112 protein-coding genes, 2 tRNA genes and 1 pseudogene (1 of these 115 cut by a window edge) are annotated in these 111,452 nt (G+C 68.9%); 59 read left to right on the forward strand and 56 right to left on the reverse strand.

Going from position 1 to position 111,452, the window contains the following annotated elements; all coding sequences use genetic code 11:
• A protein-coding gene (locus ABGB12_RS22140) for a MerR family transcriptional regulator (RefSeq protein WP_347680877.1) crosses the window boundary here: on the forward strand, positions 1–276 show its 3' portion. 108 nt of this gene lie to the left of the window's left edge; only the last 276 of its 384 coding nucleotides appear in the window; its start codon lies off the left edge, out of view; its stop codon occupies positions 274–276.
• Positions 277–386: 110 nt separating this feature from the next.
• The gene (locus ABGB12_RS22145; RefSeq protein ID WP_347680879.1) at positions 387–1,214 is read left to right on the forward strand and encodes an SDR family oxidoreductase; all 828 of its coding nucleotides are present in this window, start codon (positions 387–389) and stop codon (positions 1,212–1,214) included.
• A gap of 27 nt (positions 1,215–1,241) precedes the next feature.
• Here ABGB12_RS22145 and ABGB12_RS22150 read toward each other — a convergent pair whose 3' ends face one another.
• A complete protein-coding gene (locus tag ABGB12_RS22150; RefSeq protein WP_347680881.1) occupies positions 1,242–2,585 on the reverse strand; it encodes a lipase family protein in 1,344 nt (447 codons plus the stop codon).
• 379 nt (positions 2,586–2,964) lie between these two features.
• On the opposite strand from ABGB12_RS22150, the gene ABGB12_RS22155 reads away from it, so the two are divergent.
• Positions 2,965–3,417, forward strand: a complete 453-nt coding sequence (locus ABGB12_RS22155; RefSeq protein ID WP_347680883.1) for a nitroreductase family deazaflavin-dependent oxidoreductase — start codon at positions 2,965–2,967, stop codon at positions 3,415–3,417.
• Between the two features lie 946 nt (positions 3,418–4,363).
• Here the strand turns inward: ABGB12_RS22155 and ABGB12_RS22160 are convergent.
• Positions 4,364–5,260 carry a zinc-binding dehydrogenase gene (locus ABGB12_RS22160; protein WP_347680885.1) on the reverse strand — a complete coding sequence of 299 codons (897 nt, stop codon included), beginning with the start codon at positions 5,258–5,260 and terminating at the stop codon, positions 4,364–4,366.
• A gap of 82 nt (positions 5,261–5,342) precedes the next feature.
• Here ABGB12_RS22160 and ABGB12_RS22165 point away from each other — a divergent pair, with 82 nt between their 5' ends.
• Positions 5,343–6,227 (forward strand): AraC family transcriptional regulator, encoded by an 885-nt coding sequence (locus tag ABGB12_RS22165; RefSeq protein ID WP_347680887.1) that lies wholly within the window; start codon positions 5,343–5,345, stop codon positions 6,225–6,227.
• A gap of 13 nt (positions 6,228–6,240) precedes the next feature.
• Here ABGB12_RS22165 and ABGB12_RS22170 read toward each other — a convergent pair whose 3' ends face one another.
• The 4 genes from ABGB12_RS22170 to ABGB12_RS22185 all read right to left on the reverse strand — a co-directional run bounded on the left by ABGB12_RS22170 (position 6,241) and on the right by ABGB12_RS22185 (position 10,159).
• Complete coding sequence (locus ABGB12_RS22170) at positions 6,241–6,717, reverse strand: hypothetical protein (RefSeq protein WP_347680889.1); 477 nt, start codon at positions 6,715–6,717, stop codon at positions 6,241–6,243.
• A 9-nt stretch (positions 6,718–6,726) separates the two neighbouring features.
• The gene (locus tag ABGB12_RS22175; protein ID WP_347680891.1) at positions 6,727–7,854 is read right to left on the reverse strand and encodes a DUF6745 domain-containing protein; all 1,128 of its coding nucleotides are present in this window, start codon (positions 7,852–7,854) and stop codon (positions 6,727–6,729) included.
• A gap of 136 nt (positions 7,855–7,990) precedes the next feature.
• Positions 7,991–8,908 carry a hypothetical protein gene (locus tag ABGB12_RS22180; RefSeq protein ID WP_347680893.1) on the reverse strand — a complete coding sequence of 306 codons (918 nt, stop codon included), beginning with the start codon at positions 8,906–8,908 and terminating at the stop codon, positions 7,991–7,993.
• A 369-nt stretch (positions 8,909–9,277) separates the two neighbouring features.
• The gene (locus ABGB12_RS22185) at positions 9,278–10,159 is read right to left on the reverse strand and encodes a hypothetical protein (RefSeq protein ID WP_347680895.1); all 882 of its coding nucleotides are present in this window, start codon (positions 10,157–10,159) and stop codon (positions 9,278–9,280) included.
• Between the two features lie 19 nt (positions 10,160–10,178).
• On the opposite strand from ABGB12_RS22185, the gene ABGB12_RS22190 reads away from it, so the two are divergent.
• The gene (locus ABGB12_RS22190; RefSeq protein ID WP_347680897.1) at positions 10,179–10,814 is read left to right on the forward strand and encodes a hypothetical protein; all 636 of its coding nucleotides are present in this window, start codon (positions 10,179–10,181) and stop codon (positions 10,812–10,814) included.
• 251 nt (positions 10,815–11,065) lie between these two features.
• On the opposite strand, the gene ABGB12_RS22195 is transcribed toward ABGB12_RS22190, so the two are convergent.
• Positions 11,066–11,209: a hypothetical protein gene (locus ABGB12_RS22195; protein ID WP_347680899.1), complete on the reverse strand. Its 144-nt coding sequence runs from the start codon at positions 11,207–11,209 to the stop codon at positions 11,066–11,068.
• Between the two features lie 775 nt (positions 11,210–11,984).
• Positions 11,985–12,833 carry a helix-turn-helix domain-containing protein gene (locus tag ABGB12_RS22200; RefSeq protein ID WP_347680901.1) on the reverse strand — a complete coding sequence of 283 codons (849 nt, stop codon included), beginning with the start codon at positions 12,831–12,833 and terminating at the stop codon, positions 11,985–11,987.
• 101 nt (positions 12,834–12,934) lie between these two features.
• On the opposite strand from ABGB12_RS22200, the gene ABGB12_RS22205 reads away from it, so the two are divergent.
• Entirely contained in the window at positions 12,935–13,696 is a 762-nt protein-coding gene (locus ABGB12_RS22205) for an SDR family oxidoreductase (protein ID WP_347680903.1), read from the forward strand.
• A 397-nt stretch (positions 13,697–14,093) separates the two neighbouring features.
• Here ABGB12_RS22205 and ABGB12_RS22210 read toward each other — a convergent pair whose 3' ends face one another.
• Complete coding sequence (locus ABGB12_RS22210; RefSeq protein WP_347680905.1) at positions 14,094–14,489, reverse strand: RidA family protein; 396 nt, start codon at positions 14,487–14,489, stop codon at positions 14,094–14,096.
• Between the two features lie 137 nt (positions 14,490–14,626).
• On the opposite strand from ABGB12_RS22210, the gene ABGB12_RS22215 reads away from it, so the two are divergent.
• From ABGB12_RS22215 to ABGB12_RS22225, 3 genes are all read left to right on the forward strand, one after another.
• Entirely contained in the window at positions 14,627–15,592 is a 966-nt protein-coding gene (locus tag ABGB12_RS22215) for a WYL domain-containing protein (RefSeq protein ID WP_347680908.1), read from the forward strand.
• Positions 15,593–16,025: 433 nt separating this feature from the next.
• Positions 16,026–16,994: a hypothetical protein gene (locus ABGB12_RS22220; protein ID WP_347680910.1), complete on the forward strand. Its 969-nt coding sequence runs from the start codon at positions 16,026–16,028 to the stop codon at positions 16,992–16,994.
• A gap of 499 nt (positions 16,995–17,493) precedes the next feature.
• A complete protein-coding gene (locus ABGB12_RS22225; RefSeq protein WP_347680912.1) occupies positions 17,494–18,282 on the forward strand; it encodes a hypothetical protein in 789 nt (262 codons plus the stop codon).
• A 331-nt stretch (positions 18,283–18,613) separates the two neighbouring features.
• Here ABGB12_RS22225 and ABGB12_RS22230 read toward each other — a convergent pair whose 3' ends face one another.
• Positions 18,614–21,283, reverse strand: coding sequence for a discoidin domain-containing protein (locus ABGB12_RS22230; RefSeq protein ID WP_347680914.1), 2,670 nt, complete (start codon positions 21,281–21,283; stop codon positions 18,614–18,616).
• Between the two features lie 1,013 nt (positions 21,284–22,296).
• On the opposite strand from ABGB12_RS22230, the gene ABGB12_RS22235 reads away from it, so the two are divergent.
• From ABGB12_RS22235 to ABGB12_RS22255, 5 genes are all read left to right on the forward strand, one after another.
• Positions 22,297–23,445 (forward strand): hypothetical protein, encoded by a 1,149-nt coding sequence (locus ABGB12_RS22235; protein WP_347680916.1) that lies wholly within the window; start codon positions 22,297–22,299, stop codon positions 23,443–23,445.
• Positions 23,446–23,768: 323 nt separating this feature from the next.
• Complete coding sequence (locus tag ABGB12_RS22240) at positions 23,769–24,077, forward strand: hypothetical protein (RefSeq protein ID WP_347680917.1); 309 nt, start codon at positions 23,769–23,771, stop codon at positions 24,075–24,077.
• Positions 24,061–24,720: a nucleotidyl transferase AbiEii/AbiGii toxin family protein gene (locus ABGB12_RS22245; RefSeq protein ID WP_347680919.1), complete on the forward strand. Its 660-nt coding sequence runs from the start codon at positions 24,061–24,063 to the stop codon at positions 24,718–24,720. The genes ABGB12_RS22240 and ABGB12_RS22245 overlap by 17 nt, the downstream gene beginning before the upstream one ends.
• Before the next feature lie 362 nt (positions 24,721–25,082).
• The gene (locus ABGB12_RS22250; protein WP_347680921.1) at positions 25,083–25,463 is read left to right on the forward strand and encodes a type II toxin-antitoxin system RelE/ParE family toxin; all 381 of its coding nucleotides are present in this window, start codon (positions 25,083–25,085) and stop codon (positions 25,461–25,463) included.
• Complete coding sequence (locus tag ABGB12_RS22255) at positions 25,460–25,792, forward strand: helix-turn-helix transcriptional regulator (protein WP_347680923.1); 333 nt, start codon at positions 25,460–25,462, stop codon at positions 25,790–25,792. Before ABGB12_RS22250 ends, ABGB12_RS22255 begins: the two co-directional genes overlap by 4 nt.
• Before the next feature lie 632 nt (positions 25,793–26,424).
• Here the strand turns inward: ABGB12_RS22255 and ABGB12_RS22260 are convergent.
• Complete coding sequence (locus ABGB12_RS22260; protein WP_347680925.1) at positions 26,425–27,051, reverse strand: TetR/AcrR family transcriptional regulator; 627 nt, start codon at positions 27,049–27,051, stop codon at positions 26,425–26,427.
• 72 nt (positions 27,052–27,123) lie between these two features.
• Here ABGB12_RS22260 and ABGB12_RS22265 point away from each other — a divergent pair, with 72 nt between their 5' ends.
• Positions 27,124–27,504: a nuclear transport factor 2 family protein gene (locus tag ABGB12_RS22265; protein ID WP_347680927.1), complete on the forward strand. Its 381-nt coding sequence runs from the start codon at positions 27,124–27,126 to the stop codon at positions 27,502–27,504.
• Positions 27,505–27,652: 148 nt separating this feature from the next.
• Here the strand turns inward: ABGB12_RS22265 and ABGB12_RS22270 are convergent.
• The 4 genes from ABGB12_RS22270 to thyA form a co-directional block, all read right to left on the reverse strand.
• Positions 27,653–27,726, reverse strand: a tRNA-Gly gene (locus ABGB12_RS22270).
• Positions 27,727–27,783: 57 nt separating this feature from the next.
• Entirely contained in the window at positions 27,784–28,218 is a 435-nt protein-coding gene (locus tag ABGB12_RS22275; RefSeq protein WP_347680929.1) for an HIT domain-containing protein, read from the reverse strand.
• The gene (locus tag ABGB12_RS22280; protein WP_347680931.1) at positions 28,215–28,703 is read right to left on the reverse strand and encodes a dihydrofolate reductase; all 489 of its coding nucleotides are present in this window, start codon (positions 28,701–28,703) and stop codon (positions 28,215–28,217) included. Before ABGB12_RS22280 ends, ABGB12_RS22275 begins: the two co-directional genes overlap by 4 nt.
• On the reverse strand, positions 28,700–29,602 hold the full coding sequence (gene thyA, locus ABGB12_RS22285) for a thymidylate synthase (protein WP_347680933.1): 903 nt from the start codon (positions 29,600–29,602) through the stop codon (positions 28,700–28,702). Before thyA ends, ABGB12_RS22280 begins: the two co-directional genes overlap by 4 nt.
• A gap of 237 nt (positions 29,603–29,839) precedes the next feature.
• Between thyA and ABGB12_RS22290 the strand changes: the two genes are divergently transcribed.
• The 3 genes from ABGB12_RS22290 to ABGB12_RS22300 all read left to right on the forward strand — a co-directional run bounded on the left by ABGB12_RS22290 (position 29,840) and on the right by ABGB12_RS22300 (position 31,956).
• Positions 29,840–30,421: an adenylyltransferase/cytidyltransferase family protein gene (locus ABGB12_RS22290; RefSeq protein WP_347680935.1), complete on the forward strand. Its 582-nt coding sequence runs from the start codon at positions 29,840–29,842 to the stop codon at positions 30,419–30,421.
• Complete coding sequence (locus ABGB12_RS22295) at positions 30,418–31,254, forward strand: deaminase (RefSeq protein ID WP_347680937.1); 837 nt, start codon at positions 30,418–30,420, stop codon at positions 31,252–31,254. The genes ABGB12_RS22290 and ABGB12_RS22295 overlap by 4 nt, the downstream gene beginning before the upstream one ends.
• Positions 31,255–31,374: 120 nt before the next feature.
• The gene (locus ABGB12_RS22300) at positions 31,375–31,956 is read left to right on the forward strand and encodes a hypothetical protein (protein ID WP_347680939.1); all 582 of its coding nucleotides are present in this window, start codon (positions 31,375–31,377) and stop codon (positions 31,954–31,956) included.
• Positions 31,957–31,967: 11 nt separating this feature from the next.
• On the opposite strand, the gene ABGB12_RS22305 is transcribed toward ABGB12_RS22300, so the two are convergent.
• A complete protein-coding gene (locus ABGB12_RS22305; protein ID WP_347680941.1) occupies positions 31,968–34,100 on the reverse strand; it encodes a (Fe-S)-binding protein in 2,133 nt (710 codons plus the stop codon).
• A gap of 271 nt (positions 34,101–34,371) precedes the next feature.
• On the opposite strand from ABGB12_RS22305, the gene ABGB12_RS22310 reads away from it, so the two are divergent.
• The 3 genes from ABGB12_RS22310 to ABGB12_RS22320 all read left to right on the forward strand — a co-directional run bounded on the left by ABGB12_RS22310 (position 34,372) and on the right by ABGB12_RS22320 (position 36,605).
• A complete protein-coding gene (locus tag ABGB12_RS22310) occupies positions 34,372–35,061 on the forward strand; it encodes a hypothetical protein (RefSeq protein ID WP_347680943.1) in 690 nt (229 codons plus the stop codon).
• Between the two features lie 12 nt (positions 35,062–35,073).
• Complete coding sequence (locus tag ABGB12_RS22315; protein WP_347680945.1) at positions 35,074–35,793, forward strand: hypothetical protein; 720 nt, start codon at positions 35,074–35,076, stop codon at positions 35,791–35,793.
• Positions 35,794–35,879: 86 nt separating this feature from the next.
• Positions 35,880–36,605: a hypothetical protein gene (locus tag ABGB12_RS22320; protein ID WP_347680947.1), complete on the forward strand. Its 726-nt coding sequence runs from the start codon at positions 35,880–35,882 to the stop codon at positions 36,603–36,605.
• A gap of 75 nt (positions 36,606–36,680) precedes the next feature.
• Here ABGB12_RS22320 and ABGB12_RS22325 read toward each other — a convergent pair whose 3' ends face one another.
• From ABGB12_RS22325 to mltG, 3 genes are all read right to left on the reverse strand, one after another.
• Complete coding sequence (locus ABGB12_RS22325; protein WP_347681482.1) at positions 36,681–37,817, reverse strand: CU044_5270 family protein; 1,137 nt, start codon at positions 37,815–37,817, stop codon at positions 36,681–36,683.
• A gap of 5 nt (positions 37,818–37,822) precedes the next feature.
• Positions 37,823–38,347 carry an RNA polymerase sigma factor gene (locus ABGB12_RS22330; protein WP_347680949.1) on the reverse strand — a complete coding sequence of 175 codons (525 nt, stop codon included), beginning with the start codon at positions 38,345–38,347 and terminating at the stop codon, positions 37,823–37,825.
• Between the two features lie 145 nt (positions 38,348–38,492).
• Positions 38,493–39,656 (reverse strand): endolytic transglycosylase MltG, encoded by a 1,164-nt coding sequence (mltG, locus tag ABGB12_RS22335; RefSeq protein ID WP_347680951.1) that lies wholly within the window; start codon positions 39,654–39,656, stop codon positions 38,493–38,495.
• Between the two features lie 399 nt (positions 39,657–40,055).
• Here mltG and dnaK point away from each other — a divergent pair, with 399 nt between their 5' ends.
• The 7 genes from dnaK to sigJ all read left to right on the forward strand — a co-directional run bounded on the left by dnaK (position 40,056) and on the right by sigJ (position 48,825).
• Entirely contained in the window at positions 40,056–41,891 is a 1,836-nt protein-coding gene (gene dnaK / locus ABGB12_RS22340) for a molecular chaperone DnaK (RefSeq protein ID WP_347680953.1), read from the forward strand.
• A complete protein-coding gene (gene grpE, locus ABGB12_RS22345) occupies positions 41,888–42,469 on the forward strand; it encodes a nucleotide exchange factor GrpE (RefSeq protein ID WP_347680955.1) in 582 nt (193 codons plus the stop codon). Before dnaK ends, grpE begins: the two co-directional genes overlap by 4 nt.
• 76 nt (positions 42,470–42,545) lie before the next feature.
• Positions 42,546–43,706, forward strand: a complete 1,161-nt coding sequence (gene dnaJ / locus ABGB12_RS22350; protein WP_347680957.1) for a molecular chaperone DnaJ — start codon at positions 42,546–42,548, stop codon at positions 43,704–43,706.
• Positions 43,707–44,138, forward strand: a complete 432-nt coding sequence (locus tag ABGB12_RS22355; protein WP_347680959.1) for a helix-turn-helix transcriptional regulator — start codon at positions 43,707–43,709, stop codon at positions 44,136–44,138.
• Between the two features lie 7 nt (positions 44,139–44,145).
• Positions 44,146–46,740, forward strand: a complete 2,595-nt coding sequence (clpB, locus tag ABGB12_RS22360) for an ATP-dependent chaperone ClpB (RefSeq protein ID WP_347680961.1) — start codon at positions 44,146–44,148, stop codon at positions 46,738–46,740.
• A 286-nt stretch (positions 46,741–47,026) separates the two neighbouring features.
• Positions 47,027–47,971, forward strand: a complete 945-nt coding sequence (locus ABGB12_RS22365) for an NAD(P)-dependent oxidoreductase (RefSeq protein ID WP_347680963.1) — start codon at positions 47,027–47,029, stop codon at positions 47,969–47,971.
• The gene (gene sigJ / locus ABGB12_RS22370) at positions 47,968–48,825 is read left to right on the forward strand and encodes an RNA polymerase sigma factor SigJ (RefSeq protein ID WP_347680965.1); all 858 of its coding nucleotides are present in this window, start codon (positions 47,968–47,970) and stop codon (positions 48,823–48,825) included. Before ABGB12_RS22365 ends, sigJ begins: the two co-directional genes overlap by 4 nt.
• Positions 48,826–48,874: 49 nt before the next feature.
• Here the strand turns inward: sigJ and ABGB12_RS22375 are convergent, their stop codons facing one another.
• The gene (locus ABGB12_RS22375) at positions 48,875–49,636 is read right to left on the reverse strand and encodes a glucose 1-dehydrogenase (RefSeq protein WP_347680967.1); all 762 of its coding nucleotides are present in this window, start codon (positions 49,634–49,636) and stop codon (positions 48,875–48,877) included.
• Positions 49,637–49,790: 154 nt separating this feature from the next.
• On the opposite strand from ABGB12_RS22375, the gene ABGB12_RS22380 reads away from it, so the two are divergent.
• The gene (locus tag ABGB12_RS22380; protein WP_347680969.1) at positions 49,791–50,366 is read left to right on the forward strand and encodes a hypothetical protein; all 576 of its coding nucleotides are present in this window, start codon (positions 49,791–49,793) and stop codon (positions 50,364–50,366) included.
• Between the two features lie 9 nt (positions 50,367–50,375).
• Here ABGB12_RS22380 and ABGB12_RS22385 read toward each other — a convergent pair whose 3' ends face one another.
• Both ABGB12_RS22385 and ABGB12_RS22390 read right to left on the reverse strand, forming a co-directional pair.
• Entirely contained in the window at positions 50,376–51,560 is a 1,185-nt protein-coding gene (locus ABGB12_RS22385; protein WP_347680971.1) for a lipase, read from the reverse strand.
• 67 nt (positions 51,561–51,627) lie between these two features.
• Complete coding sequence (locus ABGB12_RS22390) at positions 51,628–52,026, reverse strand: hypothetical protein (protein WP_347680973.1); 399 nt, start codon at positions 52,024–52,026, stop codon at positions 51,628–51,630.
• A gap of 315 nt (positions 52,027–52,341) precedes the next feature.
• Here ABGB12_RS22390 and ABGB12_RS22395 point away from each other — a divergent pair, with 315 nt between their 5' ends.
• Complete coding sequence (locus ABGB12_RS22395; protein WP_347680975.1) at positions 52,342–52,566, forward strand: hypothetical protein; 225 nt, start codon at positions 52,342–52,344, stop codon at positions 52,564–52,566.
• Positions 52,567–52,619: 53 nt separating this feature from the next.
• On the opposite strand, the gene ABGB12_RS22400 is transcribed toward ABGB12_RS22395, so the two are convergent.
• From ABGB12_RS22400 to ABGB12_RS22410, 3 genes are read right to left on the reverse strand one after another with little or no spacing between them, the layout of a single operon-like run.
• Complete coding sequence (locus ABGB12_RS22400) at positions 52,620–53,606, reverse strand: ABC transporter permease (RefSeq protein ID WP_347680977.1); 987 nt, start codon at positions 53,604–53,606, stop codon at positions 52,620–52,622.
• A complete protein-coding gene (locus ABGB12_RS22405; RefSeq protein ID WP_347680979.1) occupies positions 53,603–54,493 on the reverse strand; it encodes an ABC transporter ATP-binding protein in 891 nt (296 codons plus the stop codon). Before ABGB12_RS22405 ends, ABGB12_RS22400 begins: the two co-directional genes overlap by 4 nt.
• A 1-nt stretch (position 54,494) precedes the next feature.
• Positions 54,495–54,923: a GntR family transcriptional regulator gene (locus ABGB12_RS22410; protein WP_347680981.1), complete on the reverse strand. Its 429-nt coding sequence runs from the start codon at positions 54,921–54,923 to the stop codon at positions 54,495–54,497.
• Between the two features lie 136 nt (positions 54,924–55,059).
• Between ABGB12_RS22410 and ABGB12_RS22415 the strand changes: the two genes are divergently transcribed.
• The 3 genes from ABGB12_RS22415 (at position 55,060) to ABGB12_RS22425 (ending at position 57,618) form a co-directional block, all read left to right on the forward strand.
• Positions 55,060–55,683 (forward strand): TetR family transcriptional regulator, encoded by a 624-nt coding sequence (locus ABGB12_RS22415; protein ID WP_347680983.1) that lies wholly within the window; start codon positions 55,060–55,062, stop codon positions 55,681–55,683.
• Positions 55,680–55,955: a hypothetical protein gene (locus ABGB12_RS22420; protein ID WP_347680985.1), complete on the forward strand. Its 276-nt coding sequence runs from the start codon at positions 55,680–55,682 to the stop codon at positions 55,953–55,955. The genes ABGB12_RS22415 and ABGB12_RS22420 overlap by 4 nt, the downstream gene beginning before the upstream one ends.
• A gap of 115 nt (positions 55,956–56,070) precedes the next feature.
• The gene (locus tag ABGB12_RS22425; protein WP_347680987.1) at positions 56,071–57,618 is read left to right on the forward strand and encodes an alkaline phosphatase D family protein; all 1,548 of its coding nucleotides are present in this window, start codon (positions 56,071–56,073) and stop codon (positions 57,616–57,618) included.
• Here the strand turns inward: ABGB12_RS22425 and ABGB12_RS22430 are convergent.
• The 4 genes from ABGB12_RS22430 to ABGB12_RS22445 all read right to left on the reverse strand — a co-directional run bounded on the left by ABGB12_RS22430 (position 57,615) and on the right by ABGB12_RS22445 (position 62,923).
• A complete protein-coding gene (locus ABGB12_RS22430; protein WP_347680990.1) occupies positions 57,615–58,175 on the reverse strand; it encodes a tetratricopeptide repeat protein in 561 nt (186 codons plus the stop codon). The genes ABGB12_RS22425 and ABGB12_RS22430 overlap by 4 nt on opposite strands.
• A gap of 187 nt (positions 58,176–58,362) precedes the next feature.
• Complete coding sequence (locus ABGB12_RS22435; protein WP_347680992.1) at positions 58,363–59,820, reverse strand: NYN domain-containing protein; 1,458 nt, start codon at positions 59,818–59,820, stop codon at positions 58,363–58,365.
• A 223-nt stretch (positions 59,821–60,043) separates the two neighbouring features.
• Positions 60,044–62,386, reverse strand: coding sequence for a zf-HC2 domain-containing protein (locus ABGB12_RS22440; RefSeq protein ID WP_347680994.1), 2,343 nt, complete (start codon positions 62,384–62,386; stop codon positions 60,044–60,046).
• 93 nt (positions 62,387–62,479) lie between these two features.
• On the reverse strand, positions 62,480–62,923 hold the full coding sequence (locus tag ABGB12_RS22445; RefSeq protein ID WP_347680996.1) for a hypothetical protein: 444 nt from the start codon (positions 62,921–62,923) through the stop codon (positions 62,480–62,482).
• A 66-nt stretch (positions 62,924–62,989) separates the two neighbouring features.
• Here ABGB12_RS22445 and pyrE point away from each other — a divergent pair, with 66 nt between their 5' ends.
• Positions 62,990–63,523 (forward strand): orotate phosphoribosyltransferase, encoded by a 534-nt coding sequence (gene pyrE / locus ABGB12_RS22450; RefSeq protein WP_347680998.1) that lies wholly within the window; start codon positions 62,990–62,992, stop codon positions 63,521–63,523.
• A gap of 102 nt (positions 63,524–63,625) precedes the next feature.
• Here pyrE and ABGB12_RS22455 read toward each other — a convergent pair whose 3' ends face one another.
• Both ABGB12_RS22455 and ABGB12_RS22460 read right to left on the reverse strand, forming a co-directional pair.
• Positions 63,626–64,036 carry a hypothetical protein gene (locus ABGB12_RS22455; RefSeq protein ID WP_347681000.1) on the reverse strand — a complete coding sequence of 137 codons (411 nt, stop codon included), beginning with the start codon at positions 64,034–64,036 and terminating at the stop codon, positions 63,626–63,628.
• A 118-nt stretch (positions 64,037–64,154) separates the two neighbouring features.
• A complete protein-coding gene (locus ABGB12_RS22460; RefSeq protein WP_347681002.1) occupies positions 64,155–64,817 on the reverse strand; it encodes a DedA family protein in 663 nt (220 codons plus the stop codon).
• Positions 64,818–65,095: 278 nt separating this feature from the next.
• Here ABGB12_RS22460 and fbaA point away from each other — a divergent pair, with 278 nt between their 5' ends.
• From fbaA to ABGB12_RS22475, 3 genes are all read left to right on the forward strand, one after another.
• Entirely contained in the window at positions 65,096–66,115 is a 1,020-nt protein-coding gene (fbaA, locus tag ABGB12_RS22465) for a class II fructose-bisphosphate aldolase (protein ID WP_347681003.1), read from the forward strand.
• A gap of 44 nt (positions 66,116–66,159) precedes the next feature.
• A complete protein-coding gene (locus tag ABGB12_RS22470; protein ID WP_347681005.1) occupies positions 66,160–66,567 on the forward strand; it encodes a DUF3151 domain-containing protein in 408 nt (135 codons plus the stop codon).
• A gap of 183 nt (positions 66,568–66,750) precedes the next feature.
• Positions 66,751–68,034 (forward strand): adenylosuccinate synthase, encoded by a 1,284-nt coding sequence (locus ABGB12_RS22475; protein ID WP_347681007.1) that lies wholly within the window; start codon positions 66,751–66,753, stop codon positions 68,032–68,034.
• A 68-nt stretch (positions 68,035–68,102) separates the two neighbouring features.
• On the opposite strand, the gene ABGB12_RS22480 is transcribed toward ABGB12_RS22475, so the two are convergent.
• Positions 68,103–68,276: a DUF397 domain-containing protein gene (locus tag ABGB12_RS22480; protein WP_347681484.1), complete on the reverse strand. Its 174-nt coding sequence runs from the start codon at positions 68,274–68,276 to the stop codon at positions 68,103–68,105.
• Between the two features lie 203 nt (positions 68,277–68,479).
• Complete coding sequence (locus ABGB12_RS22485) at positions 68,480–69,364, reverse strand: helix-turn-helix transcriptional regulator (protein WP_347681009.1); 885 nt, start codon at positions 69,362–69,364, stop codon at positions 68,480–68,482.
• 394 nt (positions 69,365–69,758) lie between these two features.
• Here ABGB12_RS22485 and ABGB12_RS22490 point away from each other — a divergent pair, with 394 nt between their 5' ends.
• Positions 69,759–70,376 (forward strand): hypothetical protein, encoded by a 618-nt coding sequence (locus ABGB12_RS22490; protein ID WP_347681011.1) that lies wholly within the window; start codon positions 69,759–69,761, stop codon positions 70,374–70,376.
• Between the two features lie 126 nt (positions 70,377–70,502).
• Positions 70,503–70,703 carry a DUF397 domain-containing protein gene (locus ABGB12_RS22495; RefSeq protein ID WP_347681013.1) on the forward strand — a complete coding sequence of 67 codons (201 nt, stop codon included), beginning with the start codon at positions 70,503–70,505 and terminating at the stop codon, positions 70,701–70,703.
• A gap of 205 nt (positions 70,704–70,908) precedes the next feature.
• On the opposite strand, the gene ABGB12_RS22500 is transcribed toward ABGB12_RS22495, so the two are convergent.
• Together ABGB12_RS22500 and ABGB12_RS22505 are read right to left on the reverse strand one after the other, a co-directional pair.
• Positions 70,909–71,424, reverse strand: coding sequence for a DedA family protein (locus ABGB12_RS22500; protein ID WP_347681015.1), 516 nt, complete (start codon positions 71,422–71,424; stop codon positions 70,909–70,911).
• A 148-nt stretch (positions 71,425–71,572) separates the two neighbouring features.
• Positions 71,573–72,007: a hypothetical protein gene (locus ABGB12_RS22505; protein ID WP_347681017.1), complete on the reverse strand. Its 435-nt coding sequence runs from the start codon at positions 72,005–72,007 to the stop codon at positions 71,573–71,575.
• A gap of 557 nt (positions 72,008–72,564) precedes the next feature.
• Between ABGB12_RS22505 and ABGB12_RS22510 the strand changes: the two genes are divergently transcribed.
• Positions 72,565–74,118 (forward strand): IS200/IS605 family accessory protein TnpB-related protein, encoded by a 1,554-nt coding sequence (locus ABGB12_RS22510; RefSeq protein WP_347681019.1) that lies wholly within the window; start codon positions 72,565–72,567, stop codon positions 74,116–74,118.
• A gap of 46 nt (positions 74,119–74,164) precedes the next feature.
• Here ABGB12_RS22510 and ABGB12_RS22515 read toward each other — a convergent pair whose 3' ends face one another.
• Positions 74,165–75,076: an NAD(P)-binding domain-containing protein gene (locus ABGB12_RS22515; RefSeq protein ID WP_347681021.1), complete on the reverse strand. Its 912-nt coding sequence runs from the start codon at positions 75,074–75,076 to the stop codon at positions 74,165–74,167.
• A 46-nt stretch (positions 75,077–75,122) separates the two neighbouring features.
• Between ABGB12_RS22515 and ABGB12_RS22520 the strand changes: the two genes are divergently transcribed.
• Positions 75,123–75,473, forward strand: coding sequence for a helix-turn-helix domain-containing protein (locus tag ABGB12_RS22520; protein ID WP_347681023.1), 351 nt, complete (start codon positions 75,123–75,125; stop codon positions 75,471–75,473).
• A 156-nt stretch (positions 75,474–75,629) separates the two neighbouring features.
• Here ABGB12_RS22520 and ABGB12_RS22525 read toward each other — a convergent pair whose 3' ends face one another.
• Together ABGB12_RS22525 and ABGB12_RS22530 are read right to left on the reverse strand one after the other, a co-directional pair.
• On the reverse strand, positions 75,630–76,307 hold the full coding sequence (locus ABGB12_RS22525; RefSeq protein WP_347681025.1) for a maleylpyruvate isomerase N-terminal domain-containing protein: 678 nt from the start codon (positions 76,305–76,307) through the stop codon (positions 75,630–75,632).
• Between the two features lie 115 nt (positions 76,308–76,422).
• On the reverse strand, positions 76,423–76,680 hold the full coding sequence (locus tag ABGB12_RS22530) for a hypothetical protein (protein ID WP_347681027.1): 258 nt from the start codon (positions 76,678–76,680) through the stop codon (positions 76,423–76,425).
• 127 nt (positions 76,681–76,807) lie between these two features.
• Here ABGB12_RS22530 and ABGB12_RS22535 point away from each other — a divergent pair, with 127 nt between their 5' ends.
• From ABGB12_RS22535 to ABGB12_RS22545, 3 genes are read left to right on the forward strand one after another with little or no spacing between them, the layout of a single operon-like run.
• Positions 76,808–77,623, forward strand: coding sequence for a helix-turn-helix transcriptional regulator (locus ABGB12_RS22535; RefSeq protein WP_347681029.1), 816 nt, complete (start codon positions 76,808–76,810; stop codon positions 77,621–77,623).
• Complete coding sequence (locus ABGB12_RS22540) at positions 77,620–77,817, forward strand: DUF397 domain-containing protein (protein ID WP_347681031.1); 198 nt, start codon at positions 77,620–77,622, stop codon at positions 77,815–77,817. The genes ABGB12_RS22535 and ABGB12_RS22540 overlap by 4 nt, the downstream gene beginning before the upstream one ends.
• A 13-nt stretch (positions 77,818–77,830) precedes the next feature.
• Positions 77,831–78,016 (forward strand): DUF397 domain-containing protein, encoded by a 186-nt coding sequence (locus tag ABGB12_RS22545; protein WP_347681034.1) that lies wholly within the window; start codon positions 77,831–77,833, stop codon positions 78,014–78,016.
• Here ABGB12_RS22545 and ABGB12_RS22550 read toward each other — a convergent pair.
• Entirely contained in the window at positions 77,992–78,591 is a 600-nt protein-coding gene (locus ABGB12_RS22550) for a hypothetical protein (RefSeq protein WP_347681036.1), read from the reverse strand. The genes ABGB12_RS22545 and ABGB12_RS22550 overlap by 25 nt on opposite strands.
• A gap of 368 nt (positions 78,592–78,959) precedes the next feature.
• Here ABGB12_RS22550 and ABGB12_RS22555 point away from each other — a divergent pair, with 368 nt between their 5' ends.
• A complete protein-coding gene (locus ABGB12_RS22555) occupies positions 78,960–79,235 on the forward strand; it encodes a hypothetical protein (RefSeq protein ID WP_347681038.1) in 276 nt (91 codons plus the stop codon).
• A gap of 277 nt (positions 79,236–79,512) precedes the next feature.
• On the opposite strand, the gene ABGB12_RS22560 is transcribed toward ABGB12_RS22555, so the two are convergent.
• Positions 79,513–79,857, reverse strand: coding sequence for a hypothetical protein (locus ABGB12_RS22560; protein WP_347681040.1), 345 nt, complete (start codon positions 79,855–79,857; stop codon positions 79,513–79,515).
• Positions 79,858–80,437: 580 nt separating this feature from the next.
• Between ABGB12_RS22560 and ABGB12_RS22565 the strand changes: the two genes are divergently transcribed.
• The gene (locus ABGB12_RS22565) at positions 80,438–81,331 is read left to right on the forward strand and encodes a glycerophosphodiester phosphodiesterase family protein (RefSeq protein WP_347681486.1); all 894 of its coding nucleotides are present in this window, start codon (positions 80,438–80,440) and stop codon (positions 81,329–81,331) included.
• Between the two features lie 61 nt (positions 81,332–81,392).
• Here the strand turns inward: ABGB12_RS22565 and purD are convergent, their stop codons facing one another.
• Complete coding sequence (gene purD, locus ABGB12_RS22570; RefSeq protein ID WP_347681042.1) at positions 81,393–82,646, reverse strand: phosphoribosylamine--glycine ligase; 1,254 nt, start codon at positions 82,644–82,646, stop codon at positions 81,393–81,395.
• Between the two features lie 316 nt (positions 82,647–82,962).
• Here purD and ABGB12_RS22575 point away from each other — a divergent pair, with 316 nt between their 5' ends.
• The 5 genes from ABGB12_RS22575 to hisC all read left to right on the forward strand — a co-directional run bounded on the left by ABGB12_RS22575 (position 82,963) and on the right by hisC (position 87,643).
• Positions 82,963–84,048 carry a magnesium and cobalt transport protein CorA gene (locus ABGB12_RS22575; RefSeq protein ID WP_347681044.1) on the forward strand — a complete coding sequence of 362 codons (1,086 nt, stop codon included), beginning with the start codon at positions 82,963–82,965 and terminating at the stop codon, positions 84,046–84,048.
• 97 nt (positions 84,049–84,145) lie between these two features.
• Positions 84,146–84,925, forward strand: a complete 780-nt coding sequence (locus ABGB12_RS22580; RefSeq protein ID WP_347681046.1) for an MOSC N-terminal beta barrel domain-containing protein — start codon at positions 84,146–84,148, stop codon at positions 84,923–84,925.
• On the forward strand, positions 84,922–85,776 hold the full coding sequence (locus ABGB12_RS22585; RefSeq protein ID WP_347681048.1) for a phosphoribosylaminoimidazolesuccinocarboxamide synthase: 855 nt from the start codon (positions 84,922–84,924) through the stop codon (positions 85,774–85,776). The genes ABGB12_RS22580 and ABGB12_RS22585 overlap by 4 nt, the downstream gene beginning before the upstream one ends.
• Positions 85,777–85,835: 59 nt before the next feature.
• Positions 85,836–86,510 (forward strand): NUDIX domain-containing protein, encoded by a 675-nt coding sequence (locus tag ABGB12_RS22590; RefSeq protein ID WP_347681050.1) that lies wholly within the window; start codon positions 85,836–85,838, stop codon positions 86,508–86,510.
• 53 nt (positions 86,511–86,563) lie between these two features.
• Positions 86,564–87,643 (forward strand): histidinol-phosphate transaminase, encoded by a 1,080-nt coding sequence (hisC, locus tag ABGB12_RS22595; protein WP_347681052.1) that lies wholly within the window; start codon positions 86,564–86,566, stop codon positions 87,641–87,643.
• Here the strand turns inward: hisC and ABGB12_RS22600 are convergent.
• The 6 genes from ABGB12_RS22600 to ABGB12_RS22625 form a co-directional block, all read right to left on the reverse strand.
• Complete coding sequence (locus tag ABGB12_RS22600) at positions 87,614–88,243, reverse strand: hypothetical protein (RefSeq protein ID WP_347681054.1); 630 nt, start codon at positions 88,241–88,243, stop codon at positions 87,614–87,616. The two genes, hisC and ABGB12_RS22600, sit on opposite strands and share 30 nt — an antisense overlap.
• On the reverse strand, positions 88,240–89,718 hold the full coding sequence (locus ABGB12_RS22605; RefSeq protein ID WP_347681056.1) for a protein kinase: 1,479 nt from the start codon (positions 89,716–89,718) through the stop codon (positions 88,240–88,242). The genes ABGB12_RS22600 and ABGB12_RS22605 overlap by 4 nt, the downstream gene beginning before the upstream one ends.
• A gap of 94 nt (positions 89,719–89,812) precedes the next feature.
• Positions 89,813–91,132, reverse strand: coding sequence for a transcriptional regulator (locus ABGB12_RS22610; RefSeq protein ID WP_347681488.1), 1,320 nt, complete (start codon positions 91,130–91,132; stop codon positions 89,813–89,815).
• A 334-nt stretch (positions 91,133–91,466) separates the two neighbouring features.
• Positions 91,467–92,753 carry a UDP-N-acetylglucosamine 1-carboxyvinyltransferase gene (gene murA / locus ABGB12_RS22615; RefSeq protein ID WP_347681058.1) on the reverse strand — a complete coding sequence of 429 codons (1,287 nt, stop codon included), beginning with the start codon at positions 92,751–92,753 and terminating at the stop codon, positions 91,467–91,469.
• A gap of 137 nt (positions 92,754–92,890) precedes the next feature.
• Positions 92,891–93,607 carry a hypothetical protein gene (locus tag ABGB12_RS22620; protein ID WP_347681060.1) on the reverse strand — a complete coding sequence of 239 codons (717 nt, stop codon included), beginning with the start codon at positions 93,605–93,607 and terminating at the stop codon, positions 92,891–92,893.
• Between the two features lie 37 nt (positions 93,608–93,644).
• Entirely contained in the window at positions 93,645–94,265 is a 621-nt protein-coding gene (locus ABGB12_RS22625; protein WP_347681062.1) for a lysophospholipid acyltransferase family protein, read from the reverse strand.
• Between the two features lie 303 nt (positions 94,266–94,568).
• Between ABGB12_RS22625 and ABGB12_RS22630 the strand changes: the two genes are divergently transcribed.
• Entirely contained in the window at positions 94,569–96,236 is a 1,668-nt protein-coding gene (locus ABGB12_RS22630) for a CocE/NonD family hydrolase (RefSeq protein ID WP_347681064.1), read from the forward strand.
• Between the two features lie 55 nt (positions 96,237–96,291).
• Positions 96,292–96,663: a phage holin family protein gene (locus ABGB12_RS22635; RefSeq protein ID WP_347681066.1), complete on the forward strand. Its 372-nt coding sequence runs from the start codon at positions 96,292–96,294 to the stop codon at positions 96,661–96,663.
• 22 nt (positions 96,664–96,685) lie between these two features.
• Here the strand turns inward: ABGB12_RS22635 and ABGB12_RS22640 are convergent, their stop codons facing one another.
• Both ABGB12_RS22640 and ABGB12_RS22645 read right to left on the reverse strand, forming a co-directional pair.
• The gene (locus ABGB12_RS22640) at positions 96,686–97,651 is read right to left on the reverse strand and encodes a peptidoglycan recognition family protein (RefSeq protein WP_347681068.1); all 966 of its coding nucleotides are present in this window, start codon (positions 97,649–97,651) and stop codon (positions 96,686–96,688) included.
• Between the two features lie 65 nt (positions 97,652–97,716).
• Positions 97,717–98,487 (reverse strand): MerR family transcriptional regulator, encoded by a 771-nt coding sequence (locus ABGB12_RS22645; protein ID WP_347681070.1) that lies wholly within the window; start codon positions 98,485–98,487, stop codon positions 97,717–97,719.
• Positions 98,488–98,583: 96 nt separating this feature from the next.
• Between ABGB12_RS22645 and ABGB12_RS22650 the strand changes: the two genes are divergently transcribed.
• On the forward strand, positions 98,584–99,567 hold the full coding sequence (locus ABGB12_RS22650) for an adenylate/guanylate cyclase domain-containing protein (protein ID WP_347681072.1): 984 nt from the start codon (positions 98,584–98,586) through the stop codon (positions 99,565–99,567).
• A 16-nt stretch (positions 99,568–99,583) separates the two neighbouring features.
• Here ABGB12_RS22650 and ABGB12_RS22655 read toward each other — a convergent pair whose 3' ends face one another.
• Complete coding sequence (locus ABGB12_RS22655; protein WP_347681074.1) at positions 99,584–101,110, reverse strand: sigma factor; 1,527 nt, start codon at positions 101,108–101,110, stop codon at positions 99,584–99,586.
• 184 nt (positions 101,111–101,294) lie between these two features.
• Between ABGB12_RS22655 and ABGB12_RS22660 the strand changes: the two genes are divergently transcribed.
• Positions 101,295–101,367, forward strand: a tRNA-Arg gene (locus tag ABGB12_RS22660).
• A gap of 347 nt (positions 101,368–101,714) precedes the next feature.
• On the opposite strand, the gene ABGB12_RS22665 is transcribed toward ABGB12_RS22660, so the two are convergent.
• A complete protein-coding gene (locus ABGB12_RS22665) occupies positions 101,715–102,323 on the reverse strand; it encodes a TetR/AcrR family transcriptional regulator (RefSeq protein ID WP_347681076.1) in 609 nt (202 codons plus the stop codon).
• Positions 102,324–102,415: 92 nt separating this feature from the next.
• On the opposite strand from ABGB12_RS22665, the gene ABGB12_RS22670 reads away from it, so the two are divergent.
• On the forward strand, positions 102,416–103,828 hold the full coding sequence (locus tag ABGB12_RS22670; RefSeq protein WP_347681078.1) for a carotenoid oxygenase family protein: 1,413 nt from the start codon (positions 102,416–102,418) through the stop codon (positions 103,826–103,828).
• Entirely contained in the window at positions 103,825–104,673 is an 849-nt protein-coding gene (locus tag ABGB12_RS22675; protein WP_347681080.1) for an alpha/beta fold hydrolase, read from the forward strand. The genes ABGB12_RS22670 and ABGB12_RS22675 overlap by 4 nt, the downstream gene beginning before the upstream one ends.
• 458 nt (positions 104,674–105,131) lie before the next feature.
• Here ABGB12_RS22675 and ABGB12_RS22680 read toward each other — a convergent pair whose 3' ends face one another.
• Complete coding sequence (locus tag ABGB12_RS22680; protein ID WP_347681082.1) at positions 105,132–107,399, reverse strand: hypothetical protein; 2,268 nt, start codon at positions 107,397–107,399, stop codon at positions 105,132–105,134.
• Between the two features lie 277 nt (positions 107,400–107,676).
• On the opposite strand from ABGB12_RS22680, the gene ABGB12_RS22685 reads away from it, so the two are divergent.
• Together ABGB12_RS22685 and ABGB12_RS22690 are read left to right on the forward strand one after the other, a co-directional pair.
• Positions 107,677–108,390: a hypothetical protein gene (locus ABGB12_RS22685; RefSeq protein ID WP_347681084.1), complete on the forward strand. Its 714-nt coding sequence runs from the start codon at positions 107,677–107,679 to the stop codon at positions 108,388–108,390.
• 398 nt (positions 108,391–108,788) lie between these two features.
• Positions 108,789–108,959, forward strand: a pseudogene (locus ABGB12_RS22690) (IS701 family transposase); the annotation flags it as partial.
• 342 nt (positions 108,960–109,301) lie between these two features.
• Here ABGB12_RS22690 and ABGB12_RS22695 read toward each other — a convergent pair.
• From ABGB12_RS22695 to ABGB12_RS22710, 4 genes are all read right to left on the reverse strand, one after another.
• Positions 109,302–109,835: a nucleotidyl transferase AbiEii/AbiGii toxin family protein gene (locus ABGB12_RS22695; protein WP_347681490.1), complete on the reverse strand. Its 534-nt coding sequence runs from the start codon at positions 109,833–109,835 to the stop codon at positions 109,302–109,304.
• Positions 109,836–109,932: 97 nt separating this feature from the next.
• Positions 109,933–110,262: a hypothetical protein gene (locus ABGB12_RS22700; protein WP_347681086.1), complete on the reverse strand. Its 330-nt coding sequence runs from the start codon at positions 110,260–110,262 to the stop codon at positions 109,933–109,935.
• A 298-nt stretch (positions 110,263–110,560) separates the two neighbouring features.
• Positions 110,561–111,124 carry an ATP-binding protein gene (locus tag ABGB12_RS22705; protein ID WP_347681088.1) on the reverse strand — a complete coding sequence of 188 codons (564 nt, stop codon included), beginning with the start codon at positions 111,122–111,124 and terminating at the stop codon, positions 110,561–110,563.
• Positions 111,124–111,276, reverse strand: a complete 153-nt coding sequence (locus tag ABGB12_RS22710; RefSeq protein ID WP_347681090.1) for a hypothetical protein — start codon at positions 111,274–111,276, stop codon at positions 111,124–111,126. Before ABGB12_RS22710 ends, ABGB12_RS22705 begins: the two co-directional genes overlap by 1 nt.
• Between the last annotated feature and the right edge of the window lie 176 nt (positions 111,277–111,452).

The following is a 111,452-nucleotide window of genomic DNA, read 5'->3' on the forward strand; positions in this document are numbered from 1 at the left end:
GAGTACCACGACCAGGACGTCGCCGTCGTCCGCCGCATCCGCGGCCTGCTCGCCGCCGGCCTGTCCACCGCGACGATCGCGAGCATCCTCCCCTGCCTGCGCGATGACGGCTCCCGCCTCGTCCCCACCTGCCCGGACCTGCTCGCCGAACTGCACCGGGAGCGCGATCGCATGACCGAGGCGATCGAAGCCCTCCGCGCCTCCCGCGCCGTCCTCGACACCGTCATAGCCGCCGCCCCCTCGAGCCTCGGCGAGCCCGCCCCCGCCCGTCGGTGACCGCTTCCTCAGACGTCTCCTCGATCCGTGAGCATCTGATTCTTGATGGACAATAACAGCATTCTCATATAGACAATCCGGATCGTCTCAAAATCAATGGGGAGTCGCAGATGGACAAGGACGTCGTGGTCGTCATCGGTGTGGGCGGCATGGGACAGGCGATCGCCCGCCGGGTGGGCAGCGGCCGCAAGGTGCTGCTGGCCGACTTCAACGAGAACACGTTGACCGCCGCCGCCGATCTGCTGCGCGGTGAGGGCCACGACGTCGTCACGCGGCAGGTGGACGTCGGCGACCACGGTTCCGTGACGGCCCTCGCGGACGCCGCCGCCTCGCTGGGGCGCGTCACCCACGTCGCGCACACAGCGGGACTGTCCCCGGTGCAGGCGACGACGGAGGCGATCCTGCGGGTGGACCTGCTCGGCGTGGCGCTCGTGCTCGAGCAGTTCGCACGCGTCGTCGCCCCCGGTGGCGCGGGCGTGGTCATCGCCAGCATGGCCGGTCACCTGTCGGCGGGCCTGTCCGCCGAACAGGAGAAGGCGCTCACCACCACCCCGGCGCAGGAACTGCTCGCCCTGCCGTTCCTGGCACCCGAGGCGGCCGGTGTGCCCGGACTGGCCTACGGCCTGGCCAAGCGGGCCAACGTCCTGCAGGTCCAGGCGGCCGCCGCGGCCTGGGGACAGCGCGGAGCCCGGATCAACTCGATCAGCCCCGGCGTCATCTCCACACCCATGGGGCAGCAGGAACTGACCGGAGAGAACGGCGAGCAGATGCGGGCGATGATCGGCATGTCCGCCACCAAGCGGGTGGGCACCCCCGACGACATCGCCGCGGCCGCGGCGTTCCTGCTGGACGCGCAGGCCGGCTTCATCACCGGCACCGACCTGCTCGTCGACGGGGGCGCCGTCGCCGCCGTGCGCCCGTTCCTGACGGCCGGCTGACGCCGCCCGTCGGAAGAGGCCTCTGCGTCAAGGCTGGAAGGGCATCGTCCAGCAGTTGGAGGTGGTCCTCTCGCCCGCGAGGCGGTCGGCCAGCCAGGACACCGCGTCGCCCTGGTCGGTGAGGAGAGGGGTGAGGTGGTTCAGGAGGGTCTTGTCTCCGAGGTTGGACAGGTTGACGGGCACGTAGCTGACGTCGGCGCCCTTGCGGCACCAGTCCACGGCCAGCCGGCGCGCCTGCGTGTGGGGAACGATGTCGTCCTGGACGCCGGTCGCCACCCGCACCGGCCCCACGGGCTTGAGCTTCCCGATGCGCTGCTTGTCCAGAACGGCCTGCGCCTGCGGCTCGGCCGCGATCACCTCGGCGATGGACTTTCCGCTGACGGTCCACTTCTTGCTCGACGTGAAGGCGTAGCCGAGGATCGCATCGCCCACGCACATGGTGGACAGGTCCTGGAGCGCGGCCCGGCCGGCGGCGTTGACGGTGTTCTCGACGATGTCGCCCAGGGAGGGTTCGGCCTGGATGAAACCATTGATCGACCAGCCCAGCGCGCCGACCAGGGCGCTGCCGTCGATGCCCTTCATGACCGAGGTCAGGTCGGCGGGCGGCGCGCCGGCGTAGGTGCCGACCAGCTTGACGTCGGGCGCGTAGGAGGACTGGAGCTCGGCGGCCGAGGCGCTGGCGCCGCCGCCCTCGCTGTAGCCGTACAGGCCGACGCGGGAGTCCGTGGTGATCGACGACCCCGGCACGGCGTGCGCCGCGCGGGCCGCGTCCAGCAGGGCGCGTCCCCCGTCGAGGCGGTTGACGTAGGTGTGGAGCCGGTCGGTCGAGCCGAGGCCGACGTAGTCGGTGACGACCACCGCCGCTCCGGTGGACAGCAGGCGGTAGATCGCCAGGTTCTCGTAGCCGACCGACAAGGTGTCGCCGGTCAGGGTCGCCGGGTGCTGCAGGGCGAACGAGGGCGCGCACTGGTCGCCCTGGCCCATGGTGCCCGAGGCCAACGCCACCAGCGGACGGGGTCCGTTGTGCTTCCAGGCCGCCGACGGCTCGATGTAGGAGCCGGTCACCGCCACGGGCCGCCCGTTGGAGTCGGTGGACTTGTACATCAGCCGCGTCGCCGTACCGGGCAGCGCGCGTCCGTCCAGGCCCGGCAGGCTGAGGCCGAGAGGCAGTGGCTCGGTGCGGATCAGCGCGCCGTTGGCGGAGGGCAGCGCGGTCGGCGGGCTGTAGAAGGCGGGGATGGTGACTCCCCGGGACACCACGGGCTCCGATTCCAGGGTGGCCGCGCGGGCCGTCCCGGCGAGGGAGGTCGATGCCAGGGCGGCCAGCGATACGGCCAGCGCCGACCGCATGAGGGGTCCAGCGGTTCTCACACTCGCTCCAGGGGGGTGGGGGGCAGCATTGCTCACACTGCCCGCCGCCACCCGGCGGATCTATGCCGATGAGAAACGTCTTTCGACCCCGAACACCCTCTTTGTGATAACCAAGCCCTTACTAAACAAATAACGACCACTCTGCGCGAAATACGCGCTCCATACCGAAGTCACCGAGTCCGTGGACGGCATGGCGTCGACGTCCGAGATGCAGGCTTCGACAGAAAGACAATCACGTCTTCTTGACAGCCCGCCGACGTCCCCTGAGTATCGGGTGAGCGAGAAGGCCGGCCCGAACCTCCGGCGCGCCCACACCACGTCCGCCAGGCGAGGTCGCAACCTGGTGAGGTCACATCCGCGAACGATGGAGGCTGTACGAGTGCTGAAGAGATTCGCCATCGCGGTCGCCGCGGTGGCGGTGCGGATGGCGTCGTTCCTGGGCCCGGGCGCGATGCGTGCCGTCGCGCGGTTCAACAAACGTGTCACCAATCCGATTCAGCGCCTCTGGGCCCCTCACCTGCCCTACTACGCGGTCATCGAGCACGTCGGCCGCAAGTCGGGCAAGAGCTACCGGACCCCCGTCATGGCCTTCGTCGAGGACGGAAAGCTCGCGGTGATGCTGAACTACGGCACGGAGTCGGATTGGGTCCGCAACATACAGGCCGCCGGTTCGGGGGCGGTCGTACACCAAAGCAAGCGGTACCGGCTGACCGATCCTCGCGTCATCCCCGCTGATTCCCCGGATCTGCCGGCGTCCGTGCGCACCGTCGGCGCGCAGGCGCGCAGCGCCCTCTACGGCACCCTGGTCCCGGCCGCACACGCGGAGAGCTGAGATCCTCCCCGAAGCTCCCCTTCCCTCGGGAGGACACCGGGTTCCGGAGCATGGCATGATCGGCCGGCGATCTTCGCTCCCCGGAAGGCTGGCCGCCTACGGCGGCGCCATCGAGGTCACCGCTCACTGGGAGGACGAACTCGACGGGAGCGACGGTATCTACGGCCGGCACGTCTGTGAGCGCCGAGAAACCGAAGCCGTGAGCCGCCCGCCGGAAAGTCGGCAGATGACCGCGGGCATGCCGTCCACGTCGGACGAGGCTCACCAGCCATCCGAACACCTGGAGATCGGGCACAGAGTGCCCCGAGTCGCCGCTTGTCAGGTGTTCAAGGATCTCGACGGTCTTCTGCGGGTCGCGGACGCTGAGGATCAGAACGCGGTATCGACCACCGTGATCGCCGACGCCGGCCCGGACGCTGTGCGTGATCAGCTCATCGGAGTCGCCGGACTTCTTCTTGCCGCCGGAGCCCGCCGACCAGAACGCCCAAGACCCGTTCCAGCCCGTCCGGTCCGGCCGGGGCAGTACGTAGCCCGAACGCATGACCAGCCGGACCAGCGACCAGTGCGGCTCGATGAACGGGCTGAGCACTCCGGCTTCACCGTTGATTCCGGAGTTCTCCTCCTGGCGCCTTTCGGTCGTCACGGCGCGGATCTGAGCGCGGTGGATCGTCAGGTCCGAGGTGTACCGAGGAACGCCAAACCGAACAGAACCAGGCCCAAGACGAACCGCCCACCTTGCGACGACGAACGCCATCGCCCCCCGTGCACACTTTGTACAGTTCGCGATACCCGTCGTTCAGTGCCTCAAGACCCCGCTTCGGATCCGCCTGACCGGCTTGTTCCAACCTGCGGTCTCTTCGTCCCCGACTATGGGCGTCCCAAGGCCGGCACCTCGCACCCTGTCCTACCGGTGCGTCCCCCTGCGCTGGGATTCTGTCGGGCGCTCTCAGGGACGCAGGATCACCTTGCCGAAGGCCGCGCCCGATTCGAGCCGCTCATGCGCGAGCGACGCCTGGGCGAGGGGAATGACCTCCTCGGCGATGCCGCGCAAGGCTCCGCGGGCGGCGAGGTCGAAGACGGTCTCCAGCCCGGATCTCAACCGCGCGGGATCGACCGAGCTGAGGCTGAACATGAGCAGCGACGGGGAACTCTGGAAGAGCCCCACGAGGTCGGCGGCGAAGTCCGGGGCAGGCGGCCCGCCGGCCGCTCCGCACAGGACGTACCGGCCGTTGGCCCGTAGCCGTCCGAGATGACGGCCGAGGTCGGGACCGGCCACAGGGTCGACGATGACGTCGTATGAGGCGTCCTCGTCATCTCGGGTGGAGAACCCGAGTTCGCTCAGACGCCCGGCATGCGCCGCCGACCGGGTACTCGCGGTCACCGCGGCCCCGAGGTGCGCCGCCACCTGGGCGGCCATCAACCCCACACCGCCGCTGGCGCCGCGGACCAGAACACTCTCCCCGGCGGTCACGCCGGCCCGCTCGAGGAGCAGCAACGCCGTCAGCGCGTTGACGCCGAGCGCTACGGCCTGCGCCGAGGAGAGTTCCGACGGCAATTCCACGACGTCGTCGGCCACCGCCGACTCGGCGTAGCCGCCCCCGCCGAGGAAGGCGTAGACCCGCTTGCCGGTCTCCTTGACGACGCCCGCGACCTCCAATCCGGGGACGAATCCCGGGTCAGGGAAGCCGGGGTACTGCCCGCGACGGGACATCACATCGACATGTCCGACGCCCGCGGCTTCGACCTCGACCAGCGTCTTCCCCGGCCCCGGAACGGGATCGGGGAGATCGACGAGGCGCAGGCGGCCCCCGTCGTCGAACGAATGCACGGTGATCGCTTTCATGCCCTCACCGTAGGAATCCTCGGACATATGGGACGATGCTCGAGAAGACCTCATCCATACGAGATCGTGCAGAGCGGACGGCGTGGATCTCTTCAGCGACGTGATCGGCAGCATGCGGGCCGGACGGAAGTCGTTCTGCCGTACCCGTGGCACCGGCCGATGGGGCAGACGGCTGGAGCCGTTCTCCGGAACGGGGTTCCACGTCGTGCTGGAAGGCGGTGGCTGGCTCGTCACGCCGTCCGCGCCGCCGGTACGGCTCGGCGCGGGCGACGTGGTGTTCGTCCCGTACGGTGCGGCCCACGGGCTGAGCGGGGTCCCGGACCGTCCCTTCGCCGAGCTGCCCACGTCCACGGACGCCTTCCCATCCGGGGACGCCGCCACGTCATACGCGGACGTGGTGTGCGGCGCCTATCGATTGGACAAAGGCCAGGCCCACCCCTTCCTGCGCGGGCTCCCCGACGTGATCCACATGCGTTCCGACCGCCACCCCGCCATGCGCACACTGGTCGGCTTGCTGGCCGACCGGCCGGAATCCGGGTCGGGGGCGGACACCGTCGTACCGGCCCTGATCGACCTGCTGCTGGTCCATCTGCTGCGCGCCTGGCACGACGACGCCGACCCGCCCGCGGCGCTGGGCGACCCCGCCATCGCGGCCGCCCTGCACCAGATGCACAACAACCCTCAGCACAAGTGGACGGTGGAGGAACTCGGTGCTGCGGTCGGCATGTCCCGCACCGCCTTCGCCCGCCGCTTCACCTCTCTCGTCGGCCTCCCGCCGATGACGTATCTGACCGGCTGGCGGCTCAATCGCGGCGCGTGGCTACTTCGTGAGACCGACGCGCCGCTGGCGTCGATCGCCCGCCAGGTCGGCTACAGCTCGGAGTTCGCCTTCGCCCACGCTTTCCGGCGCGAGTTCGAGATGCCGCCCGGCCGGTTCCGGCACCGGGAACGCGCCGCATCGAGGTGAGGCCTCTCCTGGCTCAGTCCTCGATGAATCGGTTCCGGTTCCGGGCGTCCGCGGTGGTGGATCCGGGACGGCGGACGGCGGCCACCTGTTCCCGCTGCCGCCGGACGACATAGGTGCCGGGCACGAACCCCGTCGCGCCGTGCTCCGGGTGGAGAAGGTAGACCGGCGCGGACGCCTCGAACAGTCCGAGCGCGAGGCCGAGTCGGTCCCTGATCGAGGTCGTCCAGCGGCAGGTGAACGGATCCGCCACAAGCGTGTGGGGGTTGCCCCCCGCGGCGCCGCGCAGGAGTTCGACCCCCTCGGCCGGTACATCCGCCCAGCGGACGCCGTCCCAGGTCGAGGCCACGTCGGCCACCACGGGCAGCGGAATCACGAGCAGATCGCCTTGGGCCTGGATTCCGTCCAGTACGGGGATCGTGACCTCCTGCTCGAGATGGTCGAGCACGGAAAGGCCGGTCTGCCGGGAGAGAGATGCGAGAGTCACTGTCATGGAATCACCTCAGGTTCGTCGGACGAGCTGGGAGTACTGCGCGGCGGACAGCCCGTAGGTCCAGCCGGCGGCGGTGAGCGGGTCGTCGATGGAGGCGGGCACGGTCAGGCCGTACATGCGGCGGCGTCCGTCCCGTTCCAGGGAGCCGTTGACGGCCAGCAGCACCCGGCTGAAGCCGTCGCGCATGTCGTAGAGCAGCAGCTCAGAGCCCTGGTTTCCAGGGTCGAGCGCGCTGCCGACGAGTTCGAGGCCCGCCTGCTCGATGTAGGCGTCCCAGCCGAGGCGTTCGATCGCGCAGCGCCGGACCTCGGCGTTGCTCTCGGCGGCGATCCGCTCCACGGACGGATCGGTCATCACCCAGCGCGGCACCCGCGTGCCGTGCCACGAGTACACCGACCAGGCATCCGCGAACCGTACCGCTGGACCGTCCGCCGCATGGAGCCGGATCTGGCCCGATCCTCCGGACGGTTCCGTGTTCACCTCCACCGGCCGCTCCGAGACCGTGCAGAGGCCTTCGGTCGGCCACCACCAGCCACACGAACGCGCCAGGACGGCCCAGATCTCCAGCTCCCGGGCATCATCATGCGCATATGCGGCACCGCCGACGCGCCGCCAGAGTTCGTAGTGCGCCAGCCAGTGGGCATCGTGCTGCCCGTACCAGACCAGACCCCGTGATTTCCCGGTCACCACCTTGTGCGCCAGCCGGATGGGGCTGAGCACCGCGTCCAGGACGCTCTGGTGCACCGAGTCGCTTGCTTCCCGGCTGAGCTCCTCCTCCGGCGAGGTCCGCAGCTTCGTCGTCCAGGGAGGCCACCCCGCAGGGATCCGGCGCCGGTCCACGCACACGTCAAGCCGGTCTCGCAAGCGCGCGTACCTGTCCGCGAGCAGCGACGACAGCGGCCAGTCCTCGCCCCTGCCGGGGAGCGAGGCCGAGCACAACCGAGGCGTCGGCGGAATGTGAGGGAGAGCCTCGGCAGGCGACCGGACCCAGACGAAAGCCGGAGCCTTGCGGCCGATCAGACGGTAGAGCTCGGAGATGCCGGCCTCGGCGGCCGCACGGTCGGCGGGCGACGTCGACAACGCGTGGCCCAGCCATTCTTCGCGAATCGCGGCGGCTTCCAGCCGCGCCGCGGTCATCGGGTGAGGGCTGTGGCGCCCTTTCTCTCGATCATGGGCGAAATAATTACATCCCGGACACGCTCCCCGCAAGCACGTTCCAGGCGGCCGTCGCTTCCCTAAGCCACCAGGAGCCCGCGCCTTCGCGTCTCGACGGTCAGAGCAGTTCGGTCCCGGCCTTCACGAGCGCGGCGAGTTCCTTCTTCAGCTCCGCCAGCTCATCCTCGTGCCGGTTCCAGACGACCTGCTGGGCGTCGTTCACCAGCGCGCGCAGGACGTCGACGGCCCCGGTCTCATGCTGGCAGCGGAACATGGCGACGGCGAGTTCCGCCTCCTTTGCGCTCGGAACGTACCGGCGCGCGGGGCTCGCGGGCAGCACTTCGATCGTTCCCGGTTCGCGCTTCAGCCGCGGTTCCCGCTGCCCGCCTTCCGGGCCTCCCCGCTCGATCCCGAAAGTCTCGGGACGCAGCCCGAACCTCTCGCGCTTCTCCGCCTCGGCGTCGAAGCCCGCATCGGCCAGGCACTCGACCACCGGGGCTTTCAACTCGTCGAGCCGAGCCGAATCGACGGCATCGGAGTACTCCCGACTCATCTCGTCGCGGAGATCGCCCGCCCTTCTGAAGACCTTCCGGTGATGCGGCCCGGTCTTCCGGCGGAACTCGGCTACACAGTTCCTCAGAACCTTGTCGTGGTTCGTGTTGGAAGCCACCACCTTGGCGGGGACGGCCGGCAGGTTCGTGCCGAACCCCTGGCCTCTCGCGTGCGCTTCCGTCGCCCAGCCGACGAGTTCCCGGTCGAGGGTGAGGAGCGGCGACAACCTCGGCGCGGCTTCCGGATCGGCCTGTTCGTAGTACCGGTACCTGCGCTCCACCATGCATCTGTAGACCAGCTTCCGCCGGATCTCCTCCAGCGTCCTCATCTTCTCCACTGGGAACCCGGCGAAAGGCTGGGAAGAAGTGATCTCGATGTCGTTCGACAAGTCGACGGACGGCCCCGGGGCCTTCGTCCCCGCTTCTCCGGTGCATCCCACCACCGCGAGGACCACCAGAACGCAGGACACGACCGGACGAGCCACGCCGGGACACCTGAGCATCCGAGAGAACAGCATGATCGACCATCATCGTCGGTCACACCCGGCAGGACGCGCCGCGCAGATGGCCTTGATCGGTCACCCGTCGGCCGGAAGCATCCAGCCGACCATGACTCCGGGCTCGTCGCCGTCCCCCCGCATCGATCCGATCGCCGACAGAGAGATTCGCGCGGGCGAGTGCTCCGGCCCAGGAGAGGCCGGGGATCACGAGACTTTCGCTTCGGGCTCGATCAGCCGGCCGACTGTGCCCCTTCTCCAAGATCCCCAGCAGTCCTGGGACCGTGCGGAGTTCTCCTCTGGCAAGGCAGAACAGGCGGGCAGGCGTCGGGCCGCCCGCCGAGAGGGATCCGCGGGTCAGGCGGCCGGATAGGCGAAGTTGGCGTAGGCGTCGTTGACCCTGATGTAGAGATGCAGGCTGGTCGTGCTCGCGCAACTGACGCCCATGGTGAGGGTCTGGCTGGTCGCGCCCTGGGGGATGGTCACCGGGTTCGGGGAGAACACCGTGAGGCACTGGCCGGTGACGATGATGGGGAGTTCCTTGGTGGCAGGTGCGGTCAGGGTGATGGTGACGCGATAGCGCGTGACGTCGTTGAAGGGAGTGCCGGACGGCGGGTTCGCGGTGATGGACGCGACATGGTCGGCGTAGACCGGAGGCTTGGCCTTCACGGTGATGATCCGGTCGAGGAAGTAGTCACCGTAGGCGGCGGTGACGCGGGCCTGCGTGGTGGTCTCGACGTCGGGAGCCGTCCAGGAGAAGGGGAAGACGGCCTCGCTGCGGCCCTCGGGGATCGTGACGGTGACCGGCTCGGTGTTCGGCAGTGATCCGGTGAAGGAGATCTGGATCGTGGCCGCGCGCGTGTTGTCGCCCATGACCCAGACGTCGCCCGTAAGGGTTTCGCCTGCGGTCACAGTGCCGGCGTGGAGATTGATCGCCATCACGCGGAGGCGGCCCATCAGGGTGACCGAGGCTTCAGCCGTCCCACCTCCTGCGGAGGCGATGATCCGGACGGTCGCCTGCGGGACGCGGCGTTCAGCCAGTTTGTTGACGACGGTGAAATCGGCCGTGCTCTTGCCCGCAGGAACAGTCACAGTGGCCGGAAAGTCTGCTTCACCCTCGTTCGCATCCGCCGGCAGGGACAGCGTGACGACCGTACCGCCGTCCGGCGCAGGACGGTCGAGGGTGACGGTCCCGGTCGCCGATGCGTCGAGGTGGACGACGCCCGGCTCCAGCAGCAACCCGGTCACCTTGGCACCGGTGGGCGCGGGAGTGTCCGGCGACGTCGATGGTGAAGGCGACGTGCTGGGTGAAGGCGACGTGCTGGACGAGTGCGACGGCGCCGGGGAAGGCGACGGGGGTGCAGGCCGCGCGGCGTCGTTCACCTGCAGGACGGCGGTGCGCACCGCCTTGCCGCGGGACGCGATCAGCGTGACCGCTCCGGCGCGAGCTCTCTCCGCCGCCGAGAATCGGAACGAGACGGATTTCGCCCCGGCCGGTATCCGGACCGCCTTGGGCACGGACACGTCCCGTGACTCCGACCTGAGCGTCACCGCACTCCCGCCGGGCTGCGCGGGCCCGGAGAGCCGGACCGTTCCGACCCCCGAACCGCCCGGAGCGATCGCCGACGTCGACAGCCGGAGGGACCGCAACCCCGGCAGCGGGAGCACGGTCAGCTTGCGGACGAGGGCGGTATTGCCATACCGCACCTTCACGCTGCGGAAGGTCTTCTTCGGCGTCGCCGAGGTCCCGATCCAGAAGGACGCCTTCCGGCTGCCCGCTTTGACCACGACCCGCTTGGGCGCCTTCACCCCGCGCGCCGAGACCGTGACGACGAGCCTGGTCGGCGCCTTTCTGGTGAACGTCACCGTGGCGCGCGTCCCGTGGCCGCCGTAGACCGTCGCGTGGTCGAGACCGAACCCGATGAGCCGCAGCTTGGCCTGCGAAGCGACCGGCGTGGCCGTGATCGTCTGGTTCGTTGTGCCGGACCCATCGACCCCGACAGCCGTTCCCACCGCGGTCAACACCGCCGCCGTACCCAATGCCAGACTCCAACGGACCGCAGCACGCATGGGGATACCTTGATCATCGGAGGCGGGTCGCGAAGATCCTAGCGACCGGCTTCCCAAAATGAAAAGATCCAAATGTCACGATTCGCCGTCCAGCCGTACCCGGTCCGCCCCGGCTCGGGCGTCGGCAGGACTTCGATGCGGGCAGACCTCGTCGAGGTAGAGGTCAGTGCGTCGGCTGTGGGCGTTGCCTTCGAGCGGCACCAAAAAGAGTTCGGTCATGCAGCGGGTGATGGCGTCCTTTGTCCGGACGGGCCAGCCCGTGAGGGGCGGACAGGAAGCTCAGCCTGCATGGCCCCCGAGGGCAAGGTTGCCGACGGATTGCGTCCACGGAGGTGGTGTATGAGTTTCCGCAGGTGAGGGGCATGTCGTCGTGACGCGAGACGGCCATCGCGTGATCCTTCGAATCGACCAAGATCAGAAGGAGAGAAAACACGGTGGCCGTGAACAACAGTGTGAACCCTGAAGGCCGACTGGCCGAGCAGATCAGCGCGTGCGAGCCGGATCCGTTGCGGGCCATGGTGCAGACCATGGCGAACGCTTTGATGTCGGCCGAGGCCGACGCCCGTGCGGGGCCGGCTACGACGAGCGCTCGGATGATCGGGTCAACTCCCGCGATCTCATTGCCCGGGGGCTGCGGGCAGGAGGTGTCCGACCTACCGTCGGCCGATTGCCCGTTGATGACACACCGCGGATCAACAGCCTCAGAAACGATCAAGAACCAGCTCGGAATCATGCTCCCGAGCCGGGCCTTCGTGATGAGAGCGGATGACGGGAATCGAACCCGCGCTGTCAGCTCGGGAACCGTCACCGCCCGTCCAGCCCACAATCCCTGACCTGCGGTCGGCACCTGCCGTAAGTAACCCCTGTTAACCCCTGATCACCCTGGCTAATGGCACGGCCACCATCCTCTGATATGACGCTCGCCGGTCTTGCGCACTCAGGCAAAGAGGTTTCCAGCCCTCCGAGCAGCAACCGCCATCCGGAAACGATCTTGCTAGTGGCTTGATGCGGCTCCAGGGCCTGGCGGCTCGGCGGAGGTGATCAGCGTGTTCAGCAGTATCAGCGCATCCGCGTTCGCTGTGCCCGGAGCCGCACGGTAGACGGCCAAGGTCTGTTGGTCGTGCGGCAGAGTGAGGATCTCCGTCACCAACTCGAACACCCCCACTTGAGGATGGTCGAACCTCTTATGGAGAACGGCTGCGTCGCTGACTTGATGCAGAGCCCATAGCCGGGCGAAATCAGGAGAGGCGATGGTGAGTTGCCCGATGAGCCGGGCGACGTTGTCGTTGCTCGGCTCTCGTGCCGCCAACCTGCGCAAGTGTCCCACGGTTTCCTCCGCCACCAAGCTCCAATCCGGGTAGAGCCGTCGGCTGGCGGGGAGGAAAAACAGCCTTCGGGCCATATTGCACTCGCCCTCGGCGGTCAGACCCAGCAGGGCGCCTCCGACGGGTGTCCATGCCAGCGCATGGAGCGACTTGCTCAGTATCACGGCGGGAAGGTCATCGAACCTGCGCAGGATCTCCAGAACCTCTGCACGCACCTCGCACGATCCGACATCGGCGTCCTCAAAGCGCAGGCGGCCGGCCAGGCGCATCAGATGTTCTCGTTCGGCCGTCCGCAGCGACAGGGCTCTCACCAGAGCGTCGAGGACCTGCGGCGAGGGCACCAGTCGGCCCTGCTCGATCCGCGTGTAGTAGTCCGGGCTGACCCCGGCGGCGGCCGCGACCTCCTCCCGGCGTGCGCCGGGCACCCGCCGTCTTCCTCCTCCCGGCCGAACCCCGAGGTCGGAGGGTTGTACGCGGGCGCGGCATGCACGTAGAAAATCACCGAGCTCAGTTCCCACCGTTCCAGAGTGCCCGACCGTGGTGAGTGTAGGCAGGTCACGATTGTCCTAGGCAAAGCTCGCCCTGGCCCGAGGCGGCACCGAACGGCACGGTAGCGCCCATGGCATACACGTCCCTCCCCCTCACCGGCCGCATTGCGATGATCACTGGCGCGTCCTCCGGGATCGGCGCGGCAACGGCTCGGCGTCTCGCAGCTCAAGGCGCACAGGTGGCTCTTGCCGCCCGGCGGACCGATCGCCTGCAGAACCTCGCCGACGAGATCGGCGAGTCCGCAGTCCCTTTTGAATGCGACATCACGCGAACAGGCGCTGTTCACGACCTGGCTGAGCGTGTCTCAACAGCCTTGGGAGAGCCTGACGTGCTGGTCAACAATGCCGCAGTCATGCTGCCCAATCCCCTCGCCGACGCTCGCATCGACGAGTGGCAGCGCATGATCGCGCTCAACGTCACCGCGCTGCTGGAAGTAACCGCAGCTTTCCTTCCCCACCTGAGCAAAGCCATCGAGCGGGGGCGCCCGGCCGACATCGTGAATGTGTCCAGCACAGGAGCCGACGTGCAGGTGCCTTCCTTCGCCGTATACGGGTCCACAAAAGCCGCAATGAGCTACCTCTCTCGATCCCTGCGTGTTGAGCTCGCTCCCCAAGGACTGCGGATCACCGACATCAAACCCGGCGGCACCGATACCGAACTGTTCCAGCACGGCTCTCACTCCGGCATTCGCGAGAGGCTCATCGGCGCGGCTCAGCAGATGAGGCTGCTCGATCCCGAAGACGTCGCCGATGCCATCTCCTACGCGATCACCCGCCCGGCACACGTCTGCCTCTCCCAGATGACCGTCATGCCCCTCACCCAGGCCCAGTAGAAAAGTTCTCATCGAAGCCAACGGACGGTTCAGATCCGTCCGGCAGATGAGCCGCGCCACGATCTGGCACAGCTGATCGTCCGTCAGCGGCTCACACGCAACCCGCAAGCTCAGAACGATCAAGGCCCCGCTCTGGACTCATGCTCCTGAGCCGGGCCTTGGCCATTGGAGCGGATGACGGGAATCAAACCCGCGCTGTCAGCTCGGGAACAAAAGTGAAGGTCTGCTCTCGCGGCTCCTGACCTGTGAGCCGGCTTGGTCGCGAGTGCCCCCTACTGCTCTCTACTCACCCTGGTTGATTGCGCGCCGATTGCCACCATCCTAAGCACCGGAAATCACCCACCTGCCTACTACTCGTGCCGCCTCCGGCAGCCCTGCCGGAGGCGGCGAGGTCGCATCACGCGACGGCGGTCCCCTCAAGCTCGACCATCAGGTCGGGGATCGCCAGCCGTGTCACCCCCAGCATCGTGGTGGACGGTGCCACCCCGGCGGCGCCCAGCCGCGACGCCAGCACGCCGTAGTGCTCGAAGAGCCGATCGACGTCGGTGGTGTAGACGTTGAGCCGGACGACGTTCGCGAGGGACATGCCGGCCTCGCCGAGCACGGCCTCCAGGTTGTCGAGGCTCAGCGCCAACTGCGCCGCCATGTCATCGGCATGCCGGGGCTTGCCGTCGCCGCTCATCGCGGTCTGTCCGGCGCAGTACAGGGTTCGGGTGTGCCCGGAGACGATCTCACCCTGGTTGTACCCCATCTCCACCGACCACGCCCACGGGTTGACCGCCGTGCGTTCCATTGCCACATCAGCTCCTTTCGATTCGTCGACGTCAAGTACGCCGATCGGCTCGGTAGCCGCCATCTTTTTGGTCGCGTTGATGAGCCTCCCAACAAAATCACGACATCCTATGTCGTGTATTTCGATAAAGTTCTCGCATGCGCGCCGACCGGTTGGTCTCACTGGTGCTGCTGCTGCGCCGGCATGGTCGGCTGTCCGCGACCGCGCTGGCCCGCGAGCTGGAGGTGTCCACCCGCACCGTGCTGCGCGATATCGAGGCGCTGTCCGCGGCCGGCGTCCCGGTCTACGCCGAACGCGGCCGACACGGCGGTTTCGCGTTGCTGCCCGGTTTCCAGACCGAGCTCACCGGACTGAACCACGATGAAGCGCTCGCCCTGCTGATCGCCGGATCACAGCGCGGCGCGCAGGCGTTCGGCCTCGGCTCGGCGCTCGCTTCGGCCATGCTCAAAGTCGTCGACGCGCTACCCGAAAGCCATCGGGACACCGCGGCCGACGCGGCCCGGCGATTGCTCATCGACCCCGAGACCGACCTCCTCTCACGCCGACTGGTCGCTGAGGAGGTGCCCGACACCGTCATGGCCGAGATCCGGTGCGCGGTACTCGCCGGACACAAGCTGCGCATCCACTACGCGGCTGTGGACCAGACCCCGAAATGGCGCACGGTGGACCCGATCGGCCTGGTCACCGTACGCGGCCAGGGCTACTTGCTGGCCGCGAGGTCTGGAACGGACCGCACCTACCGGCTGTCCCGGGTCTTGGCCGCCGAGGAACTCGCCGAACCCGCGCAGCGACCAGACCGGGTCGATCTGGACCAGGCCTGGCAGGAACGCAGCACGCGGTTCCGGACCGGCGGCGACCAGGTCGCCGTGCTGGTACGGGTGAACCCGACACGGCGGGACGAGCTGGTGGGCACCGCGCTGGCCGTCCGCGCCGAAGAAGCCGACGCGGACGGTTGGCTGCGGCTGGAAGCGGCCTTCCAAGATTCGAGACACGCCGAATGGGCGCTGTGGCAGCTCGCCACGGACGCGGAAGCCCTGGCCCCGCAGTGGCTGCGCGCCGCCCTGCGCGACCGCGCCGCCGAGATCGCCGCCCTCTACGAGTGAGCCGCACCGGCTGTCAATGTCACGGCGCCAGATCGCCCGCCCCTTGGAAACGATCAGGGCCCAGCCTGGGTGAACGGTTTGTGCGCCCGACTGCCGGCTCGGTCGTTTCTGGTGGAGGCGGGTAGAGGACGCGCTGGCGCAGCCGTTCCCGCACGTCGAATTTCCGGTCGACTTCCATGAGTTCGAGTCGGCTTCCGCGACTATGGAGCGATCCATTATCGGCGCCTCCCAGATTTGTCACCCAAGTGAGCGGGAAGCCTGCGCAAAAAGCAATGGGTTACATATTCGGCCCGTTTCGACTAAGAATATGGAGCGAACGAGCGGCTAAGGGGCGAGCCGCCCCGTCCGACCGTGCCGATCACCGACGGCTCCCTTCGTCTGCGGCCGAAAGCCGCGGTGGGCGGGCCCTGCAGTCGTGTGAAAGGAATCCTGCATGAGTGTCCCGATCGTCCTCGCGTTCCTTTCGGGATGTCTGTACTACCTGGGTTTCGTCTTCTTCAAGGACGCGGCGGACGTCCTTCCGCCCCTGCGCGGCACCCGACCCGGGCATTTCGCGGCGGCCGTGGCGCGCAACGGCCGGTGGCTGGCCGGGGCCGCGCTCATGGGCGGCGGCGTGGTGATGCAGGTGGTGGCGGCGCCGCAGCTGGAGCTTCCCATCCTGGTCACCGCGCTGCTCGCGGGGCTGGCCGCCCTCGTCGCCCTCTCACTCGCGGTGAGGCGTGAGCGCGCCGGCGGAGCCGAGGCCGCATGGCTGACGGCGATGGCGGCGGGCGGCCTCCTCGTCTCCTGGTCAGATCCCGCGACGCCGGCCGACGTCTCCGGAGCCGCCCTCACCCTGCTGGCCCTGCCCTCCCTCGCCCTGCCCGTACTCCTGTTCACGCTCGGCGACACCAGGCCCGACGGCCGGCACGCCCGCCCCCTGACCGGCATCGCCTACGGCATCGGCGCGGGCGTCCTCGTCGGCTTCGCCGAACTCGCCTTCAACCTCCAGGCGCGGGAGGGTTTCGACGCCGACGCGTTCACCGGCCCCTTCATCCCCCTGTTCGTCGTCGGGGTCACCATCGGCCTCGCCCAACTCCAGATGGCACTGCAGCGCTGCCGACTGCTCACCGTGGTCTTCGTCGCGACGATCGTCGCCAAGGCCTACCTCGTCGCCGGCTTCGGCCTCCTGAGCCTCCCCCTGCCAGGACCGGCCTTCGCCACCCCGGCGCTGCTGGCCGCCGGGCTCGTCCTCATCGCCGTCGCCCTCCTTCTGATCCCCCGCCATGAGCCCACCACCCGCCCGGTCCCCGCCCCCGGCCCCGCCCGCACGGTACGGCGGCGGTCCCCCCGGCCTCATGATGCCCGGCCGGCGCAGCCCCCGGCGCCGCGGCACCCGAACGCGACCCCGTACACGCGCTGACCGCGGGCCATGCGTGCCGGGGTGGAGCGTGCCCGAGGGCGGGGCCTCGATCAGCCACCGGTCTCATGGATTCGTGTGGACGAGTGCTCCGGTTGGCCGGGGCCGGGGAGCGAACCACACCCGGCTCCTGCTCACCGAGCGTGACGGCGGTTCCTGGGCGGTTCTCGGCCCCTCCAGCGGCGTCATCGCCTACGGCACTCTCGACTCCCGCGCCATGGCCTGGAAGCTCATCGCGAAGCGACCCGGCGCGTCCGAACACCGAGGACACAGAAGGCGAATTACGGACTACCCAAAACAAAGTGTCCGAATATGACTCAAATACAGCGGCATCGCCGTAGCACGTCCGGATGGGTCGTCGCTCACAGCCATGTCGATGTTTCCCACCCCCGCCGCGGCACCAGTGGACGCAGTTCCTGCCGTCGGACTTCGCCGACGACGATCGGGTGACGCTGACCAAGGCGCTCGGGCCGAGGTCACGCTCCCGGAGCGGGTCGGCTTTGTGAACGAGATCGTGGGCAGCGCCTCCGACCTGTGGATGGTCGGAATGCGGAGCGAGGGCACGGCCTCGGAGCACGTCGTCCTGCACTTCGACGGCCGGAACTGGAAGACCGTCAAGCGGATTCCGCGGTTCGACCAGGCGGCGAACGGCCTGGCGGCCCTACGCGATGGTTCCGTCCAGTTCATTGTGTCGACGAACAAGAGCACCACGGTCTGGCGCTATGACCGCCGCGACTGGACGAGCGTCACCGCCGTCAAGAGGCGTGTCGCGGCCTCCGCCCTGCCCGACGGCACGATCTGGGCCATCACGCGCCCCGGGATCACGCCGGGCCGCTTCAACGGGCGCACATGGACGGCGGTGAAGGCCCCTTCCTGCGCCTTCCTCTGCTGCACGAAGGCCAAGCCCTGCACCGGCGTCTACCCCTACGACCTGCTCTCGCTATCCTCACGCAACGTCGTGGTGAGCTACTCCGTCACCCAGAAGAGTGTTGGCCAGCGCCACTCCGTCGTCCGCTGGAACGGCAAGAAGTGGAGTGTCCTGTACAAGACGGGCGCGGACTTCACTCGGGCCCTGTTCTCCGACGGCAAGGGCGGATTCTGGGCCATCCGCGTCAAGCCCCACACCAACGTCGCCGAGCACTACACCAAGTCCGGCAAGCGCGTCTCCTACCGCTTCGACCTTCCGCACCAGTGGCTCTCCTCCATCGGCCTGGCCGTCAGCCCCAACGGCAGCTTCATCGCCTACGGCTCCAACTTCACCAAGGCCATGGCCTGGAGGCTCTCCAAGTGAAGGAGACAGTGAGGATCGGCCTTTCGGTCGTCGCCGTCGGGGCGATGCCGACGGCCGGGAGCACCGGCGCGGCGGGCGTCCTGGCCCCCGGTCGGCTGACTGGACCAGCACGGGCCTCATGGCACGCTCATGGCACGGGCGTCACCACCCAGGCCAGAAAAAGATCAAAGCCAAGCTTCGGACTCATGTCCTGAGCTGGGCCTTAGTCGCCGCCTTCACGGGCCCTGGCCTGCCGATCCACCCCGATCGCCCCCGGCCTCCGCGGCTCGGTCCGGACCCGCCCTCCGACCGTGGAATGGGGCAGAAGGCCTCCGATCAGCGTTCGGTCGACTCAGGAGCGCACCTGCAGATCGTTGATGATGGGGCGGGTCCCGGTGAGGACGTCGAGCGCCGACGGTGCCGCGAACAGCAGCCGTATGTAGCGGGCCTTGACCGTTTTGAACGTCGTGACGGCTCGGCCCGCGGCGCCCGCGCGGGTGGCGACCGTACTCCAGGACATCCCGTTCGTGGACACCTGGATTCGGTAGCCGTACGCCGATGACTCCCGCACGGTGACGCGGCGAACGCGCTTGACGTCGCCGAGGTCCACCTTCAGCCACTGCCCGGAGGCGACGGACGCCGGCGTCCACGCGGTCGCCGAACTGCCATCGACCGCCGCGACCGCGGCTTCACCCGGTGCGGCGGAGACGGCGCCGGCCGGGCGGCATCGGGCCAGGTCCGTGGTGGCTCGCGCGGACGGCCGCCGCGTTTCCACCGTCAGCTTCTTCCCCTTGGCCAGCGTCCTGCTCCCGTTCGGGTGCTTGACCAGCAGAGGGCTGCCGAACAGAAGGGTCAGGGTGGTGCGCTTCGGGCCGATGTCGACCGTGAAGGTCCGGCCTTCCCACGCCATCCGGCGTACGGTCACCCGCGGCAGTTGCGGCGGCAGGCTGGGATCGATCGAGATCGAGCCGTCGCCGCCGCGGAAGCCGGTGAACCCGTACAGAAAGGTCTGCAGAAATCCGCCGGAGCCGGTGAGGAAACTGTAGGACGACTGAATATCCGGCGCCCGTACCTCGGAGAACTCCAGGTAGGGGCGGCGCACGAACGGCTGGTAGGAGCGGAGCAGGTAGGTGTAGGAGGAGCAGCCGGCGACGTCGAGCCACGAACTGTCGATCGCGTGGATGGCGTCCGACATCGCCGGGCCCAAGGCCGAGGTCCTGGCCGCGTAGTACTCCAGATTGTTCACCGCGGTCCGCCGGGACATGGCGAAGTCGAGCGGGTAGGTGAGCATGGCGACGTCGGCCTGCTTGATGGTCTCGCCGGCGTACCCGTCGAACTCCTTGTAGATGCCCTTGGCGCGATCGTATGGCATGGTCGCGGTCAGTCCCCTCGCGACCGTCGCCCAGTGCGCCGGCGGGGTGATGCCGAGTTTCCTGGCCGCGGACGCGGCGTTGCGGAGGGTCAGTGCCGCGACGGCGTTGGTGTAGCTGCTGTTGGTGACGTTGTCGTGGTTCTCGTCGGGCGGCTGGACGCCGGCGATCTCGTACCCACCGGTGGTCTTGGCCGCCTTGACCTCCCAGAACCGGGCCAGCGCCTTGAGCATCGGCCAGCCTTTGGCGCGTAGCCAGGTCTTGTCCCGGGTGGCCAGGTAGTACTGCCAGAAGCTGAGCGCGATGTCGCCCTGCAGGTGGAGTTGCCGCTCACAACTCGCCCCGTAGCAGTTCGTGTCGTAAACGCCGTCTGAGCCGCTGGTCCACGGGTAGAAGGCCCCGGCGTGCCCCTGGGCGGTCGCGTTGCGCCGCGCGGCGGCCAGCGTCCTGGACCGATAGTCGGGGATCACCTTGGCGATGTCGGGGTGCTGGACGAGCAGCGTCGGGAACATCCAGGTCTCGGCATCCCAGAAGACCAGGCCGGCGTAGCCCTCCCCGCCGAGCCCGGACGGGCCGACCGCGCTGGGGGCGTCGGCTCGCAGGCTTGCGTAGAGCGCGTACTCGTTCGCGTGCACGACCCGCTGGAGGTCCGCTCGGCCGGGTACGAGGATGTCGCTGCGGTAGACGGCCTGCCAGGCGGCGGCGTTGGACCGTGCCAGGTTCGACCGGCCGACGACGGCCGCTGCACGCGCCTTCGTGACGGCGTCGCCGGGCCCGGCGATGATCGCGGCGTACTTGGTGAATTCGTAGCTCCGGCCCGCGGTGGCCGTGAAGGACATGCGCTCGCTGGCGGTCGCCTTGTCCGGCTGCGCGTCGCCGGTGACGCCGGTCAGCGGTACCTCGGTGCGCAGCACCTGTGCCTCGGCCAGTGCCGTGCCGACCCCGGTCGAGACCATGGTGACCTGGGAGGTGTGCGTCGCGGTGTCGACGGTGGCGCCCCTCGCGGTGAGCCGCTGTGCCCCAGCGCCGTCCAGCGTGCCGGTCACTGACGCCGTACCGCTCCACAGCGGGGTCAGCGTCAGGTGGACGACACCGAGGTGTTTGCCGGCCCGGTTGGTGAAGACCTGGTAGCTGAACCGGGTGCGCCGCCCGCCGGGGTCGGTCCACACTCCCGACGTGGTCACCGTCCCGGTCCGCAGGTCGAGCGACTGTGTGTAGTCGGCGACCGTGCTCGCGGTCGCCGTGTCCGGACCGTACGTTCCCGACGGCGTGGTGAACCCGAGCGTCGTCCAAACCGGGATCGTCGCGATGGCCTGCTTGTAGCCGCCGATCATGCTGGAGGTCTTTCCATACAGGCCGGAGACGACGCCTGTGGTGATCCGCGGGTTGAACAGCGGCCAGGTGTTCATGCCCTGGTCCCCGCTGTACAGGCCCATGCCCGCCGCCGGGACGCGCTCTCCGAAGTAGCCGTTGCCGACGTACGCGGCGGCCGTGAACGCCGTGTTGAACCGGTGCGTCGTCAGCACCCACGCGGCGTCCCCACTGGAAGAAGCCGCCGGATACACGCGCAGCGAGCCCTCCGAAGCGGGAATTGCGACCGCCATGGACACGACCAGCCCGAACACGACAGCGACCCGTCCGAAGGGCACCATCCCCGCCGCCCTTCAGCAAGTACAGGTTGAAAGCTGAGTCACTTTACTCGGCTAGACCCCCGTCCCCGCAAGGAAAAAGGATGGTCTCCTCCGCGTCCCAGACCAAATCGTCACCACTCCCCGGATAACGACAACGAACTGGCCTGGCCGATACCCATCGATGCCGGGACATGACCGACGGCCGCAGCCCGCGCTATCAACTCGGGAACCAAACCCCACCTTCACCGGCCCGCAAGTGGCCCATACAGCCCCTGGCTCACCCTGCCTAATCGCCCGCTCATTGCACGGGGGCTTCTCCCGGCTTACGTCACCGGACGATCCGGCCTCGCCGGCGGGGCCCTTCTCCGGCCTCGTGGAACAGCAGAACGGCACGATGCTCCTCGGCCGTCCCAAGTCCCGGCCGGAGAGTCCAGATGGTCAACATCCCGCGGTCGATCATCCCTGACCTGCAACACCACGCAGACCGGCGATCGCCCACGGAATCGACACTCTCATGCAAGTCGAGAGCGAAACCGACGATGACGACGGAGAGGCCGGCACCCCGGCCTCGGTCGGCTGATAGACCGCCGACAGCCCACGCTAGATCAACAGACCCAGAAACGAGCAAGGCCCGGCTCCGGATTCACGTCCTGAGCCGGGCCTTTGTGATGAGAGCGGATGACGGGAATCGAACCCCCGCTGTCGGCTCGGGGACCATCACAGTCCATCCACCCCACAACCCCCTGCCTGCGAATAGCACCTCCAGCGAGTGCCCCTATCGACCCTTGATCACCCTGGCTGATGGCACGCTCATGGCACGGAAGTAGTCAGGCTGCGGCGTGCGGGCTGACGCCGATGACGAGTTCGGCGTCGAGTGCGTGGGCGAGTCTGTCGAGGACAGAGCGGGTGAAGCGCTCCGGGTTGCTTGGAGGTCCGCACAAGCAACCCGGCTGGATTCATGAGATCCACCGAATCTAGCGCTCGGTTCAATACGCATAGTGAGTCGCATGAGACTCCTCCAGCGCAGTCTGACCGTGGTCGCGGCCATCGCGTTCACCGCGACCACGGGGACCCAAGCAGCCATGGCCGATCCCGCTTGGCAGACCATCCCTCCGAAATTCACCTGGCCTGTTCAGATCGCTGGCGACTTCGACGCGGGCAGCGCGCAGAACGCCTGGATCGTCGGCGGTCAAGGAGCAGGCTTCATCGGTGTTTTCCCCAACGTCATCCAGTTCCAGCCGAAGCCGGTCCTGCAGCACTGGAACGGCTCTTCTTGGACGAGCCTCAAAGCACCGGGGATCAGCGGCGAAGGCCTCGTCAAGAACGTCAGTGTGGGAAGCCCGTCCAGTACCTGGATTCTGGCTACGGACCACCCCGAGAACAGCTCACTGGAGATCCTGGCGCGCTGGAACGGCTCGACGTGGAACCACTTCACCGCTCCCTCGCTGGGCGCCCAGGCCGATTATTTCGAAGCGGATGCCCAAGGCGCCTGGGTCGGCCATCAGGGCAGCCTTGTCCTGCACCGCTACGACAACACCGGGGCCTCGACCACGCACACGTTCCCCGCCGGCGTCTGGGGCTTCGAAAGCAACGGTTCCGACGATGCCTGGGCCTCCGGCGACAACTTCGTCAGCCACTGGGACGGGACGTCATGGACCACCCAGACCTGGCCCGATGACCCGAACAGAAACTTCGTCCTGACTCCGGTCGGCTTCCACGAGGTCTGGGCGACCAGGTCCATTCCCGGCGGTAACGAGATGATCCGCTGGGACGGCTCGCAATGGCAGGCCGTCCCGGTCCCCGTCGGCGTCAACACTTGGGAGACACAGAAGGTGGTCAAAGCCGGCGGAGCGCTCTGGGTCGAGACCTTCCGGGGCAGCGAGGGCGGCCCCAAACTTTTGAAGTTCAACGGCACCGCCTTCGTGGAGACGACGGGCTTCCCAGCGGCCGACGCCGACCCCGAGAACATCGTCGCCACAAGTGACGGCCGTCTCTACGTGGCCGGCGGAGGTGACCGGGAAGGCTGGCTGGCTCGCCTCGACGGCACCCAGTGGACCCGGATCGCCGACCTCCCCTACTCGGCGTCCAAAGCCCCTCTCTATCCGATCCCGGGCACCCCGTCCCTCTTTCAGGCGGGTCACGCCGCCTCCGGAGCCTTCGCGGCCGCCACCAACGCCCTCTGAAGCCAGAAAACGAAGGAGGACTGCGTCCCCATCCTAGGCCTAGAAATGATCAAGGCCCAGCTCAGAAAGCATCCCTGAACTGGGCCTTCGCACTGAGAGCGGATGACGGGAATCGAACCCGCGCTGTCAGCTTGGGAACCGTCACAATCCACCCAGCCCACAACCCCTGACCTGCGGTCGACACTTGCCGTAAGTGCCCCTTCTTGACCCCTGCTCACCCTGGCTAATGGCACGCTAATGGCACGCCCGGTATGTGCTGGGCCGGACGATCGTTGCAGGTGGGTGTTGCTGCACGGGGCTGTGGGTTGGGGCACACTGGGTGTATGCGGTACGCGGACAGTCGGGCTTATGCCTTGCCGGAGGATCTGGCTCTGTTGGAGGGGCCTGCGTCCGGTGTTGTCGAGCTGCCTCGCCATCTCGACTGGTCCGAGCAGCATGTCTACGACCTGGACGATCCGGCTCAGCTTGGTTTGATGTACGAGCGGGTGATCCGGGAGGCGTCCTCGCCCGAGGATCTCGCTGTCTATCTGAACGCCCGGCTTCTCGTCCGATGCTGGGGGCGGCTCTACCTGCCGCCGCGGGTGCGTCGGTTGTGGGAAGACCGTTTTCCGTTCCTTGCCGCGGCGGCATAGCCGGGATGGATCCTCTTCACGAGCTCGTGACGCGCATCGGCCTTGCCGCGACGGGCAAGTACGGGTTCGCGCTCGCCGGCGGCTATGCCGTTCAGGCACATGGCTTTCTCGACCGCGTCTCAGAGGACGTCGATCTGTTCACGGTGAACGAAGCGAGAGCCGGTTCCAGGAGGCTGTCACGGCTGCGGTCGACGCCTACCGCCACGAGGGCTTCGGCGTCGAGACGGCCCTGGCCGGGGACGGTTTCGTCCGACTACTGCTCACCTCACCCGACGGCCGCTCGGTGAAGGTCGAGCTGGGCATCGACTGGCGGGCGCACGCCCCGGTCACGCTGGCCGTAGGCCCCGTCCTGCATCCTGACGACGCGGTCGGCAACAAAGTCGCAGCGCTCTACGGCAGAGCGGAAGTACGTGACTTCGTCGATGTGGAGGCGATCCTTCGAAGTGGCCGCTACACCACTCATGACCTGCTGCGTCTCGCCGCCAACGCAGACCCCGGCTTCGACCCGGAGATGTTCCTGCTCGCTCTCAACGCCCTCGACCGCCTTCCCGATCAGGCGTTCGCCGTCCACGGCCTCTCAACGACCCGCACCCACGAGCTTCGTCAGCGTTTCAAAGCCTGGACGGCCGAGATCGTCCGCTAATCGCCCACGCCAGATCGACAGCCCTAGAAACGATCAAGGCCCGGCTCCGGATTCACGTCCTGAGCTGGGCCTTCGCTATGAGAGCGGATGACGGGAATCGAACCCGCGCTGTCAGCTTGGGGATCAAACGGAGACGCCCTCCCACAGGCCCTGACCTGCTGATCCGCCTGCCCGCGAGTGCCCCCTGTTAGCCCTCCTCACCCTGGCTAATTGCACGCTAATTGCACGCCGCCGAGCGTCTCGTCTGGCCGGACACGGCTCTCCCAGCACCCTGCCCCAGGCCGAGCACACCGGGATGTCGGATCGTCAGACGTCCCGAGAGAGCATGAGACAGGGTATGACCGAACGGTTATACTCGCGGCATGAGCTGGGAGATCAGCCTTCATCCGGAGGTCGAGGCGTGGTACCTGCAGATCTGCGAGACCGATCAGGAGACCGCAGACCTGATCAAAGACGCGATCGATCAGCTCGCTGAGGAAGGTCCCACGGCACGTCGTCCCCTGGTGGACCGTGTCCAAGGCAGCCGATACCACAACATGAAGGAACTGCGGCCTCCCTCCTCAGGAACGAGCGAGATCCGGATGCTGTTCTGCTTCGACCCGGCCAGGGAAGCGATCTTCCTGGTCGCCGGCGACAAAGCTGGCAACTGGAACCGCTGGTACCGAGAGGCGATACCACTGGCCGACGAGCGGTTCACCGAACACCTGATCACCCTCAAGGAAGAAGAGCAGGAGGAGCGATGAGCACCCGATACAGCAAGTGGTCAGACGTCAAAGCCAAGGGAGCCTCGCTCGATCCCCGCAGCGAGGACGAGCAGGCCGCCGGAGCCGCCACCGCACGCGAACGGCGCGAAGCCTACGTCCGAGGATTCCAGCTCGCCGAGATCCGCCAAGCAGCCGGCGTCACCCAGGCAGAGCTCGCCCAGACCCTAGGCGTCAGCCAGGCCCGCATCTCCAAGATCGAACACGGCGAGGTCTCTGGCATCGATGTCGTACGCGACTACATCGCCGCCCTCGGCGGCCACCTCGACCTCGTGGCCACCCTGGGCGACCGGACCTGGAAGGTCGCCTGACAGCACGGCAGTTCCCTGAACCAACAACCACAGAAACGATCAAGGCCCAACTCGGGATCATGCTCCTGAGCTGGGCCTTCGCTATGAGAGCGGATGACGGGAATCGAACCCGCGCTGTCAGCTTGGGAACCGTCACAGTCCACCCTGATCAGAGCCCCGACCTGCGGGAGGCGCCTCCCGTGAGTGACCCCTCTTGGCCCTTGCTCACCCTGGCCAATGGCACGCTAATGGCACGGCTGGGATGGTCGGTCATCCGGCGAGGAGTTCGATGGGTTCGGCTTGGTCGTCGCCGACGGAGATGAGGAACCGGACTCCCATTTGGCCCTGAGGGCTCGATTCACGTCGTCGTGCTGCGGTCCGTTACGGGTCTTGACGAAGACCGTGAGCAGCACGATCGCCGACCCTCCCGGTTTCCAGAAGGTGATCCGCCATGAGCGATCCCCTACAGCCGACCGTAGTTCGTTCACCCCGTCACGCAGGCTCTTGACGTGATCACCACCGGGCACGCCACCTTTCTCAACCAGGAGGCTTTTGAATAAGCCTCCTGGAGTGCGTGCTCTTCCTCGATGACGAGGACCGGGTGCCGGTCGACCGGCGGCGTGGAGAGCCGACCCGCAGTGGTCGCGGCGGGGTCACGCGTCCGAGGCGAGGCGCACGCCCACGAGTTTGGTGAGGAAGCGGTCCACCTGCTCTTCCAGGGGCGGCAGCGCCAGGCCCGGTTCGTTCACCCGGAGGGACACGGCGCCGTGCACGGCCGCGCGCAGGTCTAGTGCGACCTCTGCGGCGTTGCCGGCGGGTGCGAGCCCCGCGTCCATGCACCGCTGAACGGCGGTGGTGGTGCGCGTGGCCAACTCCTCCTTGAACGCCAGACTCATCCGCTGGTTGAGGGTGCTCTCGTGCAGCACCTTGTAGAGGCCTGCGTGGTCGCGGACCCATGTGCCGAGGAACAGCAGGCGCGCTCGCAACCGGGCCGCCGGGTCGGCGTGGGCGGACTCGGCCCGGTCGAGGTCGCGCGTGAGGTCTTGGGTGCACTGTTCCAGGGCGGCGAAGACCAGGGCGTCCCGATCGGCGAAGTGAATGTAGACCGAGGTCGCCGCGATACCCACCTCGCGCGCGACGGCGCGCAGGGACAACGCCTCGTCGTCACCGAGGCCGTTCAGCATCCGCAGGGTGGCGCCGATGATGTCGCGGCGCAGCCGTTCCCCCTGACCCCGCGGGTTTTGGCCCCGCGCCGGCGAGGTCGAAGAAGGCGCATCCATGATCCGTATTGTATTGCAACGACCGTTGCCCTACGGTTGTAGCACTACAGCTGTTCACCCAAGGAGGGGTGCATGGATCTCGAGAGCAACAAGCAGACTGTCCTGGCCTTTTACGAAGTGGGCCTGAACCAGAAGGACTTCGAGGCCGCATCCAAACTCATCGGCAATCGGTATGTGCAGCACAACCCCCGGATCGCGGACGGAATCGAGGGGTTCGCGGCCTTCCTCGGCCAGTTGCGGGAAGACTTTCCCGCGCTGCGTGCCGAAGTCAAGCACATCTTCGCCGACGGCGACTTCGTCATCGCGCATGTGCACGGCGTGCGGGTGCCCGGGCAGTCCGGCACGGCCATCGTCGACATCTTCCGGTTCGACGAGAACGGAAAGATCGTCGAGCACTGGGACGTCATGCAGCCGATCCCGGAGACCGCTGAAAACGAGAACGGGATGTTCTAGCCGTGACCGTGCTTTAGGGCCGCGGGCAGGAGAAGGCATCCGACCCGCCGTCGGCTGATCGCCCATTAATCGCGCACGATAGGTCAACGACCCCAGAAACGATCAAGGCCCGGCTCCGGATCACTGTCCTGAGCTGGGCCTTCGTGATTGGAGCGGATGACGGGAATCGAACCCGCGCTGTCAGCTTGGGAAGCTGAAGTTCTACCATTGAACTACATCCGCGTGAGTCTCCGGGGAGACGTCTGCGAGCCATATTAGCGGAAGCTCCGGGTGGGTGGGTCAGGAGCTCATGCGGAATCTGACGCGGTGGGCGTCGGGGGCGGGGTCGCCTACCAGGAGGTGGGCGTGGAGGTGGCGGATGGTGCCGCCGGTGTGGCGGCAGTCGCCGTTGCGGACGCCCAGGCCGTAGTAGGTCAGGTCGTAGGTGGAGCGGGCCCAGCGCAGGGCGGTGAAGAACTCCAGTTGGGCGGGTTCGCTGAGGTCGGCCAGGTCGTCCACGTGTTCGTGCGGGAGCAGGAGCAGGTGGAGGGTCGTGCCCTTGTAGGGGTAGGCGTTCGGGGTGATCGTCCAGTGGGCGCCTTCCCACAGGATGCGCTGAGTGCCTTCCTTGCGGAAGGAGTCGGGGCAGAAGAGGCAGATGCCGGCGGCTTCGAGGCGCTGCATTTCGGCGAGCTGCTCGGGGGTGCGGTGGTTGTCGAAGCAGTAGAGGGTCATCGGGTGTATTCGATGAAGGAGTGGCCGGGGTGGTCCTCGCGGGACTTCTCGGTGAAGGCGGTGAGCCAGCCTTCGGGCATCGAGGTGTCGCCTTCGACGTCGCGGTGGATGCGGGTCAGGTGGATGCGGGTGACCTCGGGGAGGGCCTGCTCGTAGATCGAGGCGCCGCCGCAGATGAAGATCTCGGCGTCCGTCTCGGCCGCCAGGGCGCGGGCGGTGGCGAGGGCCTCGGGGACGGACGTGACGGGGGTGACGTCGGGGTGCTCGTCCAGGGGGCGGGTGGTGATCACGACGGATCTGCGGTCGGGCAAGGGGCGGCCCAGTCGGGCGACGATCGAGTCGTGGGTGAGGCGGCCCATCACCACCACGTTGCCGGAGGTCAGGCGTTTGAAGTGGCGCAGGTCCTCGGGGAGGTGCCAGGGGAGGGCGCCGTCCTTGCCGATGACGTCGTTGGACGCGGCGGCGACGATCAGGGAGACGGTCATGACGACACCGGGATCCGGGGCAGGGGCGGGTGGGGGTCGTAGTCGGCCAGGTCGAAGTGCTCGGCGCGGAAGTCGTGGATGTCCGTCACGGCCAGGCCGGCCTCGTTGAGGTGGACGGTCGGCAGGGGGCGGGGTTCCCGCGCCAGCAGTGTCTCGACGGCGTCGAGCTGGTCCTCGTAGATGTGGGCGTCGGAGATCGTGTGGTAGTACGTCGACGCCTCGAAGCCGGTCAGGTGCTCCAGCATCAGGAGCAGGGCGGCGTACTGCACCATGTTGGACGGGACGCCGATCGGGAGGTCGCCCGAGCGCTGGAACATGTGCAGGTGGAGCCGTCCGTCCAGGACGCGGACGTGGACCCAGCCGTGGCAGGGGGCGATCGTGGCCTTCGGGGTCTTGCCCTCTCCCCGCACCAGGTACTGGGGGATCCACGGGGAGACGAAGTGCGTGCGGTCGCCGGGGAGTTCGCGGAGCTGCTCGACGAGGTGGCGGAACTGGTCGAAGCCTTCCGAGGGCTGCTCCAGGGAAGGGAAGTGGTGGAAGGCCCCCCCGTACGAGCCGGGGCCCAGTTCGCCGGGTGCGAGGCCGCGTTTGGACGTCTTCTTCTCCGTCGCCCAGGCGTCCCACCAGTCGCAGCCGAATTCGGCGAGTTCCTTCAGCGTGGTGGCGCCGTTGATGAAGGCGCACAGTTCGCCGATGGGCTTGCGCCAGAACGAGCGCAGGCTCCGTTCGGTGATCAGCGGGAAGCCGTCGGCCAGATCGAAGCGCATCGTCTGCTGCATCAGGGTGATCGCGGCGGGGCCCTGCCTGGTCGGGACGCGGATGCCTTCGTCGCGTACCCGCCTGAGGACGGCCTGGTACTGCCCGTCCGGAGTTCGCTCCGTGTAGGGGGAGTAACGCATGCCGAGCCTTCCCGTTCTGAATGAGCCGCAGGGGCCGCCCTCGTGGAGTGCCCGGGTTCTGTGGAGCCGGGGAGGAGAGCCGGAAAGGCAGGTTACCCTCACCGCCCCGGCTTCCCCGCCGGGGCTCGCGGTCGTCGCGGATCCGGGCCTGCGGCCGGAGTCATGACAGGCCCCAGGCCACAGGCCTTGGCACGCTAGCATGAACTGCTGGGAACGGGTCGGGGAGAGGACGTAGGAGTGGCGCGAAGCACCGAGAAGAAGCGCCCCTTGGTCAGCCGGGACTTCTTCGACGACGCCTCGAACTTCGAGCTCCGCTACGTCCAGGACTACGACCGCATCAGCGAGATCGTCGACGCCCTCCGCGCCGTCGACAACCGCATCGTCCTGACGAACGGCTCCTTCGACATCCTCCATGAGGGCCACTCCATGTATCTGGAGGCCTGCCGCGGCTTCGGCGACTTCCTGATCGTGGGCGTCGACAGCGACGACAAGATCCGTGCCCGCAAGGGCCCGCACCGTCCGGCCGTTCCGGAGATGGAGCGCCTGCGCATGGTCACCCACCAGCGCGGTGTGGGCCTGGTGACGCTCAAGGGCCCCGGCCACGGGAAGTGGGCGCTGATCAAGGCGGTCCGCCCGGACGTCCTGGTGGCGACGGCCGAGACCTACTCCCCCGAGCAGATCGCCGAGCTGGAGGCGAAGTACTGCGGCGAGGTCCGTGTCCTGGAGCGGATGGCGACGATCAGCACGTCGGCCAGGCTCCGCCGGATCCAGCTGGGTCTGGCCGAGACCGAGAACGCCGAGCTGTCCGGCGAGCGATGAGCAAGCGGCTCCTCCTCTACCTGCCCGTCCTCCACGCCGGCTATGAGCGGTTCCTGGAGCGCCACGCGGACGCCGAGGAGGTCCTGCTGCTCGGCACGGGCTTCCACGAGCTGTTCCCCGCGCTCCGCAAGGACATCCGGGCCCTGGATCCGGCTCGGGCCGCCGCCTGCCTGGGCGGTCCTCCGAGGGTGAGGGTCGTCGAGCCCGAGGACCTCCCCGAGGCTTTGGGCGGGGCTGCTCTGGTCGTGCCCGACGAGGAGATCATGCGCGAGCTCGCCGCGAGGTACGGCCTCGACCCGGTCTACGAGCGCACGTTCCTCCGCTGGGACCGCCCCTGGAGCCTGGCCGAGGCTCCCGTCGACGGCTCGACGCGGATCACCCGGGAGGAGCTCGACAGGCGCCTCATCGGTGAGGCCCAAGCCCGAGCGCGGCTCAGCTCCGACTGGTGGCGTCAGGTGGGCGCCGTGGCGGTGCGGGACGGGAAGGTCCTCGCCGAGGCCCACAACCGCCACCATCCGTCCGAGTACTCCCCCTACCTCGACGGGGATCCGCGGAACGAGTTCCGCCGCGGTCTTCGCGCCGATCTCTCGACCGCGATCCACGCGGAGGCCGCCGTGGTGGCCGAGGCGGCCCGGGAGGGCTTCTCCCTGAAGGGCGCGGACCTCTACGTCACCACGTTCCCCTGCCCCGCCTGCGCCCGTCTGATCGCCGAGACGGGCTTCCGGAGGCTCTACTTCACCGGCACCTACTCCGTGCTGGACGGCGAGGGCATTCTCAAAGCCGCCCAGGTAGAGCTGATCTGGGTTGATCTGGACACCCAAACCGGAGAATGATAACAACCCGATAACGGCGTCGTCGCACCGAAAGTATTCGACGTCACACTCACCGTGCGCGTAAGGAAGGGTCCGGCGGCACGGCGGGTGCGGCGCGGGCCGACCCTGTTGCTGCCGGAGGTGCCCGAGCGCCTCCTGGAGACGGTGCGGTTGTTCGCTCCGGAGGCCCGGCAGGAGAACGGGGCGGTCATGGCCGGTCCCGCCATGCTCCGCGGTCCGTTCGAGGTGACGCCCCGGCTGGCCCGGCGGGCGCGACTGCCCGAGGGCTGGCCCGTCGTGTACCTGGGTGAGGGTTCGGACCAGCTGGTGGCGGGCCTGGCCAGGCGGCTCGGCGGCCTGTGGTTCCGGGACGGCAGGCCCGCCCCGTCCCGCGACGAGGAGGACCAGACGGTCACCGTCTACCTCCCCCGCAGACCCGATCCGGCCCGGCTGACGAGCCTGGTGGAGGACTCCACGCACACCGCGGCTCCCGGCACCGACCTCTACAGCGGCGGTCTCGTCTCCCTTCTCGTGCGGAAGATCCACGAACACCACGTCACATGCGACCTGCACTGCCCGGACACGCACCGGCTGGGCAGCACCGCCCTGGCCATAGCCCGCGAGTTCGGCGGCATCGTCCTGGACTGCGACGGCTACCGCGTCACGGCCCCGGAAGACCTGAGGCCCGTCCCCAGGCAGCGGGGACGGGCCTCAGAGAGGTGAAGCTCAGCCGATCACTCGGCGGCGGCCGGGACCTCAGCCTTGATCGACTTGATCAGCAGCTGGGCCACGTCCACGACCTCCAGGGACTCCTTGGCCTCGCCGGCGGACTTCTTCTCGTTGATGGCGTCGCCGAGCATCACGAGGCAGAAGGGGCAGGCGGTGGACACGGTGTCCGGGTTGGTCTCCAGGGCCTCGTCGACGCGCTCGGTGTTGATGCGCTTGCCGATGCGCTCTTCCATCCACATGCGGGCGCCGCCGGCGCCGCAGCAGAAGCCCTTGTCCTTGCAGCGGTGCATCTCCTGCGTCTTGACGCCGGGGACCTTCGCCATGATGTCGCGCGGCTGCTTGTAGACCTTGTTGTGGCGGCCGAGGAAGCAGGGGTCGTGGTAGGTGATGTTCTCCTCGATGGGAGTCACCGGCACGAGCTTGCCGTTGTCGACCAGGTCCGCGAGCAGCTGGGTGTGGTGGACGACGTCGTAGTTGCCGCCGACCTGCGGGTACTCGTTGGCGAGGGTGTTGAAGCAGTGCGGGCAGGTCGCGACGATCTTCTTGACGCCCGCGTCGTTCAGGGTCTCGACGTTCTGCTGGGCCATGCCCTGGAACAGGTACTCCATGCCCAGGCGGCGGGCCGGGTCACCGGTGCAGGCCTCCATCGGGCCGAGCACCGCGAACTTGACGCCCGCGATGTGCAGGAGCTCGGCGACGGCCTTGGTGGTCTTCTTGGCCCGGTCCTCCAGGGCGCCGGCGCAGCCGACCCAGAAGAGGTACTCGGCGTCCTCGGGGATCTTCTCGTCGATCACTTCGACTTCGAAGTCCAGCTCCTCGATCCACTCGAGGCGCTTCATCTCGCCCATGCCCCACGGGTTGCCCTTGTTCTCGAGGTTGCGCAGCATGACGCCGGCCTCGGACGGGAAGGACGACTCGATCATGGCCTGGTAGCGGCGCATGTCCAGGATGTGGTCGATGTGCTCGATGTCGACGGGGCACTGCTCGACGCAGGCGCCGCAGTTGGTGCAGGACCACAGGACGTCGGGGTGGATGACGCCGTCCTCGGCGACCAGCGGCTTGTCGACCTCCATGGCGAGCTTCTGCTCGTCGGTGAAGGCGGCCTGCTGCTCCTCGGTGGCCATGAAGTACGGGGCCTTGTGGAAGGCGTGGTCGCGCAGCTCCATGATCAGCAGCTTGGGCGACAGAGGCTTGCCGGTGTTCCAGGCGGGGCACTGCGACTGGCAGCGGCCGCACTCGGTGCAGGTCGCGAAGTCGAGGAAGCCCTTCCAGGTGAAGTCCTCGATCTTGGCACGGCCGAAGAGGTCCTCGTCCGGGTCGGCCTCCTCGAAGTCGAGGTTGGTGCCGTCGGGCTTGAGGACCGGCTGGGCCGCGCCCAGGCCGTTCGGGCGGCGCTTGAACATGACGTTCAGCGGCGCGAGGAAGATGTGCAGGTGCTTGGAGTTCACCACGATGACGAGGAACACCAGCGCCACGCCGATGTGCAGCAGCAGGCCGATCGAGCCGAGGATCTCCAGCGTGTCGTAGGACATGCCCTCGAAGAGCTTGCCGGTGGCGTAGGAGCCGAACGCGGCCTTGCCGAAGCCGAGGTGGTCCATCGCGGACAGCACGCCGCGGTAGAAGAACATCGTCCAGACCACGTTGAAGATCATGAACAGGATCAGCCACGCGCCGCCGGTGTGCGAGCCCTTGAACCGGGACTTGCGGTCGAGCTTGGCCGGCGCGTTCTTGATCCGGATGATGCTGAAGACGACCAGGCCGAGGAAGCACATGATCGCGATGAAGTCCTGGACGAACCCGATCGGACCCCAGGTCTGCAGGACCGGGATGTGCGCGTCGAGGCCGAAGAACAATCCGACGCCGGCCTCGAGGTACACCGTGGCCAACAGGAAGAACGCCCACATGACGAAGAAGTGAGCGAGGCCGGGGATGGTCCACTTGAGCAGCTTGCGCTGTCCGAAGACCTCGGTCACCTGACCTTCGACGTCACCCTTGGGGTCACGCTTGACGCTGGCGACCCGTTCCGGAGCGGGCTGCCCGCTCTTGAACAGGTTCCATAGGAAGAGCACTCGCTTCCCGGCGAGGAAGAGGGTCACCGCTATACCAGCGAGCCCGATTATCAACGTGAGCCAGAACATCTGTTCCGTCCTCCTGAGGTACGGCCATCGGCTGAAGCGTAGGGCTCGCTACAGACTGTCATTGCACGGGGGTCCCCGATTGTACCGGTGAGTAACTTACTAGACCAAGCCGTGGAACCCGCAAGTAGTAGAGCAGTCTGGGCTAGAGGTACCCCACGTTTCCCGTTCGTGACACAACAGATCTTGGAATGTCTGTTTTGTGAGGTTAGTCTCACCAGCATCATGAGGCGGGCGCGGCCTCCCGTTCACCCCACCCCCCAAGGAGCAAGTCATGCGCCGTGTCGTCACGACCGGACTCGCAACTCTGGCTCTGACCCTCGGTTTCGCGGCGGCACCGGCCTCCGCCGAGAACCTCTACACCCCCTCCGAAGAGGACTTCGCCGACTGCCCCGCGCGGCCGGCGAACGCCACGGAGTGGAAGTGCTTCGTCATGACGGCGCTCGACGGGCAGTTCCGGCTCAAGAACATGAAGGTCCGGATCAACCACGCGGTGCGGCTCACCGTCGCGCAGGGCAAGGTGAACGGCCAGAACGTCGCGCAGACGGGCTCGGTCCGCAGCGAACCCATGCCGTTCGTCGCCGGCGTGCTCGGCACCCCGCTGGAGATCCCCGACCCCACCGGCTGGAAGGTGAAGATCGAGGCCACCGGCCACGCCTCCCCCGGCATCCTCTACCCGTCCAAGGTCGGGCTGAAGGCCCGCATCATCGGCGACGGACTCGGCGACAACTGCTGGATCGGCTCGAACGCCGCCCCCGTCATCCTCGCCCCCCGCATCCAGTGGGCCATCCCCTCCGTCCAGGGCGGCCTGCTGATGGTCAAGGCCAAGGTCTACGACGACATCTTCGCCATCGACTGGGCGACCGGCTGCCAGAGCCCGCTCGTCAACACGCTGATCGGCGCGGCCAACGCCACCAGCAACCACTTCGACGCCACCTGGGCGATCCGTCACAAGACCTTCTAAGGGGCCGTCCAGATGAAATTCCGTCGTACCGCCGTCGTTCTCGGCGCCGCCGCGCTCACCCTCGGCCTGGCCGCATCCCCGGCCAGCGCCGAGCAGTCCTACGTCCCCAGCGAGACGGACTTCGCCGACTGCCCGCCCAAGCCCGCGGGCGCCGCGAAGTGGACGTGCTACGTCTCCACCGCGCTGGAGGGCGGCTTCACCCTCGGCACCACCAGGAGCGTCCGCATCCTCATCGACAAGCCGATGCGGATCACCTCCGCCGAGGGCGAGCTCGCCGACGGCACCAAGGTCACCGCGTTCGGCGGCGTCCGCCAGCCGCAGAACTTCAAGGTCGTGACGGTCGTCCCGGGCACCACCATCATCCTCTCGACCCTGCCGGAGTTCGAGGGACGGTTCGTCGGCGTGGGGCTGAACGGCAACGAGGCCGACGAGTTCAAGGTGCGGTTCCAGCTGTGGAGCCCCGGCGGGCTGCTCGGCTCGAACTGCACGATCGGCACGGACGCCGACCCCATCGTGTTCAAGCCGAAGATCAACGTCTCGCTGCCGTGGCTGTTCTGGCTGACCCCGATGGCGAAGGTGTGGGCGGAGGAGAAGAACTTCGCGCTGCCCGCCTCCACCGGCTGCAACACCTATCCGCTGCTGGGCCACCCGGACACGCTGCTGGGCCTGCCCTCCCCGAGCGGCACCAACTCTGCGGACTTCGTGTGGGCCGTGCGGCACAAGACGTTCTGATCGTTATCAGAGGGATCTTCATAACCCGGTAAGTGCCGAGTTACCCTCCTCCCACACCCCACCCCGCAGTACCAGGAGCCCCTCTGATGAAGCACCTCCCGCGCCGTCTCGCGGTCGGCGCCGCGGCGGCCCTCGCCACCCTCGGCCTGGCCTCCGCGCCCGCCTCCGCCGAGAACGCCTACACCCCGTCCGAGGCCGACTTCGCCGCCTGCCCCGCCAAGCCGGCGGACGCCAAGTCGTGGACCTGCTACTCGGCCACCGTTCTCGACGGCACGATCGACATCGGCTCCGTCAGGGTCAAGGTCGACTCCCCTCTCCAGCTGGTCACCGCGCAGGGCAAGCTCAACGACGGCACCTCCGTCGCCCGGCTCGGCGCCCTCACCGGCGGTACGCTGACCGTCCAGACCCCGCTGCCGGGAACCCCCCTGTACATCCAGGACCTCACCGGCACCAAGGTGAAGATCGAGGCCACCGGGCAGGTCGCTCCGGGCACCACCATGCCCCGGGAGTTCGGGGTCAAGTTCCGCTTCACCCACCCCCTGCTGTCCAGCAACTGCTGGGTGGGCACCAACAGCAGCCCGATCATGCTCAAGCCCGTGATCGGCCTCGCCCTGCCCGAGCTGCGCAACAACCTGCTCATGCTCAAGGTGTGGACGACCGACAACACCTTCGCCCTGCCGAAGGCGTCCGGCTGCGGCCTGATCCCCGGCGGCCTGATCGACATGGCCGTCAACGACCGCTTCAACCTGCCGAACAACTCCGGCGACAACAAGGCGAGCTGGAACTGGGTGGTCCGCCACAAGACCCTCTGAGTACCGCTCTCCCCCGAGACGAACGGGCCCGGCCGCCTTCCCCCCCGAGAGGCGCCGGGCCCGTTCCCTTTAACGTTACGGCCTCTCGTCGGCCCATCCGGACGAGGTAATCGTCACAGCGTTCCAGACGGCCCCCACGGGTAGGCCTGCCTGGTGGCCGCCCGGTTTCACGACCACGCTGTCGCTCTGGAGCGCCCGGCCGGTCTCCCGGTCGAACAGAAGACGGTTGAGGAGGACGCCCCCATCCGTCTTCTCCTCCATGCTCACCGCGGTGCCCGTCCGGCCGTCCATGTCCTTGACGTTATCGACGACCCGTACGGTCTTGAGCTCCGCGAGCATCCGGAACGCCGCGCCGCGGACCTTGGGACGCACCGGCATGTCGATGATCAGCCCGGTGGCCACCCGGTACAGCCACGCCTCGGACGTCATGGGGACGCTCGTGGACTCGGTGTCGTGCCCGCTGTAGGAACGCAGAAGCCACGCCTTGAGCCGCTTCGGATCGTCCGGAAGGCTCAGCAGGTCCTTCATCGTGACGTTCTCGCCGAGCCAGAACACCTTGTCCCCGTCCACCAGCGGGCTCCGGTTGGTGCGCGCTTTTCCGGGCTCCTTGTCGATCGGGAAGGTGCCCAGGCCGGGAGAACCGGAAGCGGCGGGCTTCGGCGCCTCCCCGAAGACCCGGGACGGGGAACCCGCCTGCCTCCACGCCGCCTCGTCCTCGGGCCCGGGAAACCCGAATCCGAGCCGCTGCGAACGGCTGATCTGGTCTCCGCCGGGCGCGTACGGCGTCCACATCTCGTTCTTGTCGAGCATGTAGACGTAGTAGTCGTGCTCGCCCCGGATGGGCATCAGGCTTCGCTGGACGGACGCCGTGTGCCACCACTCACCGGTCTCGTCCGGCTGGGCTTCGGCTTGGGACGCGGCGGCCAGCAGGACCGTGCGCGCGTCCAGGACGACGGACGCGGACGGGGAGGCCGCCGCGGGAGCCTGCGGAGGAGAAGGCGTGCCTCCCTGCGTGCCGGCGATCACCACCGCCGCCGCCGTCACGGCGCCCGCCAGGCCCAGCCCCCACATGGGCCTGAGGCTTCGCGACGGTGATGCCTTCCGGCGGGGCTGCCGGGGCTGCGCGAAGGCGTGGTTCAACTCCTGGGCCCGGGTGACGGCGTCCACAGGGGCGTCCAGGTGCGCGGGCCGGGCCGCTCGCAGTTCTTCCATCTCGTTCAAGACCACTCCTGGCTTGGGACCCGGATCCGGGGGGAGGACGTCCTCTGGGGTTCTTCGAGTGCCTGCGTGAGGCGTTTGCGCGCGCGGTGCAGCCGGACCCGGAACGCGGCCTGGCCGCAACCGACCACTGCGGAGGCCTCCTTCACCGTCAGGTCGTGCCAGGCGACGAGCAGAAGCAACTCCCGGTCGTCCTCGGAGAGGGCCGCCAGCGCCCGGAGCACCTCCAGGCGTTCGGCCACCTGTTCGGCGTGGTCGCCTTCGGCCCAGGCCTTCAGTTCGGCCTGCAGGGAGTCACGGCGGGCCTGCGCCCGGATGTTCTCCCTCAGGACGTTGCGCGCCACCCCGATGAGCCAGGGCAGCGGGCCGGGCGGCACGTCGTCCAGCCGCCGCCAGGCGATCGCGAAGGTTTCGCTGACCACCTCGTCGGCGATCTGTCGGCCCGCCCTGCCGACCACGTAGGCCCACACCCGCTGCCGACACTCGTCGTACATGTCGGTGAAGCGCTGATGATCGTCGTTCACACGCCTCCGCCCCTTCATCCGGATGTCTCTGACACCGGGTAGTGGTCGCCGGAGGCCTGGCGTTACATCCCGTCTCATCCGACCGGACGCCCTGGGAATCTCGGTCGTCGCGATTCCGGAGGGCGAGCCCGCCCGTTTCCGCGCTTCAGTTCTTCGGCTGGGGGTTGGCTTTCAGCCACTTCTCGAACTCGGCCTTGAGCTTGAGGAAGCCCTCGTAGTCCTCCGCGTACTTGGTGAGGCGTTCGGTCGGGTTCGTCGCGACGAAGTACAGCCACTTCCCCTTGGCGGGGTTCAGGGCCGCCTCGATGGCGGCGACACTGGGGTTGCCGATCGGCCCCGGCGGCAGCCCGCGGTGGGTGTAGAGGTTGTAGGGCGAGTCGATGGCCTGGTGCCGCTCCCGCACGTCGAGAGTGCGTTTCTGCCACGCGTACAGCAGGGCCGTGTCGAACTGGATCATCATGTCGATGTTGAGACGGTTGTAGATGACCCGGGAGATCTTCCGGTAGTCCTCGGGACGGCCGGCCTCCGCCTCGATGAGGCTGGCGACGGTGAGGACCTCCGCGGGGGTGAAGCCCGCCTTCGCGCCCTTGGAGAAGGGAATGTCACGGGTCTCCTCCTTGAACCGGGAGACCATCATCTTGAGCAGCTGCTCCGCCGTCGCGTCCGGCGGCAGGTCGTACCGCCCGGGGTACAGGTACCCCTCGACCTTGCCCTTGGCGGACGCCGGAAGCCCCAGGGACCGGGCGTCGACCTTCTTGAACTTCCCGACCGGGATGCCCGTGGCCTTCGACAACTGGGCGTAGATCTCCGACGACCATTTGCCCGGGGAGACGTCCACCACCCCGGTCCTGGCCTTCGGGTCGAGCAGCAGCGTGACGGCCGCCTGCGCGGACATCTGCCGACGCATCTTGTAGAAGCCCGGCTGCAGTCCCTGGAGTTTCGTGCCGGCCGCCTTGGTGAACGCCTTGACGGACTTGACGACGTCGGCCTCCAACAGGGTCTGGCCCACGTCGGCGGTGTAGTCGCCCTGCGCCACCTCGATGGTGACGCGTCCGGTGCCCTCGCCGGAGTAGTCCGGCGGGTTCATGAGGGTGTCCAGCCTGGTGTAGCCGTAGTAGCCGCCGCCTCCGACCAGGATCAGAAGGAAGACCAGCGCCATCGCGACCGCCGCGCCGCCGCGCCGCCGGGTCTTGCGCTGCCGCCGGGCGGACCGCTCCGACTGCACCGGCAGGTCGACCGCGGTCGACTCGCTGCCGCGCCGCCGAGGCCGCGTGTCTTCGCCTTCTCCCCAGAAGTCCGTGTCAACCATCAGTTCCCTTGATCGGCTTACCAGGAATCCCCGGTGGGGCACCTCTTCGCTGGCTCCCCGATCACGACATCCGAGCCCCTCGCGATGCGACTAGAGGTTTGACCGTTATATGGCTTTCACCATAGAAGCACCCAGTTTAGCTGGGGATTATACGCGTAGGGCCGCTTCCTTAGGGATCTTTCTTCGCGGCGCCCCGACCGCACCAGGCGATCCCCACCCCGCCCTCCCCCACTTCGGGAATCTTCTGAGGGACTCAATCGTTCTGCCAGCAGCAAGGCAAGAAAGTTGAGTCGATGAGACTCAAGTGATTTGACAAAGGAACGCTCCCTGGGCATCCTTGGAGCAGCGGATCTCTTTCAGGCCCGACACAGACCTGACGAGCAACGGAGGATTCTGACGATGGCACGTGCGGTCGGTATCGACCTCGGGACGACCAACTCGGTCGTCGCGATTCTGGAGGGCGGCGAGCCCACCGTGATCGCAAACGCGGAGGGGTCGCGGACCACGCCGTCCGTCGTCGCCTTCGCCAAGAACGGCGAGGTCCTCGTCGGTGAGGTGGCCAAGCGCCAGGCCGTCACCAACGTCGACCGGACCATCCGGTCGGTCAAGCGTGAGATCGGTACCGACTGGAAGGTCGGCATCGACGGCAAGGACTTCACCCCGCAGCAGATCAGCGCGTTCGTGCTGCAGAAGCTCAAGCGCGACGCCGAGGCCTACCTGGGCGAGACGGTCACCGACGCGGTGATCACCGTCCCCGCCTACTTCAGCGACCACCAGCGGCAGTCCACCAAGGAGGCCGGCCAGATCGCGGGGCTGAACGTCCTGCGGATCATCAACGAGCCGACGTCCGCCGCGCTGGCCTACCACCTGGAGAAGGAGGGCGAGGCCACCATCCTCGTCTTCGACCTCGGCGGCGGCACGTTCGACGTCTCCCTGCTCGAGGTGGGCGACGGCGTGGTCGAGGTGAAGGCCACCTCCGGCGACAACCACCTGGGCGGCGACGACTGGGACAACAAGGTCGTCGACTGGCTGGTCACCAAGTTCAAGAACGCCCACGGCGTCGACCTGTCCAAGGACAAGATGGCCCTGCAGCGCCTCCGCGAGGCCGCTGAGAAGGCGAAGATCGAGCTGTCCTCCTCCGCGGAGACCACGATCAACCTGCCCTACATCACGGCGTCCGCCGAGGGCCCGCTGCACCTGGACGAGAAGTTGACCCGGGCGGAGTTCCAGAAGCTCACCGCCGACCTGCTCGAGCGCTGCAAGGCGCCGTTCCAGCGGGTGGTCCAGGACGCCGGCATCAGCGTCAAGGACATCGACCACGTGGTCCTGGTGGGCGGCTCGACCCGTATGCCCGCCGTGACCGAGCTGGTCAAGGAGCTCGCCGGCAAGGAGCCCAACAAGGGCGTCAACCCGGACGAGGTCGTGGCGGTCGGCGCGGCCCTGCAGGCCGGCGTGCTCAAGGGCGAGGTCAAGGACGTCCTGCTGCTCGACGTGACCCCGCTGTCGCTGGGCATCGAGACCAAGGGCGGCATCTTCACCAAGATCATCGAGCGCAACACCACGATCCCGACCAAGCGCTCGGAGACCTTCACCACGGCCGACGACAACCAGCCGTCCGTGGAGATTCAGGTCTACCAGGGCGAGCGCGAGATCGCCGCGTACAACAAGAAGCTGGGCACCTTCCAGCTGACCGGCCTCCCGCCGGCGCCGCGCGGCGTCCCGCAGATCGAGGTCACGTTCGACATCGACGCCAACGGCATCGTGAACGTCTCGGCCAAGGACCTCGGCACCGGCAAGGAGCAGTCGATGGTCATCTCCGGCGGCTCCGCGCTGCCGAAGGACGACATCGAGCGCATGATGCGCGAGGCCGAGCAGTACGCCGAGGAGGACCGGCGGATCAAGGAGCAGGCCGAGATCCGCAACCAGGCCGAGACGGCGACCTACACCACGGAGAAGTTCCTCAAGGAGAACTCCGAGAAGCTGCCCGAGGACCTCAAGAAGGAGGTCGAGGAGGCCATCGCCCAGGTCCGCAAGGACCTCGAGGGCACCGACACCGAGGCGATCAAGGCTTCGAACGAGAAGCTCGCCCAGGTGTCGCAGAAGCTGGGCGCGGCCCTGTACGCGCAGCAGCAGGCCGAGGGCGGCGCGGCCGCGCCGGGTGCGGAGCAGCAGGCCCCGCAGGACGACGAGGTCGTGGACGCCGAGATCATCGACGATGACAAGGACGCCAAGTGACCAACTCTCAGGACGAACCGGTGATCCGCGACTCGCGGCGCATCGATCCTGAGACTGGCGAGCTGCGGACTCCTCCCGCCACCGAGACGGAGGAGGAGTCCGCGGCCCTGGCCGGAGAAGTGGTCGATGAGACCGCCGAGCAGCAGGCGGACGGCAGGCTCCAGGAGCAGCTCGACGAGCGCACCGCGGACCTGAAGCGGCTGCAGGCCGAATACGTCAACTACCGCAAGCGGGTCGAACGCGACCGGGTGGCGGTGCGGGAGCAGGCCATCGCCGGTGTGCTCACCGACCTGCTGCCCATCCTCGACAGCCTCGACAAGGCGCGCGAGCACGACGAGCTGGTCGGCGCCTTCAAGTCCGTGGGCGAGTCCCTGGAGACCACCCTCGGCAAGCTGGGCCTGGAGAGGTTCGGCGAGGCCGGCGAACCGTTCGACCCGAACGTGCACGAGGCCCTGACCCACGTACCGTCCCCGGACGCGACCGAGGAGTCGATCCTCGAGGTCTACCAGCCGGGATACCGGATCGGCGAGCGCGTGGTGCGGCCCGCGAGGGTCGTGGTCTCGGGCCCGCAGGACTGAACGAGAACAGAACATCCGCTCCGGGGGCGGCGACGCCCCCGGAGCACACCGAAGCACTTTTTCCGAAGGGGAGCCGGTGAGCACCAAGGACTACCTTGAGAAGGACTATTACAAGTCCCTCGGTGTCGCCAAGACCGCCACCCAGGACGAGATCAAGAAGTCTTACCGGAAGCTCGCCCGCAAGTACCACCCCGACGCCAACAAGGGCGACACCGAGGCCGAGGAGCGCTTCAAGGAGATCTCCGAGGCCTACGACGTCCTGTCGGACGAGAAGCGTCGCAAGGAATACGACGACATCCGGGCCTACGGCGGCGCCTTCCGGGGCGGAGGCCCGGGCGGGGCGCAGGGATTCGACCTCAACGACCTGTTCGGCAGCGCGGGAGGCGGAGCCGGAGCCGGCGGGCTCGGCGACATCTTCGGCGGCCTGTTCGGCCGGGGCGCCCGCGGCGGCGCCACCACCACCGGCAGGCGTCCGCGCCGCGGCCAGGACGTCGAGTCCGAGGTGACGCTGACGTTCTCCGAGGCCCTCGAGGGCATCACGGTGCCGCTGCGGCTGTCGTCCGAGGCCCCGTGCCCGACCTGCCGGGGCACCGGCGCCAAGGCCGGGACGTTGCCGAAGGTCTGTCCGCACTGCGAGGGCACCGGGCAGGAGACCCGCAACATGGGCGGTTTCGGCTTCGCCGAGCCGTGCAGCAGGTGCCACGGGCGCGGCATGGTCGTGGACGACCCGTGCGGGACGTGCCACGGCAGCGGCCGGGCCATGAGCACCCGCACCATCCAGGCCAGGGTCCCGGCCGGCGTCAAGGACGGCCAGACCATCCGGCTCAAGGGCAAGGGCGCCCCCGGCGAGAACGGCGGCCCGAACGGCGACCTCCTGGTCAAGCTGAAGGTCACCCCGCACCCGGTGTTCGGCCGGGACGGCGACAACCTGACGGTCACCGTCCCGGTGACCTTCCCCGAGGCGACGCTCGGCGGCGAGATCCTCGTGCCGGTGCACGGCGGCCAGCCGGTGAAGCTCCGCATCCCCGAGGGCACCCCGAACGGCCGCACGTTCCGGGTGAGGGGCCGGGGCGCGACCCGCCGCGACGGCACCAAGGGCGACCTCCTCGCCACCGTGGAGGTCCAGGTCCCGCAGAAGCTGACCGACGAGGAGCGGGAGGTGCTCCAGCGCTTCGCCCAGACCCACCGGGGCGAGGAGTTGCGGGACGACCTCGTGAAACAAGCCAAGGAGGGGTAAATGAACCTTCCTGACGACACTCCCGTCTACGTCATCTCGATCGCCGCGCAGCTGTCCGGTCTCCATCCCCAGACGCTGCGCACCTACGACAGGATGGGGCTGGTGTCGCCCGGCCGGACGTCCGGCCGGGGCCGGCGCTACTCCATGCGCGACATCGTCATGCTCCGCGAGATCCAGCGGCTCTCCCAGGAGGAGGGCATCAACCTCGCGGGCATCCAGAAGATCCTCGAACTCCAGCGCGCCAACGAAGAGCTCCACGCGGAGATGAAACGGCTGCGGCGCGTGGTCGAGGAGCTGGGCAACGAACTCGAATCCACCCGCGCGGTCGCGGCCAGGCTGGCCCAGTTGCGCGGAGAGAACCGCGGCGGGGACCTCGTCCCCATCAGACAGGCCGGTGTCGTCATCTGGCGGCAGCAGGAATCCGGGGGCTGAGAACAGCATGGACTACAAACTGACGAACAAGAGCCAGGACGCGGTCTCGGTCGCCGTCCGCCGGGCGGCCGCCGAGGGCAGCCCGCAGGTCGAGCCCGCGCACCTGCTCGCCGCGCTGCTGGCGCAGCAGGACGGCACCACGGTGCCGCTGCTGGAGGCGGTCGGGGCCGACCCCGCCGTCGTGCGCCGCCGCACCGAGGAGCTGGTCGAGAAGCTGCCGAAGGCCAAGGGCTCGACGGTCGCCGCTCCGCAGAGCTCGCGCCCGCTGCTGGCCTCGCTGAACACCGCGGCCTCCCGGGCCCGGCAGCTGCAGGACGAGTACGTCTCGACCGAGCACCTGCTGGTGGGTCTGGCCACCGACGGCGGCCAGGTCGCGACGCTGCTGAAGGAGCTGGGCGCCTCGCCCGAGGCGCTGCTCGACGCCTTCGAGAAGGTCCGGGGCCACGCCCGGGTGACGAGCGAGAACCCCGAGGACACCTACCAGTCGCTGGAGAAGTACGGCGTCGACCTCACCGCCAACGCGCGGGAGGGCAAGCTCGACCCGGTCATCGGACGTGACGCCGAGATCCGGCGGACGGTCCAGGTGCTGTCGCGGCGCACCAAGAACAACCCGGTGCTGATCGGCGAGCCCGGCGTCGGCAAGACCGCCGTCGTCGAGGGGCTGGCCCAGCGGATCGTCGCGGGTGACGTCCCGGAGTCGCTGCGCGACAAGCGGCTGATCTCCCTGGACCTGTCGGCGATGGTCGCGGGAGCGAAGTTCCGCGGCGAGTTCGAGGAGCGGCTCAAGGCCGTCCTGAACGAGATCAAGCAGTCCAACGGCCAGATCATCACCTTCATCGACGAACTGCACACCATGGTCGGCGTGGGCGCCGCCGAGGGCGCCATGGACGCGGGCAACATGCTCAAGCCCATGCTGGCCCGCGGCGAGCTGCGCATGATCGGCGCGACGACGCTGGACGAGTACCGCGAGCGCATCGAGAAGGACCCGGCGCTGGAGCGCCGCTTCCAGCAGGTCCTGGTGGACGAGCCGTCCGTCGAGGACACCGTGGCGATCCTGCGCGGCCTGAAGGGCCGTTACGAGGCGCACCACCAGGTGCAGATCTCCGACTCGGCGCTGGTCGCGGCGGCGACGCTGTCCGACCGGTACATCACCTCCCGCTACCTGCCCGACAAGGCCATCGACCTGGTCGACGAGGCCGCGTCCCGGCTGCGGATGGAGATCGACTCCCGCCCGGTCGAGATCGACGCGCTGCAGCGGACGGTCGACCGGATGAAGATGGAGGAGCTGGCGCTCTCCAAGGAGTCCGACGAGGCGTCCCGGCAGCGGCTGGAGAAGCTGCGCGCCGACCTGGCCGACAAGCAGGAGGAGCTGAACGCCCTCGTCGGCCGGTGGGAGCAGGAGAAGGCCGGCCTGAACCGGGTCGGCGAGCTGAAGAAGAAGCTCGACGACCTGCACGGGCAGGCCGAGCGCGCCCAGCGCGAAGGCGACTTCGAGACCTCCTCGCGGCTGCTGTACGGCGAGATCCCCATGCTGGAGAAGGAGATCAAGCAGGCTTCGGAGGCCGCGGAGTCCCGGGGCGCGATGGTCAAGGAGGAGGTCGGCCCGGACGACGTCGCCGACGTGGTGTCGGCTTGGACGGGCATCCCCGCGGGGCGGCTCATGCAGGGCGAGACGGCCAAGCTCCTGCACATGGAGGATTACATCGGCAAGCGGCTCATCGGGCAGAAGGCCGCCGTCACGGCGGTGTCCGACGCGGTGCGCCGCAGCCGGGCGGGGGTCGCCGACCCGGACCGTCCGACGGGTTCGTTCCTGTTCCTCGGCCCGACGGGCGTCGGCAAGACCGAGCTGGCCAAGGCGCTCGCGGACTTCCTCTTCGACGACGAGCGGGCGATGACCCGGATCGACATGTCGGAGTACTCCGAGAAGCACACCGTCTCTCGGCTGGTCGGTGCTCCTCCCGGTTACGTCGGGTACGAGGAGGGCGGTCAGCTCACCGAGACGGTCCGGCGGCGCCCGTACAGCGTGGTCCTGCTCGACGAGGTCGAGAAGGCCCACCCGGAGGTCTTCGACCTGCTGCTGCAGGTGCTGGACGACGGCCGGCTGACCGACGGCCAGGGCCGTACGGTGGACTTCCGCAACACGATCCTGATCCTGACGTCGAACCTGGGCTCCCAGTTCCTGGTGGACCCGGCCCTGTCGCAGGAGCAGAAGCGCGAGGCGGTCATGACCTCCGTGCGGGCCTCGTTCAAGCCGGAGTTCCTCAACCGCCTCGACGACGTCATCCTCTTCGACCCGCTGTCGCAGCTGGAGCTCGCCGAGATCGTGGACCTCCAGGTCGACCGGCTCTCCAAGCGCCTGTCCGACCGCCAGCTCACCCTGACGGTGACCCCGGAGGCCCGCCAGTGGCTCGCCGAGACCGGCTACGACCCGGTCTACGGCGCCCGCCCGCTGCGCAGGCTCGTCCAGACGGCCATCGGCGACCAGCTGGCCCGCGCCCTGCTCGACGGCACCGTCCGCGACGGCTCCGAGGTCGTCGTCGACCTGGACAAGGAAGCCGACAAGCTCACCGTCGGCTCGTCGTCCCTGTCCTTCGCCAAGTGATCCACGTGGTCCGCGCCTCCCGCGGGCGCGGGCCTCGGCGGGGTCCGGAGGCCGACTGACCCGGGTGGACGCCCGGGTCGGTCCGGGAGATCGAAGAGAACGCCCGGCCGGGACATCCCGGCCGGGCGTTCTCGTGCTCGGGGCGTCCCGTCGCGGTCGGAACCCCGAAAGCCGATGACGTGATGCGGATCACTTCGGGGAGTGTCACGCGGGAGAGGGCACGCCCGTCTGGTCACCGTCACCGATGTTCCCCGGCGCACCGCCGGGACGGCACCAAGGAGTGATCATGCGAGTTCTCGTCGCGGGCGCCACCGGAGTGATCGGAAGCCGGATGGTCCCGTTGCTGGCCGCCGTCGGGCACGACGTTCTGGGGCTGGTCCGTCCGGGCCGCGACACCGCCGCGCTGACGGCCGCGGGCGCGGAACCGGTCGTCGCGGACGCCCTGGACCGGGACGGGCTTCGCCGCGCGGTCCGCCGGGCCGCACCCGACGCCGTGGTCCACATGCTCACCGCGATCCCGGCCGAGATCGACCCGAAGCGGCTGGCTCGGGACTTCGCCCCGACCAACCGGCTGCGGACCGAGGGCACGGCGAACCTGATCGACGCGGCCGCGGGAGCGCGGATCATCAGCCAGGGCCTTGCCTACGCCTACCAGCCGTCCGAGGGGCTCGCCGACGAGGACGCGCCGCTGTGGCGGACGGGCACGCCGAAGCAGTTCGTCCCGGTGCTGGAGGCCCTCGTCCATCTGGAGCGCCTGACCACTCTGGCGGGCGGGCTGGTCCTGAGGCTGGGCCACCTGTACGGGCCCGGCTCGATCTACGCCGCGGACGGCTCGTTCGTACGGCAGGTGCGGGCCGGGAAGGTGCCGCTGGTCGGCGGAGGGAACTCGGTGTTCTCCTTCACCCACGCCGACGACGTGGCGACCGCCGTGGCGGCCGCGCTCGACAAGCCCGACGTCACCGGCGTGCTGAACATCGTCGACGACCGGCCCGTGCCGCTGCGCGAGTGGCTGCCGGAGCTGGCCGCGGCGCTGGGCGCCCCGGCGCCGAAGAAGGCGCCCGCCGCCCTGGCCCGCCTCGCGGTGGGAAGCTGGGGTGTGGCGTTCATGAACGGGTTGCGCGGCGCCGACAACGCCCGGGCCCGGCTTCGGCTGGACTGGCGCCCGCGCTACGCCTCGGCGATCGAGGGCCTCGCCGCGGAGGCGGCGGACGGGAAGGCCGGTGCCGTGTGAGCGACGCGGTCGAGGTCTTCGAGGAGCATCGGCGGCTGCTGCTGGGTCTGGGCTACCGGCTGCTGGGCAGCATGTGGGACGCCGAGGACGTGGTGCAGGAGGCCTTCCTGCGGTGGATGCGGGCGGACAGGCCGCAGATCCGTGAGCCTCGTTCGTTCCTGGTGACGGTCACGACCCGGCTCGCGCTCGACCAGCTGCGCTCGGCGCGGGCGACCCGCGAGGCCTACACCGGGCCGTGGCTGCCCGAGCCCGTGGACGGGCGGGCCTTCGGTCCGCTCGACACCGCCGAGCTGCGCGACACCCTCTCCTACGCGACGCTCCACATGATGGAGCGCCTCTCCCCGCCCGAACGCGCGGTCTTCGTCCTGCGGGAGGCCTTCGGCTTGCCCTACGACGACCTCGCCGGGATCCTCGACCGCCCCGCCGCGACCTGCCGGCAGTGGCATCGCCGCGCGGTCCGGCGCCTGGCCGAGGATTCCGGACGGTTCGCTCCCGCGCGGGCCGACCACACCGAGCTGCTCACCCGGTTCCTGGCCGCGGCGCGGAACGGCGACGTGGCCGCCCTCACCGAGCTGCTGGCCGAGGACGCGGTCGCCTACAACGACGGCGGCGGCAGGGTGCGGGCCGCCCTGCGCCCGGTCGCCGGACGTGACCACGTGGTGGCGTTCGTGGTGGGGCTGATGTCCCGCTACCCGCTGGAGGAGGCCCGCCTCACCGAGGCCAACGGCGAACCCGCGATCTGGACGGTGATCGGCGGGCAGCGGCAGCTCGTCGCCTTCGACGTCCGTGGCGGACGCATCCACACCGTCTACGGCATCCTCAACCCCGACAAACTCACTCGCATACGGACGTGAGAGGCGACGAGAGTCGTCCGCCGACACGACGGGAACCTCGTTCCGCTCTTCATGGCATGCCTCCGTCGACTCGGAGGGTGGCGCCGCTGGTGTAGCTGGAGGCGTCGGAGATCAGATAGAGGACGGCTCCGACGATCTCGGCGGGCTTGCCGATGCGCTGGAGGGCGTGGGGGCGCACTCCCTCGGCGAGCCTCTCCTCGTCCCAGTCCTGGGTGGCCCGGGTGGCGAAGGGGCCGCACATCACGGTGTTGACGCGCACCTTCGGGCCCAGGGCCGGGGCGAGGCCCTCGGTGAGCGCGTTGAGGCCGGCCTTCGCCGCCGCGTAGGGCACGATCGCGGGGCGTGGCCGGATCGAGCCGGTGGAGCTGATGTTGACGATCGAGCCGCGGCCCGCCTCCGCCATACGTTCACCGGCCAGGACCGAGAGGCGGAACGGGCCTTTCAGGTTGAGGTTCACCACGGAGTCGAACAGCTTCTCCGTGACTTCCCCCAGCGAGTCGTACAGCGGGGACATGCCCGCGTTGTTGACCAGCGCGTCGAGCCTGCCGAAGCGGTCGTAGACGGCGTCGACCAGGCCGGGGAGCCGGTCCCAGCGGCCGATGTGCACGCCGTAGGGCATCGCGGCCCGGCCGGTGGCCTTCTCGATCTCCTCTGCCGTGGCCGCGCAGGCGTCGTGGTCGCGGCCGGCGACGACGACGTCGGCTCCGCACCGGGCGGCCGCGAAGGCCATCTCCCTGCCCAGCCCCCTACTGCCGCCCGTGATCAGGACGACCCGGTCCGTCAGGTCGAAGAGTTCGTCCGCGTATCCCATGGCCTCTCCCGCCCACTCCCCGGAGAATGATATTCTCCAATATCAGAATGCTAGTCTCCGCACGGGTGCGCCGACAAGGCCGCGCCCCGCGGACCCACCTCCTTCCCCTCTGGAAGCGGACGTTTCACGCTCCGCCGTCCGTACGATGATCTGCGTGGCAGGCCGCGACAAGAAGCAGAAGAAGCCGGGCGCCCAGAAGAAGGCCCAAGCGGCGCAGAAGACCCGGACGGCGCAGCGGGCACGAACGGTACGGCGGACCCGCCTGGCCGAACGCCCCGCATCCGCACCCGTACCCGCACCCAGCGGCCCCCGGTGGGTACCGGTCCTGATCCGCTCCCTCGTGGTCGTGGCCGCCGGCTACCTGGCCTCCCTCACCGCCGCCGTCTCCTTCTTCTCCGGCGTCATCCTGCTCACGGAGGAACCCACCCGGCCGTTCACCGGTGTCGCCATCCTCGCCGGAGGCACGCTCGCCGGCCCCCTGCTCCTCTACTACGGCGCGGCGAAGCTGACGGCCCGCTCCTCAGAGCTCACCCGCACCCCCAAGGGCCGTGTTCTCTGGTCCCTCGCCGCCTACGCTCTGACCGCCCTGCTCACGGTGCTCCTCGACTTCCAGTTCGCGCCGTTCCCCCTGGCCGCCGTCCCCGCGGCCTTCATCATCGGCAAGCGCACGTTCCAGGCCGCCCTCATCTCCTGCGCCGTCCTGGCCTGCGCCGTCCCGCTCCTCTGGTGAAGAGGCCCGTCAGCCCTGGAACAGCTTCTTCACGAAGGGCACGGTGTCCTTGAGCGAGGTCGAGAGCGTGCCGCTGTGGTCGGTGGAATAGGTCTTGAAGGTGAGGGGCTGGCGGTTGGCCTTCAGGACGCCGGCGTAAACAAGGGTGGCGGGGATGGGGACGTCCGTGTCCTCGAGGCCGTGGGCCATGAAGAAGGGCTTGTCGAAGCCTGATTCCGGCATGGCCATGTAGGCGCGGACGGTCTGCTCGAAGTTCGGCAGGGCCGCCAGGGGGCGGGTGAAGTAGTCGCCCACGTTGACGCCTTCCAGCTGCTCCTCGAACCCGAAGACGCATGCGGTCTCGGCCAGGTCCAGGTATTCGCGGCCCGTGGGGGTGAGGATGCCGTCGATTCCCAGCTCCGGGTGGGCGTACCTGAGGCTCGTGAAGATGTAGGTGAGGTAGGCGGTCAGCCCTGCGGGCAGGGGCACCGGCGGGACCTTCGGGGCTATGGGCAGGAGGTATTTCTCGATGTAGGCCGGGGTTCCGGTGCCTACAGCGCCTCGATAGTCGAGGACGCCGCCGCCGAACTCGGTGGCGTAACGGGCGGTGTAGATGGAGGCTCCGGCACCCTGGGACTGGCCGATGGTGACCCACCTACGGGCGAGCCGTTCGGATCGAGGCAGGTGTCGCCTGGCGAAGTTCCGCCCTGCCAGCACCATGTCGACGACGTTGTACGCGGTCGTCTTTCCGTCCAGGTACGCGTGCAGTCCGGGGGTTCCCAGGCCGGCGTAGTCGCTGGCGACGATCGCATACCCCTGCCGCATCCAGGCGGCCAGGTACTTCCAGTCGCGTTCCGGCAGGGCGGGACCGGTACGGGAAGGAGCACATGAATCGTCCAGGCCGGACGTGCCGTGGGCCCAGGAGACCACCGGCCAGCCTCCCTCAGGGGCCCTTCCTCGGGGGACGAACACCGTGCCGGTGCTGTGGGCCTTCCGCCCGAACGCGTTCATCGTCACGTAGGTGAGCACGAAGGCCTTGCCCGTCGTCTCGGGGATCCACAACGACCGGTCAAGCGGCGCCCACGACACCACGGTTCCGCGCGGATTCCGGGGCTCCTCCGCCGAAGCCGGCCGCACCGGGGACAGCGCCCCGGCCACCAGAGCCGAGAGGACCGCCAGGGTCAGAACCCGGCTCTTCGAGGACCGAACTCTCATGCGAGCCTCCGTCGACCGCACGGTGCCTGTGGAAGGACCGTACAACGGGCGGCTCCGCCGATCCATGTCAGTTCTGGACGGAAGGTCCGGGCCGGTCCTGCCGGACGGCGCGGAGCACGGCCGCCGTGGCTCCCGTCGTGGCGAGCATGCCGCCCACGACCATGGTCGCGCCGACCGCCCACAGGCCGCTGCCGTCGTCGGACCAGTCCACGACGACGGCCAGCGCCATGCCGAACGTCGGGGCCAGGACCGCCGCCCAGTAGCGGCGGGAAAGGGCGGTCGCCACGACCAGGGCGGCCAGCACGACCACCAGCCCCGCCACCTGCCACGGCTCGTAGGGGCCGCTGACGCTGCCGTCGGGGTGCTCGTCGTACTTCTGGTCCCAGCCGAGCCAGGCCATCCAGTTCAGGACCGTCACCGTCGCCACCGCGAGCCAGGCACCGAGGTTCTTCATCACATCGCTCATGGTTCGAGAATTCCGCTCACAACCGTTCCCCGGCAGCGCCGGGATACTCAATCGACCCTGAGTACCCGAACTTTCAAAAAAAAGATGTTGACACCAAGGCGAGCACGGATGTTATCGTCTTGGGCATGGAGATCTGATTCTTACGGGTTGAGCACAGCGCCTGCGTGGCACGCGGGCCCGCTCCCCTCCTCATCTCGCCCACAACACCTGCACCGTCGGCGTCCGGGAACGTCCGCGTCCGGTGCGGAACCCTTTTTCTTCTTTTCACTTCAATGCTCTGCCGTCCTTTCCGGCGGGCACGGAGGTCTTTTCTTCATGCGCGAGAACAGCCGAATTCAGCAACCCCAGAACATCACCATTCCCGGTTTCGAGAGCTCGCAGGAGGCTGCTTTGCCCGCCAAGAACAACAAGAAGTCCGGCCGCAAGTCCCTGTTGAAGGGGACCGACCAGCGGTCCGCCGCCCTGGGCCGGAACTCCCTGGGCCGCAACAACGCCCGCAAGCTGCCGACCCGCCAGATGAACAACCGCGGAGGCCGCTGACACGCCGCACGGCGCGTGCCGCCGGACCGTGCGGTCCGGCGGCACGCGCCGCCTCAGGCGAGGGTGCGGAGGCGGCGGAGGGCCAGGGCGACCAGCAGCGCGGTGAGCGCCAGGAAGACGCCCGTCTCGATGCCCTGGAACAACCAGAAGCGGTCGCCGGGCTGGTAGAGCTCCCAGTTGTGGGCGCCGGCGCCGAACGACTGGATATCGCGGCTGCACAACGAGTCGGTTGCAGGGCAGGGGCCGATCCTGGCGTCCGCCATGACGAGGTTTCCGGCCCCGTCTCGGATGCCGTGGGCCTGGTTCCAGTTCCCCGAGGCGGGATTGGGGCTCATGTCCATCTCCCCCAGTGCGTACGTCAGGTTCTTGGGCGGTAGGTAGCGGGGCCTGGCCAGCAGCTCGACGCCGACGCGGACGACGGCGAAACCGGCGAGGGCCACGCCCATCGCGGGCAGCACCTTGCGCCAGTGAGTCCCGGCGAAGATGCCCAGTGCCACCGCGAACAGGGTGTAGGCGACGGGCACGACGCCCTGTACGTCGAAGGCCAGGTACTCCATGCGGGAGCCGATCGCGGCCACCAGCGGGGTGAACCACCAGGAGACGCCCAGCGCGTACACCACCGCCACCAGCAGGGTGAAGCCGCCGATCAGCCCGAACTTGGCCAGCGCCCAGCGGGTGCGGCTGACGCCCTGCGTCCACACGAACCGGTGAGTGCCCTGCTCCAGTTCCCTGGCGACCAGGGGTGCGCCGAAGAAGACGCCGACGAAGACCGGCAGGATCACGAACAGGACCGCGACGAAGGCCAGGCTGCTGTACTTCTCCTGGAAGGCGTGGGCCAGTTCCTGGCATTCAACGACGTCCGGCGTCGGCTTGATCAGCGAGGCGGTGCCCAGCCCGTCCAGGCAGGCCTTCAGGCCGGTGTCCTTGAACCGCCCGTGCATCGCCAGGCCGGTGGGCACGAGGATCGCCGCCAGCGCGGCCAGGGCGATCAGCGTGTACAGCACTTCCTTGCGGTGCTGCCTCCAGGTCAGCCAGATCACGCGGTCACCTCCCAGGCCGTCTCCACCTCGTGGCTCTCGGCGTCGGCCAGGTACGCCAGGACGAGGTCCTCCAGGTTCACCTCGTGCTCGGTCCATCCGGGAGCCGGGGCGGGCAGCGCCCGGGAACGCACCAGGAGGGTGGACTGGCGTTCGGTGTGCGCGGCGCGGACCACTTTCTCCACCCCGTCCGGTGTCGCGGCGTCACGCGGCCCGACCAGGAGGCGGTGCCCGTCCAGCAGTTCGTCGACGGGTCCGGACAACTGGACGTGCGCGGTCTGCAGGACGATCAGGTGGTCGCAGGTGCGTTCCAGCTCCGACAGCAGGTGCGACGAGAACAGCACGGTGGTCTCGCTCTCGGCGACCGCGCCCATCAGCGCCTGCATGAACTCCCGGCGGGCGAGCGGGTCGAGGGCGGCGACGGGCTCGTCCAGCAGCAGGAGCCGCGGCCGTTTGGCCAGCGCCAGGGCGAGCGCCACCTGCGCGCGCTGCCCGCCGGAGAGCTTGCCGGCCGGCCTGTCCGGCGGGATGTTCAGCGCGGCCAGCCGGTCGCGGGCGAGCGCGGCGTCCCAGCGCCGGTTGAGCCTGCCGCCGAGCGAGATGAGCTCGCGCGCGGTGAAGTCCCGGTACAGCGGGGTGTCCTGGGCGACGAATCCGATCTCGCCGAGCACCTCGGGGCCGCCCTGCGACTCCTTGCCGAACACGCGCACCCGTCCGGAGTCGGGCTTCAGCAGCCCGACGGCCAGGTGCAGCAGCGTGCTCTTGCCCGCGCCGTTCGGTCCGACGAGCGCGGCGACCCGTCCGGCGGGCAGATGGAACGAGCAGTCCTGCAACGCCCAGGTCCGCCCGTAGCGCTTGCCCAGTCCCTCCGCCTCCAGAGCCTGTTCCATCTCACGCTCCCCTGCTGTCGGCGGGTGCCGCGAGGTCCTGCGGCGCCGGAGGCTCGAAGTCGGCCCGTATCGTCGTGTCGATCAGGGCGGCGATGTCCTCTCGTGACAGCCCCGCCTCCCGCGCCTTGCGCAACCAGGCCACCAGTTCCTCCCTCAGCTCTCCCTGGTTGGCCAGAGACGGCCCGGCGAGGGTGTTCACGACGAACGTCCCCACTCCCGGCCGTCCCTCGGCCAGCCCCTCCAGCTCCAGTTCCCGGTAGGCCTTGTGCACCGTGTTCGGGTTGATGGCCAGTGTCTGCGCCACCTCCCGCACCCGCGGCAACTGGTCTCCCGGCCGCAGCAACCCCACCCGCAACGCCTGTTTCACCTGGAGGACGAGTTGCATGTACGTCGCGACCCGCGACCGCCCGTCCAGCACGAATTCGATCATCGGCATCCCGTCCTGTTGTCCTACGACATTAGAACAACATGCCGAGATCTTCCCCGCAAGCCGAAAGGCGGAATTGAGCGACCGCTCAAAACGGCCTACGCTCTCGGTTGAGCGATCGCTCAACTGAGAGGCGGAGATGGCTGCGGATACCAGGGAAAAGCTGGTCAGAGGCGCTTTGGAGACGTTGCGCACGCACGGTATAGCGGGGGCTTCCGCACGGCGCATCGCCGCGGCCGCCGGAGTGAACCAAGCCCTGGTGTTCCATCACTTCGGCAGTGTTCACGGCCTGCTGACCGCCGCCTGCGAGTTCGGGGCCCGCGAGCAGGTGGACGCCTACCGCGCCCGATTCCAGCGCGTGCGGTCACTCACCGAACTCCTGGAACTGGGCCGGACGATCCGGGCCGACGAGCGGACCGACCTCGCGATGCTCGCCCAACTCCTGGCCGGAGCCCAGGCCGCCCCGGAACTCGTCCCCGCGACGGCGGCGGGGCTGGCACTGTGGGCCGAAGAGATCGAAGGAGTGCTGCACCGTGTTCTGGCCGCCACTCCCCTGGCCGAGTTCGTCGACGTCGGAGGGCTGGCCCGCGCCGTCACCGCCGCCTTCATCGGACTCGACCTCTATGAGGGCGTCGACCAGAAGGAGGCCGAGCGAGCCGTCGCCTCCCTGGAACAACTCGGCCGCCTGCTCACCGTCCTGGAGGACCTCGGTCCCGTCACCCGGCTGGCCATCCGCACCCAGCTCCGCCGGAGCACCCGATGAGCGACAGATGCGGCGTCTGCCTCACCGTCCACGAACCGGGCGCCGGCCACGAGAAGCCAAGCGCGTCCGGCCTGCTGCTCGCACGGGTGATCGGCCTGTGCGCGGCAGGCGCCATCTCCTGCTGGAGCATCCCCGTCTCGCTGGTCTGGGGCGGCATGCTCCTCTCGGAGGGCTTCCCCTCGACTGTTCTCGCAGCGGTCATCCTGCCGACGGGAGTGGTCGCCGTCCCCGTGGCCTTGCTCTACGGGGTACTCGCCTTCACCCGAGGATGACGTCGAAGACGAGACATGTGGACGAGAAGGCAGGATTTCCGGTGTGATGTCAGGCATGACGGCAGCTTTGGTGCTTGGGCCACTCCTCCGGAACGTCACGGAGCAGACGGCGACCGTGTGGGTGGAGACGACCGAGGCCTGTGAGGTGAGCGTGCTCGGGCGGACCGAGCCGACGTTCGCGGTGCACGGGCACCACTACGCCCTGGTGGACGTGGAAGGCCTGGAGGCCGGCAGCACCACGCCCTACGAGGTGCTGCTGGACGGCAAGAAGGTGTGGCCGCAGCCGGGAAGCGAATTCCCGCCGAGCGTGATCCGGACGGTCGACCCGTCACGGCCCGCGCGGGTGGCGTTCGGATCGTGCCGGGTCTCGCCCGCCTCACAGGAGACGCACGGGATAGACGCGCTCAGCGCCTTCGCCCACGAGCTCAAGAACGGCGCCGAGCCGCCGACCGTCCTGACGATGATCGGCGACCAGGTCTACGCCGACGCCACCGGCGAGCGCATGCGCGACTTCATCAAGGGGCGGCGCGACATCCGCAGCGGAGCCGGAGAGGAGATCGCCGACTTCGAGGAGTACACCGAGCTGTACCGGCTGGCCTGGGTGACCGACCCCGCCGTCCGCTGGCTGTTCTCGACCGTGCCGGTCTACAGCATCTTCGACGACCACGACGTCCGGGACGACTGGAACACCTCCTACGTCTGGCGCCAGTGGGTGGCCGAGCAGTCCTGGTGGAAGTCGCGGATCGTCGGCGGGCTCGCCTCGTACTGGGTCTACCAGCACCTGGGCAACCTCACCCCGGAGGAGCGCCGCAAGGACACGCTCTACCAGCAGGTCAAGGAGGCCGACGACGGCGGCGCGCTCCTCGACGAGTTCGCCGAGCGGGCCGACCTCGAACCCTCGACGGCCCGCTGGTCCTTCCGTATCGACCTCGGCGGCACCCGGGTCGTCGTCATCGACACCAGGGCGTCGCGGCTGCTGACCGAGACCCGCCGCGCGATGCTCGACGACAGCGAGCAGGCATGGGTCGACGAGCAGCTCACCGGGGACGTCGACCAGCTCATCGTCGCCACTTCACTGCCGTTCCTGCTGCCGCCGGTCATCCACCACGCCGAGGCCTGGAACGAGAAGATCGCGGCAGGCGGACGCAGGAACGACCACACCAGGAACGGTTTCGGGGAGAAGCTCCGCCAGGCCATCGACCTGGAGCACTGGGCCGCGTTCGGGGAGAGCTTCGAGGCCGTCGCCAAGGCCGTCACCGAGGTGGCGCGCGGGCAGCGCGGACGGGCGCCCGAGCACATCTCGTTCCTCGGCGGCGACGTGCACTACAGCTATCTGGCGCGGGTGAAGGGGCTGCCGATCAACCAGATCGTCTGCTCGCCCTTCCGCAACCCGCTGGGCGCGAAGTTCCAGTGGGCCAACCGGCTGGCGGCCATGGTGTGGGGGAACATCCCCGCGCGGCTCGTCGCCAAGACCGCGCGGGTGCCCCGGCCGCCACTGCGCTGGCGGCTCACCGACGGACCCTGGTTCGACAACGCGATCGCGACGGTCTCGCGGGACGAGGTGGTGTGGCAGGCCCCGTCCGCTCCGACCGCCCTGACCGAGCTGCACCGGGCTCCGTTGGACTACAGGCGGACGCGCAAGGCGTCCGCGCGAACGCGCTAGGCGTCGAGCAGGGCGTCGTACTCGTCCTCGGGCCGGCCCAGATCGACCCGGGCGCGGAAGCGCAGGCGCAGCAGCCCCTCGAGGCTGTCGCTCGCGTCTCCGCGCTCGTGTTCGGGCAGGTCGAGCACGAGGTCGGCGCCCAGGGTGGCCCAGGTGTGCGCTCCCAGCAGGTCGCCGTACTCGTAGAGCACCTCGGCGACGCTGCGGTAGACCTCCGGATCGCTGGGCCTGCTGTCCCTGACCTGTGCCAGCAGGTCCAGCGCCCCGGCCTGGTCGCCCAGCTTCAGCAGGGCGTCGGCCAGGTAGACCCGGGGGTCTCCGTACACCTCGCCGCCGTCTTCGATGGCCTCGCGGTACACCTCCGCGGCGCGCGCGTGGTCACCGGCGTGCTGGAACTGCTCACCGGCCCTGAGCAGCACCTTGGCCCGGGAGACGCCTCCGGCTCCGGTGGCCTTGTCCGCCAGCTCCGCGAGCCGCATCGCTGCCGCCCGGTGCTGTCCCGTCCGCAGGCCGTCGAACTCCAGATCGTCGAGATCGGCTTCGGTCACGTGGATCACGGCTATGACGTTACCCGCGAGTCGCCCCCGAAACCGGAGAAATCCTCAAGATCGTCTAAACCCGCGCCAACAGCGAGCATGTTTCGGCGCCCTCCCCGAAACTCCGTCACCCCGCTCCTCAGCGGTCTCGACGCGGAGGGGCCACGCGGCGGGCGCGCCGGGGCGCGAGCGGGCGGTCCGGGAGTGGTCAGCGGCGGGCGCGCTCCAGGGCGTCCCAGAAGCCGCGGCGGAGGGCGTGGCGCACCTCGTCGTGGAGGAGGAAGTCGATGGGCAGGGCGGAGCCCTGCAGGAGGCGGGCCTCCAGATCGGAGGGCATGCGGGGTTTGCGGGCCAGGACGGCTTCGAGCCAGAGGGCCGGGGCGTCCCTGGCGACCGACTCGCCGAAGTCCTGGCCTTCGGAGTGGGCGGCCTGGACGGCGTCCGACAGGGACGGGGCCGCCTGGGAGGCGCGGGTCTGGGGGACCAGGGAGTTCGGGCTGGTGTAGGAGCCGTACTGGGGCGGCGCTGGAGGGGAGGCCGGAGGCTGGGCGGCGGGAGGCGTCAGCGGGTAGGCGGGAAGGCCGCCGGTGCCGGTGCTGGTGGGGCTGGTGAAGGACGACTGCGCCGGAAGCGGCAGCGCGGGGGACGTCGAGGTCGGGGAGTACGACGGGGTGGAGGTCGGCCCTGCGGACGCGGTGGAGGACGAGCCGAACGACGGGACGGAGGTCGGGCCCGTGGACGAGGACGAGCCGAACGACGGGACGGGAGTCGGGCCCGTGGACGAAGACGAGGACGAGCCGAACGACGGGCTCAGGTAGCTCGGCTGCGACAGCTCCTGCGAGCTGTAGGGATCCTGCGTGCTGTAGGGATCCTGCGTGCCGTATGTGTCCTTCGAGCCGAAGGTCAGACCGTTCAGCACCGAGGGCGCGCCGCTGATGGGGGCCGAGAGCTGCGAGACCGCGGCGGGGGCCGCGGACGGTGAGGTGAGCGGGGATGCCGACGGCGGAGAGGCGTGGCTCGCCGACGGGGAGTGCACGCTGTCCTGCAGCGCCGCCAGCGGAGAGGAGCCGGTGGTGGTGCCGTGGCCGTTGGACAGCGGCGACGGGCCGGTGTCATGCGCGCGGTCCAGGCCCGACAGGAGGCTGACGTACGGGCGGAGCTGGCCCGCGCCGAGTTCGACGAGGTCGTCGCACTCCTGGCGCAGCAGCCGGGAGATCGTCCAGTTGCCGTCGGCCGTGACGTGCACGATGGTGACGCGGACGCCGAGGTCCTGGGCGTCGCACAGCACGCCCACGAGGTCCTCGTCGCCGCTGATGACGACGGCGTCGGAGATGGCGTGGTTGCGGGCCAGGGTCAGCAGGTCGCGGTGCAGTTCGGTGTCGACGCCGTCCCGGCGGCCCGGGCGGCTCCGGCCCAGCCGCAGCTTCAGCCCGGGGAGGTCGGCCAGCGCCTCGTGCTCGGGGCCGCGTCTGCCCTCGACCGTGGACTCGTACCAGTAGCAGCGCAGCAGCGGCAGCCCGGAATGTTCCCTCGCCAGTTCGCCCAGCCGCTTGAGCAGCCCGTCGAAGTCCCAGGAGACCTGTTCGCGATGCCGGGTTCCGTGCACCGCGACGGCGCCGTCCGACAGCAGGTAGCCGGCGTCTATGAACAGCGCACAGCGATCCACGAGAACACCGAACCTCTCGACCCTGGGGTAGCTCTAGCGTAGTGAAAGCCACTCGTGCCGTATGCCGTTCCGGCGACTCGCCATCCTTCACTGCGCACAGAACGTACGCAAGAGCCCGGAGACGGGCAGAGTGACGCAGGTAACTGTCAGCGCGGACGTTACCAGTCGTTCTGGTCTGTCCGTAATGAGTTCACATCATCTTTACAGAGAATCTCGATACCGGTCAGCGGCGAGAGGGTGCCGTTATCGTTACCACCCCCACCATCGCGGTGTCGGCCGTGGACACGACCTCCAGCACGGACGGATCGGCCAGCTCCGCCCGGTAGGACAACAGGTCCATGCCGAAGGAGAGGTTCCTGCCCCCCTCCGTCAGCGCGCCGGTGAACGCGTTGGGCGAGCTCAGCGGACTGCCGTCGAGCAGCACCCTGTCCCCGGCGCGGGCGGCGTCCCCCTCCCAGGCCAGCAGGCCGATCCGGGCGGGGCCGCCGGGCGGAAGGCCGCCCAGCGGGACGCGCAGCCGCGTCGCGCCGCCGTCGCCGAGCAGCCGGGCGCCGTCGAGCACCGCCGTCCTGCCCGGCTCCGCCCGCGGATCGTCGGAGACGACCACCAGGCTCCAGCCCGCGTACGCGCCGGGCCCGGTGAGCGCGGGTACGTCGGCCACCCACCAGCGCCCCCCGCCCCGCCTCGCCTGCCGCACCTGCGCGGTGACCTCGGCGAACGCCTGGTAGGCCTGGCTCTCCGGCAGGTTCACCCGTTCCACCCAGGACGCCTCGACCGTCCGGTATCCCCCGGAGGGGCCTCGCAGCCTGGCGGTGTACTCCTGCCGGACCCGCCCTTCGGCGTCCCGGCCGCCGTTCTCCGGTTCCGTCGTCCCCGACCAGTAGAGCCCGGCCCAGCGCACCCGGCCCGGCGGCTCCAGCACCGCCGGGCTGGAACTTCGGGTGTCGTCGGCACCGTCGAGGTCGAGCCGGCCCATCTCCCACTGGTCGTTGTCGAGCCGCACTCCCCTGCGCTGCCGGGCTGACCCGCACTCGGGCTCCCGGTCCGGGCAGCTCAGCAGCACGTTGCCGGTCATGGTGACGCTCACCCGGCCGTCGGTGACGAACCGGGCGGGCAGCCCTGACGCGCTCACCCCGGTCGAGGCGCGGTCCCGGATCCCGGACCCGGCGAGCGTGACCGAGGGCGACGTCCCCGGATCGGCGGTCGGGGCCACGGCGACGGGGAGATGGGCCGACGCGCCGGCCCCCGGAGGGAGCGGGGCGTGGAAGCAGCGCAGCGCTCGCTCCGCGAGCCGGCACGACCAGCCTCCGTCCACGGAGCCCGACGGACCGGCGCCGAGCCATGCCGCACCGGGTGGCAGCGACGCGTCCGCCACCACCTCGCCGGACGGGACGGCCCCCTCGTTGCGCACCGTGAGGACGACGATGCCGGTCCGGCCGGGTACCAGCGCGCCCACCGTCCCGATGTCCGCCCTCAGCCCCGGCGGCGTCCGCGACTGCACGGACCGCGGCGAGACGGGCGGCGCCGGCCCGGGGGAAAGCGTGCGGGCCGGTCGTCCCGTCCTTTCCACCCGGTCCGTCTGCGCCTTCCGGGAGGGCGAACGCATCGGGCGCTCCGGCTCGGGAGCCGCCGCCCCCGGCGCCTCTCCCCGAAGCGCCGGAGGCGGGGACCCGTCCACCGGCCAGACGAGCAGGCCGACCGCGAGCACGGCGGCCACCGCCCCGGCCACCGCCCCCTTTCGCCTCCCGAGGGACGACCGCCACCACCACGCCGCCAACGCCGCGCCCGCCCACCGGAACGGCAGGCCGACCCCCCTGGGCACCAGGTAGGCCGATGCCGCGGTGCCCAGCACGAGGGCCGCTACGTCCGGCAGCCTGCCGTCGACCTCCTTGAGATCGGCGGCCACCGTCCGGCAGCGCGCGCACCCCCGCAGATGGCTCCGTACCCGCGCGGCCTCGTGGTCCCCCAGACCGCCCCGCAGGTACGTGCGGACCCTGCCGAGCACCGGACGGCACCCCGGCGACAGTTCCCCGGCCAGGTGCAACTGCAGGTACGACTGCCTGAGCCCCTCCTTGGCCCGCTGCGCCAGCGCGGTGACGCCGTCGGCGCCGATTCCGAAGAGCGGCGGCACCCGGCCCGGGCCCTCCCCCTCGACCGCGGTGTGCCACAGCACCGCCCGCCACCGCTCGGGCAGTGAGAGGTACGCCTGGACCATCGGCCTGCCCTCCAGCCCGGGCAGGGCAGGATCGACGAAGGGGACGTCCGGGTCGAAGGTCTCGCGTTCGGTGTCCCGGTGCCCGGCGACCGTCCGGCGCAGGGCGGTGAGCAGGAAGGGGCGGAAGGCGTCGGACGGGCCGCCGCCTTGCAGCAGGATCTCGAACACCCCGACGAAGGCCCCGGCCACCGCGGCCTCGGCCTCGGCCCGGCCGCGGGTCAGCAGCCCCGCCAGCCGCAGCGCCGCGCGTCCGTGCCGTTCACGGAGCACGGAGTAGGCCTCGTCATCACCTTCTCTGACCCTTGTGATGAGGACGGCATCACCCTGCACCGGCCTCGCGTGCTCACCCATGGAAACCCCTTTGCCCACGCCTGAACGTAACCTATTGGCTACCGAGGGTCGCCGGGGCGGATTCCACAAAGCGTTCTTCCGGTGAGGCCTTTTTCAGAGGTCATCGATCAGCCTCCGCAGCGCGGGCGCGAGCTCCCCCGCCTCGGCCGTCCGCCAGGCCCGCAGCCGCGCCGCGTCCAGCCGCGGGTCCCCCGGCGAGGTTGCCAGGTAGCCGCACGGGGCGTCCGGCCAGTCCCCGGCCGGGACGGGAAGCTCCGCGTCGACGAAGACGTACCCGCCGACCAGCCGGTGCGCTGCCCGCTGCGCGCCCCCGAGCGCCGGCAGCGCCGGGCCCGCCGCGCCGTGCGCCACCAGGACCAGCGGCGTCCGCGGATCCGCGGCGCCGATCTGCAGCGCGGCCCCCGCCACGTACCGGGGCCCCGACTCCGGGGAGTCCCGGGGATCGGGCACCAGAAGGCCGTACCCGAAGGCGCGCAGTTCGTCGTGCAGCCTGCCGGACGGAGGGAAACCGAGGAGAACGAGTGTGCCGGGCGTCATACCGCCATCGTTACAGCTCCGCGGGATGCGTGACGCCTCCCGGCGACAGGGTCCTAGGGTTGGAGGGTGAGCGATCGCGATGAGCTGCTGAAAGAGATCAAGACGAAGGCCGTGGTGCACGGCGACTTCACCCTGTCGTCGGGACGGAAGGCGTCCTTCTACGTGGACCTGAGGCGGGTGACCCTGGACGGGCTGGCGGCGCCGCTCGTCGGCCGGGTGATGCTCGACCTGACCACCGACCTGGGCTACACGGCCGTGGGCGGGCTGACGCTGGGGGCGGACCCGGTGGCCACCGCGATGCTGCACGCGGCGGCGGCCCGGGGACAGCACCTGGACGCTTTCGTGGTGCGCAAGGCCGCCAAGCAGCACGGGATGCAGCGGCGGATCGAGGGCCCGGACATCGCCGGGCGGCGGGTGCTCATCGTGGAGGACACCTCCACGACCGGCGGGTCTCCGCTGACCGCCGTGGAGGCGGCCCGGGAGGCGGGGGCGACGGTCGTCGGCGTGGCGACCGTGGTGGAACGCAGCGCGGCCCAGCCGATCACGGAGGCGGGGCTGGAGTACCGGTACGCCTACGACCTCGAGGCCCTGGACCTCTGATCTTCGGGAGCCCGGCCGAGAACCTCCGGCCGGGCCGGAATACTCCCGGCTCAGCCGACGACGCTGTTTTGTCGGCTCAGCCGACGACGCTGTTTTGTCGGCTCAGCCGACGACGCTGGGCTTGCCCTCGATGAACTGGATGCTGAGGTTCTTCCTGGCCGGGAGCGGGAAGCGCTTGCCGGCCACGGACATCTTGACAGCCGAGGAGTCGCCGATCGTCAGGTCCAGGTCTTTCCAGATGATGTTGCGGATGTCGCCCTCGGTGGCCTGACCCGTCCAGTAGACCTTGCCGTTGTTGGGTGCGGCGGCGAAGATCTCGACGTCCTTGACGATCTCGATCCTGGCGTAGACACCGTCGTTCGGCTCGTTGCCGCGGGCCTGCTGGGGTTGGGCGGCCGCGGTCTCGGAGTTCGTGCCGGGGGCATCGGACTCCGACTGCAGGGAGCTCACCAGCGCCATACCGCCGACCACGACCAGGGCCATGACCAGGGCCACGGCCGCTCCGATGATCACGATACGTGCAAGACCCTGAGGGTCATTTCGGTGACGTCCCACGGGCCTGAGGGTATCGACACAAAGACAGCGCGGCGACCGGTATGACCGATCAGCGGTCGATAAACCTATCCGTTACCTACTGTCCGAGACGCTTGGTTTCGGTCCTCCCTTTCAGGACCTCGCGCACGATCGGGATCACCGAGAGCACCAGGATCACCACGACGCCCGGCAGGATGTACCTGTCGATGTTCGGCACCGAGGCGCCCAGGTAGTGGCCGAGCAGGAACAGCGAGTCGCACCAGATGACCGCGCCGATGGAGTTCCAGACGAAGAACCGCTTGGCGTCCATGCCGAGCATGCCGGCCAGCGGGTTGAGGAACGTCCGGACGATCGGGACGAACCGCGCGATCACCACGGCCTTCTCCGGGCCGAAGCGGTTGAAGTAGTACTCGGCCTTCTCCACCCACTCCTTGCGGAAGATCTTGGAGTCCGGCCGGTCGAACAGCTTGCGCCCGTATTTGGCCCCCAGCCAGTGCCCGAGCTGCGCGCCTGTGATGGCGGCGATCGGCCCTCCGATCAGCAGCACGGGCAGGGAGATCTGCTGGAACTCGACGCCGTTGAGCTCGTTCACCGCGGTGAGGATGCCGGCGGTGAACAGCAGGGAGTCTCCGGGGAGGACGCACCCGAAGAGCAGTCCGGTCTCGGCGAAGATGATCGCCAGCACACCGATCGCAGCGAACGCGCCGAAGAGTCCGAGCCAGTACTCGGGGCTCAGCGGGGTGGAGGCAAGAAGATGCACGAAGTGAGCCTATCCAGAGCATGCGCCGGTCGAGCTCGACTTCGCCGGGAAAAGCGACCAGCAGCGCAAAGAGGACATCCGTCCGAAATAACCCAGAGTGGCCCAAGTTGGCCTAAGCGTCGGGGACGCGCTGGTGAGGGCACCGGCAGGCAGAGCCCCGGTCCAAGGGCGAACCGGCGATACGAGATAGTAAGGACTGAGGCAGACCATCGCCGCACCCTCCTGCGGCACCACCGCGGCAGCGGTGGCTGACCTGCCCCGTCATGAGAGGAAAGCACATGCCCATCGCCACTCCCGAGGTCTACGCCGAGATGCTCGACCGCGCCAAGCAGGGCGGCTTCGCATACCCGGCGATCAATGTGACCTCCAGCCAGACGCTCAACGCGGCACTGCGCGGGTTCGCCGAGGCGGAGAGCGACGGCATCATCCAGGTATCCACCGGCGGCGCGGAGTACCTGTCCGGTTCCCTCAAGAGCATGGTCACCGGCTCCGTGGCGTTCGCCGAATACGCCCGGGTCGTGGCCGCCGAGTACGACGTCCAGATCGCGCTGCACACCGACCACTGCCCGAAGGACAAACTGGACGGCTTCATGCGTCCGCTGATCAAGATCTCCCAGGAGCGGGTGGCGCGCGGCCAGGAGCCGCTGTTCCAGTCGCACATGTGGGACGGCTCGGCCGTGCCGCTGAAGGAGAACCTGGAGATCGCGGTCGAACTGCTGGCCGAGTCCGTCAAGGCGCGCACGATCATGGAGATGGAGATCGGCGTCGTCGGCGGCGAGGAGGACGGCGTCGCCAACGAGATCAACGAGAAGCTGTACACCACCGTCGAGGACGCGCTGGCGACCGCCGACGCCGTCGGCACCGGGGAGAACGGCCGCTACATCCTGGCCGCGACGTTCGGCAACGTCCACGGCGTCTACAAGCCGGGCGCGGTCAAGCTGCGTCCGGAGGTCCTGAAGGAGCTCCAGGACGCCGTCAGCGCCAAGACCGGCAAGGACAAGCCGTTCGACCTCGTCTTCCACGGCGGTTCCGGCTCCACCCTGGAGGAGATCCGGGAGGCGGTCTCCTACGGCGTCATCAAGATGAACATCGACACCGACACCCAGTACGCCTTCACCCGTCCGGTCGCCGCCCACATGTTCACCAACTACGACGGCGTCCTGAAGGTCGACGGCGAGGTCGGCAACAAGAAGCTGTACGACCCGCGCTCGTGGGGCAAGGCCGCCGAGGCCGCCATGGCCGCGCGGATCGTCACCGCCTGCGAGGACCTGCTGTCCGCGGGCAAGAAGATCAAGTAACCCTCGAGGTGAGGGACCGGGGTCGGGTTGCCTACCATGCGGGTATGACCCAGAACCTGCTCGGCGGCCCGCCCCCGACCCACCTTCCCGACGTCCCCGAGGCCTCCCGGCTGCTCGCCGACGGCGCGGACCCGTACGAGGTCGCCGCGAAGTTCCCCTCCTTCCCGGCCGTCTGGGCCGAACTGGCCGAGCGCGCCTTCGCCAGGGGCAGCGTCATCGAGTGCTACGCCTACGCGCGCACCGGCTACCACCGGGGCCTGGACGCGCTGCGCCGCAGCGGCTGGAAGGGCCACGGCCCCGTCCCCTGGTCGCACGAGCCGAACCGGGGCTTCCTGCGGGCGCTGGCCGCCCTCGGACGCGCCGCCGCGGCGATCGGCGAGGAGGAGGAGGCCCAGCGCTGCAGGACGTTCCTGCGGGACTCCAGCGAGGAGGCCGCCGAGGCGCTGAGCTGACCCGTCCGTCCGGGGGACGACCCCCAGACCCCCGAAAACAGGGCCAGCCGATCCTCGCTTCGCTGCGGTCGTCTGACCCGGCTGTTTCCTCCCAGCTCAGGGCCGGGTAAGATCTGATCGCAAGAGGCCCCTTGTCGTACTTGCGATCAGGGGCTTTATCTTTGGCCTTAAGGAGATCGTCAGATGCCGGCCATCGTGCTCGTCGGTGCTCAGTGGGGTGACGAAGGCAAGGGGAAGGCGACAGACCTGCTCGGCGGGAAAGTCGACTACGTCGTCCGCTACCAGGGGGGCAACAACGCCGGACACACCGTCGTCATCGGGGACAAGTCCTACGCCCTCCACCTGCTGCCGTCGGGGATCCTCTCCCCCGACGTCGTCCCCGTGATCGGCAACGGGGTGGTGATCGACCCGGGGGTGCTGCTCCAGGAGATCGACGGCCTCAAGGCCCGCGGCATCGACTGCGAACGCCTGCTGATCTCGGCCAACGCGCACCTGATCATGCCCCACCACCGGGCCCTGGACAAGGTGTCCGAACGCTACCTGGGCAAGGCCCGGATCGGCACCACGGGCCGCGGCATCGGCCCCGCCTACGGCGACAAGATCGCCCGGATGGGCGTGCGGGTCCAGGACCTGTTCGACCCGGGCATCCTGCAGAAGAAGATCGAGCTCTCGCTGCGCGAGAAGAACCAGGTCATGACGAAGGTCTACAACCGGCGTCCGATCCTGGTCGACCCGATCGTCGAGGAGTACCTGGAGTACGGCGAGCGCCTGCGCCCGTACGTGGCGAACACCGAGCTGATCATCAACCGGGCGCTGGACGAGGGCAAGGTCGTGCTGCTGGAGGGCGCCCAGGGCACCCTCCTGGACATCGACCACGGCACCTACCCGTTCGTGACGTCGTCGTCCCCGACGGCCGGCGGCGCCTGCGCGGGCTCCGGCGTCGGCCCCACGAAGGTCACGAGCGTCATCGGCATCCTCAAGGCGTACACGACGCGCGTCGGCGCGGGACCGTTCCCGTCCGAGCTGCTGGACGAGATGGGCGAGTACCTGCGCACCACCGGCGGCGAGTACGGCGTGACGACGGGCCGCGACCGCCGCTGCGGCTGGTTCGACGCCGTCATCGCCCGCTACGCCGCCCGCGTCAACGGCATCACGGACTTCTTCCTGACGAAGCTGGACGTGCTGTCGGGCCTGGAGCAGGTCCCCGTCTGCGTCGCCTACGACGTCGACGGCGTCCGCCACGACGAGATGCCCTCCACGCAGACGGAGTTCCACCACGCCAAGCCGATCCTGGAGTACCTGCCGGGCTGGCAGGAGGACATCACCTCCGCGAAGTCCTTCGACGACCTGCCTCCGAACGCGCAGGCCTACGTGAAGCGCCTCGAGGAATTGTCGGGCGCGCAGATCTCCGCCATCGGCGTCGGCCCCGGCCGCGACCAGACCCTGACGGTCCGCGACCTGATCTGACGGGCCTTCACGGCCGAAAACGACGCCCTCCGGTCCCGGGACCGGAGGGCGTCACGTTTCACCGGGCGTCATCCGTCGTCTTTGAGCTCGCTGATCAGGGCGCGCCACGCGGATCTGCCGACCAACAGGATTCCCGCTTCCGGGTTCTTGCTGTCCCTGACCAGGACGCCTGGGCCGTTCGCGACTTCGACGCAAGATTCCGTGTTGCTTCGAGAACTCTTACGCCAGGTGAGCTGAGACATCGCAAGCTGAGTCACACGGGCCTCCTGGAATCACATCCGTCCCCCGGGTGGCCTGCAGTTCTCCATGCGAAGTGAAAAACCTTCAGCGGGAAACCGAGAGCACCATTGATCTTTCAGGCCCTGACTCGAGTTTAAGTGCCATGACAGCTTCTGCCTACTACTCCTGACAGTTCACGGCAGAACCCGGAAGGAAGCCCGAAGGCTCAGGCGGTGCTCATCTCGTCCGCGATCCGGGTCATCAGCTCACAGGACTCCTCGGGGCTGAGCGTCCATTCTTCGAGGTCTTCGTACTTCTCCCGGTAGTTGATGATCTGCGCGTCCCGGCCGGTCATGACGAGGTCCCCTCCGCGGAGCCCCTCCAGATAGAGCACCTCACCGAGGTCCGCGTCGAAGTCCAGCAGGGTGAACGGCCCCTGCATGCCGAAGTGGGCCCCTTTGTTGAACGGAATGATCTGGATGGTGAGGTGGTCGCCCTGCGCGACCTCGACCATGTGGCGCAACTGGGCGGGCATGATGCCCCTGCCGTTCTTGGTCAGTGCGCCGACGTGCCGGCGGACCACCGCTTCGTCGAGGATGAAGTGCCGGTGGGGGACGGGTTCGCGTTCCGCGAGCCTGTCCTGCCGTTCGATTCGCAGGCCCGCCAGCGTCTCGATCTTCTCCTCGCTCGCGTCCTTGACGAACTGCCCCAGGATGACCCTGGCATAGTCCATGGTCTGCAGCAGGCCGGGGACGAGGCTGGGATGGAACACGCGGATGTAGGAGGCTCCCGCCTCATAACCCAGATAGTTGCGGAACTGCTGGTCCTCGATCGGATACGACGCCCACCAGCCGCGCTCCCTGGTCCCCTTGGCCAGTCTGGTCATCCGCTCGACTCTCTCGGCGTCCGCCATCCCGTAGAAGCGAAGCAGCGCCTGGAGGTCCGTGGTGGAGGTGCCGACCGTTCCCCCCTCGATGCGGATCACCTTGGAAACCGACCAGTCCAATGCTTTGGCGACATCATCCTGAGTCTTTCCCGCCTCCCTCCTCAGTCGCAGCAGTTCCGTGGAGAGCAGCGCGCGCTGAACGACGGGACCCAGATCCGATGCCATTTCCCTCAACTCCAATAAGGCACTTCCAGAACAGGAACCACTCTGCTCCGGAAGTTCACTTCACTCTCTCGAACCACACGGACGACAACGCTTGCATTCAACCGTCGATCGTATGAGTCGCTGTGCCTGGAAGCACACCGCATGCTGCAAGACGACTCTCACGCAATGACAGTATCGAACTGCCAGGTTATATTAGCAACATGGCAGATTGCAGCTATCATTACGGCAAGAGTCGGACAAGGTGATCTCCGGCTTGACGGGCGGGCCCGGCCCGGGCCGCCACTCCATGTCCGTTTTCTAGATATCTGGGAGGTGGTGGCCGAATGCCTTACGGGGCTCAGCCGTTGGAGGGAGCCGCGCCCCTGGGACGTCAGCACAGAAGCCGAGGACGAAAGTGACGACCTTCCCCATCCACAGGAGCATCCTGCTGCTGGACATCGAGAGTTCCACCAGCCGCAGCAACCCCGTCAAGGAACAGCTGCGCGAGCAGCTCTACCGGATGCTCGACGACTCCCTCGCCTTCGCCGGCGTGGACGACAAGCACCGGGAGCACTACGAGGACCGGGGCGACGGCGTGATGGCCCTGATCCATCCGGCCGACGAGATCCCCAAATGCCACCTCATCAGCCGCCTCGTCCCGTCTCTGACCCAGGCCCTTGTGGACTACAACGCGTCGCTGCCGTGGGAGGAATCGCTGCGCCGGAGCATGCGCCTGCGGGTGGCCGTCCACGCCGGCGAGATCCACCGGGACGACAGGGGTTTCTTCGGCGAGGCCCTGGACGTCGCCTGCCGCCTTCTGGACAACAAGAGGTTCAAACGCTCTCTCGCGACCAGCTCCGACCCCCTGGCCCTGGTCGTCTCCGAAGACCTCTACTGGAACACGGTCCACCACGAGTACGACGGTCTGCGGCCCCGCGACTTCACCCGCGACATCCGGGTGACGGTCGGGGGCCGCACCCATCACGGATGGCTGAAGATCCCCACCCCCCTGGCCAGCTCGGGCATCGCCTGACCCCAATCCGCGACACGGGTACGTCCTGGCTTGGTCCTGGCTTCCAGGTCCGCTTTCCTTTCTCAGAAGAACCGCCTTCCCACCTGACCAGGCGGTTCGTCTCTGAACAGGGAGGACTTGGAGACCATGAAGCTCAACAGCACCACCCTTCACTGGCGGAAGAGCAGCCACTGCGCCCTCGCGGACTGCGTCGAGCTCGCCGTGCTCCCCGACCGGATCGCTCTGCGGGACTCCAAGAGCCCCGACCGTGCCCGACTCGTCATCTCGCGCCTCGCCTTCCGCGCGTTGGCCCGCGAACTCGGCGCGGCTCCACCCACGTACTCGTGACCCGGGCCGCCGAGCACGCCCCACACGGCACGCCGGTTTCCCGGCGCAGGCCACGCGGCGGACGGCCGCAGGGCTCCTGCTTCCCGCCGAAGCACGGCGAGACAGGAGCCCTGCCCGACGATCAGGCCGCTCGGTGAGACGGCTTCCCGCGCAACGGGCAACGCCGCCGCCGCCGACTGAAACGCCCGGCTCCGTCCGCCGGTCCTCAGAGGGTGAGAGCCGGGGCTGCGGCGAAACCGAGCGCCACGCAGACAGGCGCCCACAGGGCGCCGGCCACGACGGACCAGGCCAGGTAGCCGCGCAGCGGCGTGCCGCTCATGCCGCACAGCGCCGGGACGAGGGTGCGCAGACCGGCGGTGAAACGGGCGATCAGAACGGCCTTGCCGCTGTGACCCGCGATCAGACGCAGGGCGCGGTCGGTGTGGCCGGGCTTGCGCCAGCGGGCGGGAACCCTACGCAGCAGTCCCTCCTGCCAGCGACGCCCCGCCAGATACCCGGCGAAGTTGCCGGCGACCGCGCCGAGCAGTGCGGCCACGAGGATCGCCGCGAGCGGAACCCGCTGGTGGTAGGCGAGGATCCCGCCGGCGATCACGGCCGTCTGCCCGGGGACCACCACGCCGATCAGGGGCAGCGCCGCCTCCAGCGCCGGGATGAACAGCACCATGACCAGCGCCCCCCACATCCCGACGGACGCCGCGTTCGCGGCCAGCCACCCCGTCATCTCCGCCCCTCCGCATCGTTTCTCCCGATACGTCAAGGCAACCGGATCCCGTGGTGGAAGTCCCTCCCGCTGATCTCTCTTTCCGAGGTGGCACCAGCACCACCCTTCCTCCGTCAGCCGCGCGGGTGACGGAGGCGGCCTCGGGAGCTCAGCGGTCGGAGGTTTTCTCGGCTCGGCGGAGGCCCATGAACTGGAGTTCGGCGTAGGCGGCCACCACCACGGCCATGAGCAGCATGAAGGCGACGCCCAGGCCGGTGAGGGGGACCAGGTCGGTCAGGGCGAGGAGGACGAGGCCGACGGCCGACAGGACGTTGCCCGTGATGACGAAGGTGACGTGCCGCGGGGGGATACGCGGATGGTCGACGACGAGGACGACGGCCAGCGCCCAGCCGAGCAGGGCGATACCGAGGGGGATCGCCCAGCTCGTCGGCAGGCCGAGGAGGTCCTCGAGGGGCCGGGCCGCCGCGAGCAGGAGTACGCCTGAGGCGGCGGTGCTCACACCGTCGATCCACAGGATCCGGCGCAGCAGGGTCGAGGCGTCGGCGGTCGCGGGCTGGTGAAGCGCTCCGGTCTGCGTGCTCATGCAAGCCTCCTTCTCCGTAGGCGGGTCTCGCCCATCGGCAAGAGCGTGTCACCGCCCCGGCCACGCCCTCAATAACCCGTCAGGTCATCGCCGGGCGGTGCGGGAGAGCCCTGCCGGGCCGGTCCGGCGGTGCCCGTGTCACGGTGAGACGCGAAGAAGACCTCCGCGCGGGGTCCGGAGTTCGGCTCCGTTCCCCCGCTCCGGAGGTCTTCTTTCCCGGCCGGGCGCCCGCGCCGACGCCGACCACGCTCGTGATCATTGCACCCGGTCGCCCGTCGGGGGTATGAGCTGTTGCCGGTCGGGTGTTCAGGAGCGTCCGTGAGGTTTCTCTGGTCGTCCGTGGACCTCGCGGCGTATCCCGTGCGGCCGGTCTCGGCGGCCGGGTGTCGGTCGCTGGTCTCTCCGGATGCTCGAAGAGGTTTCCGGGTTTCCCGTCCGTGCCCGCAGCGCCGGGAGTAGGTTGTCTTGCGGTCACACCCGGTGACCTCGGGCAGGTGGGAAGGGGTGCGGTATGCCAGCGATCCACGACTGCCGCTCGGCTTCGCGGACGGCCCGGCATGGCTGAGCGAGTGGGGCCGCTGCGGCCGATCACCCCGCCGTTCGTCGCCACCCAGCCCCGGGGCGTGTCGATCCGCACCCGCCTCAAGAGCCTCACGCCCCGGGACGAGGAGGTGCTGAGCCGGGTGGGTGCGCATCTGGGGTCGTTGGCGGGCCGGGATCTGGCCGTCCGCTGTGCTGACGGCCTGGCCCACACCGCGCAGCGGTGGGCGGAGCGCAAACGGAAGTTGACCGGTGCATCGTCGTCGCGGTGGGCGGGGTCGATCACCAAGGCCACCCACGACCAGTGGGCGCTGTCCCGGCGCTCCCAGGCCGCCCACCTGAGTGACCTGGACGCCGCCATCGACACCATCGGCCGTCGTCTGGCCCTGCCCCTGGGCGAGAAGGGGAACAAACGCGCCCCGGGCGGCTACCGGTCGCGGAGCGAGTGGTTTCACAAGTCCCGCCGCCTGGCCCTGCTGAAGGAGCGCCGCGAGAAGGTCAAGGCCGACTTCGCCGCCGGGAGGGTACACGTGGTGCGCGGCGGCCGCGCCCTGGCCCGCACCCGCCACCACCTGCGGGAAGCCGGTCTGAGCGAGCAGGAGTGGCGGCAGCGGTGGCAGGCGGCCCGCTGGTTCCTGGCCGCCGACGGCGAGAGCGGCAAACGGTACGGCAACGAGACCTTGCGCATCACCCCCGACGGGCAGGTCAGCCTCAAACTCCCCGCCCCCCTGGCCGGACTGGCCAACGCCCCCCACGGCCGGTACGTCCTGGCCGCCCGGGTCTCCTTCGCCCACCGCGGCCGGGAATGGGCGGACCGGGTGGCCGCCGACCGGGCGGTCGCCTACCGCCTGCACCTCGACCCGCAGCGGGGCCGCTGGTACGTGGACGCCTCCTGGCAGCGCCCGCCCGTGCAGATCCTCCCCCTGGAGGCGGCACGCGCGGGCGGGATGGTGGCGGTGGACACCAACGCCGACCATCTGGCCGCCTGGCGCCTGGACGTGCACGGCAACCCGATCGGCAGACCGGAACGCTTCGACTACGACCTGTCCGGTACCGCACAGCACCGGGACGCCCAGCTGCGGCACGCTCTCACCCGGCTGCTGCACTACACCCGCCGCACCGGCGCCAAAGCGATCGCGATCGAGGACCTGGACTTCACCGACTCCACCACCCGCGAGAAGCACGGCCGCAACCGCCGCTTCCGCCAGGTCATCTCCGGCATCCCCACCAGCAGGTTGAAGGCCCGCCTGGTGTCGATGGCCGCCGAGCACGATCTCGCCGTGGTGGCGGTGGATCCGGCCTACACCAGCGTGTGGGGAGCCAGATACTGGCAGAAACCCACCAGCACCACCACGCGCAAGACCACCCGGCACGAGGCCGCGAGCCTCGTGATCGGGCGACGCGCCCTGGGACACGGCGCCCGGCGTCGGACGGCACCGCCCCCGCATCACCGGAGTGATGGTGCGGGGCATCGGACCGCCCAGGCCGAACGCCGCGTCCCGGGGCGCGAGGGAACCCGCCCCACCCGCAAGGCTGCGCGGACGCGATCCGCAAAGCCGCCGGGTGTGTGAAAGCAGGGGACCAGCCCGCCCAGCACCGTTCGGGGCAGGCCACTGATCACAGGGCGCTCCTGGACAGTGTTGAGGAACGGTTCAGGAGTTCGGTGATCCGGATGAAGCCGTTCGTGCCGTGGCCTTGGCCGATGGCGCGGCGGGCCAGGCCTTCGGCGGCGCGCATCACGCCCGCGTCGACGCCGTGGGCTTCGGAGGCCTGAATGATGTGGGCCATGGAGGACGCCGCCGAGGTGAGCGGGTTGCCTTCGCCGGAGAAACGGCCGCTGTCCGCTTCTTCGGCCTCCTTCTCGAAGATCGGGGGGAGGATCTGACCGATGCCTTTGGCGAACGGGGCCAGTTCCCGTGCGGTGATGCCCTCCGCCCTCGCGACGGCCAAAGCGTGCGCGTAGCCCGTCATGGCGGTCCAGAAGATGTCGAGCAGCGCGATGTCGTACGCGGCCGCCCGGCCGATGTCCTCGCCGAGGTGGGTGTGGGTGCCGCCGAGGACGTCCAGCACCGGGCGGTGCTCCCGGTAGAGCGCTTCGGGGCCGCTGTGCAGGAAGACCGCGTCAGGGGTTCCGATGGTCGAGGCCGGGGTCATGATCGCGCCGTCGAGGTAGCCGATGCCGTGCTCGGCGGCCCAGGAGGCGGCCTCCCTGGCACGTTCGGGGGTGTCGGCGGTCAGGTTCACGACCGTGCGTCCCTTGAGGGCCGCGGTCACCGGATCGCGGCGCACGATGGTGTCCGCCGCGTCGTAGTTCACCACGCAGACCACGGTCAGGCCGCTCGCCGCGACAGCGGCTTCGGGTGACGGGGCGCCGACCGCGCCCTTCTCGACCAGTTCCCGGTCCTTGCCCGGAGTCCGGTTCCAGACCGTGGTCCGCAGGCCGGCTTCCAGGAACGCTCCGGACAGGGCCCGGCCCATCGGTCCCAGGCCGAGCACGGTGACGGTGGTCTGCTCGTTGTACGAAGGCATGCCGAAATTCCTCTACAAATGATGGAAGACGATGAACGGGGGGAAGATGACGCGCAGCCGTGCCCAGGACCTGAACGTCTGCGGGGTGACCGCCGCGATCGCCGTGATCGACGGCAAGTGGAAGACGTTCCTGCTCTGGCTTCTGGAATCCGGCCCGTACCGTCCGGGTGAGCTGCTCCGGCAGGCGCCGGGGCTCACCGAGAAGGTGATGACTCAGGCGCTCCGGGAGATGGAGGCCGACGGCCTGGTCCACCGCGAGGTGCACGACGTTCGGCCGTTGAAGACCGTGTACTCCCTGACGCCGTTCGGCCGTGACCTCTCCGAGGCACTGGCCCCTCTCTCCGACTGGGGCCACCGCCGCCTGGAGAGGCTGGCCGGTTCCCGGCCGGTCCGCTGACGCAACGCCGCCCCCCTTTCCTCAGTTGGCGTCGACGGCCTTCCGGCCGCCCACGACCAAGCTTCGACCCGCCCCACCCGAACGACAAGTACCCACAAAAAGGTGGGCATCGTGGGCAGCCGCGGAGACGGTCCACGCCTCGGCGTCCAGAGGCGTTCAGCCGAGGGAGAGCCAGGTGACGCCCTGGGCGTCCAGGGCGCGGGTCTCGTCGCGGGTGAGGGGGGCGCGGCCGGTGGCTTTGCGGAGGAAGGTGGGCCGGTCCCAGCCGAGGGGGCGGCCGGCGCCGTTGAGGAGGAGGTCTTCGACGGCCTGGGCGGCTCGGGGGGTGGGCCAGGCCGGACGGGAGAGGGCGGTGGCCAGGTCGAGGCCGTGGACGGTGAGTTCGACCAGGCGGGTGAGGAGGAAGTCGGCGAGGAGCATGGCGTCGCCGTGACGGGTGCGGACGACGCGGGGGGCGGGCTCGGCCTCGCACAGGGCGTGGGCGAGACGCCAGGTCGCGGCGAAGTCGTCGAGCAGGTGGGCGGGGGTGTCGTGGGAGGAGGCGCGGGAGCGGGCCAGGGAGATACGGGCGGCGGCGGTCTCGGGGGAGAAGCGGGCGTCGGGCCGGTAGTAGGCGGCGGCCGAGACCTCGGCGCGGGGCGGTGCGGGCGCCGTGAGCATGCCGGGGAGCCAGGCGAGGACGACCGTCAGGTGGCCGACCAGGTCACGGACGGCCCACGGCACGCAGGCTGTGGGGAGGTCCCACTCGTGCGGGGCGAGGCCGGTCAGGACATGCTCCAGGTTCTCGGCCTCGTCGTGGAAAATCCGGATCATCGATCTCTGCTGGGCTTTCATGCGTTTTCCCGTCTTCCGCAGGCTCATCGGCGCACAGTCTTCCGGTCGTGATGTGAGGACGTCGGGGGCCTCCCGGGCGTACGGGCCCGGGAGGGCGATACGTGCGGAGCATCGGCTATATGCCGGATGTGCGGTTCTCGACGGATCGGGGGACCGGCTCGCGCAGGGCGTCCTCGATGCGGCGTTGTTCGGCCAGTTCATCGCGGAGGTCCTCGGACGAGCCGGCCATGAGGGTGCAGGCCAGGCCTGCGGTGAACTCGTCATCGGTCAGGGAGCAGCAGCGACGGGTCGCCATCCAGCTGCCCTCCGGCAGCACCCGTATCCGCCAGTCCGGGTGACGTCTCCGCAGGTCCTCCAGCACGTGCTCGCTCACGGTCGCCCCTTCCTCATCTTTCGCCGTTCGGAGGACCAGGATCGTGACGGGCGGATACTCTCGGCTACATACCGGTCACACCCGGAGGCTCCCTGCCCGGGCACGCAGGACCTACCAGAGGACCCCCATGGCACACGGTGATCTGGCCCGCGATCCGCTGATCCGGGCGTTCGGCGCGGTAGTGCGCGCTTACCGGGAGGCGGCAGGCCTGTCCCGCGCCAAGCTGGCCGAAGCACTCGGCTGCTCACCTCAGTGGATCGAGAAGATCGAAACGGGAGCACGGCCCCCGTCCGAGGCGACTTCGATCGACCTGGACACCTATTTCAAAACGCCGGGCGCCTTCCATGCCATGTGGAGAGAGCTCAAGCGAGCCGGAAAGACCGTTGACTTTCCAGGCTTTCCAGGCTTCGTGGCGCTAGAAGCCAAGGCCAGCACAATGCATATCTTCGAGAACATGGTCATCACAGGACTCTTTCAGACTCCTGAGTACGCCTATGAGATCCTCAAACCAGGCCGAAGGCCTGACGTCATCGAAGACCTCGTCGCGACCCGCCTGGAGCGCCAGCGGATCCTCGAACGCGAATCTCCTCCAGAGATCGTCCTCATCCTGGATGAAACAGCGCTTCACCGTCCCATCGGCGATCAGCAACTACGCAAGAACCAGTTCTACCACCTGGCCGAGCTCGCCGATGCTCCCAACATAACCGTGCAGATCATCCCTTCCAGCACCGGTTCGTACGCTGGCCTTCCCGGGGCGTTCACCCTCATGGAATTCGATTCCATGCCGAGCGCCGTCTACATCGAGAAACATACCGACGGAGAGATCATCGGGCAGACAGAAAGGGTGAGGAGCTATGCACTACAATTTAGTTTGATCAGGGGCGCTGCAATGTCTGCTCCCGAATCCATGAAACTGCTGCGCATGATTGGGGACACCCTATGAACCAGCACACCCCGCCAGTTGTCCAGTGGCGCAAGAGTAGCTACAGCACCAACACCGGCGGCCAGTGCGTTGAACTCGCAGCCCTCCCCGGAAAGATCGGGGTCCGCGACTCCAAGAACCCCCGAGTCCCCCATCTCTCACTCAACCCTTCAGCGTTCCGCGCATTCGTCGGGCGACTTCGCTCCGAGCAGTGAGGACAGCCACGCCATGACACGCGGCTTGTCAGCGGCTCAGCGGCGTAAGAGCAGCCACAGCGGTGACACCGGTGGCCAGCGCGTCGAAGCCGCCGCGCTCCCCGGACAGATCGACATCCGCGACTCCAAGAACCCTGAGGCTCCTCACCTCACGTTCGGGAGCGGGAGGCCGGGTCAGGCACCGTCGTCGACCGGGTAGGTCCGCCAGATCTTGAGGTCGCCGTAGGCCGGGCTGCGTGGGGTGGTGAAGGTGAAGCGGTAGCTGCGGAAGGAGGGATAGTAGAGGACCGAGCCCAACGGGAGAGTTACCGTCCGGGATGCGCCGGGCTCGATCGCGAACTCGCCTCTCAGGCCGCCCGGGACCATGGGGCTGGTGTCGCAGACGCCGTCGCGGCCGATGCAGAGCCCGACGGTCTGGGTGGTGCTCTGGTTGCGGAACTCGACCGAGCCGTAGGTGAGCAGGCAGGAGTTCTGGATGACGCCGTCTTCGGCAATGAAGGTGACGTCGGCGAAGTAACCGCCGTCGGGGCAGCCACCCCCGGCCAGCGGCGTGTCCGGCGTCCGGACTGCGGCGCAGAGCGCGACAACGCCCGGCGGCGTCGCGGCGAAGACCGCGATCCCGACGATCACAGCGAGGATCTCGCGCGGCCGCTGCGGGAGTCGCAACCGCTCTGGCAGGCGCTCCCCTCCCTTGCCGGTGAGATGCCAAGCGATGAATCCCAGGAAGAAACCCCCGAAAGGCGAGAGCAATCCCAGTACAACCGCTACGTCCACGGCCGCACTCTAGCCTCGGTCTTTCATGGGGTCGGTCAGATCGCGTAGCGGCCTGACCGACTCTTGTTTTCAATGGCGGGTCAGCGTGTCGGCCCGACTGTCGCGTCGGGTGGGCGGGGTTCCACGGCCCCGGGTGGTCCCCTTCCCGGATGGTCGGGGTGGTTGGTGCCGGCAGAGGCCTGGCAGCGCTTGGAGCCGGGTGATCGCGGTGGTGATCAGACCGGACCAGGTCCTGGCGAGGCGGAGCCGCAGGCGCCGTCCGCCTCGGGACAGGCGCGCGGCACAGGAGAACAACCTTGCCCGGGTCGTGGATCGCCAGGGCGGGTGGACAGCCACCGCTGAACGGCTGGTGAGAAGGGGAGAAGATCATGAGCACCGCTTCCGGTCTACCGCTGCCTCCCCATCGACCTGAACCCGGGCATTCCCTGCGGACCATCAGGGAGATCAGGGAATCCCGGCCAGAGGAGCAGCGCGAACACTTCGACGCCGAACTCGCCGACACCGACCTCGACGCCCTACCCGCAGTCCTCCGACGTTGGGCCGCCATGGCGAACGACGGCTTCCTGGACCTCCTTCTCTCCACACCGTTCGAAGGACTGGAGTTCGGCGAACGTTCCTATGACGACGCCGCGAGCGGCCAGTGATCTACCTTCTCGGCACGAACGTGGCGGCAGAACCCACCACCCGCCCACGTCCGTCTCCCGCCGTCGTGGCCTGAGCTCGTTCCGCCCCTGCCACGAGCCTCTTCCTGAACGTCGCGACACTCGCCGAAATCGAACCGGGCATCTCCATCACCCCGGATCCCAGCCGCCGCGCCTCCTTCGAACGGGCGTCGGCGGGCCAAGCCGACAAGGGCTCGCTGTACGGCCGTCCCGTCGGAACACGCTTTGGGCGGGACGGCCGCCGTGGTGGGGCAGGGCTTCAGGCGAACTCGACGGCGGTGCTCAGGTAGGTGCCGAGGCATCCGGTGGTCGAGGAGGTGTTCGGTCCCGCGGTGGCCCACGGGCCGTACAGCGTGCTGTTCACCCAGAGGTTGGGCGGCACGTACCGGATGCACTTCACGACGGCTCGGTACTGGCCGGTTCCGGAGGCGCACCGCACCGTCACGGACGTCTTGGGGATGTTCGGCTTGTACTGGCTCACGGTGACCTGCGTGGTGCAGTCGGCCGGCACCGCGTGGGCGGGGGCGGCGGGCCCGATCACGACGGCGGGGACCGCGAGGGCCGCGGCCAGGGCGGCGGCTCCGGACTTCACGCGGACGCGCATGGGAGGACTCCTCTCGCCGCGCGGGACGGCCCCGGCGGCTCCACCATGATCGGAGCGGCGCCGTCCCGGGCGCCCGGGTCCCGCGTCCTCGCCCGGGGCGATTCGCCGGGACGGGGGTCCCGTGCCGGGGTCCCGATGCCGGGCGGGTCACCGCATCGTGCTCACGGACCGTGACCGGCCGGAGCGCGGGGGACACGTTTCGTCGGCGGGATCGGCGCGTCCCTCCCCGACGGCGGCGGCCCGATCTGCGCTATCGAAGAGTCACGTTCTGTCGGATTACCTGGCCGGGCCCTTCCCGCCGCAGCGATTGCACGGCGAACTGATGGATGCGGGGTTCTTCGCTCTACGAGGAGAAAGGCGGGGCATCGAGGTCGCTTGGTGAAGCGGATCACCAGGTCGGCCAACTTTTGGGGGCTGTTGAGGGTGTGATGCCTCACAACGCCCGGTCAATCCGGTGAACACGGGCATGAGGGTCTGGGAAGGGCCTCTAGCCTGTGTGGCCAGAGGGTTGTTCTTCCCACAACCACCGGTTTGAGCGGGGGTCTGGTCCATTACTCTCCGTATTTCTTCTTCGCGTCGCCTGGAGCTCCAGGGCCACCGGGGCGCGCGTGGGCTGCGGCCCGAGAACACCCTGCCCGGCATCGCGCACGCGCTGGCCGTCGGAGTGGACGCCGTCGAGTTCGACGTGGGGCTGACCGCCGACGGGGTGGTCGTCGTGCACCATGACCAGACGCTCTCCGCGCTGACGTCCGTGGACCGGGAACCGGTCTCGCCCGGCGACCCGATGTGGCCCTACGTGGGGCGGCGGATCCGGGAGCTGACGCTGGCGCAGGTCAGGACCGTGGACTCCGGGGTGCGGCGGCCCGACCCGCTGGACCCGTTCACGCTGACGCAGCTCCCGCTGCCGGGGACGCCCGTCGCGACGCTCCAGGAGGTGTGCCGGCTCATCCGGTGCGCGCCCACGGTGCGGCTCTGCGTGGAGCTGAAGACCGACCCGTCCTGGGCCGACGCCGAGGTCGCGGAGTTCACGGCCGCGGTGGCGGGGGTGCTGAACGAGCACGGGCTGCTCAGCCGGTCGCGGCTGCTGGGCTTCGACTGGCGGTTCCTCAAGCACGCGCGGCGGCTCGCCCCGAGGCTGGGACGGGTGGCGCTGGCCGAGCCCCCGACGCTCGACCCGCAATGGCTCGCGGGAAGCGACCCGGACCGCCCCGTGGCCTCCGCCTTCGCGGCCGGGGCGACCGTCTACTCGCCGCAGTACACGATTCTCGACGAGGACGTGGTGCGGGAATCCGCCGAGCTGGGAATGCCGGTGACGGTGTGGACGGTGAACGAACCCGAAGAGATGGAGCGATTCATCAGGATGGGAGTTTCGGCGATCGTCTCCGATTATCCGGATCGTCTGCGCATCGTCGCCGAAGAACAGGGACTGGCCCTGCCCCGGCGTTACCGGACGCGTGAGGCCGTGTTCTTCTGACTCCACGGAAAAGGGCCCCGGTCGTAGATCACGACCGGGGCCCTTTTCCTGTTCCGCGAACTCAGATACGGCCCTCGGCCGCTTTGAGGGCGATGTCCGTGCGGTGGTGCGAGCCCCGTAGCGAGATCCTCGAAACCGCCTCGTAGGCCCGGTGACGCGCCTCGTCGAGGTCCGCGCCGGTGCCCACCACCGACAGCACGCGGCCTCCGCTGCTGACGAGCATGTCGTTCTCGTCGAACCGGGTGCCGGCGTGCAGGACGTACGCGCCCTCCACGTCTTCGGCGGCGTTCAGGCCCTCGATGGCGTCGCCCTTCGCCGGGTCGGCCGGGTAGTTCTCGGCGGCCACGACGACCGTCACGGCCGCGCCGGGCTTCCACTCCAGCTTGGTGTCGGGGGCGAGGTTGCCGATCGCGCAGGACTGCATCAGCAGGCCCAGCGGGGTGGCCAGCCGGTCCAGGACGACCTGCGTCTCCGGGTCGCCGAAGCGGGCGTTGAACTCGATCACCCGGACGCCGCGCGACGTGAGCGCCAGACCCGCGTAGAGCACGCCCACGTACGGGCTGTTGCGCCGGCGCAGCTCGTCGATCGTCGGCTGGACGACGGTGCGCATGACCTCGTCGACCAGGCCTTCGGGGATCCACGGCAGGGGCGTGTAGGCGCCCATTCCGCCGGTGTTGGGGCCCTCGTCGCCGTCGTGGGCGCGCTTGAAGTCCTGCGCGGGCAGCAGCGGCACGGCGTGTTCGCCGTCGGAGAGCGCGAACAGGGACAGCTCGGGGCCGTCCAGGTACTCCTCGATGACCACGCGGTCGCAGCTCAGCGCGTGCTCCAGCGCCACGGCGCGGTCCTCGGTGACGACGACGCCCTTGCCCGCCGCCAGCCCGTCGTCCTTGACCACGTACGGGGGGCCGAAGACGTCGAGGGCCTGCTCGACCTGGTCGGCCTCGTCGCACACGAACGCGCGGGCCGTGGGCACCCCGGCGGCCTGCATGATCTCCTTGGCGAACGCCTTGGAGCCCTCGATGCGGGCCGGTCCGGCGTCGGGGCCGAAGCAGGGGATGCCCTCGCGGCGCACGGCGTCGGCGACCCCTGCCACCAGGGGGGCCTCGGGGCCGATGACCACGAGGTTGACCTTCAGCCGGACGGCCAGCTCGACCACGGCGAGCGGGTCGGTGGGGTCGAGGACGTGGTTCTCGGCCAGCGCGGCCGTTCCTGGGTTGCCTGGCGCGCAGAACAGCGCGGTCACGGAGGAGTCTTGGGCAAGGGATCGGACCAGGGCGTGCTCGCGGCCGCCGGATCCGAGAACAAGGACGCGCACGTTAGTTGAGCCTATCTCGCCTTAGGTGTGAACCTTGACGTTGACCGGTACGTCTTAAGTGTCAGCTGCTAACCTGGCAGAAGTCTTGCGTCCTGTCCCCTAGGTGAAAGGAGGTGGCCGAGATGAGTACTGGTGATCCATGCAGTACCAGCGAAATGCCTCATCATCCGCAGTCCACCTCTTCCAGGGGTCCGGTCACGCCTGCGTCGCGCTCCCTTCTCTGAAGCTCTTGAAGCGAGGTCGAGCGCCGCTTTTTTCGTTGATCACGTGACGCGTTCACGGCCGGGCTCCCGAACCTGCGTGAAGGAGCCCCGCCATGGCCATGACCCGAGTGCGCCCCGGTCTGTCCTTGTTCAGCCGCAGCCCCAAGCCCATCCCCTGCGACCCGGTCCGCCGCGGCAGCGCGGTGATCGACTGGGCCGTCTACATCGACGGCCAGCGCGTGGTGACCGACAGCGTGGCCGACGCGATCCGCCTGGTCCGCGACGGTGAGCTGTTCGTCCCCAAGGACACCGAGTCGCCCGGGTTTGTCTGGGTGGGCCTGCACAACCCCGAGTCCAGCGAGCTGGAGCGGCTCGCCGAGCTGTTCGGCCTGCCCGAGCTGGCCGTCGAGGACGCGATCAACGCCCATCAGCGCCCCAAGCTGGAGCGCTACGAGGACATGCAGTTCTTCGTCCTCAAGTCCGTCGGCTACGTGGCCACGGACGGCGTCGACTCGGTCGAGACCGGCGAGATCATGGTCTTCTGCGGCCCGGACTTCGTGGTGACGGTCCGCCACGGCGACCACGCCGAGCTGGCGTCCGTCCGCCGCCGACTGGAGGCCGACCCCGAGCGTCTGGCCCTGGGCCCCACCAGCGTCCTGCACGCGGTGGCCGACCGGGTCGTGGACGGCTACCTGTCGGTGGCCGAGGCGGTCCAGCAGGACGTGGACGAGGTCGAGGAGTCGGTCTTCTCCCCCGAGCGGACCAACGACACCAACCGCATCTACCACCTCAAGCGCGAGACGATCCAGCTCAAGCGCGCCGTCGGCCCCCTCGCGGGCCCGCTGCGCACCCTGTGCAACCGCCGTACGATCCCGCACGAGATCCGCGAGTACCTGCGCGACGTCGAGGACCACCTCACCCGCGTCCGCGAGCAGGTCGACGCCTGCGACGAGCTGCTGAACCCGATCCTGCAGGCCCACATGACCCAGGTGACGGTCGGCGACAACCAGGACATGCGCAAGATCTCCGCCTGGGGCGCGATCCTCATGCTCCCCACCGCCATCGCGGGGATCTACGGCATGAACTTCGAGCACATGCCCGAGCTGGGCTGGGCCTACAGCTACCCCACCGTCATCACCGTCATCGCCACCGGCTGCCTGCTGCTGTACCGGGGCTTCCGCCGCAACGGCTGGCTCTGACCCGGCCCGCCTCCGGGCCGAGGGGCGGGCGGCCGGTCGACTACTTTGTGAGGGTCGGCGGAGTGGCCGCCCGGAGGGCCGGAGGAGAGGGCCGCAGATGATCAGGCTGGTCGCGTTGAACGTGCATCCGCTGAAGAGCGCTTCGGGGACCGGGGTGGACGAGGCGGTGCTGACGGACAAGGGGCTGGCCCATGATCGTGAGTTCATGCTGGTGGACGACCGGGGGGTGTTCCTGTCGCAGCGGAGGCACCCCCGGATGGCGCTGTTGCGGACGGCGTACGACGGCGAGGTGCTGAGCGTCAACGGGTTCGTCCACAAGCCTGTGGACGACGGCGAGGTACGCGAGGTCACCGTCCACAAGGCGTCCTGTCTGGGAGTGGACCAGGGGGACGAGGCCGCGGCTTATTTCTCCGGATTCCTGGGGACGGAGTGCCGGCTGGTGCGGTTCACGGGGAGTCGTGCCACGGGGCGGGGCGGGGGCGAGCTGGCCTTCGCGGACGGGTATCCGCTGCTGGTGGTCTCGCAGGAGTCGCTGGACGATCTCAACGGGCGGCTGGACGAGGCCGTGCCGATGGACCGGTTCCGGCCGAACCTGGTGTTCTCGGGGCTGGGGGCGTTCGAGGAGGACGGCGTCAGGCGGCTGCGGGTCGGGGAGACGGAGATCGAGATCGTCAAGCCGTGCGGCCGGTGCGCGATCACCACCGTGGACCAGGAGACCGGTGAGAAGGGGCGGGAACCGCTGGCCACGCTCGCGGCCTACCGGGCGCGGCACTACGAGGGACGGCGGCAGGCGATGTTCGGGCAGAACGCGATCCCCCGCGTGACCGGTAACCTCAAGGTCGGCGATCCGGTGGAAGTTCTGGAGTACAAGGCGTGAAGCACCTGCACAGCGGCAAGGTCCGTGATCTCTACGAGCTGCCGGACGGTGAGCTCCTCATCGTCGCGCGCGACTCGATCTCGGCCTATGACTACGTGCTGAGCACGCCGATCCCCGACAAGGGCAAGGTGCTCACGCAGCTGTCCCTGTGGTGGTTCGAGCAGCTCGCCGACGTCGTCCCCAACCACGTGGTCTCCACCGAGCTGCCCGAGGGCGCGCCGAAGGAGTGGGCGGGTCGGGCCGTCGTCGTCAGGAAGCTCGACATGGTGCCCGTCGAGTGCGTGGCGCGCGGGTACCTGACCGGCGGCGGGCTCAAGGAGTACCGCCGGAGCGGCTCGGTGTGCGGGGTCGCGCTGCCCGAGGGCCTGGTGGACGGGTCCCGGCTGCCCGAGCCGGTCTTCACCCCGACGACCAAGGCCGCGGTCGGCGCGCACGACGAGCCGATGACCTTCCCCGAGGTCGAGCGGGCCGTCGGCGCGGAGCTCGCCGCGAAGCTGCGCGACATCACCCTGGAGGTCTACCGGCGCGGCGCCGAGATCGGCCGGGAGCGCGGCGTGATCGTCGCCGACACCAAGATCGAGCTGGGGCTGCGGGACGGCGGGTTGATCCTGGGCGACGAGGTGCTCACCCCCGACTCCTCCCGGTTCTGGCCCGCCGACGACTGGGAGCCCGGCCGCTCCCAGAAGTCCTTCGACAAGCAGTTCGTCCGGGACTGGCTGGTCTCTCCCGAATCCGGCTGGGACCCGGCCTCGGGCGCCGAGCCGCCCGCGCTGCCCGAGCACATCGTCGAGCAGACCCGGGCCAAGTACGTCGAGGCCTACGAGCGGCTCACCGGACGGTCCTGGGCCTGACGTCCCCGCTCCTTCCCGACGCGGCCCCCGCGGCCGTTCCCACCGGATAGGTTCTGTGCATGTCAGTGCCCAGGGTCGCGCTCACGGTCGATCTCGTCGTCCTCACCGTGCGGGAGCAGAAGCTGTGCGCGCTGACCTGGATGCGGGACCATGAGCCCTACAAGGACTGCTGGTCCCTGCCGGGCGGCTTCATCCAGCTCGACGAGGACCTCCCGGTCGCGGCGGCCCGCCTCATGGTCGAGAAGGCCGGGCTCGCCGACGTCCGGATCCATCTGGAGCAGCTCGCCACCTTCGGCTACCCCGACCGCGACCCCCGCCAGCGCGTGGTCAGCGTGACGTACCTGGGGCTGGCCCCGCACCTGCCGGCGTCGTCCCGCGCCCAGGTGACGTGGAAGCCCGTGGACGTGCTGCTGGAGCGCGAGGAGAACGCCTTCGACCACCGGCGGATACTGCGCGAAGGCGTCGAGCGGGCCAGGTCCAAGCTGGAGTACACCTCGCTGGCGGCGACGTTCTGCCCGCCGGAGTTCACGGTGGCGGAGCTGCGCCGGGTCTACGAGATCGTCTGGGGTGTCCCGCTGGACCCGCGGAACTTCCACCGCAAGGTGACGGGGGCGGACAGGTTCCTGGTCCCGACCGGGGAGACCACGACCCGGGACGGAGGGCGGCCGGCCCAGCTGTTCCGGCGGGGGAGCGCGGTGCAGCTGCACCCGCCGATGCTGAGACCCGGTCTTTGACCGGGCTTTCCCGGCATATCGTGTTAGGGATGGCTGTGAGAGGAAGAGACGAGATGAGCCCGCGATTCAGGTCGGTCCTCGACCGTTTCCAGGAGTACAAGCCGGGCCGAAGGGTCACCGCCCCCGACGGACGCTCCTTCAAGCTCTCCTCCAACGAGTCGCCCTACGGGCCGCTCCCCTCCGTCCTCGCCACGATCGCCGAGGCCGCGCAGACGATCCACCGCTACCCCGACAACGCCTGCACCGACCTCATCTCCGAGATCGCCCGGCACTTCGGCGTGCCCGAGGACCACGTCGCGGTCGGCTGCGGCTCGGTCGGCGTCGCCCAGCACCTCTTCGAGGCGGTCGGCGAACCCGGCGCCGAAGTGATCTACGCCTGGCGGTCGTTCGAGGCCTACCCGCTGCTCGCCGACCTGTCCGGCGTCACCTCCGTGAAGATCCCGCTGCGCGAGGACGAGACCCACGACCTGGACGCCATGCTCGCCGCGATCACCCCGGCGACCCGGATGATCCTCGTCTGCAACCCCAACAACCCGACCGGCGAGGTGGTCCGGCGCGCCGAACTCGAGGCGTTCCTCGACCGCGTGCCCGACGACGTCCTGGTCGTCCTCGACGAGGCCTACCGCGAGTACCGGACCGACGCGGACGTGCCCGACGGGCTGGAGATCTACCCGTCCCGCCCGAACGTCGCGGTGCTGCGGACGTTCTCCAAGGCCTACGGGCTGGCCGGGCTGCGCGTCGGGTTCCTGGTGGCCCACCCGGTCGTCGCCGCGGCCATCCGCAAGGTGTACCTGACGTTCAGCGTGAACAGCCTCGCCCAGGTCGCCGCCATCGCGTCCCTGCGGGCCGAGGACGAGCTCCTCGAACGCGTCTCCGTCACGGTCGAGGAGCGCGACCGCGTCCTGACCGCGCTGCGCGACCACGGCTGGAAGGTCGGCCCGTCCCAGGCGAACTTCGTCTGGCTCCGGCTCGGCGAGCGCACCCTGGAGTTCGCCGCCCTCTGCGAGGCCGCCGGCGTGAGCGTCCGGCCGTTCCCCGGCGAGGGCGCGCGCGTCTCCATCGGCTCGCCGGAGGAGAACGACGCCTTCCTGTCCGTCGCGAAATCAGCGGCAGGAGTATTCGAAAGAGGCTGAGGCCTCCTGTGCGGCCGGTGAGCTCAGCTCGAAGGTCCCGGTGAGCCTGGCGCGCCCGGAGCCGCTCACGTGCCAGTTGAGCGGCACCACGAGGGCCTTCTGCCCGGCTGGCACCTTCGCCACCGCCAAGGGGCCCGGGCCGCTGTCGCTCTGGCGCCAGCGGTAGCGGACCTCGCCGGAGCCGCCGTCCAGGGTGAGCGTCGCGGTCAGCCGCACCGTGCGGGACCGGGTGGCCCTGTCGCAGGCCAGCACTCCCTCGGGGGCTTCGACCACCACCTTCGTCACCCGCAGGGCGGCCTGCTCGCGCGCCTGGATCCAGTACAGGACCCCGCCGACGACCGCCAGGGAGACCAGGACGCCCGCCCACGAGACGGACCGCGAGCGGCGCCGGGCCCGCGTGACCGTCGACGGATCCCACATCCCGGGCTCGGCCCGGCCCGTACCCAACCGGATGCGGAGGTCCTCCGCCGAACCCGCCGGAGGCGTCACCGCCTCCCCGTAAGAAGGCGCGTCCAGCGGACGGCGGGGGCCGCCCGGGTCCTGGCACGTCACGTCCGGGGGGAGGTCCCGGCGGGTGGCCTCGGGCTCGTCCGGCGTCATCGCGTGACGACGCGGCCCTGAGGCTGAACAGGCACGCCGGCGTCCGGGGCCACCGGGTCCGCCGGGGGCGTGACCGGATCCTCGGTCGGCTCGGCGGGCACCGTCGGCTCCTGCGGGACCGTCGGCTCCTCGGTCGGCTCCTCGGTCGGCTCGGCGGGCTTCGTGGGCTTCTTCGTCGGAGTCGGCTTCTCCGGCTTCTCCTCATCCGGGTCGGCGGAGTCCGTCTCGGACGGCGACGCGCTGGGCTTGACCGGCTTGCTCGGCGACGCCGGCGCGTCCGAGGGCGAGGCCGTGACCGTCACGGTGATGGAGGGCCTCGCCCCCACCGGCTTGATCTTCTTGTCCGGTTTGCCGGTCGGCAGCTCGCCGCCGGTCTGCGCGGTCGGCGACGCCTGGGTCGCGGGAGCCGCCTGCTGGACGACGTTGTCGCGGTCGGACGCGTTGAACGCCAGGAGCGCGCTGGTGGCGACCAGCGCCATGACGGCTCCGGCCGCGGTGGCCAGCAGCCCCAGACGGGGGCTCGGCCGGTATCCGGGGGACTGCCGCGGCGACGGCGCGTCCAGGACGGTGGTGAGGGCCTCGGTGCTCGGCTCGTAGGAGGGCCGGGTGACGGGGAACAGCAGCGCCAGTGCGAGCGCGCGGGCCTTGAGGAGGTCGCGGCCCCTGTCCTCCCAGTCGGCGCCGTAGGCGGCCCCGGCCGTCATCTCCAGTTCGAGCAGGTAGGCGAACGCGCTCTGCGGGCGGCCCCGCACGTCCTTGGACATGCCCGCCTCGATGAGGTCGCGCAGGCCGGGCGGCACGTGCTCCACCGGGACGGGCAGGCTCTGGTGCGCCAGCTCCAGCGCCCCCAGCGTCCCGGCCTGGTAGGGGCGGTGGCCCGTCAGGCACTCGTAGCAGACGGCCGTGATCGCGTACACGTCGGCGGAGGGCGCCGCGGGTGCGCCGGCCCACTGCTCGGGCGGCATGTAGGCGGGCGTCCCGACGGCCCGCATCTCCTCGCCGGCCTGGACGGCGACGCCGAAGTCCGACAGCAGGCTGTTGCCCTCGCCGTCGACCAGCACGTTGCCGGGCTTGCAGTCGCGGTGCACGACGCCGGAGGCGTGCGCGGCGGCCAGGCCGAGCAGCGAGCCCTTGAGCACGACCAGCGCGGCCTCGGGCTCCAGCGGCCCGGAGTCGGCCAGGATCTGGGACAGGCTCACCCCGTCGACCAGCTCCATCACGACGGCCGCCCGGGTGGACGTCTCGACGTACTCGAAGAACTGCACCAGGTGCGGGTCCTCGAGCTCGGACAGGAGCCGGGCCTCGTCGCGGAAGCGGGTGACGAAGACCGGGTCGAGGGCGAGTTCGGGGGTCAGGTACTTGATGGCGACGTTGATGCCGGACTCGATGTGCTCGGCCATGAAGACCCGTCCGGACACACCGGTGCCGAGCTCACGAATGTGCCGGTACCCGGGTACTGTCCATACGCTTTCCACGCCAAGTCCTCCAACCACGCGCAATCGCAGTATGAGACGCACGCCGTTGTGCACTGGTTGCGGGGAATTTTAGTCTTTTCCGATTAACAGCCGGTTACCCGGCTGTTTTTCCGGGGCCCAGCTTCTCCACTATCAGCCGGTAGAGCTGACGGGGACGCCCCGGCTGAGGGGTGCGATTCGGCGGAAGAGGCCAGGCCAGGCCCTCTTCGACCAAAGTTCGCAACAACCGGCGAGCGGTCCGGGGTGTGACGCCCAACATACGTCCGGCGTTCTCCGCGTCCACGATCAGCGGGGCTCCCGTATCACCCTGATCACCGAGTTTATCGGCCAATCGCGACAAAATCTCCAGACCCTTGGGCTTGGCCTGCTGGGCGCCGCCGCGCACCGGCTGTCGAGGGGCGGGGACCAGCGCCCTGCCGTCGCGGTCGAGCGCGAAGCCCTGCGCCCGCTGGGAGGTCTGCGAACGGGCCAGCGCGGCCCTGGCGTGGGTCTCGGCCTCCTGGGCGGTGCGGCCCATGCCGATGCCCACCTCGACCACCAGCCCGAGCTCCTCGCGCGCCCGCTCGACGAACGGGGGCGTGCGGAAGCCCTCGGTGCCGGAGGAGACCGACCCGCGGGTCGCGGTGACGAGATAGCTGTGGTCGTCCAGCGGCCACACCGCGGCGTTCATCCGGTGCGCCTCCTGCAGCAGCATCCGGTGCAGCGCCAGCTTGAGCTCCTCCCGCCAGTAACGGGGGGTGGCCCGGCGCGGCGACTCGCGCAGCGTGGGCACGTCCACCAGCACCACGACGAGCTGGGACTCCTCCAGCCGGTTGTGGGCGCCCAGCAGCGCGGCGGTCTGCAGCGAGCTGCGGATGGCCGCGCCGGTCGGGCGGATCCGCAGGGTCGGCACGCCCGCCAGCTCCATGCGCTCGGCGGTGGCGTGCACGCAGGTGAGCGCGACGCTGGTCAGGCCGCGGCGCCACAGGCGCTCGTGGAAGGCGGCGAGCGTGCCGGGCCCGGCCACCTCCTCGCGCAGGTGCACCTGCTCGACGGGCAGGCCGACCTCGCCGAAGGCCTCCTCGACCTCACCGCGCCCCAGCACGTCGATGCTCACCTTGGAGGGGTCGAAGCGCTCGTCCAGCGAGGCCCGCAGCAGCGCACCCTGCAGGGCCGCTCCGTTGAGCGGCACGTACGTCGCCGGCATGGTGAGGACCCCGGCCTTGCGCGCGAAATCATAGGGGACGGGGCTGGCGAACAGGCAGACGTCCACGCCCGAGCCCAGCCGCACGACCTTGTCCGCCGCCTCCTGCTCGTCCCGGTAGGCGGCCGCCACGAGGCGGCTCGGCACCGGGGTGGGGCCGTGCCCCATCAGCATGACGCGCTCGACGAGATCATGCGGGCCGACGACGCCGATGGTCAGGTCCGGGGTCATCGAACCCGCCCGTGGTCCACTCATGGCTCTCGCCCCTGCCTCTCGGCCGCCCACGTTGCCCTTGTTCAACTGGCCCGCTGACGCGGGTCGTCTCCATCCTCTTCGGGCGGATCACATATCCACCCGAAGATGTGACTCTCTGACGCGAAACCGAATCAAGAGTGCGGCGAAAAAGTAACCTAAGGACAGGGGTGGACAGAAATTCCTTACCGAGAGGTCAGGTTCCGGTCAGCACACACAGCCCATGAACTCGCACCTTAAAGGGCGGATCATGGGCTGTGAAGGGCTTTCAGGGGTTTGTAGCCTGCCGGAAGGGTGACCGAATCCGGTCTCTTCAGACCGTTTCGCGGTGCACATCCGCGCCCAGCGCGGTGAGCCTCTCGGCGAAGTTCGAGTGGCCGCGGTCGATGTAGTAGGCCTGGCTGATCTCGGTCTCGCCCTCGGCGGCGAGCCCGGCCAGCACCAGCGCCGCGCCCGAGCGCAGGTCGTGCGCGATGGTCTTGGCCCCGCGCAGCGGTGTCGCGCCGTAGACCTTGGCCCGCTGGTTGCCGGCCACCTCGATGGAGGCGCCCATCTTGATCAGCTCTTCGGCGAGCTGGAAGCGGCTGTCGAAGATGCGCTCGTAGATGTAGGACTCGCCCACCGCCTGGGTGGCCAGCGCCATGATCGGCGACTGGAGGTCGGTGGCGAAGCCCGGGTACTCGTCGGTGATGACATTGATCGGCCGCAGCGGACGCTCGCGCCGCACCTGCAGCACCGCGCCCTGCTGGCTGAACTCCACGCCCATCTGCTCGAGCTTGTCGACCGCGACGCCCAGGTGCTCCAGCTCCGCGCCGACCAGGCTGACCTCGCCGCCGGTGATGGCGCAGGCCATGACCAGCACGCCCGCGTCGATGCGGTCCGGCATCACGGTGTGCTCGACCGCGGTGAGCTCCTCCACGCCGGTGACCCGGATGAAACCGGTGCCGCCGCCCTCGATCTGCGCGCCCATGCGCTGCAGGAAGTCGATGTTGTCCAGGACCTCCGGCTCCAGCGCGCAGTTCTTGATCAGCGTGGTGCCGTTGGCCAGCGCGCCGGCCATGACGAGGTTCTCGGTGCCGGTGTGCGAGGGGGTGTCGCAGTACAGCGTGCCGGCCTGCAACTGGCCCACCTTGACGTGGATGTAGCCGCCGTCCGCGCTGTCGGTGTCGTGCTCGGTGACCGTCGCGCCCATGCGCTTGAAGCCGTTGTAATGGAAGTCGAGGTTCCGGCTGCCCAGGTTGCAGCCGCCGACGCCCTCGATCACCGCCTCGCCGAGCCGGTGCAGCAGGGCGGGCACGAACAGGAAGGAGCCGCGGAAGCGCGCGGCGATGTCCGCGGGCAGCACCGGGCTGCTCAGCTCCGAGGCGTCGATCACCAGCGTGCGCTCGGCCTCGTGCAGATCCGCCTTGGCCCCGACGGCCTGGGCGAGCTCGACCGCCCGCCGCACGTCCTCGATGATCGGGATGTTGCGCAGGACCGTGCGTCCCTTGGACGCCATCAGCGCCGCACCGATCATGGGCAGCGCCGAGTTCTTGGCCCCCTGGATGAACACGGTGCCCTGCAACTGCTTGCCGCCGTTGACACGGTAGGTAACGCTCATCAGCCGGTGGTCCCTTCCCCTAGACACGCGCCGCCCAGTATCGCACCGGGCCTTGAATGCGCTGACCGTCCGAAATTCCCGGCCGCGCTCTCGACGTTCGATAGGACTACCCGACGACCGCCGAAGTTCACCGATTTTCAGGGGAGCACCCTGGCGGCCTGATCATAGGCGGCGGTGCCGAGTCGTTCGGCCTCCCGGCGCGTGGCCTTCGCCCCGTACACCGTGACGGTGCCCAGGTAGCCGCGCGCCTTGAAGATGACGAACCACATGGTCACCTTCGTGGAGCCGCTCATCGTGAGCAATCCCACGGTCCGCGAGCCCTCCCCGACGAAGCGCCGGTCGGGGGTGGCCTCCACCACCTGGTGGGTGGACCACCGGCCGCCGACCCGGGTCCGGAAGGTGCGGCACAGGGCCGGGACGCGGCGCCCTATCTCCTCGGTCGCGGTCAGCTCCGAGACCGCGACCAGCGTCTGGGTGATCGTCTGCCCGTCGGCGCGGGCGAAGGTGGTGAGGGCCGCCGGGGCCGAGGCGATCTCGCCGCCGGTGCCGAACGTCTGGGTGGCGCCCGCGCACTTGGGTTTGTCGAGGGTCACCTGACCCTGGAGCTGGGCGAAGTTGCGGACGGGCTTGAGCATCCCGTAGACGCCGGAATCCGGCTCCCCCGCCCTGACGTACCGGGGGATCTCCGGGAGCAGGGCCTGGCGCAGCTGGTCGGAGGTGTACGTCCTGGCCGCGGCCCGGGAGGGGAGGCCCGCCTCCTCCGCCGGGGCCCGGGAGCCGCGGGTGCTCTCGGAGCACCCGCTCAGCATGACGAGGACCGCCAGACCGGCGGGGAAGAGGCGCTCGATCCGCATGGGACCGACGATACTGCCGATCTCCCCGCCCTCTCCGTCACTTGCTCTTGTGGTCGTTGTACTCGGGCACGTACTCCTGCTCGGACAGCTTCTGGATGGCCTGGACGATCTCGTCGGTGATCGCCCTGCGGGCGCGTCCCGGAGGCTCGCCGGCGTACTGGCCGAACTCCAGGACCGGGCCGATCCGCACGGTCACCCCCCGGCCGATCTTGGGGAACCGGCTGCCGTACGGCTGGAGCTCCTGAGTCCCGATCAGGCCGACCGGCAGGACCGGCGCGCCGGTGGCCAGGACGACCCAGCCCGCGCCCGTCCGGCCCCGGTACAGCCGCCCGTCCATGGAACGGGTGCCCTCGGGGTAGATGCCGAAGACGGCGCCGCCGCTGACGATCTCGGCGGACTGCTCCAGGGAGCCCATCGCCGAGGCCCCGTTGCCGCGGGCCACCGGGATCATGCCGAGCGAGCTGAAGAACCAGCGGCTCATCCGGCCCCTGAAGCCCTTGGTCTCGAAGTACTCGGCCTTGGCCAGGAAGACCACCTTCAGGGGGAGCAGGGCGATCGGGATCACGTAACTGTCGATGAAGGACAGGTGGTTGCTGGCGACGATGAGCGGCCCGGAAGAGGGGATGTTCTCCTTCCCTTCCACACGAAGGCGGAACAACAGCCGGAAAAGAGGTGGAACCACCAACCTCATGAAGCGATAGAACAACAGGCTCTCCCCAGGCTCCTGACGACCCGATTTTTGCCCCATACCCTAGCGCCCTGCCGTTACCGCTCGGTGACTAGGTCGCTACCAGTCAGTAATACTTATCACCCGACCCCATGGAGCGGGCCACGAACTTGTCACGATCGATTAAGGACTCGATGTGACCTAGGAGACAGACTGATCGAAAAACGGCTATTGTTACTTCTATGTAACGCGCGGCAACGCACAGAGACAGCCGTCTCACAGGGGGAGGTCCCCATGGCACTGACCGATCGCCTCAGCGTCCCCGACCGACTGCGTCTGCCCCACCTGCCCGGGCTGCCCGGCCTCCCGACGCTTCCGGCCCTTCCCCGACCGCACTACCGGGTGTCCCACGTGAAGGACATCCCCGTCGTCATGCCGGACGGCGTGAAGCTCCTGACCGACAGGTACATCCCGGTGGGGGTGAAGAACCCGCCGACGATCCTCGTCCGCACCCCTTACGGGCGGCGCGGCGTCACAGGGGCGATCAACGGGTACCCGTTCGCCTACTTCGGCTACCAGATCGTCGTGCAGAGCGTGCGGGGGACGTTCGGCTCAGGCGGGGATTTCGACCCCCTCAACGAGCAGATCGACGGGCTCGCGACCGTCGAGTGGCTCAAGCGCCAGCCCTGGTTCGGCGGCGTCTTCGCCACCTACGGACCCAGCTATCTGGGGCACACGCAGTGGGCCGTCGCCGCCAAGTCCGGCCCCGAGCACAAGGCGATGGCGCTGTCGGTGACCGCCTCCCAGTTCCGCGACGCGATCTACATCGGCGGCTCCTTCGCCCTGGAGTCCACCCTCGGCTGGGTCTCGGTCACCTCCAAGATCGAGAACCCGCTGGAGCTGCTCCGGATGCGGCGGCGCACCGCCCGCGCCATCCGGGCCGGGCTGCCCCTGGAGGAGCTCGACGCCTTCACCACCGGCGGCAACGTGCCGTTCTTCCAGGAACTGCTCACCGGGCACGGACTGGCCGAGAACCCCTTCTGGGACGGCCGGGTCCACACCTCCGCGATCTGCGAGGACCTGCCCGCCGCGGCGATGGTCGGCGGCTGGTACGACGTCTTCCTGCCCTGGATGATCAAGGACTACCTGGCCATGCGGGAGTGCGGCCAGCAGCCCCAGCTCACCATCGGGCCCTGGTGGCACGCCGACCCCCGGCACGGCCTGGTGGCCGTCCGGGAGTCCCTGGGCTGGTTCCGGGCCCATCTGAAGGGCGACCAGAGGGGACTGCGGGAGAACCCCGTCCGGCTGTTCATCACCGGAGCCGGCGAATGGCGGGAGTTCGCCGAGTGGCCGGTGCCCGGCATGAAGATCCGCCGCTGGCACCTGCACCCCGGACACGGCTTCCGGCCCGACACGCCCGGCAGCTCCGCCCCCGAGCGGTACCGCTACGACCCGGCCGACCCGACGCCCGCGTACGGCGGCCCGTCGCTGCTCGGGCTCAGCCGCCCCGTGGACCAGCGGCCCGCCGAACGCCGCCCGGACCTGCTGGTGTTCACGTCCGAGACGCTGAAGGACGACCTGGAGCTGATCGGGCCCGTCGGAGCCGAACTGTTCGTCCGCTCGTCCCGGACGCACACCGACTTCATCGTGCGGCTGTGCGACGTCTCCCCCGACGGGACGTCCAAGAACATCTGCGAGGGCGGGCTGCGGCTCGACGAGCACAACTCTCCCCCCGACGGCGAGGGGGTGCGCCGCGTCGACCTCGAGCTGTGGCCGATCGGGCACCGCTTCAAGAAGGGGCACCGGCTGCGCGTCCACGTCAGCAGCGGCGCCTACCCCAAGATCGCCAGCAACCCGGGGACGGGCGAGCCGATCGGCTCGGCGCGCAAGGCCGTCGCGGCCGAGCAGGAGGTCTTCCACGACCCGTCGCGACCCTCGGCCCTCCTGCTTCCGGTGGTCTGAAGTTCATCATCCGGAGTGACGACCGGTCCGATGGCCCCATGCGACCATCTGAAACGTGAACATACTGATCAAAATCGTCATCACCGCGGTCTCCCTCGCCGCAGCCGCCTACTTCCTGGACGGCATCGACGTACCGGGCAACGACAACACCGAGCGCGCCCTCACCCTCATCGCCGTCGCCGTCATCTTCGGGATCGTCAACGCCCTGCTCAAGCCGATCATCAAGACGCTCGGCTGCGCCTTCTACGTGCTGACCCTCGGCCTCTTCGGCCTGGTCGTCAACGCGCTGCTGCTCATGCTGACCGGCTGGATCGCCGAGCAGGCGGACCTGCCCTTCACCGTGGACGGGTTCTGGCCCGCCCTGTGGGGCGCGATCATCGTCGGCGTGGTCGGCTGGGTCCTCAGCCTCGTCCTCGACAACGACTGAGGACCCTCCGGACGTCGAAGGCTCAGCGGGCGACGCGCAGCCTCGCCCCGGTGACGGTCACCGCACCGGACCCCTGGTTGACCAGATCGACCCGATAGCTGCGGTCGCTGCTGAGCCACATCACCCCGGACAGGGTGTACTCGACCTTCGTGCCGTTGCCGATCTTGTCCTCGCCGAAGACGTCCTTGACCCGGGCGGCACCGGACTTCTCGTACTCGGCGAACGCCAGCTTCAGCTTCTCGCCCGCCCCCTGGCCGTCGACGACCGCGCCGAGCGTGACCAGGGCCCAGTCCTTGACCTTGGGCGTCCAGGCGGGACCGCTGCCGTGCATGTGCGACGGGTCGGCGTACTCGGCGTCCCACGGGACGGAGACGCGCTCGCCCGGAGCGATCGTCAGGGCGCCCTTGATGCCCAGGTTGAGCAGGATCTCCAGCACGTCCTCGGGCTCCGCCGGAGGCTTGTCCGGGACCGGCTCGGCACCGCCCTTCGGACGGGGAGCGCCCTGCTTCACCCACGCGTAGAGCCTCGCGCCGGGGCAGTCGGTGGAGTAGCCGTCGCGGTGGCCCTTGATCTCCCTGCCGGCGCCGCCGTTGGCACGGACGTACTCGATGGCGTCGCGGATGCCGTGCAGCATGTCGTCCGTCGGGGTGACGAGCCCCTTGTTCCCCACCATGCCGAGGACCGCGTAGTGGCCGGTGTTGAGGCCGGGGCCGTTGGCCGCGGGAAGACGGTGCAGGCCCCGCCCCTCGAAGACGTAGCGGTGCGGACAGACGAGGAAGCTGTAGCCCACGTCGTTCCAGCCGTTGCCGTCCATGTGGCCGTTCTGGATCTGGCGGGCCATCGCCGCGCAGCGCCCGTGGTCGTCCTTCAGCCGGGGGTCGACGAAGCTCCCGGTGTAGTGGACCTTCACGCCGCGGGTCGAGGCCAGGTAGGAGGCCTGGCTGCGAGGCGAACGCGCACCCCACTGTCTGCGGGTCACGAGCTTCACGAGATCCCCTTCTCCGACTACAGGCCGTTCAAAGCGACCGTACTCGGGATCCGCGGATATCGCAGTCAATCGTGCGCCACGGCACCGTGCCTCTCTCCGAATTCTTCGCCTTCGAGGAGGAATTCCAGTTTGTCGCCCAGTTCCGCGCGGACCCGTTTCTCCATGGCGCGCGCCACGAACGGGTTCATCACCATCTGGACGAGCGGGCGCATACGGCGGACGACCTCCGCGACGCGGACCGCGTCCTTTCCGAGGATGTCCGCGTCCTTGATGACATGGTCGTTCACCAGGTCCACGAAACGGCCGGCGATGACCTCGCAGTCGCGGCGGATCTCGTCGGCGATGTCCAGGACCGCCTCCAGGGGGACGCCGTTGGCGACGAGCTCCGCGCCCACGTGCAGGAGGCGGGGGCTGGGGATGCGGTAGCGGTCGCCCTCCGGCTCGACCAGCCCGAGCTCGACGGCCCGGCCCAGGAGGGCGTCGATCCGCCCGGAGCCGCCGCCCGTGTCGAAGACCCCGACGAGCTCGTCGTAGGCGACCCAGGCGGGGATCTCGTCGGACCAGGGGTCGGTGAGGACCTGCTCGAGGCCGAGGACGTCGCCCACGTCCCGCCCGGCCTCCCACGCCTCGACGAGGTCGCCGATGTTGGCCAGGGTGTAGCCGCGCTCGAGCATCTGGCCGATCAGGCGGAGACGGGCGAGGTGAGCATCGTCATAGATGCCGACCCGGCCCTGCAGCCTCGGCGACGGGAGGAGCCCTCTGTCCTGGTAGGAGCGGATGTTGCGCACGGTCGTCCCGGCGGTCTGCGCCAGCTCGTCGATCCGGTACTCGCGCATCCACGCCTCCCCGCCGCTTGACCTGGTGACCCCGGCGTAAGAATCTTACGCCTGACAGGAATGAGACATTGACTGATGTAATGGTGGTGGCCGGATATGGCGGAGACACGCGCGGTCGAAGAACTCCTGTTGGGTGAGCCACTGCTGTTCACCCTCCATGACGTGGAAGAGAAATCCGGCATCGAGCTGGGACTGGGCCTGCGGATCTGGTCCGCGCTCGGCTTCCCCACACCCCCCGGCGACACGGCGGCCTTCACCGAAGAGGACATCGTCGCCATGCGGACCATCCGGGAACTCCTCGAACACGAATACGTCGACGAGGAGATGGTGCTGCAACTGGCCCGCGGAGTGGGCCAGACGATGAGCCGACTCGCGCACTGGCTGGGCGAAGTGTGGCTGGAACGGCTCGCCGAACACCTCGTGCAACCCGGCGAGGCCGTCACGGACGAGACCGTCACGGCCGCTCTGCTGGCCAGCGCGGAACTGCGGCCCAAGTTCGAGAACCTGCTGCTGCGGGGATGGCGCCGGCAGCTCGCCGCCGTCGGCGTCAGCGCCCTCACCGGGACCGCCACCGCGACCGCCGACCCCGGAGCGGGAACGGCGACGCTCGCGGTGGGATTCGCCGACATCGTGTCGTTCACCCGGCTCAGCCGCCACCTGGACGCCGACGGGCTCGCCGAACTCATCGACCGGTTCGAGACCGAGACCGCCTCGATCATCGCCGCCCTCGGCGGACGGGTGATCAAGACGCTGGGAGACGAGGTGCTGTTCACCGCGCCCGACGCGGCCTCCGGCGCGGAGATCTCGCTGCGGATCTCCGAACGGTCCGCCGCGGAGGACTTCCCGCGGGTGCGGGTCGGAGTCGCCTACGGGGAGGTCATCCTGCGGCTCGGAGACGTGTTCGGGACACCCGTGAACATGGCGGCACGGCTGACGGCCGCCGCCCACCCCGGGACCGTGCTGGCCAGCCCCGGAATGGGCGCGGAACTCGCGGCCGGGCCCTACTCACTGAAAAAGATCAAGGCCCGGTCGCTGCAGGGGCTGGGGAAGGTCAGGCCCTACCTGCTGCGGCGGGACTGACCTCCTCACGTCCTCCTCACAGGACCGAGAGGCCCCAGCGGACCGTCACCTGGGTCTGCGTGCCGTCCGCCATGTTGATGATCGAGACGACGGCGGAGCCGGCCAGGCGGACGAGGCTGAGCGGGAGGCGCACCCTGAGCGCGAAACCCTGGCCGTCGCCCAGGGTGCCGCCCGAGCTGTCCAGGGTGATCTTGCTGCTGTCGGCGACGGCCTGCCAGGGGACGGAGCCGCCCAGCGCCTGGAGCTGGATCTGCGTCGTCCGGTCGGAACCGATCTCCACCAGCGGGGTGTCGACCCGGAGCTCGGGCACCACCGTGACGGCCGGCGGCGGCTGCGGCTGGTTCTCGTCCTGGGGGCTCGAATGCCCGGAGGGCTGAGGGGACGGTGACGGCGACGCGGCCGAGGAAGGCGGCGGAGAACCCGAAGGCGACGGCGTCCCCTGCGGGGTGTCCTGCGGCCCGGGAAGATCCTCCGCCACCTGGGTCGGCGGGGAGGACGTCGACAGATGCATCCCTCCGGGCCCCAGCGGGCCCACCGACTTCGGCCGCCCGTCCTCCTCGACGGGGCTTGTGGGCTTCGTCACCACCGGCATCTCCGTCTGGTCCCCGCCCGGCGGCCACGGCAGCGTCGGAAGCCCCAGATTCGGCCCGATCAGGAACGAGGTGATGAGCGCCACGACGAACGTCGTGAGCATCCCACCGCCCGCCAGCAGCCAGCGGCGCCCCAACGGCGAAGGGACATCCGGCTGCCGCGGCAGACCCTCCGGCGTAAGGTTCCCCCCCTTGCCGGAGATATCGGCCCGGTAGCCGGCGAGTTCGGGATCCGTGCCCGTGTGCAGCACCCTGTGCCGCAACTGCGGCGGCGGAACAGGCGCAGGCGGCGCCTCCAACAACACCGAGAGCGGCACCCCCGCCCTGCGACGGCACTCAGGACACCGTCGGCGGTGCTCCTGCAACTCCGGCGCCCGCCCCCCGCGCGCACGCAGGCACCGTTTCTCCTTCACCCTCAACTGCGCTTCCAGCGCCGCCTCGGCCCTGGCCTTGGCCTGCCCCGCCAACGCCGCCGCCTTGAACGGCGAAACCCCCAGCACCGCCGCCAGATCCGCCGCCACGACCCCGTGCCGGAACGTCAACAGCAGCAGGTCCTGATCGCTCAACGAGACCCTGTCGAGCGCCCCCTCGAGCAGTTCCCTGGCCTCCTCGACCGAAAGCCCCCCGAGGCCCCCCACCCCCGGAATCCCCCAGTCCCAGACCAACCCCCTGGCCCGGCTCCGCTCCATCCCCCTCCGCCGCACCGCCGCGTACAGCCACGCCCGGAACCGCTCCCGATCCCGCAGCCGAGGCCCCCGCCGCGCCGCGTCGATGAAGACGTCATGCACCAACGCCTCCGCGGCCTTCCCCTCCCCCGACAAGGAGACCGCATAATCGAATATCTGTTCGACATAGGTGTCGTAGAGCTTCGCGAGCGCGTTCTCCTCCCCATCGTTCAGCCCCGCGACCAACCCACGGTCGATCTCCGGAGCGAACGCAGACCATCTGGGCATGCGTGCTCCACCTCACAAACGGCTTCCTGAATACACCCACCCCCCCACCACGTCCAGGGTTCCCCCAAAATCGACCACCCCCACCCCCTCCACACCCCCACCCCCGAAACCGATTCGCCTACATCCCCAACACCCGGTATGCTCATCTCTCGTTGCGACACCGCAGGTTGGGACACCGCAACAAGCACCCGTAGCTCAATGGATAGAGCATCTGACTACGGATCAGAAGGTTAGGGGTTCGAATCCCTTCGGGTGCGCTTCAAAACCTGCCCTGACCAGGGAGTTCTTCCAGTGGGAAGAACTCCCTGTGATCGTTTGAGCGGGTCGGGCGTCGTTCGGGCGTCCAGAAGATTCCCCCGGGCACCTGGCGTTCGACAAGGCGTCTTCGACAGAAATCCGCTGGTCAGACGCTTGCCAGCGCCGTGAACGAGATCGGCTGGCCATCCCCGGCAAAGACTCGCTCTTTAGCAAGATCGACAGAGTTCGCCCAAGGCACGCCCACGCCCAGTGGCACACCGCCGCCATCGCCTTGTGTCGCGTCGGTTCACCCTGTCCGGCCGCTGGACAGAACGTCACGGTTCTTCGATGAACGGCCGCCACGAGGTCAGGCGTCGACAGTTCGGCCTGGTGCGAGGACGCCCACGCCGAACAGGTCGATGACCTCGTCGATCAGGGTCTCGGCCCGGGTGGCGTCGAGGTAGTCGTCGACGAACATCTGGGAGAGTCCGTAGACCAGGGCTTGGGCGGTGATCCTGATCAGCTCGGGGTCGGCCCGCCGGAGTTCGCCGCGCTGCTGGCCCGCGACGATCATGCTGGTGATGGCGTCGGTGAAGGCGCGGTGACCTTCCTCGACGGCGGGGGTGCGGTCCGCTGTGAAGAGGGTCGGCCGCAGGAGCGTGAAGCGGTGCGGATGGGTCAGGGCGTAGTGCACGAACGCGGTGCCCAGGGCCCGGAACGGCAGAGAGCCGGCAGACTCCACCGCTGCCAGCTGAACCATGCCGAAGTCCACCATGACGACCTCCGCCACAGCCGCCATGAGGGCAGCACGGTCGGGGAAATGCCTGAACGGCGCGGCAGGGGAGACGCCCGCCCTGCGGGCCACTTCGCGGACGGTCACCGCTTCGGCACCCGCCTCGTCTAGCAGCTCGACGGCATGTGCGACCAGCGTCTCCGGCAGGGACCCGTGGTGGTAGGGCCGTCCCGTCGTCTTCATGCAGCCAGTCGTACCACACCTTGACAGGTGACCCGACGCCCGATGTAATCATCGCTCACATGAATGTGTTCACTGATTACATTGGAGTGTTCATGGACTTGCGACGCGGAGGATGGGCCCGCGAGGTCGACGCCGAGCTCCACCCGAGCCAGGGAAGCGTTCCTGAGAGCCTGGCCGGCACCCTGTACCGCAATGGCGCGGGCAACCATCTGTCCGACTACGTCATCGACGGAGACGGCCTGGTCAGCGCCGTCACCTTCGCGCCCGGCATGCCGGTGCGGGTCCGTTCCCGCTATGTCCGCACGTCCTCCTACCAGGCGTCCCTCGACGCCCGTGACAGCACGGTGCCCCCACTGCGCTTGGGCGGGGCCAACGCGCCGGGCGGCCGGTTCCGCAACGTTCTCCGGCCTCCCGCCGCACAGGCCAACACGTCAGTCACGATGATCGACGGCAGGCTCCTGGCGCTCTGGGAAGCCGACATGCCGTGGGAACTGGACCCGGTCACGCTTGAGACCCTCGGCCGCTGCGACCTCGACGGCGGGCTCAAGCCGTCCGGCCGCCTCAGGGGCCCCTACACGCCCTACTCAGCCCACCCGTGCTGGGACCCCGCCACAGCCGAGCTCTGGAACTTCGGCTGCGTGTACGCTCCCCGTCCCCGGTTGGAGATCTACCGCAGCAGGCGCGGTGGACCGGCCGAACATGTGCGGTCGATCCGGATCCCTCGCCGCTTCATGGTCCACGACTTCGCGATGACCGCCACCCATCTGGTGTTCTGCCTGGGCCCCGTCATCCTCGACGTGGCCGCGATGATGTCCGGCCGCCTCCCGACCTTCCAGTCGATGCGCTGGCACGGCGACGAACCCACGCGCATCCTGTTCGTCCCTCGCGCGGGCGGCCCGTTCCGCGTCGTCGAGACAGATCCGTGGTTCCAGTGGCACTTCGCCGGCGCCTACGACGACGGCACCGACGTCGTCTTCGACCTGGTCCGCTTTCGTTCCTGGACCGTCATGCACGAGGCCATCTCCAGCATCGGCCACCTCACCGACCCGTCCTGCCTGCCCGTCGGCCGGCTCTGGCGCTACCGCGTCGCGACGTCCGGCAAGGTCGAGGCCTACCAGCTCCACCCGCTGCCGCTCGAATGGCCCACCATCAATCCACGACTAGCCACCGCGCGCCACCGACAGGTCTACGGCGCCGCCACCACCACCACGGCTGGCATCGCGTTCACGGCGGTCGCGCGGTACGACACCGAGACCGGAGAAGCCGACACCCACGACTACGGCCCGGGCCAACTGGTCGGCGAGCCCCTGTTCGTTCCCCGCGACCGCGACGAGACCAACGACGAGGGCTGGCTCATCGCCTACACGAACGACATCACCGCCGGAACCACGAACATCGTCATCTTCAACGCCCGGGCCGTCGCGGACGGCCCCGTCTGCACCCTTCCCGTCCCCGAAAGCCTCGGCTACACCTTCCACGGCCAGTGGGCGCAGGCTCGCCCGTGAAGCGCCTCGCCTCCTTCGAACGCGATGGTCTGATCTTCGACGTCGTCGACCAGGGCCCCCTGGACGGCGGCATCGTGATCCTCCTCCACGGCTTCCCCCAGACCGCGAACTCCTGGGACGCCCTGTCCCCCCTCCTACACGCCGAGGGCTACCGCACCCTCGCCCCCGACCAGCGCGGATACTCACCCAGAGCGCGGCCCCGCGGCAGGTACGCCTACCGGATGTCCGAGCTGGTGGAGGACGTTCTGGCCCTCATCAAGACGGCCGACCCCGGCACCCGCGGAGTCCACGTCATCGGCCACGACTGGGGCGCGGCGGTCGCCTGGGCACTGGCCACCACCCACCCCTACGCCCTGTCCACGCTGACGGCTCTGTCGGTCCCCCACCCGGCGGCGTTCATGCGCTCCCTGTTCACCAGCCGCCAATTCCTGCTGTCCTGGTACATGTACTTCTTCCAGCTCCCCTGGATCCCCGAACTCGCGTTGCGCCGCCTCTACCGCTCCGGGAACCCCGGCATGGCCACGAAGATGACCGCCGGCCAACCCGAAGCCAACACCCTGAGGGACCTCACGTTCCTCATGACCTCGGGCGCCCTCACCCCGGCGCTCAACTGGTACCGGGCCATGCCTTTCAACCCCCCGAGCCGCCTGTCCCCCGTCACCGTCCCCACGCTGTTCATCGCCAGTGACGCCGACCCCGCCCTCGGCCCCACGTGTGCCGCTCTGACCCGCGACTACGTCACCGGCCCCTACACCTTCCATACCCTCCCCGGCGTGGGCCACTGGATACCCGAACAGGCCGCCCCCGAAGTCGCCACGCTCCTCAAGCCGCACCTGTCCCGCTGACCCACCCCGCACGAACGCCCCGAGCCCCCCAAGCCAGGGGCATTTCCCTGCGGCGAGCGCGCTCCACCCACACGTTGCCGAACACGCCGGCGCGCAGGCCGTCCAGGCGGTCGAGGGCGCAGCGCTGCACGTCGGCGGCGGTGGTCAGGGCTGCGACCGAGGCATCCGAGCGCGCCTACCTGCGGAAGCGCTCAACGGCAACCGGGCATCACCAACGGCCTGAGCTCGCAGGATCCAAGATCCCCGGCAGCGTCAAGCTCTAACCCGTGCCGAGATTCCCGATCGGACCTGGAGCGCCTTCTGGCGCATCGACCCGATTCGCCGTGTTCGATGAGGCGAACTGATTGATGACCGTCGGATGGCTGCTGCTGATCACCGGACTGCTGATCATTCGTCACCACATGCTGTTCGCTCGCCGCAAGGCCGTCGGCCATCTGGCGGTGTGGCTTTCACCGCGATCATCGCCCGGTTCTGGACGGTCCGCCCTTCGCGATCGCTTCGAATACGGCGTGGACGGCAGCGCGCAGGCTGTCGTCGTCCTCGACCGAACGCCAGTTGCGGTAGGCGGGCGGGTGCCCGGGTTGCCAATGGCGAGACAGCAGGGGGCGCCGGTCGGTGTGGGTCAGCTCGCGAAGCCGCGGCACGGCTGGTTCGAGGGCCGCGGGGTTCGCGGCCGCGATCGCCGTGAGAAGGGTCAGGGGTTCCAGGGGGTTGCGCTGCGACCAGCCTCCGGGCATGGTCAGCCGGTCGATCCAGGGCAGCACCATGCGCACGGTGTCTTCGGCGGGTCCGCCCAGCCGCCACAGCGCCCAGGCGAGGTCCATTCCGTTGGGTCCATTGGACCGGTGGACGGGCGGAAGGTGGGTGGCTGCGCCGAGCAGCCGTTCCAGTGCCGCCGGCCGGAGTGCGGGGTCGGCTTCGGCGAGCTCGGACAGGAGCATCAGCGGGTGGGCATGCTCGTAGTGCAGTGGTCTGGGGGTGAGATAGTCGGAGCTCAGCGCAAGGGCTGTGGAAGCGGCCTCGTCGATTCGGCCGGTCACGCGCCACAGGGATCGTGCATGGTCGGTCAGGCGTTTGCGCCGCTCGTACTCCGGGCCGGCCTTCGGTCGGCAGAGGTCTGCCACCTCCGCCGCGGCGGGCCCCATCTCCTGCCAGATGGTGTTCTTCCAGCTTCCCCATGCGCCCGGGGAGCGCAGAACCGCGAACGCGGGTTCGGGATCGCCGGTGATCCGCCAGTAGGCCAGGGCACCGAGATACGAGGGGGCGTCGGGCGACGCGTCCGGAGAAGGGACGAATCTCCGAAGTGTGCTTCTTTTGTGGGCCGCGACGGGCCCGGGGTCGATCACTGCGAGCGCTCGTGCGATCGGCAGGGCATCGCGGGTGCCGAGCAGTTCGAGCATCCGGGGGACGACGGGGGCTCCCTGCCGATGCCACCGTGCGAGGACCGCGGGGTAGTGCAGGCCGTCCTGCCGCGCGATGAGCTTCACCAGGATCGACGGCAGCAGGATCTCGTGGTGGGCGGCGAAGGGCTTGAGGATCTCACAGAAGTTCAGCTCCAGGTCGTACCAGCGTCCCAGGTTGTGTGGCAGCCGGTGGTCGCGGAACCCGTGCCGGGGTTCGCGCCTGATGTCGTTCATGCGTTCGGCCAACACGGGAACGCACCTGTCGTCGGCCAGCTTCCCGAGCATCCACAATGCCTGGGTGCGGACGAGCCAGTCCGGCTCGCCGTCGTGGGTGAGCCGTGCGGCGGCGGCGTCGGCCCAGGGGCGGGAGGCCTGGCCGCACATGCTAAGGATCCGCAGCGCGAGCGCCCGGTTGTCCGCCAGCGCGTCGTCGATGAGCGCGGCGACCGACGGCAACAGCGCGGGAACGGCCGAACGCCAGGACGCCATGAGCCGGGCGGCCAGCTGAAGGCCGCCGGTCCGATGGCCCGCACGGTCATCCTCCAGGAGCACGCGGGCGAGTTCCAGACCGATCGCGGGGTCGTCGTCCTTCAGCAGGTCCCGGACGACGAACGACTCCGACAGCCGAAGGGTGAACAGATCATCATTGCCGTTCACCGGGGGCCATGCCAGCCGCGCCAGCATGCCCACGGTGGCGCGGAACGCCTCGGGTCGCGTGCCCGCTTCCGCAGCCCATGCTCGGTGCAGCCAGGCCTGGACTTCCGCGCGGCGATCCTCGCCGACATGCCAGGCCAGTTCCTCGACGGATCCGCGGATCTGGTCGGCCACGCCCAGGTCGGTCTCCTTGGCGAAGCGGTCCCGCAGCACGGAGATCATCTTGTCGGGGCGGTGCGTCACGTGGCCGAGGAGCGCCGCAGTCGGCCTGCGCAGCTCGGGGGATGCGTCATCGAGCAGCGGCAGCAGGTCCCTGACGGCCTCCGCCCAGACTTCGGCCCAGCCCGGACGGCTCGCGAGTACGGGACGTCCCCTCCCAGAGGCGACCGTCACGATCTGCTCGACGGCGACGATGAGCCGATGCCGGATCGTCACCGCCGGATCGGCCACCGCAGCGACCAGGAACGGCAGCAGTTCGACGGCCGCCCTGCGCACACGGCCTCGGTGGATGCACAGCGACATAAGAACGTTCAGCGCTTCCTCGGCCGGTCCCGGAGCCCACAGATCCAGCACCGCCTGCCTCACGCCCGGCCCGCCGAGGCGGGCACCGCCCCAGCCGACGGAATTCAGCCTCGCCAGGAGCCCTTCGTCTGGTCCGCTGACCGCCACGCCACTCCCTTCATCCGTTCCCGCACGCGATTCCGTGTCCTGGCCCGACCAGCGCACTGCCCCGAAGAGCCCGGGCTGCGGTGGTTGTGCGCGATCAGGGGTCGATCGGGAGGTGAGGGCGTTCTGGGTGGGGAGCGGGATGATGAGATGGTCAAATAGACATTGATGCCTCTGATTGGCGCGGCGGAGTCGGCATGGAGAGGCTTCGATGTCATGGGTCCTGATTCCGGCTGTCGCCGAAGCGGCCGTCGGTCGGAGACCAGATGGAAGGGGAACGGTGAGCGATTTCGTCGAGATGGACGACCCTGATCTGGTGATCGATGAGGCGACTCAGCGCGCGTTCTACCGGGGAGAGCCGTTCACCGGACTTCTGGCGAAGATGTTGCCGGACGGCACGCTCCTCGAACTCAACGGCTACCACGAAGGCGACCGCGCCGGAACGTGGGACGGCTGGTACCCCGACGGCCGCGATCGCTACCACATGGGATTCTTCCGCAACCACCCGACCGACGAATGGCTCGAATGGCACCCTGATGGCAGTCCAGCGGTCGAGGACTTCTACGACTACACCGGCAACCGCCTGTCACACAAACGCTGGGACGAGTCCGGCCTGCTGATCGAACACGTCGACGCATTCACGATCAAAGGTATCGATGCCGACGCCATCAACCGGGACGGCTCCGACGTCGAAGTCGACCGGTACACCGGCAGACTGCACTACAAGGGCCTGCCGTACACCGGCCAAGTGTTCGTCCGCGCCGACGACGATGAACACAGCCCGATCCTGCGGTCGGCCACCTACCTGCACGGACTAGCACACGGCCCCGAGAAGTCCTGGTACCGCGACGGAACCATCAAGACCGAAGGCCGGTTCAGGGACGGAAAAGCCGTCGGAACCTGGCGGCGCTGGCGGCGGGACGGGACCCTCCAAGAGCGCGTTCATTTCTCCGACGACGGCAAATTCCTGTTCCGCGAAGAACCGTCCGAATAACGAAAAGAAAGAAACGACGATGCTGGACATAGCAGGACTGGTCGGTTTCGTTCTGGTCATGGTCGGGTTCGCCGCCCTCCTGCTCGTCATCTTCAGGATGCTGCGGTGGCTGGGGCAGCAGCCTCCACCTCCGAAACGGTCCACCTGCGCCAACTGCGGACACAGCGAACAGGTGCACCAACGCGGTGCCTGTCGGTACGAGCGCGGAGACCCCACCTGGGGCAACGACAGCTACGGCAACGGCCGGACCCCAAAGTTCGATCCCGAAATCTGCGGATGCACCACATACACGGCCTAATACTGCAACGACAGGTTGTGACCTTCACCTGGTGAGTGGTAGATGACGGCGGGTGGTCACGATCGATATCGAAGAATGGTCGCGGGAATTCTCGGACTTTCTGGCGGTGTTCGCTCGTCGTTTTCCCAGGGTGGAGTCGCGTCGCCAGGCGGCCTCCTACCTGCGCGGACTGTTGAGCGAGCTGGAGCGTAAGAACGGCTGGACTCTGGCGGAGCTGTCGAGTGAGAGCGGTCCTGAGCGTCTCCAGCGTCTGCTGAATTTCTATGCATGGATATCGATGGGCTGCGCGACAATATCCGGTCCATGGTCGCCGAGTGCATTGAGCGAATTCCATCCTGTATTCGCTCAGTGGCAAACGATACTGACACCATTCCTGCGCGCTCTCTTCGCCCCCACAAAGTCGGCCGCGTCCCGCAAAGAACCCCCAGACCGACGAGCGTCCCTCAAACGGCGCCTCGCCACTGCGGAAGCCGAGGTAGAACGTCTCCGACGCCAACTGGCCGCAACCGAACCCGAGCAAGAGCAGGACAACTCGGAAGGGTAAGAGCCTCCTTCAGACCATCATCCGGCTACGGGTCTCCGCGCCGCGTTCACTTCTCCATGTCGTGAACCGTCAGGGCGAGAGTTCGCGTTCCCAAGCGGTGAAGCGTTCGCGCATCGCTTCCACCGAGTCCTCCGAGGCGCCGTACGGTAGAAAGTCCCGCAGGGGGATCTCACACAGATAGGACAAGGATTCCGCGAACAGCGCGGAGTCGAAGCCGGGATTGTGCCGAACCGCGATCACCAACAGATCGTCGCGCGTGTACCGGCCGCTCGACAAAATCGCGTCGACGTCGAGGAAGTCGCGAGGCGCCCAGCGGTTGAACAGGGCGTCCATCTTCCCCGCCACAGCGTCATCGGGATGCAGGACCGGGCCGATCTCCAGACGGACGGGAGAGCATGCCCGCCAGAAGACCCCCGAATCGACTTTGGAGCTGCGACCGACGCCGTCCGCGACCACCATCTGGACCAGATCCGGCGTCCTGCGCCTCACCTCGACCGTGAACCCCTGCCACACGTACTCCGCGACCAGATCCTCGGCCACCTCTCCAGGGACACCTCTTCGCGCACTGAACAGGTCGACGTCCTCCGACGGCCTCGCACCTATCCGTGTACCTGGACCGCGTGGCCTCCGCCCAGCACAAAACCCCGCTCACCGACCACAGCCAGACCGACCCGGATCAGCCTCTCCTGGAACGGATCCATCAAGCCGCGCGCCGCAACTCGGAGAAACGCCGCTCCCACAGCGCACGAACCTGGCGCGAAGCACGGATCTGCGGCCAGTACCGCCGCAGCAGACGACCGTTGACCAACCGCTGGAGGTCCTCCTCGACACCCTCCTCAAGCACGATCTTGTACAGGGCCACGCGGTCGTAGTCGTCGTCCAGGTCAAAGGTCCGCCGACCGCCCCAGGCCAGCGACTTCGACAACGTGACCTCACCGTGAGCCGGCCCACGAAGCTCGTCGAGAGACTCCACCAGCGCATAAGGCTTGACCTCAGCGAAGCCGAAGGGACCCCCACCCGGAACATCCATACGACCAGTGTGCCCCAAGCCGACAGGCCCGCCCACTTGGTAGCCGAGATGCCCCGATACTTCTTCACACCGCTCCCGGCAGAAACCAGACCAGCAGCCCGAATTGGGAAAACTCCCTTCCAGGAAGTCAGAGGATCGCAGAAACCCAACGCATGGGCTCCTCGGCGGCCGTTCCCCGTGCGTCCCAAGAGCGACACCAGGCCGACTCGATGATCCATTTGACTTGCCAAAACGCTATAAATGATGATCTTCCCCCTGCAGATCAGAAAGTTAGGGGTTCGAATCCCTTCGGATGCGCTCAAAAACCGGCTCTGACCAGGGCATTCTTCCAGCGGGAAGAATGCCCTGTGATCGTTTGAGTGTGTTGGGCGTCGGCTGGGCGCCCAAGCTTGTCGAAGAACAGGTTGGCGGCTTCGGGCCCGAAAAGGATGTCGCCGACCTCATCCATGATCAGGACCGGGATGCGTGAGAGCTTGACTAGCTCGTCCTGGAGCCTGCCGGCCGCGTGGGCGGCGGCGAGCCGGTCGACCCACTGGGCTGCGGTGGCGAAGGCGACCCGGTGCCAAACCTGGCAGGTCCGGACTCCCAGACCGATCGACAGATGTGTCTTGCCGGTGCCCGGCGGGCCGAGGAACGCCACGTTGTCCCCGGCGGCAACGAAGTCCAGGGTTCCCAGGTGGGCGATGACCTCGCGTTGCAGGCAGGCGGCCAGGAACTCCTCATGCGTCCACGACTCGGCGCGGGCGCGTTCGGCCAGCCGCTCGACTGCCGCGACGAGGAAGGGCGCCTTGAGCATGCGGGTCAGATAGGCCAGCTCCGTCTCGACGTTGCGCCTGCTGTTCTTGTCGGTGCGGTGGCTCATCAGGCCACCCCGTCGATGCCCAGCAGGGCGTCGTAGTCGGCCAGTTGCCGCAGTTCGGCCTCGGTCTCCACCGGAGCGCCGGCCTGCAGCCGGGCCCGCCGCATCACCGCAGCCGCCTGGGCGTGGGGGCCTGAAACGAACCAAAGAAGCACTGCCCTCACACCTGCAGGTCTCCCCTTTGACCCTGGTCCTGCCACATGCCCTTCCACATGCCCTCTGGATGCTCTGGGCACGTGGAAAGGGCATGGCGGAAGCCTGTCTCTGGAGAGAGTGCCCGCCACGGAGTTCGTATTCGGGCTTCGGCCGATGCACATGCCAACTAGCATGT

Source organism: Actinocorallia sp. B10E7 (assembly GCF_039871655.1).
In the GTDB taxonomy this organism is placed as follows: Bacteria; Actinomycetota; Actinomycetes; order Streptosporangiales; family Streptosporangiaceae; genus Actinocorallia.

Excerpts from the sequence above, each read along its gene's own strand:
- ABGB12_RS22310 (WP_347680943.1), top strand. The coding sequence starts at position 34,372 with ATGCGCCGTGTCGTCACGACCGGACTCGCAACTCTGGCTCTGACCCTC.
- ABGB12_RS22145 (WP_347680879.1), top strand. The coding sequence starts at position 387 with ATGGACAAGGACGTCGTGGTCGTCATCGGTGTGGGCGGCATGGGACAG.
- ABGB12_RS22630 (WP_347681064.1), top strand. The coding sequence starts at position 94,569 with ATGGCACTGACCGATCGCCTCAGCGTCCCCGACCGACTGCGTCTGCCC.
- ABGB12_RS22535 (WP_347681029.1), top strand. The coding sequence starts at position 76,808 with ATGGCACACGGTGATCTGGCCCGCGATCCGCTGATCCGGGCGTTCGGC.
- ABGB12_RS22515 (WP_347681021.1), bottom strand. The coding sequence starts at position 75,076 with ATGCCTTCGTACAACGAGCAGACCACCGTCACCGTGCTCGGCCTGGGA.
- ABGB12_RS22205 (WP_347680903.1), top strand. The coding sequence starts at position 12,935 with ATGGCATACACGTCCCTCCCCCTCACCGGCCGCATTGCGATGATCACT.
- ABGB12_RS22620 (WP_347681060.1), bottom strand. The coding sequence starts at position 93,607 with ATGCGGATCGAGCGCCTCTTCCCCGCCGGTCTGGCGGTCCTCGTCATG.
- ABGB12_RS22195 (WP_347680899.1), bottom strand. The coding sequence starts at position 11,209 with ATGACCGAACTCTTTTTGGTGCCGCTCGAAGGCAACGCCCACAGCCGA.
- ABGB12_RS22705 (WP_347681088.1), bottom strand. The coding sequence starts at position 111,124 with ATGAGCCACCGCACCGACAAGAACAGCAGGCGCAACGTCGAGACGGAG.
- ABGB12_RS22415 (WP_347680983.1), top strand. The coding sequence starts at position 55,060 with ATGGCTGCGGATACCAGGGAAAAGCTGGTCAGAGGCGCTTTGGAGACG.
- ABGB12_RS22645 (WP_347681070.1), bottom strand. The coding sequence starts at position 98,487 with ATGCGCGAGTACCGGATCGACGAGCTGGCGCAGACCGCCGGGACGACC.
- ABGB12_RS22410 (WP_347680981.1), bottom strand. The coding sequence starts at position 54,923 with ATGATCGAATTCGTGCTGGACGGGCGGTCGCGGGTCGCGACGTACATG.
- ABGB12_RS22540 (WP_347681031.1), top strand. The coding sequence starts at position 77,620 with ATGAACCAGCACACCCCGCCAGTTGTCCAGTGGCGCAAGAGTAGCTAC.
- ABGB12_RS22510 (WP_347681019.1), top strand. The coding sequence starts at position 72,565 with ATGGCTGAGCGAGTGGGGCCGCTGCGGCCGATCACCCCGCCGTTCGTC.
- ABGB12_RS22395 (WP_347680975.1), top strand. The coding sequence starts at position 52,342 with ATGCGCGAGAACAGCCGAATTCAGCAACCCCAGAACATCACCATTCCC.
- fbaA (WP_347681003.1), top strand. The coding sequence starts at position 65,096 with ATGCCCATCGCCACTCCCGAGGTCTACGCCGAGATGCTCGACCGCGCC.
- ABGB12_RS22265 (WP_347680927.1), top strand. The coding sequence starts at position 27,124 with ATGGATCTCGAGAGCAACAAGCAGACTGTCCTGGCCTTTTACGAAGTG.
- ABGB12_RS22320 (WP_347680947.1), top strand. The coding sequence starts at position 35,880 with ATGAAGCACCTCCCGCGCCGTCTCGCGGTCGGCGCCGCGGCGGCCCTC.
- ABGB12_RS22260 (WP_347680925.1), bottom strand. The coding sequence starts at position 27,051 with ATGGATGCGCCTTCTTCGACCTCGCCGGCGCGGGGCCAAAACCCGCGG.
- mltG (WP_347680951.1), bottom strand. The coding sequence starts at position 39,656 with ATGGTTGACACGGACTTCTGGGGAGAAGGCGAAGACACGCGGCCTCGG.
- ABGB12_RS22700 (WP_347681086.1), bottom strand. The coding sequence starts at position 110,262 with ATGGATGTTCCGGGTGGGGGTCCCTTCGGCTTCGCTGAGGTCAAGCCT.
- ABGB12_RS22600 (WP_347681054.1), bottom strand. The coding sequence starts at position 88,243 with ATGACGCCGGACGAGCCCGAGGCCACCCGCCGGGACCTCCCCCCGGAC.
- ABGB12_RS22470 (WP_347681005.1), top strand. The coding sequence starts at position 66,160 with ATGACCCAGAACCTGCTCGGCGGCCCGCCCCCGACCCACCTTCCCGAC.
- ABGB12_RS22315 (WP_347680945.1), top strand. The coding sequence starts at position 35,074 with ATGAAATTCCGTCGTACCGCCGTCGTTCTCGGCGCCGCCGCGCTCACC.
- ABGB12_RS22580 (WP_347681046.1), top strand. The coding sequence starts at position 84,146 with ATGATCAGGCTGGTCGCGTTGAACGTGCATCCGCTGAAGAGCGCTTCG.
- ABGB12_RS22280 (WP_347680931.1), bottom strand. The coding sequence starts at position 28,703 with ATGACCGTCTCCCTGATCGTCGCCGCCGCGTCCAACGACGTCATCGGC.
- ABGB12_RS22405 (WP_347680979.1), bottom strand. The coding sequence starts at position 54,493 with ATGGAACAGGCTCTGGAGGCGGAGGGACTGGGCAAGCGCTACGGGCGG.
- ABGB12_RS22275 (WP_347680929.1), bottom strand. The coding sequence starts at position 28,218 with ATGACCCTCTACTGCTTCGACAACCACCGCACCCCCGAGCAGCTCGCC.
- ABGB12_RS22445 (WP_347680996.1), bottom strand. The coding sequence starts at position 62,923 with ATGACGCCCGGCACACTCGTTCTCCTCGGTTTCCCTCCGTCCGGCAGG.
- ABGB12_RS22520 (WP_347681023.1), top strand. The coding sequence starts at position 75,123 with ATGACGCGCAGCCGTGCCCAGGACCTGAACGTCTGCGGGGTGACCGCC.
- ABGB12_RS22305 (WP_347680941.1), bottom strand. The coding sequence starts at position 34,100 with ATGTTCTGGCTCACGTTGATAATCGGGCTCGCTGGTATAGCGGTGACC.
- ABGB12_RS22590 (WP_347681050.1), top strand. The coding sequence starts at position 85,836 with ATGTCAGTGCCCAGGGTCGCGCTCACGGTCGATCTCGTCGTCCTCACC.
- ABGB12_RS22160 (WP_347680885.1), bottom strand. The coding sequence starts at position 5,260 with ATGAAAGCGATCACCGTGCATTCGTTCGACGACGGGGGCCGCCTGCGC.
- ABGB12_RS22295 (WP_347680937.1), top strand. The coding sequence starts at position 30,418 with ATGAGCAAGCGGCTCCTCCTCTACCTGCCCGTCCTCCACGCCGGCTAT.
- ABGB12_RS22475 (WP_347681007.1), top strand. The coding sequence starts at position 66,751 with ATGCCGGCCATCGTGCTCGTCGGTGCTCAGTGGGGTGACGAAGGCAAG.
- ABGB12_RS22250 (WP_347680921.1), top strand. The coding sequence starts at position 25,083 with ATGAGCTGGGAGATCAGCCTTCATCCGGAGGTCGAGGCGTGGTACCTG.
- ABGB12_RS22670 (WP_347681078.1), top strand. The coding sequence starts at position 102,416 with ATGGACTTGCGACGCGGAGGATGGGCCCGCGAGGTCGACGCCGAGCTC.
- ABGB12_RS22500 (WP_347681015.1), bottom strand. The coding sequence starts at position 71,424 with ATGACGGGGTGGCTGGCCGCGAACGCGGCGTCCGTCGGGATGTGGGGG.
- ABGB12_RS22555 (WP_347681038.1), top strand. The coding sequence starts at position 78,960 with ATGAGCACCGCTTCCGGTCTACCGCTGCCTCCCCATCGACCTGAACCC.
- ABGB12_RS22220 (WP_347680910.1), top strand. The coding sequence starts at position 16,026 with ATGAGTGTCCCGATCGTCCTCGCGTTCCTTTCGGGATGTCTGTACTAC.
- ABGB12_RS22525 (WP_347681025.1), bottom strand. The coding sequence starts at position 76,307 with ATGAAAGCCCAGCAGAGATCGATGATCCGGATTTTCCACGACGAGGCC.
- ABGB12_RS22390 (WP_347680973.1), bottom strand. The coding sequence starts at position 52,026 with ATGAGCGATGTGATGAAGAACCTCGGTGCCTGGCTCGCGGTGGCGACG.
- ABGB12_RS22575 (WP_347681044.1), top strand. The coding sequence starts at position 82,963 with ATGGCCATGACCCGAGTGCGCCCCGGTCTGTCCTTGTTCAGCCGCAGC.
- ABGB12_RS22610 (WP_347681488.1), bottom strand. The coding sequence starts at position 91,132 with ATGACCCCGGACCTGACCATCGGCGTCGTCGGCCCGCATGATCTCGTC.
- thyA (WP_347680933.1), bottom strand. The coding sequence starts at position 29,602 with ATGCGTTACTCCCCCTACACGGAGCGAACTCCGGACGGGCAGTACCAG.
- hisC (WP_347681052.1), top strand. The coding sequence starts at position 86,564 with ATGAGCCCGCGATTCAGGTCGGTCCTCGACCGTTTCCAGGAGTACAAG.
- ABGB12_RS22355 (WP_347680959.1), top strand. The coding sequence starts at position 43,707 with ATGAACCTTCCTGACGACACTCCCGTCTACGTCATCTCGATCGCCGCG.
- ABGB12_RS22560 (WP_347681040.1), bottom strand. The coding sequence starts at position 79,857 with ATGCGCGTCCGCGTGAAGTCCGGAGCCGCCGCCCTGGCCGCGGCCCTC.
- ABGB12_RS22665 (WP_347681076.1), bottom strand. The coding sequence starts at position 102,323 with ATGAAGACGACGGGACGGCCCTACCACCACGGGTCCCTGCCGGAGACG.
- ABGB12_RS22495 (WP_347681013.1), top strand. The coding sequence starts at position 70,503 with ATGAAGCTCAACAGCACCACCCTTCACTGGCGGAAGAGCAGCCACTGC.
- ABGB12_RS22210 (WP_347680905.1), bottom strand. The coding sequence starts at position 14,489 with ATGGAACGCACGGCGGTCAACCCGTGGGCGTGGTCGGTGGAGATGGGG.
- ABGB12_RS22385 (WP_347680971.1), bottom strand. The coding sequence starts at position 51,560 with ATGAGAGTTCGGTCCTCGAAGAGCCGGGTTCTGACCCTGGCGGTCCTC.
- ABGB12_RS22230 (WP_347680914.1), bottom strand. The coding sequence starts at position 21,283 with ATGGTGCCCTTCGGACGGGTCGCTGTCGTGTTCGGGCTGGTCGTGTCC.
- ABGB12_RS22215 (WP_347680908.1), top strand. The coding sequence starts at position 14,627 with ATGCGCGCCGACCGGTTGGTCTCACTGGTGCTGCTGCTGCGCCGGCAT.
- ABGB12_RS22255 (WP_347680923.1), top strand. The coding sequence starts at position 25,460 with ATGAGCACCCGATACAGCAAGTGGTCAGACGTCAAAGCCAAGGGAGCC.
- ABGB12_RS22505 (WP_347681017.1), bottom strand. The coding sequence starts at position 72,007 with ATGAGCACGCAGACCGGAGCGCTTCACCAGCCCGCGACCGCCGACGCC.
- ABGB12_RS22420 (WP_347680985.1), top strand. The coding sequence starts at position 55,680 with ATGAGCGACAGATGCGGCGTCTGCCTCACCGTCCACGAACCGGGCGCC.
- ABGB12_RS22440 (WP_347680994.1), bottom strand. The coding sequence starts at position 62,386 with ATGGGTGAGCACGCGAGGCCGGTGCAGGGTGATGCCGTCCTCATCACA.
- ABGB12_RS22175 (WP_347680891.1), bottom strand. The coding sequence starts at position 7,854 with ATGACCGCGGCGCGGCTGGAAGCCGCCGCGATTCGCGAAGAATGGCTG.
- dnaK (WP_347680953.1), top strand. The coding sequence starts at position 40,056 with ATGGCACGTGCGGTCGGTATCGACCTCGGGACGACCAACTCGGTCGTC.
- ABGB12_RS22655 (WP_347681074.1), bottom strand. The coding sequence starts at position 101,110 with ATGCCCAGATGGTCTGCGTTCGCTCCGGAGATCGACCGTGGGTTGGTC.
- ABGB12_RS22325 (WP_347681482.1), bottom strand. The coding sequence starts at position 37,817 with ATGGAAGAACTGCGAGCGGCCCGGCCCGCGCACCTGGACGCCCCTGTG.
- ABGB12_RS22170 (WP_347680889.1), bottom strand. The coding sequence starts at position 6,717 with ATGACAGTGACTCTCGCATCTCTCTCCCGGCAGACCGGCCTTTCCGTG.
- ABGB12_RS22375 (WP_347680967.1), bottom strand. The coding sequence starts at position 49,636 with ATGGGATACGCGGACGAACTCTTCGACCTGACGGACCGGGTCGTCCTG.
- ABGB12_RS22480 (WP_347681484.1), bottom strand. The coding sequence starts at position 68,276 with ATGTCTCAGCTCACCTGGCGTAAGAGTTCTCGAAGCAACACGGAATCT.
- ABGB12_RS22485 (WP_347681009.1), bottom strand. The coding sequence starts at position 69,364 with ATGGCATCGGATCTGGGTCCCGTCGTTCAGCGCGCGCTGCTCTCCACG.
- ABGB12_RS22545 (WP_347681034.1), top strand. The coding sequence starts at position 77,831 with ATGACACGCGGCTTGTCAGCGGCTCAGCGGCGTAAGAGCAGCCACAGC.
- ABGB12_RS22650 (WP_347681072.1), top strand. The coding sequence starts at position 98,584 with ATGGCGGAGACACGCGCGGTCGAAGAACTCCTGTTGGGTGAGCCACTG.
- ABGB12_RS22240 (WP_347680917.1), top strand. The coding sequence starts at position 23,769 with ATGCGGTACGCGGACAGTCGGGCTTATGCCTTGCCGGAGGATCTGGCT.
- ABGB12_RS22365 (WP_347680963.1), top strand. The coding sequence starts at position 47,027 with ATGCGAGTTCTCGTCGCGGGCGCCACCGGAGTGATCGGAAGCCGGATG.
- murA (WP_347681058.1), bottom strand. The coding sequence starts at position 92,753 with ATGAGCGTTACCTACCGTGTCAACGGCGGCAAGCAGTTGCAGGGCACC.
- clpB (WP_347680961.1), top strand. The coding sequence starts at position 44,146 with ATGGACTACAAACTGACGAACAAGAGCCAGGACGCGGTCTCGGTCGCC.